The sequence below is a fragment of the Streptomyces sp. NPDC001373 genome, assembly GCF_042895815.1.
Lineage (GTDB): Bacteria > Actinomycetota > Actinomycetes > Streptomycetales > Streptomycetaceae > Streptomyces.
The window spans coordinates 222,830-335,553 of sequence record NZ_JBIAWQ010000001.1; the positions used below are offsets into that span (position 1 = coordinate 222,830).

The window sequence follows — 112,724 nt, forward strand, 5'->3', positions numbered from 1 at the left end:
GGCCGCATCACCCTGGACCAGGACCTGATCCTGTACCTCTTCGGTACCCCCGGACAGGACCGCTTCTGGTTCATGTGGGACGACCTCGTCCGCGGCGCCATCGGCGCCGTCGTCCTCGTCGACACCCGACGCCTCGCCGACTGCTTCCCCGCCGTCGACTACTTCGAGAACAGCGGCCTCCCCTTCGTCATCGCCCTCAACGGCTTCGACGGACACCAGCCCTACACCCCCGAAGAAGTCCGCGAGGCCCTCCAGATCGGCCCCGACGCCCCCATCATCACCACCGACGCCCGCCACCGCGGCGACGCCAAGAGCGCACTCATCACGCTCGTCGAACACGCCCTCATGGCACGGCTTCGGTAACCGGAGCGGAACCGCGCAAGGCCCCCGTGCCCTGGCACGGGGGCCTTCGCCGTACCCGGACACCGCGTGCGGGCGCGGACATGCGGACATGGCGAAGGCCCCGCACCGTGAAGGAACGGTGCGGGGCCTTTCGGGCGTGCGCTGCTGCTCAGCCCTGCCAGCTGTGCGGGGCCTGGAAGCCCCGGCTGCGCTCCAGCCGGCGCCATCCGGCGCTGGAGGGACGGGTGGTGGCGACCTCTTCGGGGGTGGCGGCGGCGCGGGCGAGCAGGATCGCGGTGATCGCGGCCAGCTCCTCGGGCGCGGCGTTGCCCTTCTCGACCTTCAGCAGGGTGTCGGTGGCGGTGCTCATCGTCGGCAGGTCTCCTCAGCTCGTTTACTGCGGCGGGTTGCCGTGCTTGCGAGACGGCAGATCGGCGTGCTTGGTGCGGAGCATCGCGAGGGCGCTGACGAGCACTCCGCGGGTCTCGGCGGGGTCGATGACGTCATCCACGAGGCCGCGCTCGGCCGCGTAGTAGGGGTGCATCAGCTCGGCCTTGTACTCCTTGACCATCCGGGCGCGCATGGCCTCGGGGTCCTCGGCGTCCGCGATCTGCTTGCGGAAGATCACGTTGGCCGCGCCCTCCGCGCCCATGACGGCGATCTCGTTGGTGGGCCAGGCGTAGGTCAGGTCGGCGCCGATGGACTGGGAGTCCATGACGATGTACGCGCCGCCGTAGGCCTTGCGCAGGATCAGCGAGATCCGCGGGACCGTGGCGTTGCAGTACGCGTAGAGCAGCTTGGCGCCGTGGCGGATGATTCCGCCGTGCTCCTGGTCGACGCCCGGCAGGAAGCCGGGAACGTCCAGCAGGGTGACGATCGGGATGTTGAAGGCATCGCACATCTGGACGAAGCGCGCGGCCTTCTCGGAGGCGTGGATGTCCAGGACGCCGGCAAGGTGGCCGGGCTGGTTGGCGATGATGCCGACGACCTGGCCGTCCAGGCGGGCCAGAGCGCAGATGATGTTGCGCGCCCACCGCTCATGGATCTCCAGGACGTCGCCGTCGTCGACGAGCTCCTCGATGACCTTGAGCATGTCGTACGGGCGGTTGCCGTCGGCGGGGACGAGGTCCAGGAGGACGTCCGAGCGCCGGTCGACCGGGTCGGTGTTCTCGTGGACCGGGGGGTTCTCGCGGTTGTTCGAGGGGAGCATCGTGATGAGGTAGCGGACCTCGGCGATGCAGGTCTCCTCGTCGTCGTACGCGAAGTGCGCGACGCCGGAGGTCTCGGCGTGCACGTCGGCGCCGCCGAGGCCGTTCTGGGTGATCTCCTCACCGGTGACGGCGCGGACGACGTCGGGGCCGGTGATGAACATCTGCGAGGTGTCGCGGACCATGAAGACGAAGTCCGTGAGCGCCGGGGAGTACGCGGCGCCGCCGGCACAGGGGCCCAGCATGACCGAGATCTGCGGGATGACGCCCGAGGCCTTGGTGTTGCGCTGGAAGATGCCGCCGTAGCCGGCGAGGGCGGAGACGCCCTCCTGGATACGGGCGCCCGCACCGTCGTTGAGGGAGACCAGCGGGGCGCCGGCCGCGATGGCCATGTCCATGATCTTGTGGATCTTGGTGGCGTGGGCCTCGCCCAGCGCGCCGCCGAAGATGCGGAAGTCGTGCGCGTAGACGAAGACCGTACGGCCCTCGACCGTGCCCCAGCCGGTGATGACGCCGTCGGTGTACGGCTTCTTGGCCTCCAGGCCGAAACCGGTGGCGCGGTGGCGGCGGAACTGCTCGACCTCCCGGAAGGAACCCTCGTCGAGCAGGAGCGCGATGCGCTCGCGGGCGGTCAGCTTGCCCTTGGCGTGCTGCGCCTCGGTCGCGCGGTCGCTGGGGCCGCGCCGTGCCTCCTCGCGGAGGGAGTGCAGCTCGGCCACGCGCCCGCGGGCGTCCGTCGGCTCGCTCGGAGTCTGGTCCACAACGGTCATGTACCGACCTTACGAAGCCGGGCCGTCAAAACCCTCCGTTGGTTCCGCACAGTCTCGGACCCCTCCTGCTGTGCGGGCCGGACAGAACCGCCGGAGTATGCAGGGACTCCCCCAGCGGGGACGGTCGGCCTTTGTGGGGTTCCCATAAATCTACCCCCGAACGGGTAATGTAGTTGAAATTTGAACGGAATGGCTCTAGCGTTGCTCTTGTTGAACATTGAACCAAATCGCAGGACTTCCAGGAGGACGTCATGGCTCTCTTCTCCCGCCGCAACCGCACCACCTCCCCCGCCGCCGCCCCGCAGGGCGCGGTCGCCACGCTCGACGTCGACCCGGCGCTCGCCGCACTCACCGGTGACTACGTCATCGACGCCGCCCACAGCAGCATCGGCTTCACCGTGCGCCACGCGATGGTGACCAACGTCCGCGGCGGCTTCGCGCAGCACGAGGGTGCGCTGCACCTGGACGGCGCCGACCCCTCTCGCTCCACCGCCTCCATCGACGTCACCATCGCCTCGGTGAGCACCGGCATCGCCGACCGCGACGCCCACCTGCTGGGCGGCGACTTCTTCGACGCCGAGGCCTTCCCGCTGATGACCTTCCGCTCCACCTCGGCGGCCCGCGTCGGCGGTGACACCTACCGCGTCAGCGGCGACCTGACCATCAAGGACGTCACGCGCCCGCTCTCCATCGACCTGGAGTTCACCGGCTCCGCCACCGACGTGTACGGCAACGAGCGCGTCGGCTTCGAGGGCTCCGCGGAGATCCTGCGCTCCGACTGGGGTCTGACCTGGAACGCCGCGCTGGAGGCCGGCGGCGTGATGATCAGCGACAAGGTGAAGCTGACCTTCGACATCTCGGCGATCAAGCAGGCCTGACCGGCGTCCCCCGGGGGCGGCTACCAGCCGCCCCCGCCGTCGAAGCCCCCGCCCCCGTCGAAGCCGCCCCCGCCGCCGAAGTCGGACGGGTCGAAGTCGGCCCCGGACACGTCCCCTCCCTCGAACCCTCCTCCGCCCGTCCCGCCGCCGAAGTCGGAGGCGTAGGCCGGAGTGGACATCATCGACCCGAGCATGGTGCCCACCAGCAGCCCGGGCAGCATCCCACCCCCGAAGTAGCCGCCCGCCCAGGGCCCGTAGGCCGGGCCGGCGTCGTAGTAGGGGCGCGGCCCGTGCTCGGTGTCCACGGTGCGCACCGCCGGGTCCAGGCCGTCCCGCAGCCGCACGGCGTCCGCCGTGCACACCGGCACCGTCCGCGCCGCCCCGCCGGGCGGGGCCCACTGCGCGTCCTCGGTGCTCGGCCCGTGCCGCGGGTCGAAGAAGCAGGGCGCCCGTCGCTCGGGCAGGGGCTCGCCCCGGCGCCGGGCGTCGAGGCGCGCGAGCGCATAGCGGCCGTCCTCGAGCGCCTGGGTCACCCCCTGGACCTCCTCGGGCCGCTGGACCGAGGCCATGATCTGCTTGGCCCGCTCGTAGGAGTCGAGGCCCTGCTCGTAGTCCCCCCGCATGGCGTCGTCGGCGCCGGGTTCGCCGGGGTGGAAGTCGAGCCGGTCGAGCTCCTCGCCGAAGGCGGTGATGTCCTCGTCGACGACCACGCTCAGCCGCGCGAGCGCCTCCCGCCGGGCCTCTTCCTTCTTCTTCCGGTTGCGCTTGACCAGCAGGTAGCCGCCACCGCCGCCGACCACGGCCACCGCCCCGAGGGCGATCAGGGCCCCGGCCGAGGACCCGCCGCCGGTCGCGCCGCCGCCCCAGGAGGCCGGGGCGTGGCCCTTCATCTGCGGGAGGGCCTGGTCGACGAAGGCGTTCAGCTGGGTCGCGGCGTCCACCGGCCCGCCCGCCTTGACCGCGTCCGTGAGGTTGCGGACGGCGTTGCGGGGCATGACGGCCCGGTCGGCCCCGGCGTCGAAGCCGGCGCCGAGCCGGATGGCGTAGAGCCCGGTGACACCCGTCTCGGTGCGGACGGTGCGCAGCACGCTGTCCGCGGGGAAGGCGGGGGTGGCGGGCAGCACGGCGACGAACAGCGGCTTGCCCGCGGCCCTGATCTTCGTGGCCAGGGCGTCGGCCTGGGCCTGCGACAGCTGCGCGGAGGCGCCGGGATCCACGTAGACCGGGCCCTTCTTGAGCGCCTCCGCGACCGCCGCGGTCCCGCCGTCGGCCGCGACCGCCGCGGGGGCGCCGCCGAGCGCACCCGCGGACAGGGCCAGCAGCAGACCGGACAGCATCGCTCCCACGCGTACGGATATCAGCCTGGTCCTCATGATGACGACGCTACCCGAACCGGCACTTTCCCGTGTGAGCCGGACATAAGCGCCCGGCCCGCAGGGCCTACTCCGCCGGTTCCACACCCGCGTGGAGGAGGCCGTAGGTGTAGGCGTCCTCCAGTGCCTGCCAGGAGGCCGCGATGACGTTCGGGGCGACGCCGACCGTGTTCCACTCGCGGGTGCCGTCCGTGGTGGAGATCAGGACGCGGGTCGTCGACTCCGTGCCGTGCTTGCCCTCCAGGATGCGGACCTTGTAGTCGATCAGCTCGAACTTGGCCAGCTGGGGGTAGAAGCGCTCCAGGGCGACCCTCAGCGCGCGGTCCAGGGCGTTGACGGGACCGTTGCCCTCGGCCGTGGCGACAATGCGCTCGCCCTTGGCCCACAGCTTGACGGTGGCCTCGTTCGCGTGGGTGCCGTCCGGGCGGTCCTCGACGATCGCGCGCCAGGACTCCGTACGGAAGTACCGGCGGGCCCGGCCCTCGGCCTCGGCGCGCAGCAGCAGTTCGAAGGAGGCGTCGGCGGCCTCGTACGTGTAGCCCGCCAGCTCGCGCTCCTTGACCCGCTCGACCACGCGGGCGATCAGCGCCCGGTCCCCGCCGAGGTCGACGCCGAGCTCCCGGCCCTTGAGCTCGATGGAGGCGCGGCCGGCCATGTCGGAGACCAGCATGCGCATGGTGTTGCCGACCCGCTCGGGGTCGATGTGCTGGTACAGGTCCGGGTCGACCTTGATCGCCGAGGCGTGCAGGCCCGCCTTGTGCGCGAAGGCGGAGACGCCGACGTACGGCTGGTGGGTGGAGGGGGTGAGGTTGACGACCTCGGCGATGGCGTGCGAGATGCGCGTCATCTCGGCGAGTGCGCCCTCGGGGAGGACCGTGCGGCCGTACTTGATCTCCAGCGCGGCCACGACCGGGAAGAGGTTGGCGTTGCCGACGCGCTCGCCGTAGCCGTTCGCGGTGCACTGGACGTGCGTGGCGCCCGCGTCGACGGCGGCGAGGGTGTTGGCGACGGCGCAGCCGGTGTCGTCCTGGGCGTGGATGCCCAGGCGGGCGCCGGTGTCGGCGAGGACCGTGGAGACCACCGCGGTGATCTGCGCGGGCAGCATGCCTCCGTTGGTGTCGCAGAGGACGACCACGTCGGCGCCGGCCTCGTGGGCGGTGCGCACGACGGATTTGGCGTACTCGGGGTTCGCGCGGTAGCCGTCGAAGAAGTGCTCGCAGTCGACGAAGACGCGGCGGCCCTGGGCGACCAGGTGGGAGACGGTGTCGCGGACCATCTCCAGGTTCTCGTCCAGGGTGGTGCGCAGGGCGAGCTCGACGTGCCGGTCGTGGGACTTGGCGACGAGGGTGATCACCGGGGCGCCGGACTCCAGGAGGGCGCGGACCTGCGGGTCCTGGGCGGCGGAGCCGCCGGCCCGGCGGGTGGCGCCGAAGGCGACCAGGCGGGCGTTCTTGAAGTCGATCTCGGCCCGGGCGCGGGCGAAGAACTCGGTGTCGCGGGGGTTGGCGCCGGGCCAGCCGCCCTCGATGAAGCCGACCCCGAACTCGTCCAGGTGCCGCGCGATGGTCAGCTTGTCCGCGACCGTGAGGTTGATGCCCTCACGCTGGGCACCGTCGCGCAGGGTGGTGTCGAAGACGTGGAAACCGTCGTCGAGTGCCCCTGCCGGCGCAGTCGCCTCTGTCGTCGTCATGCTGATCTGACTCCTGTCGGATGAGTGGTTCCGGAGACCGGGGATCCACTGCCCCCATCATCGCGCGCTGCCCGTTTCCGGCATGATTTGGGCCGTTAAACGAAAAGACCCCTCGCGGGTGCGAGAGGTCTGCGCGCGGGTCTGGGGCACGGTGCCCGCTGCCGCGAAGGTCTTCCACGGTTCAGCGGTCACAGAGGACCGGCGCGCTGCTGTCCATAATCATGAGCCGAGCAGACACGCTCGCAGTGTGTCACACGCTCCGGCGTTCCTGGACGCCGGTCTCAGCATGCGGGCAACCGCCGTCCGGCAGGCGGCCCGCACCCCTGAACGGCTAGGCGGAGAGGGTCTCGGCGAGGAACTCCCGTACGTGTTCCAGGATGTCCTCGCGCCCTATTCCGGGCAGGCCGACGGCCACCTGGATGCTGAACCCGTCGAGCAGGGCCCGCAGCCGGGCGGCGAAGCGGTCGGGGTCCACCGCGCGGAACTCCCCGCGCGAGATGCCCTCGGCGAGCAGGGCCACCAGGTCGCGGTGCCAGGCGCCCTCGATCGCGGCCTGCCGGTCGCGTTCGCCCGGACCCGCGTTCTGGGAGCGGTTCCAGACCTCCAGCCACAGGGTCCAGTGCGGGTCGCGGGCACCGTCGGGGACGTACAGGTCCACGTAGGCGCGCAGCCGTTCGCCGGCCGGCTCGCGGCGCGAGAGCAGGGACCGGCGCCGGGCGCCGAGCGCCGCCTCGCTCCACTCCAGGGTCTGCAGCAGGAGCTCGTCCTTGCTGCGGAAGTAGTAGAGGAGGTGGCCGCTGCTCATGCCGACCTGCCGGCCGAGGCCGGCCATGGTCAGCCCGTCGAGCCCGCGCTCGGCGATCGTGGCCATGGCGGCGGCGAGTACGTCCTCGCGCGGGGGCGCGTTCTTGCGCGCCGCCCGTACCGGTACTCCGCCCGCCGCCATGGGTCACTCCTTCGTCAGGTCATGGGCGCAGCCGCGGCTTCAGACCTTCGGCTGCTGCTGGGTGATGCAGTGGATACCCCCACCCCCGGCGAAAATCGTACGTGCGTCGACGAGGGTCACGGTCCGCCCGGGGAACAGTCCGCGGAAGATCTCGGCGGCCTCCTCGTCGCGCGGGTCGTCGAAAGCGCACAGCACCACACCCCCGTTGCAGAGGTAGTGGTTGATGTACGAGTAGTCCACCCATGCGCCGTCCTCCTCCAGGACGGTCGGCGCCGGGACCTCGACGACCTGGAGCCGGCGGCCCTGGGCGTCGGTGGAGGCGCGCAGGATGGCGACGATGGTCTTGCAGCGCTCGTGGTCCGGGTGGGCCGGGTCGGGCTGGGTGTGGACCACGACCACGCCGGGGCGGGCGAAGGCGGCGACGATGTCCACGTGACCCTGGGTGCCGTAGGTGCCGTAGTCGCCGGCCAGGCCGTAGGGCAGCCAGATGGCCTTGGTGGTGCCGAGGTGGGCGTGGATCTCCCGCTCGACCTCCTCGCGGGTCCAGTCGGGGTTGCGGCCCTTGCCCAGCTGCACGGTGTCGGTGAGGAGCACGGTGCCCTCGCCGTCGACGTGGATGGCGCCGCCCTCGTTGACGAGGGGGGTGCTGAAGGTGCGGATGCCGACGAGGTCGGAGACATGCCGGGCGATCTTGGAGTCGTGGTCCCAGCGGGCCCACTCCTGGGCGCCCCAGCCGTTGAAGGTCCAGTCGACGGCGGCCAGCTCGCCGGCGTCGCTGGTGACGAAGGTCGGGCCGATGTCGCGCATCCAGGCGTCGTCGAGGTCGCGCTCGACCAGGTCGACGTCGTCGCCGACGACGGCGCGGGCGCTGTCGGCGTCACCCGGGGAGACCACGAGGGTCACCGGCTCGTACGCGCGGACGGCGCGGGCCACGGCGCCCCAGGCCTGGCGGGCCTCCGCGAGCTCCTGCTCGTTGGTGAAGGTCGGGTTGGGGCTGGGCCAGGCCATCCAGGTGCGCTCGTGGGGCGTCCACTCGGCGGGCATCCGGAAACCCTGCTCCGCGGGCTTGGCGGGGTGCGCGGGCTGTGCAGTCATGTGAGGTCCTAACGGGCTTTACAGGAAGTACAGGCGGTTGAGGGAGACCGATTCGGCCGCTTCGGAGCGCAGCGGTTCCCCGTCGAGGGAGACGAGTCCGCTGCGTGCGTCCACGTCGACGGCGCCCACCCGGGAGTTGAGGAGCATGTCCCTGGGGCCGATGCCGCGGGTGCCGCGGACGGCCACCCGGCGCCGGCGGGTGGGCATCTCGTCGGAGCCGAGGGCCGCGGCGGCCGCCGAGACGAAGGCGACGGAGATGTCGGCGGCGGTGGCCCCGTAGGAGCCGAACTGCGGGCCGAGGACCAGCGGTTCGCAGGTGTCGGTGGCGGCGTTGGGGTCGCCGGTGACGCCGTAGGCCGGGAAGCCGGACTTGAGGACGAGCTGGGGTTTGGCGCCGAAGAACGGGGGGCGCCAGAGCACGATGTCGGCGAGCTTGCCGACCTCGATGGAGCCGATCTCGTGGGCCAGGCCGTGGGCGATGGCCGGGTTGATGGTCAGCTTGGCCATGTAACGCAGGACGCGGGCGTTGTCGTCGCCCTCCCCGTCCCCGTCCATCGGACCCAGCTCGGCCTTCATCTTCCCCGCCATGGCGAAGGTCCGGCGGACGGTCTCGCCGGCGCGGCCCATGCCCTGGGCGTCGGAGGAGGTGATCGCGATGGCGCCCAGGTCGTGCAGGACGTCCTCGGCCCCCATGGTCCCGGCGCGGATCCGGTCGCGGGCCATGGCGGCGTCGCCGGGAAGGTCCGGCTTGAGGTCGTGGACGGAGACGATCATGCCGTAGTGCTCGGCGACCGCGTCCCGGCCGAAGGGCAGGGTGGGGTTGGTGGAGGATCCGATCACGTTCGGCACGCCCGCCATCTTCAGGACGTCGGGGACGTGTCCGCCGCCGCAGCCCTCGATGTGGAAGGCGTGGATGGTCCTGCCCTCCAGCACGCGCAGGGTGTCCTCCACCGACAGGCACTCGTTGAGGCCGTCGCTGTGCAGCGCCACCTGGACGTCGTGCTCCTCCGCCACGCGCAGCGCGGTGTCCAGGGCCCGGGTGTGGGCGCCCATGTCCTCGTGCACCTTGAAGCCCGAGGCACCGCCCTCGGCCAGGGCCTCGACGAGGGGCGCGGCGTCCGAGGAGGAGCCGCGGGCGAGGAAGCCGACGTTCACCGGCCAGGCGTCGAAGGCGTTGAAGGCGTGCTTCAGCGCCCACGGGGAGTTGACGCCGACGCCCCAGACGGGGCCGAACTCCTGGCCGATGACCGTGGTGACGCCCGCGGCGAGCGAGGCCTCCATGATCCGCGGGGACAGGAGGTGCACGTGGGTGTCCACGGCTCCGGCGGTGGCGATCAGGCCCTCGCCGGAGACGATGCTCGTCCCGGTGCCGACGACGACGTCGACCCCGTCGAGGGTGTCCGGGTTGCCGGCCCGGCCGATGGCGTGGATCCGGCCCTCGCGGATGCCGATGGACACCTTCCTGATCCCGAGGACGGCGTCGATCACCAGCACGTTGCTGATGACGACGTCGCAGGTCTCGCGGACGGCGGCGCCCTTCAGGTGGAGGCCGTCGCGGGCGGTCTTGCCGAAGCCGGCCAGGAACTCGTCGCCGGGCTTCTGGGCGTCGGACTCCACCCGGACGGTCAGCCCCGAGTCGCCGAGCCGGACCCGGTCGCCCGCGCGGGGGCCGAAGACGGAGGCGTACTCGTGGGGGTCGATGTGCCGGCTGCCGGGGGCGCAGTGGGCACTGTGGTCGGTGTGGGGGGTCTGGCGGCTCACGCCTGGTCTCCTTCCGGGGCGTCTGCCGGGGCGGCCGCGCCCAGGTAGCCGCAGGCGGCGGCGCGGGCGAGGGCCTGCTCCTTGGCGCCGGGGGCGTCGAGCGGGCCGTCGACCAGGCCCGCGAACCCGATCGCGATCCGCGCGCCGCCGATCGGGACCAGGCCCACCTCGCCCTCGCCATGCGGGTCGAAGCGCACCGAGGAGCCGGCCGGGACGCACAGCCGCATGCCGTAGGCCGCCGCGCGGTCGAAGTCGAGGCGGGGGTTCGCCTCGAAGAAGTGGAAGTGGGAGGTCACGCTGACCGGCACGGAGGCGGTGTTGCGCACCCGCAGGTGCACGACCGGCTCCGGCTGGGGGGCACCGGGGCCCGGTACGACCGCGCCCGGGGCGTCCGGGCCGAGCCGGACCGCGCCCCGGATCGGGGAGGAGACCACCGCGAGGCGGGATCCGTCGTCGAAGACGGCCTCCACGTGCACCTCGGTGACCACGTCGGCCACGCCGGGCAGCACGTCGCCGGGGCCGAGGACGCTGCGGGCCTCCTCAATGGCCTCCGCCAGGCGCCTGCCGTCGCGGGCGGCCTCGCAGACCGTGTCGGCGATCAGCGCCGTGGCCTCGGGGACGTTGAGCCGCAGGCCCCGGGCCCGACGGGCCCTGGCCAGTTCCGCGGCGCTGCGCAGCAGCAGCCGGTCGCGCTCCGTAGGGGTCAGCCGCACGCCGATCCACCACCTTTTGAGTCGATGGGTTAGAGCATCACTCTAACTCTTCATTTCCTCGCTGGGAATCATTGACCTGGGGGCAGGGGCTGGTCCACATTGAGTGTCGCTCAAACGAATACGCACCCATCCCGCCGTGCCAAGGGAGTCCCCCCATGCCCATCGAACAGCGCGGAGTCGACACCATCCCGGAGGAGGAGCGGACGAGCGGTCCTCGTGACCTGATGTCGATCCTGCTCGGCTCCAACCTCTGCCTCGGCGTGATCGTCTTCGGCTGGCTCCCCCCGTCCTTCGGACTGGGGCTGGTTCCCTCGGTCACCGCCATCGTGACCGGCACCGTGGCCGGCATCGCCTTCACCGCGCCGCTCGCGCTGGTGTCCCTGCGCACCGCGACCAACCTGTCCACCTCCAGCGGCGCGCAGTTCGGCGTACGGGGGCGGCTGGTGGGCTCGGTGGTGGGCCTGCTGCTCGCGCTGGGCTACACCGCGCTGACCCTGTGGATCGGCGGCGACGTGATGGTGGGCACCCTGGCCCGGCTCACGGGCCTGCCGGACAGCGGCTTCACCCACTCCCTGATGTACGGGGTGCTGGCCGCGTTCACCGTGGTCGGGGCCGTGTTCGGCTACCGGCTGCTGCTGCGCATGAGCAAGGCGCTCTCGATCGTCATGGTGGCCCTGCTGGCCGTCGGCGTGTACGCCTACGCCCCCGGCTTCACCACCGCCGCCCCGCCGGACACCGCGTACCTGCTCGGCTCCTTCTGGCCGACCTGGATCCTCGCCGCCGTCGCCGCCGGACTGAGCGGCCCCGTCGCCTTCATCACCCTGCTCGGCGACTACACGCGCTACATATCCCCCCGCAGGCACAGCTCCCGCACGGTCTACTGGGCCACCTGCGCCGGCCTGCTGTTCGGCCTGCTCGTCCCGCAGCTCTTCGGCACCTACACCGCGCTGGCCGCCCGCGCCGGGGCCGACTACGCCGGGCCCCTCGTGGCCGCCGCGCCCTTCTGGTACCTGGTGCCGCTGCTCTTCGCCGCCGCGGCCGGCTCGGTGGGCAACGCCGGCCTGATGCTCTACTCCATGGGCCTCGACCTGGACGCCATCGTGCCCAGGGCCACCCGGACCAGGGCCACCGTGATCGCCGCGGCCGTCGCCACCGCCTTCGTCTTCTTCGGTTCCTTCGAGTGGAACGTGCAGTCGGCGATGACCTCGTTCGTGCTGCTGCTGACGGCGATCGGCACCCCCTGGGCCGTGATCACCCTCATCGGCTACGTGCGCTGCCACGGCGTGTACGACGCCGACGCGCTCCAGGTGTTCAACCGCCGGGCCCGCGGCGGCGTCTACTGGTACAGCGCCGGATGGAATCTGCGCGCGACGGCGTCCTGGGCGCTGGGCGCGGTGGCGGGCCTGGCCGCCGTGTCGACACCGCTGTACGAGGGCCCGCTGCTGGCCCTCACCGGCGGGGTGGACTGCAGCTTCATCCTGTCGGGTCTGGTCGGCGGCCTGTTCTACACGGCGCTGACGTTCCGGACCGCGACCGCGACGGCGGCCGGGGCGGCGGCCGCACCGGCGGCCGACAGGGTCACCGTGGCCGCCGACTGACGGCCGCGCACGGCGAGGCGGCCCCGGACCGGCCGCCACCCACCACGGACCCCGGGGCACCACGCCCCGGGGTCCGCCGCGTCAGCGGCACTTCAGCGCGTCGGCCGACTGCTGGACCGCCGTGTCGACCGCCTGGATCTGCGGCTGGAGCTGGGTCAGCGCGTCCTTGCCCGTGGTGTCGCCGGGCAGGTTGTCGTAGCTCTTCTTGAGGTTGTCCGTGGCCTCTTGGACGGCCTCCCGCTCGGCCGACTTCATCGTCTGCTTGCTCTCCTTGACGTTCTTCCAGTCGGTCTGGACGGCCTGGACCGCCTTCTGGATCTGGTCCTTGGTGGCCGTCGCCGGATTCAGCGCCTTGAGCGCGGCGTTGTCCGACTTCAGCTGGACCAGGTTGGTGCACAGTTGGGCGGCGGCCTTCGAGGCCTCCTCCTCCGGAGTCGTGTCGTTGCTCGAGCACGCCGAGGCCCCGAGCACGACGGCCGCGCAGAGCAGGCCGGAGGCAACGAACCGCTTCATGGGGATCCGCCTTTCCGCCGGCCCCAGCGGCCGGCGCACGTGAGAACCACCCCGGTGGGGTGCGCCGCACCGCCCGGGCCGGTGCAGGCGCCGGATCGGCGGGCACCGTCAACGTCCCACGCCGGTGCACCCCCCGCACGTCCGCTGCGCCCGTACGGGTAGGACCGCGGACCCGTCGCCCCGCCCGGGCCCGGACATGCGGAACGGGGTCCCGGCCTTCCGGCGGGGACCCCGTTTCGCGGGCGTATCCGGCGTGGACTAGCCGAGCGGGTGCATCCAGCCGTGGGTGTCGGCGCGGTGGCCGGTCTGGAGGTCGAGGAGCGCCTTGCGGAGCTTCATGGTGACCTCGCCGGGCTCGCCGTCGCCCTGGGTCCAGTTGGCGCGCTCGGACTTGACCGAGCCGACGGGGGTGATGACGGCGGCCGTGCCGCAGGCGAACACCTCGGTCAGGGTGCCGTTCTCGTTGTCGCGCTTCCAGTCCTCGGTGGAGATGCGGCCCTCCTCGGCGGTGTAGCCGAGGTCGCGGGCGATGGTGAGGAGGGAGTCGCGGGTGATGCCGGGCAGGAGCGAGCCGGTCAGCTCCGGGGTGACGATGCGGTCGCCGTACACGAAGTACAGGTTCATGCCGCCCATCTCCTCGATCCAGCGGTGCTCGACGGCGTCCAGCCAGACGACCTGGTCGCAGCCGTGCGAGGCAGCCTGGGCCTGGGCGACGAGGGAGGCCGCGTAGTTGCCGCCCGTCTTGGCGGCGCCGGTGCCGCCCTTGGCGGCGCGGACGTACTCCTCCGACAGCCAGACGGAGACGGGCTTGACGCCACCGGGGAAGTAGGCGCCGGCGGGCGAGGCGATGACCATGAAGAGGAACTCGTTGGCCGGGCGGACGCCCAGGCCGACCTCGGACGCGAACATGAACGGCCGCAGGTACAGGGAGGCCTCGCCCGAGTTCGGGACCCAGGCGCTGTCCTGCTTGATCAGGGCGTCGCAGGCCTCGATGAACAGCTCGGTCGGCAGCTCCGGCATGGCCATGCGGCGGGCGGAGGCCTGGAAGCGCTCGGCGTTGGCCTCGGGCCGGAAGCTGGCGACGGTGCCGTCGGGCTGGCGGTAGGCCTTGAGCCCCTCGAAGATCGTCTGCGCGTAGTGCAGGGTCATGTTGGCCGGGTCGATCGACAGCGGCGCGTACGGGACCAGCTCGGCGTCGTGCCAGCCGCGGCCCTCGGTCCACTTGATCGTCACCATGTGATCGGTGAAGTGGCGGCCGAAGCCGGGGCTGGCCAGGATCGCCTCTCGCTCCGCGTCGGACAGCGGGTGCGAGGAGGGCTTGAGCTCGATCGTGGGCGTCGTCATGAGTGCTTGTCCTTCACCGTTGTGTATGGCGGACCGCGCTCATGCGTACCAGGACGTCCGAGCTTCCCCGTTTACCGCGGCCTCGCGTTCGATTATCGCGCGCGCGGGGTCTTCGGTGAAACGGGGTCATGCGGCCCACGGGAGATGGTGGCACCCGGGGCCGCGCAGGAGAAGCCGCCGGGTGATGGTGCGTACCCGGCGGCTTCGTGGTGGAGCTGCCGGGTCAGCCGGCTACTCGCGCGGCGAGGGCGTCGCCGATCGCGTCGGTGGAGCGGAAGGTGCCGTCGCGCTCGGCGAGGTCGGCGGAGACGGCGTCCTCGATGCGCACGGCCTGCTCCTCGTAGCCGAGGTGGCGCAGCAGGAGGGCCACGGACAGGATCGTCGCGGTCGGGTCGGCCTTGCCGGTGCCCGCGATGTCCGGGGCAGAGCCGTGGACGGGCTCGAACATCGAGGGGAAGGCCCCGGTCGGGTTGATGTTCCCGGAGGCGGCGAGGCCGATCCCGCCGGTGACGGCGGCGGCCAGGTCGGTGAGGATGTCACCGAAGAGGTTGTCCGTGACGATGACGTCGAAGCGCTCCGGCTGGGTGACGAAGAAGATCGTCGCGGCGTCGACGTGCAGGTAGTCGGTGGTGACCTCGGGGTAGTCACGGCCGACCTTGTCGAAGATGTTCTTCCACATGTGGCCCGCGTACACGAGGACGTTGTTCTTGTGGACCAGCGTCAGCTTCTTGCGCGGGCGGGAGTTGGCCCGCTCGTACGCGTCGCGGACCACCCGCTCCACACCGTAGGCGGTGTTGACGCTGACCTCGGTGGCAACCTCGGCCGGGGTGCCGGTGCGCAGGCTGCCGCCGTTGCCGGTGTACGGGCCTTCGGTGCCCTCGCGGACCACCACGAAGTCGATCTCCGGACGGCCGGCGAGCGGGGTGGCCGTGTTGGGGAAGAGCTTCGAGGGGCGCAGGTTGATGAAGTGGTCGAAGGCGAAGCGCAGCTTCAGCAGCAGACCGCGCTCCAGGACGCCGGACGGCACCGACGGGTCGCCGATGGCCCCGAGAAGGATGGCGTCGTGGTGCCTGAGCGCCTCGAGCTCAACGTCCGGGAGGGTCTCGCCGGTGCGGTGCCAGCGCTGGGCGCCGAGGTCGTACTCCTTGGTCTCCAGCTTCACCTCCTGGGGCAGGACCGCGGTAAGGACCTTGAGGCCCTGAGCCACGACTTCCTGGCCGATGCCATCACCGGGGATCACTGCGAGATTGATGCTGGTCGACATGTCGGAACCGTACTCCGTGTCCCAGCCCTCAGACATATCCCGTCCACCATGTGGACGAGCTGTGTCCGAGGGCCCGGGCTCGTTCAGTGGCCGGTGGAGCCGCCGTTGTCACGGCGGTCGAGGGCGCGCTGGAGGGCGGCCGCGGCGTTCTTGCGGTCGGCGTCGGCCGGGGAGGTGTGGCGGACACGGCGGGAGGCGGCGGTGCTGGGGGTCATGATCGACTCCTTGAGATCACGGCGTGGCGGGGCCACGGATGAGGGGTTCCTTCAAGGCGCCGGAAGAGGCGGGGAGCCGTGCGCCGCAGGGGTTGCCTGCCAGGGGGCGCGCGCTCACGACCGCCATTCGCTGGATGTGCGAGACGTTCGGCTCCTACCAAGCTAGGGCAGCCGCGGCCGTCTGTCTCCGCAATTACTCGGACTTCCTACTATCTGAGATGCGAATCCCCCGGAAGGCCCCTCCGAGGGGATCCGTTTTCAGACCGATTCTGCCCTGAGTTCCCTGATCAGAGCCCTGACCGCGAGGGTGGAGGCAGATTCCGTCGTGGTGACGTATCCCACCTTCCTCACCGGCCCCTGCGGCCCCAGACCGGCGATCTCGACGGTGTCCCCGGCCTCGCGCAGCGACAGCTCGGGCATGATCGCCATGCCCAGGCCCCGCCCGACCATCGTCAGCACCATGGCGTCGTCCTCCGCCTTGACCGTGGCCGCCGGGATCCAGTCCTGGGCCGCCCACCACGCGCGGGTGTAGGAGCCGCAGTTCTCGTCCCAGTCCAGCAGGGGCAGCGACCTCGGGTCGGGGTGCCCGGCGGGGTGCACCAGCGCGTACGCCTCCCGGGTGAGGACCCCGGTCAGCAGCCCGGGCGGTACGTCCCCGGGCGCGCCCAGGGTGGCGATGCCGAGGTCGGCCCGGCCGGCGGCCACCTCCCCGGCCGTCCCGGCGCCGAGCTCGCGCACCACCCGGACCTCCGGGCGGATCCCGGGGTGCAGGGCGGCCAGCCGCTCCAGGGCGGGCGGCAGCAGGTGCAGGGCCGCGCTCCGGAAGGCCGCGATGCGCAGGTTCCCTTCCAGTCCGCCGCCCGCCGCGTCCGCGGCGGAGGCCGCCCGTCCGGCGGCGCGGGCCTCCGCGCCGAGGACCTCGTACAGCCGCAGGATGCGCCGGCCCAGGGCCACGGCCCGCTCCCCCGCCGGGGTGGGGGAGGCGCCGGAGCGGCCGCGCTCGAAGAGCACCGCGCCGACCTTGCCCTCGCTGCCGCGCACCGAGTGCGAGACGGCCGACTGGCTGATGCCGAGCGCCCCGGCCGCGGCGGAGAACCCGCCCGTATCGGCGACGGCGACCAGCACCCGGAGTTCCTGCGGGGCGAGCTCGGACAAGGGTTCCCACCTCGGTGTATGAGCGGCTTTCATGGATATGCGGCTTCCATGAGGGCAACCCCCTGCCCGGCACGGCGATTCCTTCCTACGGTCGTCGGCATGAACACCGACACCGCCTGCGCCGTGCACCAGATCGCCCGCCCGACCGGATTCCCCGTCGCCTCCGACTTCGCCTACGTCTGCGCCCCGGTCCCCGAACCCGCCCCCGGCACCGCGCTGGTGGAGAACCTGCTCCTCTCCGTGGACCCCTACCACCGCGGCCTGATGGACGGCGGCGAGGGCGGCTTCGAACTCAACTCCCCGCTGGAGGGGCGGGCGGTGGGCCGGGTGCGCGCCTCCCGCGACTCCGGCCTGAAGGAGGGCGACCTGGTCTTCCACCGGGCGGGCTGGCGCACCCACGCCCTGGTCACCCTGGGCGTGGACGGCACCCGCAGACTCCGGGACCACGAGGGCGTCCCGCTGGAGGCGTACCTGTCGATCCTGGGCGGCACCGGCCTGACCGCCTACGCCGCCCTCACCCGGACGGCGGCGCTGCGCGCGGGCGAGGACCTGTTCGTCTCCTCCGCGGCGGGCGGCGTCGGCACCGCCACCGGGCACATCGCCCGGCTGCTCGGCGCCCGACGGATCATCGGCAGCGCGGGCTCGGCGGCGAAGGTCGCCCACCTCACCGGGACCCTCGGCTTCGACGCCGCCTTCGACTACCACGACGGCCCGGTCGGCGAGCAGCTGGCGCAGGCCGCCCCGGGCGGGATCGACGTCTACGTGGACAACGTGGGCGGCGACCACCTGGAGGGCGCGATCGGCTCCCTGCGCGAGTACGGCCGGATCGCCTGGGTCGGCGCGATCTCGATGTACAACGGCGACCGCTCCCCGGCCGCGCCCCGCAACCTCTTCGAGGTGGTGCACAAATCCCTGCGCCTGGAAGGCGTATTGGTTCGAAACCACACCAATCTCCAGGACGAGCTGGAGGATTTCGTGGTCCCGCATCTGCGCAGCGGCCAGGTGGGCACGGACACCACCGTTGTGCAGGGGTTCGACCACACGGTGGAGGCCTTCCTGGGCATGCTGCACGGGGACTACCTGGGCAAGACGCTGGTGCGCGCAGCCGGTTGATCCCGGCCACCCGGATGTTCACCGTTTTCTTACCGCACGGATGTAGACCTTTGCGGCGGCCGCCGCCACGCTTGCCGACGATGTGCCGCCGGGGCACCCAAGTTGGAGGCGAGCAGCCAGTGACACCCATCAGCCGCAGGGGTTTCGTGGGAATCGGCGCCGGGCTCGTGGCGGGAGCGGCCCTGCCCGCCGCCCTGCCCGCGTCGGCGGCCGCGGCCACCGCGACCGGCACGATCAGCGATGTGAAGCACGTGGTGATCCTGATGCAGGAGAACCGCAGCTTCGACCACTACTTCGGCAAGCTGAAGGGCGTACGCGGCTTCGGCGACCGCGCCTGCGGCAACATCCCGGGCGGCTGGGGCACCTTCAACCAGCCCAACTGGGGCGGCCGCCAGTACCCGTGGAAGCTCTCCGCCACCCCGGCGGCGGGCGGGGCCGACAGCGAGACCCTGGCCCAGTGCACCGGCGACCTCCCGCACAGCTGGACCTCGCAGCACGCGGCCTGGAACAGCGGCCGGATGGACAACTGGGTGCTCGGCGTCGGCAAGACGCACACCCTGGGCCACCTGGACCGGGGCGACATCCCCTTCCACTACGGGCTCGCGGACAACTACACGCTCTGCGACGCCTACTTCTGCTCCACCCTCAGCGCCACCGGCCCCAACCGCACCTTCCTGTGGAGCGGCAAGGTCGACGCGGGCAGCAAGGACGGCGGCGAGGAGTCCGGGCTGACCTGGGAGACGTACGCGGAGGCCCTCCAGCGGGCCGGGATGACCTGGAAGGTCTACCAGAACGCCCAGGACAACTACGGGGACAACGGCCTGGCCTACTTCAAGAAGTTCACGGACGCCGCCCCCGGGAACCCGCTGTGGGACCGCGGCATGGCCTCCGTCCCCAAGGTCACCGGCTCCACCCCCGACGACATCGCCGCCGCGATCCGCGCGGACGTGGTCGCCGGAACCCTGCCCCAGGTGTCGTGGGTGGTGGCGAGCGAGGCCTTCTCGGAGCACCCGTACGCCCCGCCCGGCGACGGCGCGCACTTCGTGGACCTGGTCTACCGTGCGCTGGCCGCGAACCCGGAGGTCTTCGACTCGACCGTCCTCTTCCTCAACTACGACGAGAACGACGGCTTCTTCGACCACGTCGCGCCGCCGGTCGCCCCGCCCGGCACCCCCGACGAGTACATCGACGGCGTGCCGATCGGCCTGGGCTTCCGCGTGCCCATGCTGGTGATGTCCCCCTGGACCCGGGGCGGCTGGGTCAGCTCGGAGGTCTTCGACCACACCTCCGTCCTGCGCTTCATGGAGACCTGGACGACGGCCCTGGGCACCCCCGCCCTCTGCCCCAACATCAGCGCCTGGCGGCGCAAGGTGGTGGGCGACCTGACGGGCGTCTTCGACTTCGCGCACCCCGTGTACGGGGTCCCGGCGGGTCTCCCCTCCACGGCGAAGGTCATAGGCCAGTCCACCTGCGGCCCCCTCCCCAATCCGGTGCCGCAGGACAACGCCCTGCCGGTCCAGGAGGCCGGGACGCGCCCGGCCCGCGCCCTCCCGTACCAGGTCAACGGCAACCTGGACCGCTTCGAGTTCGGGCCCGCCGGAAAGATCCTGGCCTGGTTCTCGATGACCAACCAGGGCCCCCAGGCCCGGCAGGCCGCCCACTTCTCGATCCACCCGCACCAGTACCGGGACACGGCCGCCTGGCAGTACACGGTGGACCCGGGGGCCACCTCCAGCGACTGGTTCTCCATCGGTCTGGGCGCCGGCTCGGGCAAGTACGACATCTCGATGTACGGCCCGAACCGCTTCCTGCGCCGCTTCATCGGCGACGCGACCAAGCCCGGCAAGTCCCTGGAGGTCGCGGCCCGCTACGCGGTGGAGTCCGGCACCGGCAAGATGGCGATCTGGTTCAAGATGACCAACGCCTCGGCCTCCCCGGTCACCTTCACGATCCGCTCGAACGCCTACCGCTCCGACGGCCCCTGGACGTACACGGTCCCGGCGAACTCCTCGCGCGAGGACTTCTTCAACGCGGTGGCCTACAGCAAGGGCTGGTACGACTTCACGATCCTGGCCGACTCCGACGGCACCTGGTCCCGCCGCTACACCGGCCACATCGAAACGGGCGCGGCGAGCATCACGGGCAGCTGACCGCCGCCGGGGCGTGGGGGGTCCCGGCTCCCGACCCGGCGGCGGCGCGCCGGGGCACCGCTGCGGGAAAGGCCGGAAACGCACGGGGGCTCCTCCCCCGCACGGCTCCGCAGGGCCTCTCCAGGACCGCGGCGCCCGGGGCCGCCGCGCGGTCTCCGCGGGGGCCCGGGCCCGGCCGGCCGCACGGGCCGGTCCGGCTCCCGCCCGCCGTCGCCCCGCAGGTCGACGACGGTCCGCGTCCCGCGGCCGGCCGGGACGGGCCGGCCCCGGGCGGTGCGCCCGCCGAGGCCGCCGGAACGGACCGGCGCGGCCCACGGGAGCTTCCCGGCCCACCGGAGCCGCGCCCGCGGGACCGGGCCCCCCTTCCGGGAATCGACCGACGTTCGCCACGGCCATACCGCCCGTTCCGCGGCACAACGGACATTGATTCCTGCCGCGACCCTGGCCTCAGGGGTTCCACCGCGTGAAGATCTGCGCATGTCGCCTGAGACCCAGCAGTGGACCCCCACCCATGGCCAGCCCTACCGGCCCGTCGCCTACCGTCCCGAGCGCATGCCCAGCGCCGAAACCCTGACCCGCGCGGCGGAGCTGCGGGCCCGGATGGACGAGCGGCGCACCGTGCGCCACTTCTCCCCCGACCCCGTCCCCGAACAGGCCGTCCGCGACGCCATCGCCTGCGCCGCCACCGCCCCGTCGGGGGCGCACCAGCAGCCGTGGACCTTCGTCCTGGTCAAGGATCCGGCCATCCGCCGGCAGATCCGCGCCGCGGCCGAGCAGGAGGAGCAGATCTCCTACGACGGCCGCCTGGGCGACGAATGGCTGGCGGCCCTGCGCCCCATAGGCACCGACGCGGTCAAGACCCACCTGACCGACGCACCCGCCCTGATCGTGGTCTTCCAGCAGCGCTACTGGCTCGGCCCGGACGGCGACAGGCGCAAGCACTACTACGTGGACGAGTCGGTCGGCATCGCGGTCGGCATGCTCCTGTCGGCCCTCCACCTCTCGGGCCTGGCCGCCCTCATCCACACCCCGAGCCCCATGCGCTTCCTGAGCCACGTCCTCCACCGCCCGGAGAACGAGAAGGCCTTCGCGGTGATCCCGGTGGGCTACCCGGCGCAGGACTGCGAGGTCCCGGATCTGGTCCGCAAGTCCCTGGACCAGGTCCTGGTGGAGGTCTGAGCGTCCGCCCCCGCCAAGGGGACCGCCCCCGCTCCGGACTTGGGGGTACCGGAGCGGGGGCGGGGTTCGGCTGGGGGCGGTCAGCCCATGTGGGGGTAGCCGTACTCGGTCGGCGGGACCAGGGTCTCCTTGATGGAGCGCGTCGAGGTCCAGCGGAGCAGGTTGGACGCCGCGCCCGCCTTGTCGTTGGTGCCCGAGGCGCGGCCGCCGCCGAAGGGCTGCTGGCCGACGACGGCGCCGGTCGACTTGTCGTTGATGTAGAAGTTGCCCGCCGCGAAGCGGAGCTTCTCCATCGTGTCGGCCGCCGCGTAGCGGTCCTGGGCGATGACGGCGCCGGTCAGGGCGTACGCCGAGACGTTCTCCATCTGGGCCAGCATCGCGTCGTAGTCGGCGTCGTCGTAGACGTGGACCGCGAGGATCGGACCGAAGTACTCGGTCGTGAAGACCTCGTTCTCCGGGTCGGTGCACTCGATGACGGTCGGGCGGACGAAGTAGCCCTCCGAGTCGTCGTACGTGCCGCCCGCGATGATCGTGCAGGTCGGGTCGGCCTTCGCACGGTCGATCGCGGCCTTGTTCTTCGCGAAGGAGCGCTCGTCGATGACCGCGCCGATGAAGTTCGACAGGTCGCGGACGTCACCCATGGTGATGCCGTCGACCTCGGCCGCGAACTGCTCCTTGAAGCCGTCGTTCCAGATGGAGGCAGGGATGTAGGCGCGCGAGGAGGCCGAGCACTTCTGGCCCTGGAACTCGAAGGAGCCGCGGGTCAGGGCGGTCTTCAGGATCGCGCGGTCCGCGGACGGGTGCGCGACGACGAAGTCCTTGCCGCCCGTCTCGCCGACCAGGCGGGGGTACGAGCGGTACTTCTCGATGTTGTTGCCGACCGTCTTCCACAGGTACTGGAAGGTCTTGGTCGAGCCGGTGAAGTGGATGCCGGCCAGCTCGGGGTGGTTCAGGGCCACCTCGGAGACGGCGATGCCGTCACCGGTCACCAGGTTGATGACGCCCTTGGGCAGGCCGGCCGCCTCCAGGAGCTCCATGAGGAGGACCGCGGAGTGGGTCTGCGTGGGGGACGGCTTCCACACGACCACGTTGCCCATCAGGGCCGGGGCGGTCGGCAGGTTGCCGGCGATGGCCGTGAAGTTGAACGGGGTGATCGCGTAGACGAAGCCCTCGAGCGGACGGTGGTCGCTGCGGTTCCACACGCCGGCGGAGTTCGCGGCGGGCTGCTCGGCCAGGATCTGGCGGGCGAAGTGGACGTTGAAGCGCCAGAAGTCGACGAGCTCGCACGGGGTGTCGATCTCGGCCTGCTGCGCGGTCTTCGACTGGCCCAGCATGGTCGAGGCGGCCAGCTTCTCGCGCCACGGGCCGGCCAGCAGCTCGGCGGCGCGCAGGATGATCGCGGCGCGGTCGTCGAAGGACATCGCGCGCCAGGCCGGGGCGGCGGCCAGGGCGGCGTCGACGGCCTCCTGGGCGTCGGCCTGCGTGGCGTTGGCGTACGTACCGATGACCGACTTGTGGTCGTGCGGCTGGACGACGTCGAAGCGCTCGCCGCCACCCATCCGCTTGACGCCGTTGATCGTCATCGGGAGGTCGATCGGGTTCTCGGACAGCTGCTTGAGCTGGATCTCGAGGCGCGCGCGCTCCGCGCTGCCCGGGGCGTACGAGTGGACCGGCTCGTTGACCGGCGCGGGGACCTGGGTCACAGCATCCATGGGGCGATAACTCCTTGACCTGGTTCTTGGCTAGTTCTTGGTGATCATCGAGCGGAGGAAGAACAGCAGGTTGGCCGGCTTCTCCGCGAGGCGGCGCATGAAGTAGCCGTACCAGTCCGTGCCATAGGCCGTGTAGACCCTCATTCGATGACCCTCGGAGGCGAGCCGCAGGTGCTCCTCGCTGCGGATGCCGTAGAGCATCTGGAACTCGTACTCGTCCAGCTTGCGCCCCGCCTGCCGGGCGAGCTCCTGCGCGATGGAGATCAGGCGCGGGTCGTGCGACCCGATCATCGGGTAGCCGTCGCCCTCCATGAGGATCCGCATGATCCGGACGTAGGCCTTGTCGATCTCGGCCTTGTCCTGGTACGCGACCTCGGCGGGTTCCTTGTAGGCGCCCTTCACGATCCGGACGCGGCTGCCGGCGGCGGCCAGGCGGCGGGCGTCGGCCTCGGTGCGGAAGAGGTAGGCCTGGATCACGCAGCCGGTCTGCGGGAAGTCCCGGCGCAGCTCCTCGTGGATGGCGAACATCGAGTCGAGGGTGGTGTGGTCCTCGGCGTCGAGGGTCACGGTGGTGCCGATGGCCGCGGCGGCCTCGACGACCGGGCGGACGTTGGCGAGGGCGAGCTCGTGGCCGCCCTCCAGCGCCTGGCCGAACATCGACAGCTTGACGGACATCTCGACGGCCTCGCCGAGCCCCAGCTCCTTGAGGCGCTCGATGAGCTCCAGGTAGGCGTCCCGGGCGGCGTACGACTGCTCCACGGCGGTGATGTCCTCACCGACGACGTCGAGGGTGACCTCCAGGCCCTTGCGGGTGAGCTCCTCGACGATCGGGATGACCTGGTCGACCGTCTCACCCGGGATGAACCGGTTGACCACCGGCTTGGTCACCGGGGCGGCAGAGACGATTCGGCGCATCTTGTCGCTGCGCGAAGCGGCGAGGATCGCGGGACCCAGCACGGGGCACCTCCAACGGGTGGCAGAAGCGGACGTACGGCCACCGCGGGGGTGTGCTGCGACCGTAGGGAAAACGCAAGTGAAACCACCGTGAAACCTATGGATCTCCACGATCCTCTGCCATCGACAGCTGTCACGCATCCGTGTCCGCGAACTCATACATCTGTCTGAAGAGCCGCGGCGGGGGTGGGAGAATGTGCCCGTGAAGGGCGATTACCAGGACCTGGTGGACGAGATCTCGGCGCTGCTCGGCGCCCCGGCGACGCTGGAGAACCGGGACTTCCGCCTGATCGCCTTCGGTGCGCACGACAGCGAGGACGACCTGGCGATGGACCCCGTGCGCACCCGCTCGATCCTGACCCGGCAGTCCACGGCGGCCGTGCGGTCCTGGTTCGAGGGCTTCGGCATCGCCCGCGCCACCGGTCCGGTACGGATCCCGGCGGCGCCGGACGCCGGGGTCTTCCGAGGGCGGATCTGCCTTCCGGTGCGGTACCGGGGCATCGTCCAGGGCTACGTGTGGCTGCTCGACCGGGACCCGGGGCCGGCGTCGGAGGCCCTGGAGGCGGCCATGGAGGTGGCCCAGCGGATCGGGGTGCTGCTGGCCGAGGAGGCCAAGGCGGGCGCCGACCTCTCGCGGGAGTTTCTCGCGGTGCTCACCGCCGGCCGGGGCTGGCAGCAGGACATGGCCGTGGCCTCGCTGCGGCTGGCCCTCGGGGCCGGGGCCGAGGGGCTGCACGCGGCCGTGTGCGTGGCCCCGTGGTCCGGGGAGGCGCCCTCGTCGGTGCCGGGGGCGGCGGCGGTGTGCGTGGTACCGGCCGACGCGGCGGGGATGACGGGCCCCGACCGGCTGGCGGTCCTCCTGCGGCTGCGCTCGACGGAAGCCCTGGCCCCGGCCCTGACGGCCCTGGGCCGGCTCCTCCCGCGGACCACGGGGGCGGCCCGGCCCGCAGGGGCGGCCCGGCCCGCAGGGGCGGCCGGGGCCGCCGCGTCCGAGGCCGTCGGGGCCGCCGGGGCGGGCTCCGGGGCCGGTGCGGCGCCCGGGGTGACCGCCGGGGTGTCGGATCCCGTGCGCGGGCTCGGCGAGGTGCCCGCCGCCTGGGGGCAGGCCGTCGCCGCGGCGCGGGCGGCCGCCGCACAGCCGCAGCTGGGGCCGCTGGCCCAGTGGGCGGGGATCGGGCCCTACCGGATGCTGGCCGCCCTGGCCGCCGGGCCCGTGGACGACCCCGCGACGCGGGCCCTGCTGAGCCCGGCCCACCGGGAACTGGCCCGCACCGCGGAGGTGTTCCTCGACTGCGCCGGGCAGGCCGGGCGGGCGGCGGCGGTGCTGGGCGTGCACCGCCAGACCCTGTACTACCGGCTGGGCCGGGTGGAACAGCTGACCGGGCTCGACCTGGACGCGGGCGAGGACCGGCTGCTCCTCCACATGGCCCTCAAGGCCGCCCGGCTGAACGGCTGAACGGCCGGACGGCGCCGCGCCCACAGGCCGGGGAGGCGGTGCGGTCGGTGCGGTTCGACGCTGCTACCGCGCGGGCCGCTCCGCGGACGAGATGCCCTCCGTGAGCCTGCGCAGCCCCTCCGCGAACTCCTCACCCGACGGGGCGCTGGCCGGGTCGAAGAGCCACTGGATCATCAGGCCGTTGAGCAGCGCCTGGTAGACCGCTCCGAGCGTGCGCTCGTCGCGCTCGGTGAGCCGCTCCTCGGGGGTCCCCGTCATCATCTGGACCAGGCCCCGACGGCCCTCGGTCTGCGAGGCCGCGAGCATGGCCTTCAGCTCCGGCTTCTGGTCCCGGCTCAGCGCGACCTCCAGGCTTGCCGCCCAGACCGGGCCGGCCGTCTCGTGGTCGGCGACAACCCCGTCCCACAGGGCGCGCAGCCGCTCCAGGGAGCCGTCGGCACCGGCCAGCGCTGCCTGACGGCCCTGGCCCCACTCCTCGATCAGGGCGATGAAGGCCTGGGTGAGGAGCGCGTCCTTGGACCCGTAGTGGTAGCCGATGGAGGCCAGGTTGGTCCCGGAGGCGCTGACGATGTCGCGCGCGGTGGTGCGCACGAACCCCTTCTCGGCCAGGCACCTCTTCGCACCTTCGAGCAGATCTTCACGGTGTCCCATGCGGCCACCGTAGCAAGGCCCATACGGTCGTCCCATACGGACGTACAAGACACTGGCGGCCGGATACGGGAAAGGGCCCGGGGTGCACGCCCCGGACCCTCCCCCACGTGCGCGACGGTCAGACGAGGTTGACCGTGCGGGCCGACGCCGCGCCGATCTCCGCCGAGATGGCCGTGAGGACGTCCGCCGGGACCTCCGCGTCGACGGTGAGGACGACGAGGGCCTCGCCGCCCTCCTCCGCGCGGGCCACCTGCATGCCCGCGATGTTCAGGCCGGCCTCGCCGAGGAGCAGGCCGACCTTGCCGACCACGCCCGGGCGGTCGGTGTAGCGCAGCACGATCATGTGGTCGGCCAGGGCCAGGTCCACGTCGTACTCGCCGACGCCCACGATCTTCTGAAGGTGCTTCGGGCCCGCGAGGGTGCCGGAGACCGACACCTCCTGACCGTCCGCCAGGGTGCCGCGGACGGTCACCACGTTGCGGTGGTCCGGGGACTCCGAGCTGGTGGTCAGGCGCACCTCGACGCCGCGCTCCTGCGCGAACAGCGGGGCGTTGACGTAGGAGACCGTCTCGTCGACGACGTCCTCGAACACACCCTTGAGGGCGGAGAGTTCGAGCACCTTGACGTCGTGCTGGGTGATCTCGCCGCAGACCTCGACGTCGAGGCGGACCGCCACCTCGCCCGCGAGGGCGGTGAAGATGCGGCCGAGCTTCTCGGCGAGCGGCAGGCCGGGGCGCACGTCCTCGGCGATGACACCGCCCTGGACGTTGACCGCGTCCGGTACGAGCTCGCCCGCGAGGGCCAGGCGCACCGACCTGGCGACCGCGATGCCGGCCTTCTCCTGGGCCTCGTCCGTGGACGCGCCGAGGTGCGGGGTGCAGACGACCTGGTCGAGTTCGAACAGCGGGGAGTCCGTGCAGGGCTCCTTCGCGTACACGTCGAGGCCGGCGCCGGCGACGCGGCCCTCCTTGATGGCCGAGTACAGCGCGGCCTCGTCCACGATCCCGCCGCGGGCGGCGTTGACGATGCGGACGGACGGCTTGACCTTGTGCAGGGCCTCGTCACCGATGAGACCGACGGTCTCGGGGGTCTTGGGCAGGTGCACGGTGATGAAGTCGGCGACCTCGAGCAGCTCGTCCAGCGTCAGCATCTTGACGCCCATCTGGGCGGCGCGGGCGGGCTGCACGTAGGGGTCGTACGCGACGACCTTCATACCGAAGGCCGACATGCGCTGGGCGACCAGGACGCCGATGCGGCCGAGGCCGACGACGCCGAGGGTCTTCTCGCTGAGCTCGACGCCCGTGTACTTGTTGCGCTTCCACTCGCCGTTCTTCAGCGCGGTGTTGGCCTGCGCGATGTTGCGGGCGGTGGCGACGAGCAGGCCGCAGGCGAGCTCGGCGGCGGTGACGATGTTGGAGGTCGGGGCGTTCACGACCATCACGCCGGCCTTGGTGGCGGCGGACACGTCCACGTTGTCGAGGCCCACACCGGCGCGGGCGACGACCTTCAGCTTCTTGGCGGCGGCGATGGCCTCGGCGTCCACCTTGGTGGCGGAGCGGACGAGGATGGCGTCGACGTCGACGATCGCGGGCAGCAGCTCCGCGCGGTCGGCGCCGTTGACGTGCCGGATCTCGAAGTCCGGACCGAGCGCGTCCACCGTGGCGGGCGACAGCTCTTCGGCGATGAGTACGACAGGTTTCGAGCTCACGTGGGTCCTCACAAGTCCAGTGCGGACGGCCGTCCCGACGGCCGCAGGCGGTGGAGGGGGTAGCCGCGTGGAAGACGCACGACACTGTGGGCCTGACGCGTTGTGTTGAGCAGTGTAGTGGCGCCTGCGGCGCGGAATTCCGCCTGTACGGAAGGATCACCCGTCCGTGATTGGCCGGGGTGGACAATCCGGTTGATTCGAGGTCTACATTCCGTCGATCTTCGACCGGTCCGCGACGGAGGACGGCCCGGCCGGGCCGGATGCGCGGCGGGGCCGGGACTGCGCGTCCCGGCCCCGCCGTGCACGAGATCAGCTCTCGTCGCTGTCGACCCAGCTCATCAGCTTGCGCAGCTTCTTGCCGGTGGTCTCGAGCAGGTGCTCGGAGTCGGCCTTCTTGTACTCGTTGTACTTCGGCAGGCCGGCCTTGTACTCGGCCATCCACTCCTCGGCGAACTTGCCGCTCTGGATCTCGGCGAGGACCTTCTTCATCTCGGCCTTGGTGGCGTCCGTGATGATGCGGGGGCCGGTGATGTAGTCGCCCCACTCGGCGGTCTCGGAGACCGACCAGCGCATCTTCTCCAGGCCGCCCTCGTACATGAGGTCGACGATGAGCTTCAGCTCGTGCAGGCACTCGAAGTACGCGATCTCCGGCTGGTAGCCGGCCTCGGTCAGGGTCTCGAAACCGGCCTTGACCAGGGCGGAGGCTCCACCGCAGAGGACGGCCTGCTCGCCGAACAGGTCGGTCTCGGTCTCCTCGGTGAAGGTGGTCTTGATGACGCCGGCGCGGGTGCCGCCGATGCCGGCCGCGTACGACAGGGCCAGCGCGAAGGCGTTGCCCGAGAAGTCCTGCTCGACGGCGGCGATGCACGGGACGCCGCGGCCCTCCTCGTACTGGCGGCGGACCAGGTGGCCCGGGCCCTTCGGGGCGACCAGGGCGACGTCCACGTTGGCCGGGGGCTTGATGAAGCCGTAGCGGACGTTGAAGCCGTGGCCGAAGAAGAGCGCGTCGCCCTCCTGGAGGTGCTGCTTGACGGACTCCTCGTAGATCTCGGCCTGGAGCGGGTCCGGGGTGAGGATCATGATGACGTTCGCCCACTCGGCGGCCTCCGCGACGGAGACGACCTTCAGACCCTGCTCCTCGGCCTTGGCCTTGGAGCTGGAGCCCTCCTTGAGGCCGACGACGACGTCGACACCGGAGTCACGCAGCGACAGCGCGTGGGCGTGGCCCTGGCTGCCGTAGCCGATGACCGCGACCTTGCGGCCCTGGATGATGGACAGGTCGGCGTCGTTCTCGTAGAACAGCTCGGCCACTGGGATATCTCCTTGGTGCGCTGATGTTGCACCCACCGTACGGCGGGGAACGGAATAAGAGTTTGTCGGTCTCGCCATGCGAACCGGGCGTGTCCCGCCCGGCCCAGGCATGGCGTCAGGCGTGTGTCAGGCGCTGCGCTCGAGGGACCGCAGGCTGCGGTCCGTGATGGACCGGCCGCCGCGCCCTATGGCGATGGTGCCGGACTGCACCAGTTCCTTGATGCCGAAGGGCTCCAGCATCTTGAGCATGGCGCTGAGCTTGTCGCTGCCGCCGGTGGCCTCGATGGTGACGGCCTCCGGGGAGACGTCGACGGTCTTGGCGCGGAACAGCTGGACGATCTCGACGATCTGCGAGCGCGTCTCGTTGTCGGCGCGGACCTTCACCAGGACGAGTTCGCGTTCGATGGCGTTCGACGGCTCCAGCTCGACGATCTTGAGCACGTTGACCAGCTTGTTGAGCTGCTTGGTCACCTGCTCCAGCGGGAGGTCCTCCACGTTCACGACGATGGTGATGCGGGAGATGTCGGGGTGCTCGGTGACGCCGACCGCGAGGGAGTCGATGTTGAACCCGCGGCGGGAGAACAGGGCGGCGATCCGGGCGAGGATCCCGGGGGTGTTCTCGACCAGGACCGAGAGCGTGTGCTTGGACATGTGAGTCGTTCTCTCTCTCAGGCTCTCTCGGCTCAGTCGTCTTCGTTGTCGCCGAAGTCGGGGCGGACGCCCCGGGCTGCCATGACCTCGTCGTTGGAGGTGCCGGCGGCGACCATCGGCCACACCATGGCGTCCTCGTGGACGATGAAGTCGATCACGACCGTGCGGTCGTTGATCGCGTTCGCCTCGGCGATGACCTTGTCCAGGTCCGCCGGGTCCTCGCAGCGCAGGGCAACGCAGCCCATGGCCTCCGACAGCTTGACGAAGTCCGGGACGCGGGTGCCCTGGCGGGGGGCGGAGGACTCGCCGAGCTGGGAGCCGACCGTGGCGTGGCCGGTGTCGTCGGCGTGCAGGACGGTGTTGGAGTAGCGCTGGTTGTAGAACAGCGTCTGCCACTGGCGGACCATGCCGAGGGCGCCGTTGTTGATGATGGCGACCTTGATCGGGATGTTGTTCAGCGCGCACGTGGCGAGTTCCTGATTGGTCATCTGGAAACAGCCGTCGCCGTCGATCGCCCAGACCGGGCGGTCCGGCATGCCGACCTTGGCGCCCATCGCGGCGGGGACCGCGTAGCCCATGGTCCCGGCGCCGCCGGAGTTCAGCCAGGTGCGGGGCTCCTCGTACTTCACGAAGTGCGAGGCCCACATCTGGTGCTGGCCGACACCTGCCGTGAAGATCGTGCCCTGCGGGGCGAGCTCGCCGATCCGCTCGATGACCTGTTGCGGGGAGAGCGAGCCGTCCTCGGGCAGGTCGTAGCCCAGGGGGTAGGTCTCGCGCCAGCGGTTGAGGTCCCTCCACCAGGCGGTGTAGTCGCCGGTGTGGCCCTCGTTGTGCTCGGCCTGGACCGCCTGGACGAGGTCGGCGATGACCTCGCGGGCGTCGCCGACGATCGGGACGTCGACCTCGCGGTTCTTGCCGATCTCGGCCGGGTCGATGTCCGCGTGGATGACCTTGGCGAAGGGGGCGAAGCTGTCCAGCTTGCCGGTGACGCGGTCGTCGAATCGGGTGCCGAGCGCGATCAGCAGGTCGGACTTCTGCAGCGCGGTGACGCCGGTGACGGAGCCGTGCATGCCCGGCATGCCGACGTGCAGCGGGTGGCTGTCGGGGAAGGAGCCCAGGGCCATCAGGGTGGTGCAGACCGGGACGCCGGTCAGCTCGGCGAGGACCTTCAGCTCGGCCGTGGCACCGGACTTCATGACGCCGCCGCCGACGTACAGGACCGGGCGCTTGGCCTGGACGATGAGCTTGGCGGCCTCGCGGATCTGCTTGGCGTGCGGCTTGGTGACCGGGCGGTAGCCGGGCAGGTCCAGGGCCGGCGGCCAGGAGAAGGTGGTCTTCGCCTGGAGGGCGTCCTTGGCGATGTCGACCAGGACCGGGCCGGGGCGGCCGCTGGAGGCGATGTGGAAGGCCTCAGCGATGGTCTTCGCGATGTCCTCGGCCTTGGTCACCAGGAAGTTGTGCTTGGTGATCGGCATCGTGATGCCGACGATGTCCGCCTCCTGGAAGGCGTCGGTGCCGATCGCCTTGGAGGAGACCTGGCCGGTGATCGCGACGAGCGGGACGGAGTCCATGTGGGCGTCGGCGATCGGGGTGACCAGGTTGGTGGCGCCGGGGCCGGAGGTGGCCATGCAGACGCCGACCTTGCCGGTGGCCTGCGCGTAGCCGGTGGCGGCGTGGCCGGCCCCCTGCTCGTGGCGGACCAGGATGTGACGGACCTTCTTGCTGTCCATCATCGGGTCGTACGCCGGGAGGATGCAGCCGCCCGGGATGCCGAAGACGGTGTCGCACCCCACCTCTTCGAGAGAGCGGATGAGGGACTGCGCACCCGTGACGTGCTCAACTGCGGTGGGCTGCTGTCCACCCGTACGGGGCCGCGGCTGCGGATGGTGGGCCCCGGAGGCCTGCTCGGTCATCGGCATTCTCTTCTCGAAGCTGAGGGTTTTACGAGGAGCGGGGGTGCCCCGGTTCTCGTCCGGAGTGCGTGTGCCAGTGCAACAAAAAACCCCTCGTGCCAGGTGGCAAGCGAGGGGAGCGCGTCGGCGGTGTGGAGCGGGGACATGTAGGTCCCGGCTTCAGCCGACGCGCTTTCCAAGTACGAGAATTCGGGTGCGCATGGCATTGACCCTCCCTCCGGCGGGAGGTCGATGTCAAGCGGGTGGGACGGGCGTCTCATTATTTGAGCCTCTATGGATGACCATCGAGCCACCGGACGAGCCGCCGGCCAAGGCGGGCTGGGCCGTACCGCCCGGTACTGGGAACGTACCCCTCACGAGCGCGCGGCGCAGCCTGTATTCGTCGAGTGGGCCGGAAAACGCCATTCCCTGTCCGTGCGTGCAGCCCATGGCACGCAGGGCCGCGACCTGCTCGGGGAGGTCCACCCCGTCGGCCACGGACTGCATGCCCAGGTCGTTTGCGATGCGCAACAATCCTGCGGTGATCTTGTGCAGGCGGGCGGACTCGACGACGCCCTCGACCAGGCCCCGGTCCAGCTTGAGCAGGTCCACCGGGAGCCGGCGCAGGGCGCTGATGGCCGCGTAGCCGCTGCCGAAGCCGTCGAGGGCGATCCGTACGCCGAGCCCGTGCAGGGCCGTCAGGCGGCGCTCCAGCTCGTCGAAGGGGACTCTGGGGTCGGAGGCGGCCAGTTCGAGCACGAGGCCGCCGGAGGGCAGCCCGTGCCGGCCGAGCAGGGCCTCGACGGAGCCGCCGGGCATCGAGCGGTCGAGCAGCCGCTGGGCGGTCATCCGGACGACCACTGGTACGCGGTGTCCGGCCAGATGGCGCTCGGCGGCCTCCGCCACGGCCTCTTCCAGGAGCCATCGGCCCAGCTGGCCGGCGCGGGAGGGGTCCGGGCCGCCCCCCGGCCCGCCCTCGCCGCGTTCGGCCACCCGGAGGAACTCGGACGGCATGAGGAGGATCCCCTGGGCGGAGCGCCAGCGGGCCTGCGCGGCCACGGCCGTGACCTCGCCGCCGGCGAGGGAGACCACGGGCTGGTGCAGCAGGGCGAACTCGCCCTCGTGCAGCGCGGTGCGCGGCATTCCCGCCGGCTCGCCCTTGCGGACCGCCTCGGCCTGCGTCTGCGGCGCGTACAGCTCGACGCGGTCCTTGCCGGCCGCCTTGGCCCGGTACATCGCGAGGTCGGCGTTGCGCATGAGGTCCGAAGGGGTGATGCCGGGGTCGGCGAAGGCCACCCCGATGCTGGCGGCGACCCGGACCTCGCTGCCGGCGATGCGGTACGGCTGGGAGAGGGTGGCGCGCAGCCGGTCGGCGATCTCGTGGACCTGGTACTCGCGGGCGCTGCGGTCGCGGCTGCCGTCGCCGAGGATGAGGGCGGCGAACTCGTCGCCGCCGAGCCGGGCGGCGGTGTCCCCGGCCCGGACGGCGTCCTGGAGGCGGTGGGCGGCCTCGACGAGGAGTTCGTCGCCCGCCTGGTGGCCGATGGTGTCGTTGACGGCCTTGAAGCCGTCGAGGTCGATGAAGAGCACGGCGGTGCTGTGGTCGCCCGCGCGGCGGCCGGTCAGCGCCTTGCGGACGCGCCGGGTGAACAGGGCCCGGTTGGGCAGGTCGGTGAGCGGGTCGTGCTCGGCGCTGTGCTGGAGCTGGGCCTGGAGGCGGACCCGCTCGGTGACGTCCCGGCTGTTGAGGATGAGTCCACCTTGGTGCCGGTTGACGGTGGACTCCACGTTGAGCCACTCCCCGCCACCCGATTTGAACCGGCATTCGATGCGGGTGGTGGGCTCCTCGGCGGGCGGGGCGGCCAGGAAGCGGCGTACCTCGTGGACCACGCGGCCGAGGTCGTCGGGGTGGATCAGGGCGGCGAGCTCGGTGCCGACCAGCTCCTCCGCCTCCCGGCCGTAGACGCCGGCCGCGGCGGGGCTGACGTAGCGCAGGGTCCCGGTGGGCGCGGCGATCATGATGACGTCGCTGGATCCCTGGACCAGGGAGCGGAAGTGGTTCTCCTTCTGGGCCAGTTCCTGGGTCAGCGCGATGTTGTCGAGGAGCATGATGCCCTGCCGGACGACGAGGGCGAGCACGACGGTGCAGCCGGTGAAGACCACCATCCGGTCGACCTTCCGTCCGTCCACGACGTTGTAGAGGATGCCGAGGGTGCAGACCGCGGCCGCCAGGTACGGGGTGAGGGCGGGGAGCGAGCCGGTGATCGGGCGGCTGTGCGGCCGGTCGGCGCGCGGGGGCGCGGGACGCGGGGGCGCGGGACGTGGGACGGGTTCCGGGCTGCGGCCGGCGGCCCAGGGGGCGTAGGCGAGCAGCAGGGAGCCCGCGAACCAGCCGGCGTCGAGGATCTCCCCCGAGCGGTAGGTGGTGTTGAGCAGCGGCGAGGTGAACAGGGCATCGCTCAGGACGGTCAGGGCGAGGGCCGCGATGGCCGTGTTGATCGCCGAGCGGTTGTTGGCCGAGCGCCGGAAGTGCAGGACCAGGACCATCGAGACGAGCGCGATGTCGAGGAGCGGGTACGCGAGCGAGAGCGCGGCGCGCGGGACGCTGCCCGGCGCCCCCGACTGGGCGGTGCGCGCGGCGTTGGCGAGGGCCAGGCTCCAGGAGAGGGTCAGCAGCGAGCCGCCGATGAGCCAGGAGTCGAGGGCCAGGCACACCCACCCGGCGCGGGTGACGGGGCGTTTGGCGAGGACGAGCAGTCCCACGATGGCGGGCGGGGCGAAGCAGAGGAAGGCGAAGTCCGCGAGCGAAGGCTCGGGCACCTTCCGGTCGAGCACGACCTCGTACCAGCCCCAGACGCCGTTCCCCAGGGCCCCCATGAGCGAGGAGAACGCGAACATCAGCCAGGCGGGGCGCTCGCGCCGGCCGATCGCCCGGGCGTAGTGGTAGCAGGAGACGGCGGCCAGTAATCCGGCGGTGCTGAGCCCGAAGTCGCCCATGATCTTGGCGAGTTCTTCCGAGCCCCAGCCGAGGGCGGCCCCGACGGCGTAGCCGCCGCTGACCACCGCGAGGAGGAGTTGCACCCCCAGGCCCCTGCCCCCGCCGCCGGCGACCGGAGGCCGGGTCAGGAGCGCCGCCCCCGGGGCGCTCACCGGTCCCCCTCGCCTGCTGGTTCCGGTGCAGCCCAGTCTCGGCAGCGTCGCCTGCGGCGGTTCTGCCGCATCGGATCCTTCGTCCATTGGCCGTGCATCGCCCGTCGCCCCCCAAACTGTCCGATCACTCCCCAGCGCCATACGTACGTGGCGCAGCCCCTTGTTCCGGACGATACACCACTTTCGTCACTCAGCGACATAGCTGCTCTACTCTCCGTCACCACCGACCGCCGTGCGGCAACTGCCCGCACACGTAGGGACGCGGAGAGTGTGCGCTCTGGTTCAGTCCGTGATCAGAACGGTGTTCTCGACCGGCTCCCCGGCGGCGAACCGGGTGAGCTGGCGGGCCACCAGACGCTTCGCCCGGGGCTCGAACGCCGAGCTGCTGCCGCCCACGTGGGGCGTGATCAGGACGTTCGGGGCGTGCCAGAGGGGGTGGCCCGGGGGCAGCGGCTCCGGGTCGGTGACGTCGAGGGCGGCGCGCAGCCGGCCGGACTCCAGTTCGGACAGGAGGGACGCGGTGTCGGCGACGGGCCCGCGCGAGACGTTCACGAGGAGGGCGCCGTCCTTCATCCGTGCGAGGAAGCCGGCGCCCGCCAGGCCGCGGGTCTCCTCGGTCAGCGGGGTGGAGAGGACGACCACGTCCGCGTCCGGGAGGAGGCCCGGAAGGTCTTCGAGGGCGTGCACGGGTCCGTGCGGGGCGGTGCGGGCGGACCGGGCGACGCGGGTGATCCGCCCGCATTCGAAGGGCAGGAGCCGGTCCTCGATGGCCGCGCCGATCGATCCGTAGCCGACGATCAGGACGGACTTGTCGGCGAGGGCGGCGTAGAAGCCGCCGTGCCACTCCTCGCGGTCCTGGCCGCGCACCATGCCGGGGATGCCGCGCAGCGAGGCGAGGACAAGGGTCAGGGCGAGCTCGGCGGTGCTGGCCTCGTGGACGCCGCGGGCGTTGCACAGCCGGACGCCGGGGCGCAGGTGGCCGAGGCCGGGCAGGACGTGGTCGATCCCGGCGGTGAGGGTCTGCACGACGCGCAGGGCGGGCATGTCCGGGAGCGGACGCAGGGTCACGGCCTGGGACTTCATGTACGGGGTGACGTAGAAGACGCAGGCGGCGGGGTCGGCCGGAAACCTGTCCTCGCCGTCCCAGTGCCGGTAGCGGAAGGAGTCGGGGAGGCCGTCGATCTCGCCGGGCGGGAACGGAAGCCAGACGTCCGCGGTCGTTGCAGTCATGATCCCGAGGCTATGCGAAGGGAACGTGATCAAGCCGTTAGTTTGAGGGCCGGACCGGGACAGGGCCGGGAGGGGGGACGCAGGGGTGGAGCGCAGGTCGATCGGGACGGGACCGCTGACGGTGGGGGCCATCGGGCTCGGCTGCATGCCGATGAGCTGGGCCTACGCGCCGTCGCGCCGCCGGGGCGAGGAGTCGCTGCGGACCCTGCACACGGCGCTGGACCTGGGGGCGAACCTGCTGGACACGGCCGATCTGTACGGGCCGTTCACCAATGAGCTGGCGGTGGGGCGGGTGCTGCGCGAGCGGCGGGCCGATGCCTTCGTGTCGGCCAAGGTGGGGCTGCGGGCGGGTGAGGGGCACGTGGTGGCCGACGGGCGGCCGGAGTACGTGCGGCGGGCCTGCGACGCCTCGCTGCGGCGGCTGCGGACCGACGTCATCGACCTGTACCAGCTGCACCGGGTGGACCCGGAGGTCCCGGTGGAGGAGACCTGGGGGGCCATGGCGGAGCTGGTGCAGGCGGGGAAGGTGCGGGCGCTGGGGTTCTGCGCGCTGGGCGCGGGGGCCGGGCCGGGCGCGGGGCGGCGCGGGGACCGGGCGTACAGCTCGACGCTGCGGCACCTGGAGCGGGCGCAGCAGGTGTTCCCGGTGACGGCGGTGCAGGCGGAGCTGTCGGTGTGGTCGCCGGAGGCGGCGTGGCAGCTGCTGCCGTGGTGCGCGGCGCGGGGGGTGGGGCTGCTCGCGGCGATGCCGCTGGGCAGCGGCTTCCTGACCGGGACGCTGACGCCGGGGCAGGGGTTCGAGGAGGCGGACGTGCGGGCCCGGCACCCGCGGTTCACGGCGCACGCGATGGCCTCGAACCAGGTGCTGGTGGCGGAGCTGCGGCGGGTGGCGCGGCGGCACGGGCCGGCGGTGACGGCGGCGCAGGTGGCGCTGGCGTGGGTGCTGGCCCAGGGGCCGCACGTGGTGCCGGTGCCGGGGGCGGACCGGGCGCACTGGGCGGCGGAGAACGCGCGGGCGGCCGAGGTGCGGCTGACGGCCGGGGAGCTGGCCGGTTTCGCGGCGCTGCCGGCGGCGGTGGGGGCCTGGGACTGAGTTCCGGAGCCCGGGCCGCCGCGACAACCACTCGATCGGGTGTACGAGGAATGGAACGCGGGCACCCGCCGGATCTGTTGAGTCTTGTGAAGGGCAGGACTGGAGGACCGACCGGAGGGGAGCGGGACGATGCGGTACGGAGTGCGGCGCGGACGGTGCGGTGCGGGGTTCCGGGGGGCCGGGGGCGTGCGGCGCCGCGGGATGGTGGCGGGATTCGCCCTGGCGGGGTGCGGTGCGCTGCTGGCGGCGGGCTGCTCCCCGCCGGGCGGGGCGCCGCCCGGGGCGGGGGGCTCCCCGCCGGGGGTGTCGGCTGCGTCCCCCGGCGCCTCGCCGGGGGCGCAGGTGCCGGGGCCGCCTGCCAAGGGCTCGGTGGCGGTCACGGGCGAGGTGGCGAAGGGGCTGGACTCCCCCTGGGGCGTGGCCCCGCTGCCCGGAGGGGACCTGCTGGTCGCCTCCCGGGACAAGGGCACGATCAGCAGGGTCCGGACGGACACGGGCGCGGTGGCCCAGATCGGGAAGGTGCCCGGGGTGGCACCGGGCGGGGAGGGCGGGCTGCTGGGGCTGGCGCTGTCCCCGGACTTCGCCTCGGACCGGCTGGTGTACGCCTACTTCACGACGGAGTCCGACAACCGCATCGCCCGGATGCGCTACGACGAGCAGAGACCTCCCATGCAGCAGCTGGGCGCGCCGGACACGGTGCTGAGGGGCATTCCCAAGGGGCTCGTCCACAACGGCGGGCGGATCGCCTTCGGCCCGGACGGGATGCTGTACGCCGGGACGGGCGAGACCGGGAACACGGCGCTGGCGCAGGACCGGAAGTCGCTGGGCGGCAAGATCCTGCGGATGACCCCCGACGGGAAGCCGGCGCCCGGGAATCCCGAGCCGGGCTCGGTCGTCTACTCCTGGGGGCACCGCAATGTGCAGGGCCTCGCCTGGGACAAGGACAAGAGGCTGTGGGCTTCGGAGTTCGGGCAGCACACCTGGGACGAGCTGAACCTCATCGAGCCGGGGGCCGACTACGGCTGGCCGGAGGTGGAGGGGAAGGGCGGCAGGGCGGGGTTCCGGGATCCGGTGGCAGTCTGGAAGACGGACGAGGCCTCGCCCAGCGGGATCGCCTGGGCGGAGGGTTCGATCTGGATGGCCTCGCTGAAGGGTGAGCGGCTGTGGCGGATCCCGTTGAAGGGGGCCGTGCCGGCGGCGGAGCCGGAGGCCTTCCTGACGGGGAAGTACGGCCGGCTGAGGACGGTCGTGGCGCTCGGCGGGGACAGATTGCTGCTGGTGACGAGTGAGACGGACGGGCGCGGGTCGCCGCAGGCGGGCGACGACAGGATCCTGCGCCTGACGGTGCGGTGACCGACGGAGCCCCCGCGGGGGGCGGAAGGCACGGTGGGCACGGTGTTCAACATGATCGAGGAGTTGTTCAACCCGGGGCGGCGGCACACGGACGAGGAGAAGAAGCGGCTGGAGCTGTCCCGGACCGACGTCGGTGACGGCGATCCGGGACGGGGGCCGATAGACCTAGACTCCGGCACGGTCCTCATACGCCCGGCCGCCGGCACGCCGCCGGAGGCGGAAGGCGCCCGGGGCGGCGCCCCGGGCTCCGGGGAGGACACCGCCCCGGGCGGGGGCGACGCCGCCTAGGGCTGCGGCGCCAGGGGGGTGAACAGGCGCAGCCGGTGGGCGAGCGCCGCGGCCTCCCCCCGGCTCGCGACGCCCAGCTTGGCCAGGATGTTCGAGACGTGCACGCTGGCCGTCTTCGGGGAGATGAACAGCTCCTCCGCTATCTGCCGGTTGGTGCTGCCCGTCGCGACCAGGCGCAGGACGTCCCGTTCCCTGCTGGTCAGGCCCAGAGCCTCGATCGGATCGGTGTCCGGGGCCGGTGCGGCCGGGCGGGCCTCGTCGGGGGTCAGGGAGAGCCTGGCGCGCCGGGCGAGCAGGGCCAGCTCCTCGCGAAGCCGTCGGGAGCCCAGCCGGTCGGCGGTGGCATGGGCGTCGACGAGCAGCCCGGCGGCCCTCTCGCGGTCCCCGCCGGAGCCGAGCAGGGCCTCCGCGAGCCGGTGGCGGGCGCGGGCCAGGAGGTAGGGGCGCTCCAGGGGGCTGACGGCCGCCTCGACGGCGGTCCAGTCGGCGACGGTGTCGCGGCCCTCGGCGCGCAGCAGCTCGGCCCTGAGGTACTCGGAGTGGGCGCTCCACAGGGGTGCCGGGGTGGCCAGGGAGCGGGCGGCGGTGCGCAGGGCCTCCAGGGCGGCGGCCCGGCCCTCGTCGGTGCCGGGCAGGCCTCTGGCGTCGGCTTCGGCGGAGGCGGAGGCCAGCAGGAGGGGCCAGGCGTAGCGGTGCTGGCCGAGCGGGAAGCCGTAGGCGATGGCCTGTGCGGTCTCGGCCCGGACGTCGGCGATGCGGCCCTCGCCCTCGGCCACGCCGACGGCCAGCCGGAAGAGCGGGATCCGGTGCTGGGGCTGGCTGTCGTGGGTGCCGAAGTGGGCGTGGGCGGCGGCGAGCTGGGCGGCGGCCTCGGCGAGTTCGCCGCGGCCCAGGGCCAGGTAGGCCAGGCGGGCGGAGGCGGAGCCGCGCGGGGCGGCTCCGTGGCCGACGCGCAGGGTGTGCCGGGCCGCTTCGGCGGCCTCGTCCCAGCGGCCGAGGCTGTACAGGCTCTCCGCCATGTTCCCGCGGACCCAGGCCTCGGTGTCCAGGAGCCGGGCCCTGCTGACGAGTTCGACCCCTTGTTCGGCCAGTTCCACCGCTTCGCGGGACCGGCCCATCGATTCGAGCTGGGAGGTGATGTTGATATGGGCGCGGCCCGCCACGACGGTGAGGCCGAGCTGGGTGGCGCGGTCCTTGACCGTGTGGAGCTCGGCGAGGCCGGTGGTGCCGTCACCGGAGTCCATGAGCAGGCAGCCGTAGGTGATGCGGGCGTTGAGCTCGGTCTCCTCGGCTCCGATCATGCGGGCGTACTCCACGGCCCGTTCGGCCGCGGCGAGGTTGCCGGGGCCCGGGTTGTGGAGCATGCCCCAGCCCGCGACCCGGACGAGGACGTCGGCGTGCACCTGGGACGGAGGCAGCCCCTTGACCAGTTCCTGGGCGGTGGCGATCTCCTGCCAGCCGTCGCCGCGGCCGAGGTTGGCGATGAGGCGGGAGCGCTCGGTCCAGAACCAGGCGGCGCGCAGGGGGTCGCCGCCGTCCTCGTCGAGGATGCGCAGGGCCAGCTTGGTGAGCTTCAGGGCGCGTTCGCGTTCGCCGCCGTAGCGGGCGGCGACGGTGGCCTCGGCGAGGAGGTCGACGCGCTGGAGCGGGGTGGTGGCCGGGTCGCAGCCGCAGGGCGGGTAGACCTCGGTGTAGTCGGCGGGGCGCAGTTCGCCCCGTACCTCGTCGGGGACGCTCTCCCACAGGTCCATGGCCCGTTCGAGCAGGCTGAGCTGCTCGGAGTAGGCGTGCCGGCGGCGGGCGGTGACGGAGGCCGCGAGGACGGCGGGCAGGGCCTTGGCGGGGTCGTTGGCGGCGTACCAGTAGTTGGCCAGCCGGATGATCCGCTCCCCGGCGCGGATCAGGGTCTCGTCGGCCTCCAACGCCTCGGCGTAGCGCCGGTTGACGCGGGCGCGTTCGCCGGGCAGCAGGTCGTCGCTGACGGCTTCGCGGACCAGGGAGTGGCGGAAGCGGTAGCCGTCGCCGTCGGCGGTGGCGAGGAGGATGTTGGCGCCGACGGCGGCGCGCAGGGCCTCGATGAGCTCGTCCTCGCCGAGCCGGGAGACGGCGAGCAGCAGCGGGTATTCGACGGTCGAGCCGCCCTCGGCGACGATGCGGACCACGCGCTGCGCGGCGTCGGGCAGGACCTCGACGCGGACGAGGAGAAGGTCGCGCAGGGATTCGGTGAGCCCGGTGCGGCAGCCGCTCTCGTGGGAGGCGACGAGTTCCTCGACGAAGAAGGCGTTGCCGTCGGAGCGGTCGAAGACGGACTCGGCGAAGGCCTCTTCGGGCTGCGAGGCGAGGATCCCGGCGAGCTGACGGCGCACCTCGCCCCGGTTGAAGCGGGCCAGTTCGAGGCGCTGGACGGTGCGGAGCCGGTCGAGTTCGGCGAGCAGGGGGCGCAGCGGGTGGCGTCGGTGGATGTCGTCGGCCCGGTAGGTGGCGACGAGGACGAGCCGGCCCCGGCCGAGGCTGCGGAAGAGGTAGGCGAGCAGGTGCCGGGTGGAGGTGTCCGCCCAGTGCAGGTCCTCCAGGACGAGGACGACGGTGCGGTCGGCGGCGAGGCGTTCCAGCATCCGGGCCGTCAGTTCGAAGAGGCGGGCGGTGCTCTCCTCGTCGTGGGGGCCGCGGGGGGTCTCGCCGAGTTCGGGGAGGATGCGGGCGAGTTCGTCCTCCTGGCCGGCGGCCGCGGCGGCGAGTTCGCCGGGGAGCAGGCGGAGCAGGGTGCGCAGGGCGGTCGAGAAAGGGGCGAAGGGAAGGCCCTCCGCCCCGATCTCCACACAGCCTCCGACGGCCACCACGGCTCCGCGGCGGGCGGCCTCGCCGAGGAACTCCTCGGTCAGCCGTGTCTTTCCGACTCCGGCCTCACCCCCGATGAGGAGGGCCTGCGGCTCCTGGTCCGCGGCGCGGGCCAGGGCGTCGACGAGTACGGCCAGTTCGTCGGCTCGGCCGACGAACACCGGGCTGACAGATCTGGTTTCCACGTCGCCGAGCATCGCACACGGGTCCGGCCGGGCGGCAGTCGTTATCGGTGCGCTCGTCATCTCGCGTCATTCCACGGGGTGAGTGGCGCGGGTTACGCGGCGCGGGTGAAGAGGCTCCGGTGGCGACTCACCGTCCTCTCGCTTTCCTGGCCGCGAGAGGTGCGGGGGGCCTTCTTGGCCTCGCGGGCCATCCGGTACCGGTCGGCCTCGCGGATGAGGTCGGCGCGGCGGGCGGTGGCGATTTCGTACTCGAACATCTCGTTCTCCCTGGTCACTCTTCTCGGGCACCTCGTTCGGTGTGGTCCAAGATTCGCGCCCCAGAGGGGTGCGGCACATGGGGCTCATGCCGCATCTGCGGGGCCCCGGGGTCCTTAGGGCGGGTGCCCGGGGTCCTGAGAAGGCCTGGAGCCGCCCGGGGGCGGCCTAGGACAGGGGGTAAGGCGGTGCCTATTCGGCGGCCGTCGGGAGGGGGACGAGGAGGTCGAAGTACATGAGCCCGAAGAGCAGGACGCCGAGGACGCCCAGGGCGACGGCGGCCCAGGAGACGGAGCGGACCCAGGCGGGGTGGACCCGGCCGGGGGCGCCGAAGGCGGGGGCCGCGAGGACGACGGCGGCGAGCAGCAGGGCGAGGGAGGAGAGGAGGCCGTTGACGAGGGCGGTCATGTGCCAGGCGTCGCCGTACAGGGCGGCGATCTTCTCTTTGGCGGTGGTGGCGTTGGCCGACTCGATCTGGCCGATGAGGGTCTGGCGCTCACCGATCACGCGGGCGACCCAGCTGCCGCTGAGGGCGATGAGGCCGAGGCCGGCGGCGGTGATCGCGGCGGCCGCGGAGCAGACGCCGGTGGGCCGTTCGGGGAAGGCGTCCGCCCCGTCGTCGTCCGGGTCCTCGCCGCTCTCCTCGGCGGTCTCCTCGGCGGCGGGGCCCTCGGCCGCATCGGCGGGAGCGGCGGGGGCGGGGGACGCGGGCTCGGCGTCCGGCCGGTCGGTTCCGGCGGCGGGGGCGGCGGTGTCCCCGGCCCCGGCCGGGGTGCCGGTGACCGGCTTGTCCTCGGCGGCGTCCGTCTCGGGAGCGGTCGGGGCGGCGGCGGTCTTGGTGGTGTCCATGGCGCGCACCGTAGGCGGCGTTTCTGAGAGCCTCCTGAGAGGCTTCGCGGCCCGGTGGGCCCGGTGGGCCGCGGGTCCCCGGCGGGGCCCGCGGCCGTGGCGGCTACGCGGTGCGGGCGGCGGCCCATTCGGCGGCGAGGACCGACCAGACCTCGGTGTCCTGGCGGACGCCGCGGTGCAGGTGGTTCTGGCGCAGGACGCCCTCGCGTGTGAGGCCCAGGCGCTCGGCGACGGCGATGCTCTTCCCGTTGCCGCTGGCGACGTGCCATTCGACGCGGTGCATGCCGCGCACGTCGAAGGCCCAGTCGATGAGCACCCGGCAGGCCTTGGTGACCAGGCCCCGGCCGGTGCCCGCGGGCTCCATCCAGCAGCCGACCTCGCAGTTGCCGGCGTCGGCGTCGAAGTTCGGGAAGAGGACGCCGCCGACGAGGGTGCCGCCGAGCCGGATGCCGTAGAGGCGGGCGCCGTCGGCGGCGGACTTCTCGGCGTTGGAGCGCAGGAGCTGCCGGGCCGACTCGAGGTCGGTGGTGCGGTCGGGGAAGCCGATGAACTGCCCGATGAACTCCCGTCCCCGGTCGATGTGCGCGAGGAACTCCTCCGCGTGCCAGACCTCCAGCGGGAAGAGCTGGGCGTCCTCGGCCAGGTCTATCGCGAACATGCGTGTTTCCTTACGGCTTGTAACCGGTCAGCGGGACAACTCGGCCGGCTGCGCGTGGTCCGCGTCCGGCCGCTGCGCCGGAAGTGTCGCACGGGGGCGGCACTCCGGGGGCTCGATGCTGATCCTGGGCATCCGGCGGTCGAGCCAGCCGGGGATCCACCAGTTCGCCCCGCCGAGCAGGTGCATGAGCGCGGGGACGAGCAGGGTGCGCAGGACGAAGGCGTCGAGGGCGACGGCGGCGGCGAGCGCGATGCCGAACATGGCGATGATCCGGTCTCCGCTGAGCACGAAGGCCAGGAAGACCGCGATCATGATGACCGCGGCCGAGTTGATCACGCGGCTGGTCTCGGCGAGGCCCACGCGCACGGCCCGCCGGTTGTCGCCGGTCTCCAGCCATTCCTCGTACATCCGGCTGACGAGGAACACCTGGTAGTCCATGGAGAGCCCGAAGAGCACCGACACCATGATCACCGGCAGGAAGGGCTCGATGGGGCCGGCGCTGCCCAGGCCCAGCGGTTCGCTGCCCCAGCCCCACTGGAAGATCACGACGACGACGCCGAAGGAGGAGGCCACGGCGGCGACGTTCATCGCGGCCGCCTTGAGCGGGATGCCGAGGGAGCGGAAGGCCAGCAGCAGGAGCAGGCAGCCGAGGGCGATGACCACGCCGACGAAGAGCGGCAGCTTGCCGACGATCACGTCGGCGAAGTCGTCGTAGCCGGCGGTGACGCCGCCGACGCGGGCCTCCATGGAGCTGCCGTGTCCGGCGCGCGGGATGACGTCCTCGCGGAGGCGGTCGACGAGCGCGCTCGTGGCCCGGGACTGCGGGGCGGAGTCCGGGACGACCGTCAGGACGGCGGTGTCGCCGCTGCGGTTGAAGACGGCCGGGCCCGTGGAGGCGACGCCGTCGGTGGTGCGCAGCGCGTCTGCCAGCCGCTGGACGGCGAGCCGGTCGCCGGCGCCGTCGAGCCGGGCGACGACGGTGAGCGGGCCGTTCACGCCCGGCCCGAAGCCGTCGGCGAGCAGGTCGTAGGCCTTGCGGGTGGTGGAGGAGGCCGGGTTGTTGCCCTGGTCGGAGGTGCCGAGGTGGAGCGAGAGGGTGGGCAGGGCGAGGACGGCCATGACGAGGGCGGCGGCCAGGCCCAGGAGTTTGGGGTGGCGTTCGACGAAGGCCGACCAGCGGGCCGCGAACCCGGTGGGCGCCTCGGCCCGGGGGCCCTCGGCGGCGAGCCTGCGGCGTTCGCGGCGGGACAGGGCCCGCATGCCGATGTACGAGAGGAGGGCGGGCAGGAGGGTGATGGAGGCCGCCACGGTCAGGACCACGGTGAGGGACGCGGCTATCGCGACGCCGTTGAGGAAGTCGAGCCGCAGCACCAGCATGCCGAGCAGGGCGATGCAGACGGTGGCCCCGGCGAAGACGACGGCCCGTCCGGTGGTGGCGACGGCGTTCTCGGCGGCTTCCCCGACGTCCAGTCCGCGGGCCAGGCCCTTGCGGTGCCGGGTGACGATGAAGAGCGCGTAGTCGATGCCGACGCCGAGGCCGACAAGGGTGCCGAGCATCGGGGCGAAGTCGGCGACGGCCATGGCGTGCCCGAGGAGGGTGATGCCGAAGTAGGCGCTGCCGACGCTGACGAGGGCGGTCGCGATGGGCAGCAGGCTCGCTGCGAGGGAGCCGAAGGCGAGGAAGAGGACGAGGGCGGCGATGGCCACGCCGATGACCTCGGCGAGGCGGGGGCTGGGGGCCTCGGTCAGGCCGATGGCGCGGCCGCCGAGTTCCACCTGGAGGCTGCCGGCCTCGGTCTCGGGGTTCTGGGCCGCCTCCACGACCGCCCGGGCCTGGGCCTTGGGCACGGAGTCGGCCTGCCGGTCGAAGGTGACCACGGCGTAGGCGGTGCGGCCGTCGGGGCTGATCTGGGCGGCGGCGCCGGGGCCCGGCCCGTAGGGGCCGCTGACCGAGCCGACGCCGGGGAGGGCGGCGACGGCGTCCAGGGCGCGGCTCATCCGGCGTTCGACCTCGGGGGTCCGGGCCGTCTGGTGGTCCGGGGTCCGCCAGACGATGGTGTCGGTGTCGCCGCCCTGGCCGTGGAAGCCGTCGCGCAGGAGGGCGTTGGCCCTGCTGGACTGCGTGCCGGGGACCTCGTAGTCGTTGGAGAACGCCGTCCCTGCGGCCGTGGCCGCGGCGGCGGTCCCGCCGAGGGCGAGCAGCCAGATCAGGACGGTGACCAGCCGGTGCCGCATGCACCACCGCGCGATTGCTGCCAACGGACGTGCTCCCTGGTGGTTCGGATCTTCAGCGGGAGTCGGCCCGACGCAAAGAACGCTTGAACTCGTGAAGTCGTGGACGGGTGAGTCGTGAACTTGTGAAAGGTCCGGCCGTGGGGCGGCCAGGGTGCAGGGGTCTACACCTCGGCCGACACGATCGCAGCGTTTCGTGATCGTTGGTCGCTTTCGTGTGCATCGTCACAGCCCTGCTCCCCGGCGGCTCCGTCGGCCCGGTAGCCCGGGACGGAGGGCCAGCGGACGGTGAGGACGACGGTGTCCTCCTCCGCGTACCAGGAGTGGTCGACGCCGCGGCCCCAGACGACGTAGTCGCCCTGTTCGGCCAGGACGACGGTACGGCCGGGGAACTCCAGCCGGAAGCGGCCGCTGATCAGCACCTGGAGGGCGGTGCGCCGCTCCCCGGTGACCCAGCGCTCGCGCGCCTCGCCCTTGGGGTGGACGCCCCACTTGATCTCCACGTCCTCGCTGTGGCGGGGGTCGCCCGGCTCCTTGAAGTGCCCCAGGAGCCAGCCCCGGTCGGCGGCGGCGTCGGGGGTGGCCTTGCCGGTGTAGATGGTGCGGTCGTCGTTCACGGGTCAACGCTATTGCACTTGTGGGGGTGGAGGATCAGCTGATGAGCTGCGCGCATGACGATTGATCTTGATGAGCTACTGAAGGTGCGCGACCGCTACGACGCCGAGGTGCGGCGCGGGGCGGAGGGGCCGCACGTGGAGCGGGCGGGCCGGGTCGTGCGAATCAGCGTGCCCGGCTGGAACGGGGTGGTGTGGTCGGACCTCGACGAGGACACGGCGGACGCGGAGATCGCGGCGCAGGTGGCGCACTTCGGCGGGGGCGCGCAGGCGCCGGGCGGGCCGGTGTTCGAGTGGAAGCTGTACACCCATGACCGTCCGGCCGATCTCGCCGACCGGCTGCGCGCGGCGGGCTTCGTGCCGGAGCCGGCCGAGACACTGATGGTGGGCCGGACCGCCGACCTGGCCGCCCTGCCGGTGGAGCCGCCGGAGGGGATCACCCTGCTGCGGGTGACGGACGAGGCGGGCGTGGACCTGATGATGGCCGCGCACGACCGGGCCTTCGGTGTCGAGCGGCCCCGGATCAAGGAGGACGTGCTCGCCCAGCTGCGCGAGGACCCCGAGTCGATCGAGGTCGTGGTGGCGATGGCCGGGGAGGTTCCGGTCAGCTCGGCCCGGATGGAGACCCGGCCGGGCAGCGACTTCGCCGGCCTGTGGGGCGGCGGCACCGACCCGGACTGGCGGGGCCGGGGCATCTACCGCCTACTGGTGGCGCACCGCGCCCGGATCGCGGCCGAGCGGGGGATCCCGTACCTCCAGGTCGACGCGTCGGACGACAGCCGGCCGATCCTGGAGCGCCTGGGCTTCGGGGTGCTGGGCGTCACCGTCCCGTACATCTGGCAGGGCTGAGGGGGCGTACGGCGGCCCGCCGGGGCGGACGAGCCCCCGGCGGGCCCCCGGCGGGCCGCCGACCGCGCCGCCGACCGCGCCGCGAAATCGCTTCCCGGGCCGCCGAAGACACGGCAGGATCGCGGCCATGGACACCACCGAACGCATCGGCCCGCCCCTGACCGGCGACGAACGCGAGACCCTCCGCGCCTTCCTCGACTTCCACCGGGCCACCCTCGCCTGGAAGTGCGACGGACTCACCGACGAGGAACTGCGCCGCCAGGCCTCCCCGCCCTCCACCCTCTCCCTGCTGGGCCTGGTCCGGCACATGGCCGAGGTGGAGCGCCAGTGGTTCCGCCGCACGATCGGCGGGGACACCGAGGTCCCGCACCTGTGGTCGGACAGCCGCGACTTCCAGGCCGCCTACGACGCCTCCGGAGCGACCCGCGCCGAGGCCTTCGCCGCCTGGGAGGCGGAGGTGGCGCACTCCCGCGCGGTGGAGGCGGCCGCCGAGTCCCTGGACGTGACGGCGTACGTGCCGAAGTGGGAGGAGGACGCCTCGCTGCGCCTGGTGATGCTCCACATGATCCACGAGTACGCCCGCCACAACGGCCACGCCGACTTCCTGCGGGAGGCGGTCGACGGCACCGTCGGCGCCTGACCGGACCTGGCGGCAGGCACTCCCCCGGACAGTCTTATAGTTAGGCCAGCCTAACCTAAGACATTGGGGGAAGAGCGTGCGCGCTGCGACCACCGAGGCCTACGAGGTCTACCGCGACAGCTGGGGCATCCCGCACCTGCGCGCGTCCGACCCGCTCCGCCTCTCCTACGCCCAGGGCCGGGTCACCGCCCGGGACCGGGCCTGGCAGCTGGAGGTGGAGCGGCACCGCGCCCAGGGCTCCAGCGCCTCCTTCCTCGGGGCCGACTGCGTCCCCTGGGACCGGTTCGCCCGCCAGGCCCGCCTCGACGACACCGCCCGCCGGTGCTTCGAGGCCCTGGACGCGGACACGGCGGCCTGGGTCGGCGCCTACGTCGACGGGGTCAACGCGGGCCTCACCGAGGGCGCGGCCCGCGACGACCGCTTCGCGGCCGCCGGCCACACCCCCACCCCCTGGGAACCGTGGGTCCCGCTCTCCATCTGGACCGGCACCCACATCCTCTTCGCGGGCTTCGCCACCAAGCTCTGGCGCGACCGCGTCGCCCGCGCCCTCGGCGACGACGCGGCCACCCTCTTCGCGACCGACGGCCCGGGCACCGCCGGCAGCAACGGCTGGCTGGTCCCGGGCGACCGCACCGCCACCGGCTCGGCGATCATCGCGGGCGACCCGCACCGGTTCATCGAGGACCCGGGCGTCTACCAGCAGATCCGCCTGGCCTGCCCCGAGTACGACGTCCTCGGCCTGGCCGTCCCCGGCGTCCCGGGCCTCGCCCACTTCGGCCACACCGGTTCCGTCGCCTGGGCCATCACCAACGCCATGGCCGACTACCAGGACCTCTTCACCGAGCGGCTGCGCCCCGCGGCCTACGGCGTCGAGGCGCTGGGCCCCGACGGCGACTGGGAGCCGGTCGCCCGCCACACCGAGACCGTCACCGTGGCCGGCGCCGAGGACGTGGAGGTCGAGGTCCTGGAGACCGCACGCGGCCCGGTGATCGTCAACGACGGCTCCGGCGCCCTCTCCCTGCGCTACCCGCCCCGGGTCCGCGCCGACCTGGGCTTCGCCGTCCTGCCCGCGCTGCTGCGCGCCCGCACGGTCGCCGACGTGGACCGCGCCCTCGACGGCTGGGCCGAACCCGTCAACGTCGTGCACGCCGCCGACTCCGAGGGCGGCCTGCTGCACCGCGTCGCGGGCGCCGTCCCGCTGCGCGAGGCCGCCAACCGGCTGCGTCCGGTGCCCGCCTGGGACGCCCGGCACGCCTGGCGGGGCTGGGCCGAGACCCCCGCCGAGCCGGTGTGCGGCCCCGCCGTGATGGCGAACGCGCGCGGCATCGCCTCCCCGCTGGGCGTGGAGTTCGCGCCCCCGCACCGCGCCGAACGGATCCGCGTCCTGCTCGGCGCCTCCACGGACTGGTCCCCCGAGGCGATGGCCGACGTCCACCGCGACACCCACCTGGCCTCCGCCGCACCGCTGCTCGACCTGCTGCCCGGCCTCGACGCCCTCTCCCCCGCCGCCGCCCGGCTCCGCGAGCGGCTGCTGGCCTGGGACCGGCACATGGAAGCCGGCAGCACCGACGCCTCCGTCTTCGCCGCCTTCCGCACGGCCGTCGTACGCCGCCTGGCGGCCGACCCCGTCTTCGCGGACCTGGCCGGCGCCCCCGGCGGCCCGGAGGTGTTCCACCCCTGGCTGTACCTGGTCCCCCGCGTCGGCTACGCCCTCGAAGGCCTGCTGACCACGCCCCTCCTGCCCGAGCTGGACCGCGCGGCGCACGTCGGCGCCGCCCTGGAGGAGACGGCGGCGGCCGACGCCCCCGAAGCCCCGTGGTCGCGGACGCACCGGCTGACCCCCTGGCAGGCCGTCCCGGACCCGGAGGCCGTCTGGCCCGGCCTGGGCGGCGACCACGACTGCGTCAACGCCACCTCCTCCGTCCCGGGCGTCACGGACACCGTCGCCCGCGCCTCGGCGGCCCGCTACGTCTGGGACCTCGCCGACCGCGACCACAGCCTCTGGGCGGTCCCGCTCGGCGCCGACGGCGTCACCGGCTCCCCCCACCACCGCGACCAGCTCCCGCTCTGGGCCCGCTGCGAACTCGTCCCGGTCGTCACCGACTGGACCCGCCTCACCAAGGAACCCTCATGACCCGCACCGCCGTCTACACCCACCCCGTCGAGGGCTTCGGCACGGTCTCCTTCACCCCCGTCGACCCCGCCGCCGACGCCGAGGTGATCCACAGCTGGGTCACCGAGGAGCGGGCCCGCTTCTGGGGCATGGGCGAGGCCAGCCGAGAGCTGGTGCAGGAGATCTACGAGGACGTGGACCGCCGCACCACCCACCACGCGTTCATGGTCGCCCTGGACGGGGAGCAGGTCGCACTGTTCCAGACGTACGACTGCGCCGAGGACCGGGTCAGCGAGTGCTACGAGGTCCGCCCCGGGGACGTCGGCGTGCACCTGCTGCTCGGCCCCAGCGGCGGCGCGGCCCGCCACGGGTTCACGGGCGCCCTCATGGAGGCCTTCCTCACCTACCTGTTCACCGACGGCGGCGCCCAGCGCATCGTCGGCGAGCCGGACGCCCGCAACGCGAAGGCCATCGCGCTGCTGGAGCGCACCGGCTTCGAGCTCGGCCCGGAGGTGGAGCTCCCGGAGATCGACCTCCCCGAGGTCTACCTCCCCGCCAAGCCCGCCCGCCTGGCCTTCCTCACCCGGCCCGCCACTGCCCGCTGAGGAACGCGCCGACGACCTCGTACACCGATTTTGTAGGGGTGGCGTACGGGCGGTTCGCGGGTCAGCCGGGCCGAGAGAGGGAAAAGTGTCCGGCATGCCCCAGAGCAACAGGCCCCAGCGCAACGCCTCTTGGAAGGTCGTCGGCGTCCTGCTGGCCCATCAGCGCAAGCGCGCCGGGTACACCCAGGTGCAACTGGCCGAACTGGCCTTCTGCGACGTCGAGTCCATCGCCTCCGTTGAACAGGGCCGCAGGCCGCTGTCCGTACGGATGGCCGAGGTCCTCGACAACCACCTCGACTCGAACGGCGTGCTGCACCATGCGGCCGCCGCGATCCCTCGGCGGGAGCGATATCCGGCGTTCGCCCGCGAGTACATGGAGCACGAGGAGGAGGCGCTGAGCCTGCTCTCGTACCAGAACGCCTCGATCCCGGGACTGCTCCAAACCCCGGAGTACGCGGAGGCGGTCTTCTCGAACTTCTACCCGCCGATGCCCGCCGACCAGATCACCCAGCAGACCGAAGACCGGATCGCCCGCCAGAACCTCTTCCAACGCAAACCGCAACCGCCGGTCATGCACTTCATCATCGAGCAGTCCCTGGTGGAGCGTCCGATCGGTGGTCGGGGAATCCTGCGCGGACAGCTGCGCCACCTGCGCGAGATGGCCGAACTCCCCTTCGTAGGACTCCAGATCATGCGCACCAACCGTGAGACTCATGCGGGGCTGGCGGGACCCATGGTGCTGCTGGAGACCCCTGATCACGACCAGCTCGGCTACCTGGAGGGACAGCACGTCAGCTTCCTCCAGGACGACCCGGACGAGGTCCATCTCCTCCATCTCAAGTATGGGATGCTGCGTTCGCAGGCGCTCTCCATCGAGCACAGCAAGAGCCTGCTGGACGACCTGCTAGGAGAGTCATGACGCACCAACTGGCCTGGTTCAAGTCGAGCTACAGCAGCGACGCGGGCGGCGACTGCGTCGAAGTCGCCTATGACTGGCGGAAGTCGAGCCACAGCGGTGACGCCGGCGGCGACTGCGTCGAGGTGGCCGCCCACCCCGCCGCCGTCCACGTCCGGGACTCCAAGGTGACCGGCGGTCCCGTCCTCACCGTCGCCCCCGCCGCCTGGTCCGCCTTCCTCGGGACCACCGTTTCCCATTGACCCCGCCCGCCCCGGCCAGCCAAGCTGATCTCCACTCAACTGACTGGCACTGGGGGCGGCTTGACCAGCCAGAAGCTCTACATCGGCCCAGACTCGGCACCCGACCGGTACCGGTTGCTGCGGTCCATCGGGCGCGGCGGCGAGGCCGTGATCCATCTCGCGGAGATCGAGCTGGCGGGCGGGGCCGAGCCCGTCGTCGTCAAGGTGCTCGACTCCAAGACGACGATCTCGTCCGAGGAGTTCGCCCGGATCAGCCAGAAGTGGAACGAGCAGGCGGAGCTGCTGCGCTTCGTCCACCGGCCCGGGGTCGTCGGCGTGCGGGAGCACTTCGAGGGCCCGCCGATCCACCCTGCGGGTGAGGCCTCCGGCCTGTCCGGGCGGTCTCTGGTGCTGGTCATGAACCATGTCGACGGGCTCGACCTGCGCGACTGGCGGACCGAGCGCGACCTCTCCACCCCCGCCGGGCGGCGCGAGGTGATGGCGACGCTGGAGCAGCTCGCCGACGTGCTGGACTGGCTGCACTCGGGGAAGGCCACCCCCTCCGGGCGCCAGGTGGTCCACGGTGACCTCTCCCCCGGCAACGTGATGGTCGACGCCGACGGGCAGGCCACGCTGGTGGACTTCGGCCTCAGCAAGCTGACCGCCGAACACCGGACGGCCGAGATCTGGTTCACCCCCGGCTACGCGGCCCCCGAGGTCTTCGACGGCAGGCGCACCCCGGCCACGGACCGGTACGCCTTCGGCGCCATCGCGTACTTCCTGCTGAGCGGGGAGTCGCCGCCCCGCACCCCGGGCCTGCTGGCCGAGGCGATGGCGGAGCTGCCCCAGATCGCGGCGCTGGACGCCGAGCAGCGGGCACGGATCGCGGCGCTCTGCGCCGGCGACCCGCAGCAGCGGCCGCCGAGCCTGGCCGGCTGGGTGCAGGACCTCCGCCAGGCCGTGGTGTCCCTCCCGCTGGGCGGGGTCCAGGACGCGCGGCCGACGATGCGGACGCCCGGACGTCGGCGCCCGGCACTGATGGCGGCGGCGGGCGCGGTGCTCCTGGCGGCCCTCGCGCTCACCGGCGTGAAGCTGTTCGGGGACTTCGCGCAAGGGGACGACGGCGGCGGCCCCGACCGTGCGGGAGACACGCGGCCGACGGCCCCGTCCGCCTCCCGGTCGCCTTCCCCGCCCCCTGCTGCGTCCGACCCCGGCGGGGTCTCGCTCACCACCCTGGAACCCGTCGCCAAGAGCGAGTACGCCTGGTTCGAGGCGGGCGACGGCACGCTCGGTTCCCAGCGCTACGACACCGCCCTGGTGGCCGCCGGGCCCTACAAGATCTGCGACGGGTCGGCCTCCTACGACCTGGGCGGCAGCTGGAAGACCCTGACCATGGTCGCCGGCGTCGACGACGCCTCGACGCACGCGAACGCCGGCGTCACCGTGAACGTGGACGGCAGGTCCGTGTGGAGCGGCACCCTGCGTGTCGGATCGCCGAGGCCGCTGTCGATCGACGTCGCGAACGGCAAGCGCCTCGACATCTCCTACGGCGACCCGGGGCGCACCTGCGGGATGGGCCGGCTCGTCCTGGGCGCACCCAGCCTGAAGAAGTAGCGGAGCAGCGGCCTCAGTCGGACGACGACACCCCGAGGTCTGCGCGCATGGCCGCGCGCATCTCCCGGAGCAGGTCCCAGACCTCCTGCTGGGCCCGGGAGACCGTCGCCATCGTCTCGCCCTCCTCGGGGTCGCCCCGCTCCAGCCGTTTGACCTGGCCGTAGACCAGGTTCAACGCGTGGTTGACCTCGGTCGCGGGGCCCAGCACCGGGTCCGGGGCGATCATCTGCGCCTCGGAGTACGTGTCCCGGTGCGCGGCCTTCGCCGCGTCGAGCGCCTCCCGGTCCGCGTCCCCGGCCCCGCCCTCCCGCATGACGTGCAGGTGGCGGTTGAGGGCGGTGGTGAACTGCCGGGAGTCCCGGTTGAGGGCCGTGTAGCAGGCGCGCCGCAGCGCCAGGTTCTCCCGTACCTCCTCGTGCCCGCGCACGAGCTCGATCTCCCGCCGCTTGGCCCGCTCCGCGCCCCGCTGCGTGAGCAGCGACGCGCCCAGGGTCCCCGCCACGCCCACGGCGGCGATGACCATCGCCCCGATCTCCACCCCTGTTCCCCCTCCCCACAGACCGGCGGCCCGTACCGATCGGGTCGATCGGTACGGGCCGCCGGCTCGCAGCTGCCAACCTACTCGGAGACGCCGAGCTTCTCCAGGATGAGCTCCTTGACGCGGGCCGCGTCGGCCTGGCCGCGTGTGGTCTTCATGACCGCGCCGACCAGGGCGCCGACGGCGGCGATCTTGCCGCCGCGGATCTTGTCGGCGATGGCCGCGTTGCCCGCGATGGCCTCGTCCACGGCCGCGCCCAGCGCGCCCTCGTCCGAGACGACCTTCAGGCCGCGCTTCTCGACGACCTCGTCCGGGGTGCCCTCGCCGGCGAGGACGCCCTCGATGACCTGGCGGGCCAGCTTGTCGTTCAGGTCGCCGGCCGCGACCAGGGCGGCGACACGCGCCACCTGGGCCGGGGTGATCGGCAGCTCGTCGACCGACACGCCCTGCTCGTTGGCGTTGCGGGCCAGCTCGCCCATCCACCACTTGCGGGCGGCCGCCGAGTCGGCGCCCTCCTCGATCGTGGCGACGATGGAGTCCACCGCGCCCGCGTTGAGGATGGACTGCATGTCGTGCTCGCTGACGCCCCATTCCTCGCGGAGGCGGTTGCGGCGCACGCGCGGCATCTCCGGGAGGGCGGCGCGCAGCTCCTCGACCCAGGCGCGGGCCGGGGCGACGGGGACGAGGTCGGGCTCCGGGAAGTACCGGTAGTCCTCGGCGTTGTCCTTGATGCGGCCGGCCGTAGTGGAGCCGTCCTCCTCGTGGAAGTGCCGGGTCTCCTGCACGATGGAGCCGCCCGACGAGAGCACCGCCGCGTGGCGCTGGATCTCGAAGCGGGCCGCGCGCTCGACGGAGCGCAGCGAGTTGACGTTCTTCGTCTCCGAGCGGGTGCCGAATTCCTTCGTGCCGTTCGGGCGCAGCGACAGGTTCACGTCGCAGCGCATCTGGCCCTTGTCCATCCGGGCCTCGGAGACGCCGAGGGCCTTGATGACCTCGCGCAGCTCGGCCACGTACGCCTTGGCGACCTCGGGGGCCCGCTCGCCGGCGCCCTCGATCGGCTTGGTGACGATCTCGATGAGGGGGATGCCGGCGCGGTTGTAGTCCAGCAGGGAGTGGGACGCGCCGTGGATACGGCCGGTGGCGCCGCCGACGTGCAGCGACTTTCCGGTGTCCTCCTCCATGTGGGCGCGCTCGATCTCGACGCGGAAGACCTCGCCGTCCTCCAGCTGGACGTCCAGGTAGCCGTTGAAGGCGATGGGCTCGTCGTACTGGGAGGTCTGGAAGTTCTTCGGCATGTCCGGATAGAAGTAGTTCTTCCGGGCGAAACGGCACCACTCGGCGATCTCGCAGTTCAGCGCGAGGCCGATCTTGACGGCGGACTCGACGCCGATCGCGTTGACGACCGGGAGCGAGCCGGGGAGACCGAGGCAGGTGGGGCAGGTCTGCGCGTTGGGCTCGGCGCCCAGCTCGGTGGAGCAGCCGCAGAACATCTTGGTCTTGGTGCCGAGCTCGACATGGACCTCAAGGCCCATGACGGGGTCGTACGACGCGAGGGCGTCTTCGTACGACAGCAGTTCGGTGAAGGTGGTCACGGTGAAACTTTCCCTCTCAGCCCAGCAGGACGTCGTCGTCGCCCAGGCGCTTCAGCTCGCGGTACAGGATCGCGAGCCCGGTGACGATGGCGGCGGCGGACACGACGGCGTCGACGAGCTGGAGCGTGTCGTGCTCGGTGCGGGCCTTGCGCACCTGCTTGATCACACTGAAGGCACCGAAGGCGGTGGTGCCCATCGACAGGTAGGTCCCGGTCTTCGACTTCTTGAAGCCCTTGGCCTTGGACAGCGCACTCGAACTCACAGCGACGGAGCCTCCTCAAGCAGCGGGTGGCCCCAGCGCTCGACGAAGGCGGCCTCGACGGCCGCGCCGACCTTGTACAGACGGTCGTCCTTCATCGCCGGGGCGATGATCTGCAGACCGACCGGGAGACCGTCCTCCGGCGCCAGGCCGCACGGCAGCGACATGGCGGAGTTGCCGGCCAGGTTGGTCGGGATGGTGCAAATGTCCGCGAGGTACATCGCCAGCGGGTCGTCGGTGCGCTCACCGATGGCGAAGGCGGTGGTCGGGGTCGTCGGGGAGACGATCACGTCGACCTGCTCGAAGGCCTTCTCGAAGTCCTTCGTGATGAGCGTGCGGACCTTCTGGGCGGAGCCGTAGTACGCGTCGTAGTAGCCGGAGCTGAGCGCGTACGTGCCGAGGATGACGCGCCGCTTGACCTCGTCGCCGAAGCCGGCTTCGCGGGTCAGGGCGGTGACGTCCTCGGCGGACCTCGTACCGTCGTCGCCGACGCGCAGGCCGTAGCGCATGGCGTCGAAGCGGGCCAGGTTCGAGGAGCACTCGGACGGCGCGATCAGGTAGTACGCGGCCATCGCGAGGTCGAAGGACGGGCAGTCCACCTCGACGATCTCGGCGCCGAGCTCCTTCAGGAGCTCCACCGACTCGTCGAAGCGCTGGGTGACGCCGGCCTGGAAGCCCTCGCCGCGGAACTGCTTGACCACACCGACGCGCATGCCGGCGACGGAGCCGTTGCGGGCGGCCTCGACGACCGGCGGGACCGGGGCGTCGATGGAGGTGGAGTCGAGCGGGTCGTGGCCGGCGATGACCTCGTGGAGGAGGGCCGCGTCCAGGACCGTACGGGCGCAGGGGCCGCCCTGGTCGAGGGAGGAGGAGAAGGCCACCATGCCGTAGCGGGAGACGCCGCCGTAGGTGGGCTTCACGCCGACGGTGCCGGTGACGGCGGCGGGCTGGCGGATGGAGCCGCCGGTGTCCGTGCCGATCGCGAGCGGGGCCTGGAAGGCGGCCAGGGCGGCCGCGGAGCCGCCGCCGGAGCCACCGGGGATCTTGGTCAGGTCCCAGGGGTTGCCGGTGGGGCCGTACGCGCTGTTCTCGGTGGAGGACCCCATGGCGAACTCGTCCATGTTGGTCTTGCCGAGGATGACGACGTCGGCTTCCTTGAGCTTGCGCGTCAGGGTGGCGTCGTAGGGCGGGATCCAGCCTTCGAGGATCTTCGAACCGACGGTGGTCGGTACGCCGACCGTGGTGAAGATGTCCTTGAGGGCGAGCGGGACGCCGGCCAGCGGGCCGAGCTTCTCGCCCGCGGCGCGCTTGGCGTCGACGGCGCGGGCCTGCGCGAGGGCGCCCTCGCGGTCGACGTGGAGGAAGGCGTGGACCTTCTCGTCGGTCGCGTCGATGCGGGCGAGGTGGGCCTCGGTGACCTCGACGGCCGTGAGCTCGCCGGAGGCGATCTTCTCGGCGGTCTCGGCGGCCGTGAGCTTGATGATGTGGGTGTCAGCCATGGTGATTAGTCCTCCCCCAGGATCTGCGGCACCTTGAAACGCTGCTGCTCCTGGGCGGGAGCGCCGGAAAGCGCCTGCTCGGGGGTGAGCGAGGGACGGACCTCGTCCGCGCGCATGACGTTCGTCAGCGGGAGCGGGTGGGAGGTCGGCGGGACGTCTTGGTCGGCGACCTCGGAAACGCGGGCGACCGCGCCGATGATGTCGTCGAGCTGTCCGGCGAAGTGGTCGAGCTCTTCGCTCTTCAGCTCCAGACGCGCCAGCCGAGCGAGGTGGGCGACCTCCTCGCGCGTGATGCCAGGCATGCAGCGATCCTCTGGGGGTGGTGAGTGTGTAGTTTCGCGCCCAATCCTATGGGGCCGGGCCCTGGACCCGGTAAACGGTTTGCCGCCGGCCTGCGCTGCGGTGCGGGTATACCGCTGCGCGGACGCTCTCCCCGCCCCGCCCTTTCGCCGTTCCCCGGGGGCTCCGCCCCCGGACCCCCGCGCCTCGAACGCCGGCGGGGCTGGAAATTCGCTGCGCGAATTCCAGCCCGCGCGGCGTTCGAGCGCAACGGGGTCCGGGGCTCGCCCCTGGGGGCACCTCCCAGCGGTAGCCGGGGGAGGAACGGGCGAAGGGCGGGTAGGGACCTCCGCCCCGCAGGGACCCGCTACGGGGCCGGGGTGTCGGCGGTGGCGGCGAGTTCCGCCGTGATGTCCGCCGGGCGGCGCCAGCCGCGTTCGCCCCTCGCCAGGAGCCAGGCCGTCGCTTCCTGCGGGGGCATCGCGGCGGCGACGAGCCAGCCCTGGACGGCGTCGCAGCCCAGGTCCCTGAGGCGCTCCCACGTCTCGTCGTCCTCCACGCCCTCCGCCACCACCAGGAGGCCCAGGGAGTGGGCCAGGTCCACCGTGCAGCGGACGATCTCCGCGTCCTGGGCGTCGACCGCCAGGCGGGCGACGAAGGAGCGGTCGATCTTCAGCTCGCTCACCGGGAGGCGGCGCAGGTGGACCAGGGAGGAGTAGCCCGTGCCGAAGTCGTCCAGGGACATCTTCACGCCGTGGCCCGTCAGGCCGGCCATGGTGTCGGCCGCGCGCTGCGGGTCCTCCAGGAGGACGTGTTCCGTTATCTCCAGCTGGAGGCCGCTCGCGGGGACCCCGTGGCGGGCCAGGCGGGCGGCCACGGCGCCCGCGAAGCCGGGAGTGTGGACGTCGCGCGGGGAGACGTTGACGGCGACGGGGACCTTCAGGCCCTGGGCGCGCCAGCGGGCGACCTGGGCCAGGGCGGTCTCCAGGACGTACTCGGTCAGGTGCGGCATCAGACCTGAGGTCTCGGCGATGGCGATGAACTCGTCGGGAGGGACGCGGCCGCGCTCCGGGTGGACCCAGCGGACCAGTGCTTCCAGGCCGGCGACCTGGCCGTCGAAGCGGACCTTGGGCTGGTAGTGGAGCTCGACCTCTCCGGCGTCCAGGGCGCGCCGGAGGTCGCCGAGGAGGCCGAGGCGGTCGGGGGTGTTGCTGTCGCGCTTCGACTCGTAGACCTCGACGCCCGTGCGGTCCCGCTTGGCCTGGTACATGGCGACGTCGGCGCGACGCAGGAGGCCCTCCGCGTCCAGGGCGTGGTCCGGGAAGACGGCGAGGCCCGCGCTGGCCTCCAGGACGAGGGTCAGCCCGTCCAGGTCCAGCGGGGAGCTGAGCTCGGCGACCAGGTGGCGGGCGACCCGCTGGGCGCTGGTGGTGGAGTCGGTGGTGGGCAGCAGGACGGCGAACTCGTCGCCGCCGAGGCGGGCCGCCTCGGCCTCCTCCGGGAGGGCCTGCCGCAGCCGGGCGGCGATCTGGAGCAGCAGCCGGTCCCCGGCGAGGTGTCCGAGGGTGTCGTTGACGGCGCGGAAGCGGTCCAGGTCGATCAGGACGAGGGCCGAGCGGGTGCCCAAACGTTCAGCCTCGTCGAGCGCGGCCCAGGTCCGCTCCAGCAGCCACTGCCGGTTCGGCAGCCCGGTCAGCGGGTCGCGCAGCTGCTCCTCGGCGCGGGCGCGGGCGATCCACAGGGTGGAGTCGAGGGCGATGAGCGGCACGGCGAACAGCGGCAGCAGGACCGGCTGGGTGCTGGCGACCACGCAGATCAGGGGGGCGATGCCGAGCAGGGCGGCCGCCACCAGGGCCTGGCGCATCAGGGCCGTGCGGGCCACCGTGGGCAGGCCGCCGCCGGGCGGGGTGAGCGCGAACCACAGCAGGACGCGGGTGACGAGGAGGTAGGAGACGGCGACCAGGGCCACCTCGGGGGCGGCCGCCAGGTCCCAGGTGGTGGGCTGCCACGGTGACTCCACGGTCGGCGCGTCGCCGAAGGCGGCCAGGACGAGGGCGCCCGCGCCGATGCCGAGGATGTCGGCGGAACCGTGCAGCAGCCCCTGGCGCCATCGGTGCCGGCGTGCGGCCCCGACGAGGGTGACCACGGCCAGCGAGACCAGTCCGGCGGGGACCCAGCCGTAGAGGATGAGCACGCCGAGGGTGAGGGCGGCGCCCGATCCCGTACCGCCCCACCAGCGGTCGCGGCCGAGGGCGACGAGGTGGCCCACGATGATGCCGGTGAGCAGGGCCAGCGCCCAGCCGACCGCGCCGCCTGGGAACAGCGACTGACGGGCGGTCAGGGCGGCGACGATCCCGCCCACGAGCAGCACGGCGGCGGAGCCCACGACGGCGGCGGGCAGCACGGTGCGCCGCTGGTCTCCCGCTCCGGTGTCCAGGGGGCGGGTCTGCGGTGTCCTGGCACGCAGGACACCGAGCCGGCCCGCCCGCAAGGACGGGGGGTCCCCGCCGAGTTCAGGTGACGGGTCGGCGCTTTCGGTGGGTTTCATGCCCGTCCCTCTCACAGCCGGCGATGCCGATGTCGCGCGATGGCCCCGATGTCGCGCCATCACGGCTGGAAGGCACATCAGGCAGCCGCGCACGACAGGCGCACCCCACAACAGTAGGACGGGAGAGGCTCCCAGGGGCAGCAGTCGGCGGTGGTTGCCCGAATGCGACCCAGCCATCCTCATCAGTACGGTATCCGCCGAACGGGTGAGTTTGGACCAGGCCCCCCTGTCACCCCACCGATGATCCGACAGCTCACCGGCCTTCGACCAGCCATGTACCGGCCGTTTACCACCGGGCGCCGCGCCGGGGCGTACGCCCGCCCGTACGGCCGCACGCCGCGCATCCGTTCGCGGTACTACTGCCCTTCGCCGCCGCCGTCCAGCGGAAGGGCCGCCTCCAGGGCCGCTTCGGGCCCCTGTTCGAGCAGGACCTCGAAGCCGGCGTCGTCGAGGACCGGGAGCTTCAGCTGGACGGCCTTGTCGTACTTCGAGCCGGGGTTGTCGCCGACCACGACGAAGGAGGTCTTCTTCGACACCGAGCCGGTCACCTTGGCGCCGCGGCTCTGCAGGGCCTCCTTGGCGCCGTCCCGGGTGTGGTTCTGAAGGGTGCCCGTGACGACGACGGTCAGGCCCTCCAGGGGGCGCGGGCCCTCCTCCTCGCCGGAGCCCTCCTCCTCCATGCGCACCCCGGCCGCCCGCCACTTGCGCAGGATCTCCTGGTGCCAGTCGACGGCGAACCATTCCTTGAGGGAGGCGGCGATGATCGCGCCGACGCCCTCGGTCGCGGTGAGCTCCTCCTCGGTGGCCTGTTCGATGCGGTCGATCGACCGGAACTCGCGGGCGAGGGCCTCCGCGGCGACCGGGCCGACGTGCCGGATGGACAGGCCGTTGATGATGCGGGCCAGCGGACGCTCCTTGGCGGCCGCGATGTTCTCCAGCATCGCCAGGGCGTTCTTCTTCGGCTCGCCCTTCTGGTTGGCGAAGACCGTGACGATCTTCTCCTGGCCCGTCTTCGGGTCCCGCTTGGGCAGTCCGCTGTCCGGGTCGAGGACGTACGCCTTGATGGGCAGCAGCTGCTCGATGGTGAGGTCGAAGAGGTCGCCCTCGTCGAGCAGCGGCGGCTGCGCCGGCTCCAGCGGGCCGGTGAGGGCGGCGGCGGCCACCATGCCGAAGTTCTCGATGTCCAGGGACTGCCGTCCGGCCAGGTAGAAGAGGCGCTCGCGCAACTGGGCGGGGCAGGTCTGCCCGTTGGGGCAGCGGACGTCGATGTCCCCTTCCTTCATGGGGCGCAGGGCCGTCCCGCACTCGGGGCACCGCGTCGGCATCACGAACTCCCGCTCGCTGCCGTCGCGCAGGTCCACCACCGGCCCGAGGATCTCGGGGATGACGTCGCCCGCCTTGCGCAGGACGACGGTGTCCCCGATGAGGACGCCCTTGGCCTTGACGACCTCCTGGTTGTGCAGGGTCGCGAACTCGACCTCGGAGCCGGCCACCGTCACCGGCTCGACCTGGGCGTACGGGGTGACGCGCCCGGTGCGGCCGACGCCGACCTTGATGTCGACCAGCTTGGTGTTGACCTCTTCGGGGGCGTACTTCCAGGCGATGGCCCAGCGCGGGGCGCGGGCGGTGGAGCCGAGCCGGCCCTGGAGGGCGATCTCGTCGAGCTTGACGACGACGCCGTCGATCTCGTGCTCCACGGAGTGCCGGTCCTCGCCGAAGCGGGCGATGAAGGCGCGCACCTCGGCGAGGGAGGACACCACCGCGTTGTGCCGGGCGGTGGGCAGGCCCCACTCGCGCAGCAGCTCGTAGGCCTGCGACTGGCGCTCGATCTCGAAGCCCTCGCGGGCGCCGATGCCGTGCACCACCATGTGCAGCGGGCGGGTGGCGGTGACCTTGGGGTCCTTCTGGCGCAGGGAACCGGCCGCGGCGTTGCGCGGGTTGGCGAAGGGCTTGCCCTCGGCCTCCACCAGCCGGGCGTTGAGCTCCTCGAACTTCTCCATCGGGAAGTACACCTCGCCGCGGATCTCGACGAGGGCCGGGACCCGGTCCCCCTTGAGGCGGTCCGGGATCTCGGCGATGGTGCGGACGTTGGGCGTGATGTCCTCGCCGGTGCGGCCGTCGCCGCGGGTGGCGGCGCGGGTGAGGCGGCCGTTCTCGTAGGTGAGGTTGACGGCGAGGCCGTCCACCTTGAGCTCGCACAGGTAGTGGTAGTCCGGGGTGTTCACGTCCCGGGCGACCCGGTCGGCCCAGGCGGACAGTTCCTCGTCGTCGAAGGCGTTGTCGAGGGAGAGCATGCGCTCGCGGTGCTCGACGGAGGCGAAGTCCGTCTCGTACGCCCCGGCCACCTTCTGGGTGGGCGAGTCGGGCGTGCGCAGCTCGGGGTACTGCTCCTCCAGGGCCTCCAGCGAGCGCAGCAGCTGGTCGAACTCGGCGTCGCTGACGACCGGCTGGTCGTTCACGTAGTACCGGAAGCGGTGCTCCTCGACCTGCTCGGCGAGCAGCTGGTGCTGCTCGCGCGCCGCCGTCGGTACTGCCGTGTCCTGCTGTTCGGCTGCCATGCCGTGTCCTCCCGTGGCCCGTCCTCGTCCGTCACTCAGGGTTGTCGGCGAGCGACCTCGCCGCCCTGACGCAGTGGGCCTGCACCGCGCGGGCGTAGGCGGGCGAGGCGCCCGCCAGACCGCACGAGGGGGTGACCACGACGGACTCGGCGAGAGTCCCCGGAGCCAGCCCCAGCCTGCGCCAAAGCTTCCTGACACCCATGACGCTACCGCCCGGGTCCGACAACGGGCCGTCGGTCCCCGGCACCACTCCGGCGAAGAGTTTCATCCCGCCTTCGACGGCTTCGCCGATGGCGTCGTCCTCGCGCTCGGTGAGCAGGGAAAAATCGAACGAGACGGCCGCGGCGCCGGCCCGGCGCAGCAGCGCGAAGGGGACGTCGGGCGCGCAGGAGTGGACGACGACCTCCCCGTCGTGGACGGAGAACAGGTCGCGCAGGGCGCTCTCGACGACCTGCCGGTCGACCGCCCGGTAGGTGCGGTAGCCGCTGGCGGAGCGCACCCGGCCGCGCAGGACGGCGGTGAGCGAGGGCTCGTCGTACTGGAGGACGATCTCGGCGCCCGGGACGCGCTTGCGGACGTCGGCGAGGTGGCCGCGCATGCCCTCGGCGAGGGAGGCGGCGAGGTCGCGGCAGGCTCCGGCGTCCTGGAGGACGGCCTCGCCGCCGTGCAGTTCGAGGGCGGCGGCCAGTGTCCACGGCCCGACGGCCTGGACCTTCAGCCTGCCGGTGTACCCCTGGGTGAACTCCTCCAGCGCGTCGAGGTCCTCGCCGAGCCAGGAGCGGGCCCGCCGGGTGTCGCGGCCGGGGCGGTCGCTGATCCGCCAGCCGCTGGGCTCGACGTGGGCGTACAGGTCGACCAGCAGGCCGAGGGAGCGGCCGATCATGTCGGCGCCGGGCCCGCGGGCGGGCAGTTCGGGGAGGTACGGGAAGTCCTCGAAGGAGCCCGTGGCGGTCTTGGCGGCCTCGCGGGCGTCGCCGCCCGGCAGGGATCCGACGCCGGTTGCACCCGCGGTCATCGGCCGGGCCTGACGCTCAGGTCGACGACCTCGGCGTCGCGCGGCAGGTCGACGGCCATGACGATGGTGGTGGCCACGGACTCGGGGTCGACCCAGGCGGTGGGGTCGTACTCCTTGCCCTCCTGCGAGTGGACCTTGGCCTGCATGGGGCTGGCGGTGCGGCCGGGGTAGACCGAGGTGACGCGGATGCCGTTGGCCTTCTCCTCGGCGCGCAGGGAGTCGGCGAGGGCCTTGAGGCCGTGCTTGGAGGCGGCGTAGGCGCTCCACTCGGCGTGGGCGCTCAGGCCGGCGCCGGAGTTCACGAAGACGACGGTCGCCCTGGAGGCCCGCAGGGTGGGCAGCAGGAGGCGGGTGACCTCGGCGGGGGCGATCAGGTTGACGTTGAGCTGCTGGTGCCAGGTCTTGGGGCGCAGTTCGCCGACGGGGCCGAGGTCGACGATCCCGGCGATGTGCAGGAGGGAGTCGATCCGCTCGGGCATCGGCTGCTTGGAGAAAGCCCAGGAGAGCCGGTCGGGGTCCGCGAGGTCGCCAACGAGGGTCCGGGCTCCGGGGTAGCGCTCGACGAGCTGCCGGGCGCGGGCGGCGTCACGGGCGAGCAGGACGAGGTCGTCGCCGCGGGCGTGCAGGCGGGAGGCGACCGCGGCTCCGATGCCGGAGCCGGCACCGGTGATCAGGTGAGTAGGCATACGGCCATGCTCGCACCCCGCGGCGGCCGTCGGCCCCGCCGCCCGGGGCCTGCCGGCGCGGCCGGTGTCAGAGCCCCGCGGACGCGCGGAGGGCGGTGGCCGTCTTCGTGGCGTCGTAGCCCGCCGGGACGCCGTCGACGAGGAGGATGTCGCCGGGGATGTGCCGGGTGCGCAGGGGCAGGATCTCCTGGTAGGCGGGGGAGGCGTACCAGGCGCGGGCGCACTCGATGTCCGGGAAGGCGATGATCACGAGGTCGCCGGGGAAGGAGCCCTCCAGTACCTCGACCGGGTTGCCGTGGACGAGGAAGCGGCCCTCGAAGGGGTCCATGGTCGACTGGATCTCCTCGATGTAGCGGAGGATGTCCTCGTTCATGGTCTGGGGACGTATGTGGCCGATGGCGTACGCGGTCATGTCTGGCTCCCGATTCCCTGGTCCGGACGGCTTGTTGATCTCATCGTGGCAGGGGCGCGGGGGCCGGTCGATTACCTGCGGGGTCATGCCGGCCGCAGGGCCGGGGCGGTGGACCGGAAGGTGCGGCGGTAGGCGATCGGGGAGACGCCGAGGGACGCGCGCATGTGCTGGCGCAGGGAGTTCGCGGTGCCGAAGCCGGCGCGGTGGGCGACCAGGTCGACGGGCAGGTCGCTGGACTCCAGCAGGTCGCGGGCGACTTCGAGCCGCTGCGCGGTGAGCCACTGGACGGGGGTCATGCCGACCTCGTCGCGGAAGCGGCGGGTGAAGGTGCGCAGGCTCATCCGGGCGTGGGCGGCGAGCTCGGCGAGGCTGACCGGTTCGGCGAGGCGTTCCAGGGCCCAGGCGCGGGTGGCGGTGGTGGTGGCGACCGTGGGTTCGGGGACGGGGCGGTCGATGTACTGGGCCTGCCCGCCGTCGCGCCAGGGCGGGACGACGCAGATGCGGGCGGCCCGGTTGGTGACGGCGGCGCCGTGGTCGCGGCGGATCAGGTGCAGGCACAGGTCGACGCCGGCGGAGACCCCGGCCGAGGTCAGGACGTCGCCGTCGTCGACGAAGAGCACGTCCTCGTCGACGCGGACCCCGGGGTAGGCCCGGCGGAACTCCCGGGCGAGGTTCCAGTGGGTGGTGGCGGGCCGGCCGTCGAGCAGCCCGGCGGCGGCGAGGACGTAGGAGCCGGTGCAGATGGACACCAGGCGGGTGCCGGGGCGGATGCCCGCGATGGCCGCGGCGACGGCGGGCGGCAGCGGCCCGCCGAGGGCCAGCTCGGGCATGGCGTGGGTGGGCGGGACGATCACGGTGTCGGCGGCGGCGAGGGCTTCGGGCCCGGCGGCGGGCTGGAGGGTGAAGCCGGAGTCGCTGGGCACGGGGAGGCCGTCGGCGGTGCAGACCACGACCTCGTAGAGGGCTTCGCCGTCGTCGTCCACGGCGCTGCCGAAGACCCGGGAGGGGATGCCCAGCTCGAACGGGGGGAAGCCGGGCAGGGCCAGCACCGCGACGAGGTGCCTGCCGCCCGCGCCGCGGCCCGGCCTGGCCGCGTCCTCGGTGCGTTCCCACGTCTCACTCATGGCCAGATCCTGTCACATAGTGGCCAAACGGCCAACACCGCGGAGGTGCGCGGTGCCCCAGTCTGGGACCCGTCGCCGGGAAACGGCCCGGAATCAGACGCAAACGGATGGAATGAGGCAGGCGGACATGCGCGCGATCGTCGTGAACGAGTGGGGCGGCCCGGAGAACCTGGTCGAGCGGGAGATCGACCGGCCCGAGCCCGGTTTCGGCGAGGTCCTCGTCCGGATCCACGCGGCCGGCGTGAACCCGGTCGACTGGAAGACCCGGGCCAGCGGGGCCCTGATCGCCTGGGGCGAGAGCCCGATCGTGGGCTGGGACGTGTCCGGCACGGTCGAGGCGGTCGGCCCCGGCGTCACCCTCTTCGCCCCCGGTGACGAGGTGTACGGGATGCCGCACTTCCCGCGCCAGGCGGGCGGCTACGCCGAGTACGCGGTCGCCCCGGCCCGGCAGCTGGCGGCGAAGCCCGCCTCCCTGAGCCACGTCGAGGCCGCCGCCCTGCCGCTGGCCGCGCTGACCGCCTGGCAGGCACTGGTGGACACCGCGGACGTGCGTCCCGGCGAGCGGGTCCTGGTGCACGCGGCCGCCGGCGGCGTCGGGCACCTGGCGGTGCAGATCGCCAAGGCGCGCGGGGCGTACGTGATCGGCACGGCCAGCGCGGGCAAGCACGAGCTGCTGCGCTCGCTGGGCGCGGACGAGGTCGTGGACTACCGCGCGGTGGCCTTCGAGGACGTCGTCTCGGACGTGGACGTGGTCCTGGACGGCCTCGGCGGCGAGGTCGCCGAGCGCTCCCTCTCGGTGCTGCGCGAGGGCGGCCGGCTAATCACCCTGCCCGGCCCGGACGACATCCCGGCCGACACCCGCGGCTTCCGCGCGGACTGGGTGCTGGTCGAGCCGGACCGGCTGGGGCTGCGCGAGATCGCGGCACTGGCCGACGGCGGCGCGCTGAAGCCGCTGGTGGAGGCGGTGCTGCCGCTGGAGCGGGCCGCCGAGGCCCACGAGCTCGGCGAGCGGGGCCGGACCACCGGCAAGATCGTCCTGTCGGTGGTCTGAGCCGGGGACCTCCTGGTGCTCTGACGGAAAGGTGCGCCGGTTCGCGGCGTCCGGTGCGGTGCGTCGCAAGGCGGAGGGCCACGGCTCGTACTGGACGTACTTGCGTGGCCCCACAACGCGGCGAGGTGCCGTGCCGGGCGTCGTGAGGCGGTGAGCCCTTCCGGTCGGAGCGCTAGACGGCGGAGGCGGTGGCCCGGGTGGTGGTGGCGATGGTGGCGGAGCCGACCACGCGGGTGCCGTCGTAGAGCACGATCGCCTGGCCGGGGGCCACGCCGCGGACCGGCTCGGTGAAGCGGACGCGCAGTTCGCCGTCCACGACCTCGGCGAAGACCTCCGTCTCGCCGCCGTGGGCGCGCAGCTGGGCGGTGTAGGTGCCCGCCGGGGCGGCGGTGGAGCCGCACCAGCGGGGGCGGATCGCGGTGAGGGCTGTGACGTCGAGGGCCTCGGCGGGGCCGACGGTGACGGTGTTGTTCACCGGCGAGATGTCGAGGACGTAGCGGGGCTTGCCGTCGGGGGCGGGGTGGCCGATGCGCAGGCCCTTGCGCTGGCCGATGGTGAAGCCGTACGCCCCGTCGTGGGTGCCGACCTTCTCGCCGGTCGCCTCGTCGACGATGTCGCCCTCGGCCTTGCCGAGGCGCTGGGCGAGGAAGCCCTGGGTGTCGCCGTCGGCGATGAAGCAGATGTCGTGGCTGTCGGGCTTCTTCGCCACGGCCAGGCCCCGGCGCTCGGCCTCGGCGCGGATCTCGTCCTTGGTGGTGACCGTGTCGCCCAGCGGGAAGAGGGCGTGGGCCAGCTGCTTCTCGTCGAGGACGCCGAGGACGTAGGACTGGTCCTTGGCCATGTCGGAGGCGCGGTGCATCTCGCGCGTGCCGTCCTCCTTCTCCACGATCGTCGCGTAGTGGCCCGTGCAGACGGCGTCGAAGCCGAGGGCGAGGGCCTTGTCGAGGAGGGCCGCGAACTTGATCTTCTCGTTGCAGCGCAGGCAGGGGTTCGGGGTGCGCCCGGCCTCGTACTCGGCGACGAAGTCCTCGACCACGTCCTCGCGGAAGCGCTCGGCGAGGTCCCAGCAGTAGAAGGGGATGCCGATGACGTCGGCGGCGCGGCGGGCGTCGCGGGAGTCCTCGATGGTGCAGCAGCCGCGGGCGCCGGTCCGGAAGGACTGGGGGTTCGCGGAGAGCGCCAGGTGGACGCCCGTGACGTCGTGCCCGGCCTCGACCGCGCGCGCGGCGGCGACGGCGGAGTCCACGCCGCCGGACATGGCGGCGAGGACGCGGAGGGGGCGGGCGGTGCGCGGCAGGTTCTCAGTCATAGCGTCTTCCAGGGTACGGGGAACCGCGCGGGGTCACGGCGCGTTGTCGGCGGTGGGGGGTGGATCACATGACCGAGAAGGGCGCGAAGGCCAAGGGCGGGGGCCGGACCCGGCGGGCGGTGCTGTTCGGCGGGCTCGGGGTGCTCGCGGTGGGGGCACTGGCGGGGCAGCAGGAGCTCCGGCGGGCCTGGTGGCTGCTGCCGGGGGTGAGCAAGCCGCGCAAGGAGGGGGAGGTGGACTCCCCCGGGGTGGGCTGGACGGCGGCCTCGCCGGCGAACTGGCGGATGGCGGACCGGCCCGACGACTACCGGGTGGACCGGATCGTCGTGCATGTCACACAGGGGGACTTCGCCTCGTCGGTGGACGCGTTCAAGAACCCCTTCCACAAGGCGTCCGCGCACTACATAGTCCGCCAGGACGGGCACGTGGAGCAGATGGTGCGCGAGCTGGACGTCGCCTTCCACGCCGGGAACCGGTCCATGAACGAGCGCAGCGTCGGCATCGAGCACGAGGGATTCGTCGACCGCCCGCAGGACTTCACGGACGCGATGTACGCGGCGTCGGCGCGGCTGGCGGCGGACGTCTGCCGGAGGTATCACATACCGGTGGACCGCACGCACCTCCTGGGCCACTCGGAGGTCCCGGGCGCCGACCACACCGACCCGGGACCGCACTGGGACTGGGACCGCTACCTGCGGACGGTCCGGGAGGAACTCGCCCGGACCGCTCCCGCGCAGGCCGGCCACAGCACTAGCTGAGGCCGGCCGTGCGGGCCCTGGCCACGGCCGGGCCGATGGCCGCCGCCACCGCCGCGACGTCCTCCTTGGTGGAGGTGTGCCCCAGGGAGAAGCGGAGGGTGCCGCGGGCCAGCTGCGGGTCGGTGCCGGTGGCGAGCAGGACGTGGCTGGGCTGGGCGACGCCCGCCGTGCAGGCGGAGCCGGTCGAGCACTCGATGCCCTGCGCGTCCAGGAGCAGCAGCAGGGAGTCACCCTCGCAGCCGGGGAAGCTGAAGTGGGCGTTGGCCGGGAGCCGGTCCTCGGGGTCCCCGCCGAGGACGGCGTCGGGGACGGCCGCGAGGACGGCGCCGATCAGCTCGTCGCGCAGCGCGCCGACCTCGGCGGCGAACCGCTCGCGCCGCTCGGCGGCGAGGACGGCCGACACCGCGAAGGCGGCGATGGCGGGCACGTCGAGGGTCCCGGAGCGGACGTGCCGCTCCTGTCCGCCGCCGTGCAGCACGGGGACGGGGGTCTGGTCGCGGCCGAGGAGCAGGGCGCCGATGCCGTAGGGGCCGCCGATCTTGTGGCCGCTGACGGTCATCGCGGCGAGGCCGCTGTCGCCGAAGCGGACGTCGAGCTGTCCGACGGCCTGGACGGCGTCGGAGTGCAGCGGGACGCCGTGCTCGCGGGCGACGGCGGCGAGTTCGCGGACCGGCATGACGGTGCCGATCTCGTTGTTGGCCCACATGACGGTGGCCAGGGCGATGTCGTCGGGGCCCCGCTCGACGGCCTCCCGGAAGGCCTCGGGGCGGACCCGGCCGTGGTGGTCGACGGGGAGGTACTCGACGTCGGCCCCTTCGTGCTCGGCGAGCCAGTGGACGGCGTCGAGGACGGCGTGGTGTTCCACGGGGCTGGTGAGGATGCGGGTGCGGGCCGGGTCGGCGTCGCGGCGGGCCCAGTAGAGGCCCTTGACGGCGAGGTTGTCGGCCTCGGTGCCGCCGGCGGTGAAGACCACCTCGCTGGGGCGGGCGCCGAGCGCTTCGGCGAGGGCCTCGCGGGCCTCCTCGACGGTGCGGCGGGCGCGGCGGCCGGCGGCGTGCAGGGAGGAGGCGTTACCGGTGGCGGCGAACTGCGCGGTCATCGCCGCGGCGGCTTCCGGGAGCATCGGCGTGGTCGCGGCGTGGTCGAGGTAGGCCATGATTTTTTGATTCTACGAGTCCCCCGCCCCGCCCGTCCGCGCGCGGGGGCGGTTGGTCCGACCGCTGCGGGGCCGGGGCGGCGGCCGGAGGCGCCCCACGCGGCGCCGGCCCGCCCACCGGCGCCGCTTGGGGCACCGGCCCGGCCACCGGCCGCGGTCGGCGCCGGTCGTCACCTTCCCGTCTGCCCCGCGGTGCGTGGCCCGCCCTCTCGCCGCACCGGGCAGGAGAGCGGGTACGTCCGGTACGAGGTCTTCCCCCCGGCGCACCGAGAGCACGCACCGGGCGGCCGCGGGAAAGTGATGACAGGCCCTAGCGCGGCGCCCGGGCCAGCTGGCGGGACTGGGCGACCAGGCGGTCGGCCGAGTCCCAGACCTCCGCGTCCTCCTCCAGGAAGCCGCCCGCCAGGTTGCGGGTGACGATGCCGATGCGGAGGGGACCCGGGGCCGGGCGGTGGCGGACGTGGGTGGTGAGTTCGACCGTCGGGGCCCAGCCCAGGAGACCGAGGTCGAAGGCGGTCGGGGGCAGGGCGTCCACCGCGAGCAGCAGCGACAGCGGGTCCGCGTCGCGGCCGTCCGCCAGTTCGAACCAGGCCCGCATCTCGCCCTTGCCCGACGGCGCGCCGACGGCCCAGCCCGCCGTCGCCGGGTCCAGCCGCAGCCGGAGCCGGTCCACGATGGCGTTGCTGCCGGGGATCGGGGCCGGGCCCGCCTCGGCGCCGAGGCAGTCCTCGTAGGCCGGGATGGCCGGGGGCAGCGCCACGGTGTGGACGCTGTCGGGGAGCGAGGAGAGGTCTCCGTAGGAGGCGAGGACGCGGATGCGCTCGACCTCGGCGCCGCTCTCGTCGTACTGGAACAGCGAGGCCTGGCCGGTGGAGAGGGTGCGGCCGATCCTCACGACCTCGGTGCGGATCACGGCGGGGCCGGGCACGGAGGAGGTCAGGTAGTGGGCGGAGACGGTGAAGGGGTCCGGGTGCGGCAGGGCCGCCGACAGGGCCCGGCCGACCAGGGCCAGCAGATAGCCGCCGTTGACGGCGGTGATGATCGTCCAGCCGGCGGAGAGCTCCGCGTCGTACACACCGGGCTCGCCCGCGCGGGGCGTGACGGTGGTGTCGCGGTCGAACTCGCTGTCGCCGATGGATGCCTGGGCCGCTGCGTGTGACATGGCGACGACGGTACACGCGCAAGCTACTAAGCGGTAGCTTTTGTTTTGGGGGGTGGAGGGCCTAGGGTTCTTCGGCCACCGAGGAGCGGCGGTTCCAGGCCAGCGGGGCGCGCCAGTGGTACTGCATGGCGAGGATGCGCAGGACGAACGTGGTGACGATCGCGAGGGCGGTCGTCATGGCGTTCAGGACGCCGAAGCTGATGAAGAGGGCCACCATCGAGGCGCCGACGACGGCGGGGACGGCGTACATCTCGCGGTCGCGCAGCAGCGAGGGGACCTCGTTGGCGAGGACGTCGCGCAGAACGCCGCCGCCGACGGCGGTGGCCACGCCCAGGGCGGCGGAGGAGGTCAGCCCGAGTCCGTACTCGTAGGCCTTGGTGGTGCCCGACACGCAGAACAGGCCGAGGCCGGCGGCGTCGCAGACGTTGATGGCGCGGTTGATGCGCTGCACCTCGGGGTGCAGGAAGAAGACGAGCGCGGCGGCGAGCAGGGGCGTGACGAAGAAGCTGAGCTCGCCGAAGGCGGCGGGCGGGACGGCGCCGATGCAGATGTCGCGGAAGAGGCCGCCGCCGAGGGCGGTGACGAGCGCGAGGACGGCGATGCCGAAGACGTCGAAGTTCTTGCGGACCGCGAGGAGGGCGCCGGCGAGGGCGAAGACGAAGATGCCGGCGAGGTCCAGGGCGTGCTGGACTCCGGGCGGGAAGAGATCGTGGAGCACGCCTCATTGTCGCCCGGCGGGCGAGGGCGCTGGGACAGGAGCTCCGCCGGTGGGTGGGGCGGGGCCGGGGGCCGCTGCGCGGAGCAGTCCCCCCCGACCCGCCCTTTCACCGCTTCTCCCCCGGCTACCGCTGACAGGCGCCCCCTGGCGGGGCTGGAAGACCCCGGGGCTCCGCCCCGGACCCTCCCCCGGCTACCGCTGGGGGTACCCCCACGCCTCAAACGCCGACGAGGCTGGAGGGTCAGGCGCCGGCGGGGCTGGATCCCGCTGCGGCCGGGGCGGCCTCCGCGTTCTCCGGGTGGTGGCAGGCGACCTCGTGGCCCGTCTTGAGGGCGACCAGCGGCGGGTCCTGGGTCTTGCAGACCTCCGTGGCCTTCCAGCACCGGGTGTGGAAGCGGCACCCGGCCGGCGGGGAGATCGGCGAGGGGACGTCGCCCTTGAGCAGGATGCGGCCGCTCTTGGCCCCGCGCCGCCGGGGGTCCGGGACCGGGACGGCGGAGAGCAGCGCGTTCGTGTACGGGTGCATGGGCGACTCGTACAGGGACTTGCGGTCGGCCAGCTCCACGATCTTGCCGAGGTACATCACCGCGATGCGGTCCGAGACGTGCCGGATGACCGACAGGTCGTGCGCGATGATCACGTAGGTCAGGCCGAGCTCCTGCTGGAGGTCGTCCAGCAGGTTGACCACCTGGGCCTGGATCGACACGTCCAGCGCCGAGACCGGCTCGTCCGCGACGACGAGCTTCGGCTTGAGGGCCAGGGCGCGGGCGATGCCGATGCGCTGGCGCTGGCCGCCCGAGAACTCGTGCGGGTAGCGGTTGTAGTGCTCCGGGTTCAGGCCGACCAGGGACAGGAGGCGCTGGACCTCCGCCTTGACCCCGCCCTCCGGGGTGACCCCCTGGAGGTTGAAGGGGGCCGAGACGATCGCACCGACCGTGTGACGCGGGTTCAGTGAGCCGTACGGGTCCTGGAAGATCATCTGCACGTCACGGCGCAGCGGGCGCATCTGGGAGACGCCCAGGTGCGTGATGTCCTGGCCCTCGAACTCGATGCGTCCGCCCGTCGGCTCCAAGAGACGGGTGATGAGCCGGCCCATCGTCGACTTGCCGCAGCCGGACTCGCCCACGACGCCGAGCGTCTCACCGCGCCGGACCTCGAAGTCGATCCCGTCGACGGCCTTGACCGCTCCGGTCTGGCGGCGCAGCAGCCCCTTGCTGATGGGGAAGTGCTTGACCAGGCCGGAGACCCTCAGGAGGGTCTCCGGCTCGGAGGGCTTCGCGGGGGCGGGGGTGGAGGCGGAGGCGGGGTCGGTGTCCTTCTTCATGTCGGTCACAGCTTCGGCGCAATCTCTTCGGTCCAGATCCGGGTCCGCTCCTCCTGCGACATGTGGCAGGCGGACCAGTGCCGGCTGCCGTCCTCGGTGAGTTCGGGGCGCTGGGTGCGGGTGATGCCGCCCTTGGGCACGTCGGCGTAGGGGCACCGGGGGTTGAAGGCGCAGCCGCTCGGGATGTTGATCAGGCTGGGCGGCGAGCCCTTGACCGGGATCAGCCGGTCGGTCTGGTCGCGGTCGATGCGCGGCATGGAGCCGAGCAGGCCCCAGGTGTAGGGGTGCCGGGGCTCGTAGAAGACCTTCTCGGCGGAACCCCGCTCGACGCAGCGGCCGCCGTACATCACGAGGAGGTCGTCGGCCATCTCGGCGACCACGCCGAGGTCGTGCGTGATCATGATGACCGCGGAGCCGAACTCCTTCTGGAGGTCGCGGATCAGGTCGAGGATCTGCGCCTGGACGGTGACGTCGAGGGCGGTGGTCGGCTCGTCCGCGATGAGCAGCTCGGGGTTGTTGACCAGCGCCATCGCGATCATCGCGCGCTGGCGCATACCGCCGGAGAACTCGTGCGGGTAGGCGTCCACGCGCTGGTGGGGCTCGGGGATGCCGACGCGGTCGAGCATCTCCACGGCCCGGGTGCGGGCCGTCTTCTTGTCGACGTCGTGGTGGGTCCGGTACGCCTCGATGATCTGCTTGCCGACCGAGTAGTACGGGTGCATCGCGGAGAGCGGGTCCTGGAAGACCATGGCCATCTTGCGGCCGCGCAGCCGGCGCACGTGGTCGGCGTCGGCGCCGACGAGTTCCTCGCCGTCGAGGACGACCTCGCCCGAGATGTGCGGGCGGCTGCGGGCGTTGCCGGTGCGGTGCAGGCCCATGATGGCCAGCGAGGTGACCGACTTGCCGGAGCCGGACTCGCCCACGATGCCGAGGGTCTTGCCGCGTTCGAGGTCGAAGGAGAGGCCGTCGACGGACTTCACGAGGCCGTCGTCGGTCGGGAAGTGCACCTTCAGGTCGCGCACGGAGAGGAAGGGTGCCCCGTCGCGCGGGCCTCCCTGCTCGGGCACGAAGGCGGGCGCGCCGTTGTTCTGGTTCTCGGTCACGTCAGCCTCACGCGCGGGTCGATGACGGCGTACAGAAGGTCCACGATCAGGTTGGCCAGCACCACGAACAGCGCGGCGAGCAGGGTGACGCCCATGATCACGGGGAGGTCGCCCTGGCTGATGGCGGCGACGGCCGCCGTGCCCAGGCCCTGGAAGTTGAAGGTGGTCTCGGTCAGCACCGCGCCGCCGAGGAGGCCGCCGAGGTCCAGGCCGAACATGGTGACGATCGGCGTGAGGGTGGAGCGCAGGGCGTGCTTGCGGATGACCACGCCCTCCTTGAGGCCCTTGGCGCGGGCGGTGCGGATGTAGTCCTCGCCGAGGACCTCCAGCATGGTCGCCCGGGTGATGCGGGCGTAGGTCGCGGCGAAGAGGAAGGCGAGGGTGACCCAGGGCAGGATCAGGCTGTTGAGCCAGGCCAGCGGATCCTCGGTCAGGGGTTTGTAGTTGGAGACGTCCAGCCAGCCGAGGCTGTAGACGAAGATGGCGGGGGCCACCATGCCGGTGAAGAAGATCGGCAGGGAGACGCCGGCGAGCGCGCCGACCATCACGGTGCGGTCGATGGCGGTCCTGCGTTTGAGTGCCGAGACGACGCCGGTGGCCACGCCCGCGATCACCCAGATGACCGCCGCGCCGAGGGCGAGCGAGAGGGTGACCGGGATGCGGTCCATCATGGTCTGCCAGACGGGCGCCTCGGTCTTGAAGGAGTAGCCGAAGCACGGGGCCGCGCAGTGGGTGACGCCCGTGCCGCCGTCGTAGTCGCGGCCGGCGAAGATGCCCTTGACGAAGAGCAGGTACTGCTCGGAGATCGGCTTGTCGAAGCCCATCTTCACGCGGATGCCCGCCAGGGCGGTCTCGTTGGTCTCGCGTCCGGCGTACATGAGCGCGGGATCGCTGCCGGTCAGCTTCGGGACCGCGAAGAAGATGCCGAAGGTGACCACGGAGACCACCAGCAGCGTGGCGGCGACGTTGAAAAGCCGCCGTATGAGGTAGACGAGCACTGCAGTCGGCCGCCCGGCGCGGGTGGCCGCCGCCCCTCGTGGGGGTCGGCGGCCACCGCCTGCGGCCTTCACCTGCCCTTCGGACTAGCGCATGTGCGGTGAAGGCACTTGCCTGTGGTGTTACGTGGTACGTGACGACTCGGGCCGGGGGCCGGCCGGTGTTACTGCTTGATGCCCACGGTGGCGAGGTCGATCTTGCCGAAGGACTCGTTGAAGTAGACGTTCGTCAGGCGCGGGTTGTGGTACACGAGCGCCTTGTCGAAGTTGATCGGGAGGTAGAGCGCCTTCTCCATGACCTTCTTGTTGATGTCCGTGTAGAAGGGCGCGGCCTCTTCCGGAGTCTTGGTGGCGGCCGTCTTGAACAGGCCGTTGATCTCCGGGTCGTTGATCATCGTGTAGTTGTTGTTGCCGTTGGGCAGGATGAACGATCCGTCGACCAGCGGCTGGAGGAAGCCCGAGCCGGAGTTGTAGTCGGCGCCCCAGCCCATGACGATGATGCCGTAGCCCTTCTTCTTCACGTTCTCGGGCGAACCGATCACGGAGGAGTTGAGCTTGCCGTCGTACTGGTCGATCGTCGCCTTGATGCCGACCTTGGCGAGCGAGGCCTGGAGCGACTCGGCCGTCTTCACCTCGGGCGCCTTGTTGTTGCGCACCGCGATGGTGGTCTCGAAGCCGCCCTCCTTGCCACAGGCCTTGAGGGCCTCCTTGGCCTTGGCCTCCTGCGGCTTGCCCTTCGTCAGACCGAACGGGTCGTAGGCCTTGTCCGAGCCGGGGACGCCGGGCGGCAGCATGTTCGCGCCGAGGTCACCGCTGGTCGGGCCGCCGCGGGCGGTCTGCAGGGACTTCGGGTCGGCCGCGTAGATGACGGCCTTGCGGCACTCGATGTTGTCGAACGGCGCGACCGTCGTCGGGAAGGCGAAGTAGCGGATGTAGCCCGTGAACGGGTTGTCCGCGTTCTTCTTGAGGTTCGCGTCCTTGAGGATCTTGTTCTTGGCGGCCTGCTGCACACCGGTGCCGTCGATGGCGAGGTCGATGTCGCCGGAGAGCAGGCGCTGGTCCATGTCGTCCGGGTTGGTGGTCACCGTGAAGGAGACCTTGTCCGGCAGGCCCTTGCGGATCGGGTCCGTCTTCGGGTCCCAGTTCTCGTTGCGGACGAAGGTCGCGCCCTTGCCGGCGGTGAAGCTCTCCACCTTGTAAGGACCGGTGGAGACCGGCTTGTTGGTGTAGGTGGCGCCCGTGTCCTTGCCCACCGGGACCGGCGAGGAGGTCGGCATGGCCAGCAGGTAGCTGAAGTCGGCGTTGGCGCTCGCCAGGTTGAAGACGATCGTCTTGTCGTCCGGCGTCTGGACGGACTTCAGGCCCATCTTGTCCGGGTCGGTGTCCTTGTACGGGCCGGGGTACTTCTGGCCCTGGTCGAGGACGTCGATCAGGTAGGTCGGGCCGCCGGACAGCACGTCCTGCGCGAAGACGCGCTCGATGCCGTACTTGACGTCCTTCGAGGTGATCGGCGTGCCGTCCTCGAACTTCACCCCGTCCTTGAGCTTCAGGGTGTAGGTCTTGCCGTCGTTGGTCACGACCGGCAGGGCCTCGGCGAGGTCCGGAACGGCCTTGGTGCCGTCCTTGCCGGGCTTCGCGTCGTAGGCGAGCAGGCTGCGGACGTACAGGCGCTGCAGGTCCCAGACGAAGCCGTAGTAGGCGCGGGCCGGGTCCAGGTAGTCGACGTCCTGCGGGGACCAGAGCTTGAGCTCGCCGCCCTTGGCGTCGGAGGCGTTGACCACGCCCTCGGCGGCACCGCTGTAGCCCTTGCCGCTGTCGGCGGCGTCCGTCTTGTCGTCCTTCTTGTCCCCGCCGCCACCGCACGCGGCGGTCATCGACAGGGCGGCGATCACGGCGGCGATCGCGAGGGCCTGCTTTCTGCGGATCACGGTTGTCCAACCTCCATAGGTGGTGAATCGAAGAAGCGGTTCAGCTGCCCTTGGGGTCGAGCGCGTCACGCAGCCCGTCCCCGAAGAGGTTGAACGCCAGGACGGTGATGAAGATCGTCATACCGGGGACCACCATGTACATGGGGTCGTCCTGGTAGATGGGGACGGCGTCGGAGAGCATCTTTCCCCAGGAGGAGGTGGGCGGCTTGACGCCGGCACCCAGGAAGCTGAGGGCCGCCTCCGTCAGGATGTTGGTCGGGATGATCAGCGTGGTGTAGACGAGGATCGGCGCGACCAGGTTCGGCATCAGCTCCTTGACGAGGATGTAGCCGCGGCCCGCCCCGAGGCTGCGCGCCGCCTCGACGTACTCGCGCTCCCGCAGGGAGATCGTCTGGCCGCGGACGATGCGTCCGATGTACGGCCATCCGAAGAACCCGATGACGAGGATGAGCACGCCCATCCGGACGCCCGAACCCTCGAAGCCCCAGACGGAGTTGGGGACGACGGAGACCAGGGCGATGGTGAACAGCAGCTGCGGGAAGGCCAGCAGCAGGTCCATGAGGCGGCTGATGACGCCGTCGACCCAGCCGCCGATGAAGCCGGCGAGGGCGCCCAGGAAGCTGCCGAGCACGACCGAGACGAAGGCGGCCAGGAAGGCGACGATCAGGGAGATGCGCGCGCCGTAGACGATCCGGCTGAAGACGTCGCGGCCGTTGGTCGGCTCGACACCCAGCAGGTAGTCGGAGCTGATGCCGCCGAAGGAGCCGAGCGGCGTGCCCAGGTCCGGGTCGATCAGGTCCTCGTGGAACTCGTTGGGGTCGTGGCCCAGCAGGTTCACGATCAGCGGCGCGAAGATCGCCACCAGGATCAGCAGGATCACGACCACACCGCCGGTCAGCGCGACCTTGTCGCGCTTGAGCCGCATCCAGGCGATGCGGCCGGGCGAGCGGCCTTCGATGGCCTTGGCAGGGACGTCGGCTACGGACACGGGTGCGGGCGTTTCCGCGCTCGTGTCGTGCAGTGGTGCCGTCATCGTGGTGGGGACCCCTCTCGGCCGACGGGTGGTCGGCCCATGCCCGCCGCTGTGGCGGCGTTGGTGCGGAGTGGCGCTCGGAGTGCTCGGGACACGGTGGAACGCGGGTGAGGTGCGTCGGGAGGTGCGTGAGTACTGCGAGAACTGCGGGAGGTGCAGGAAGTGCAGGAGATGCGGGAAGTGCAGGTGTGACGCGTGGAATGCGAAGACTGCGGACGTGCGGAAGTGCGGGAAGTGCTGTGCGGAACGACAAGCGGAGTGCACGTACCGAGCCGGGTCCCGGAGGACTGACCGGCTCTTGGGTGGGGAATCTTCATCGGGCGCTCGACCAGCCGCCAGACCCGCAGATGAAAGGATGCGCAACCGTGATCTGAGGCTTGAGTTCCCGTTATCCGGACTCCGGTGGCGGCTCAGCGGAGCAACACCGTCCGTTCGGTAGCCAAACGGACATGGCTCCCAACTCTGCCGAGGAGTAGGCCAATTGGACGCCCAATGGGGGCGAAATCCGGACAAGGCAAAGGCCGCCGGGAACCGTGGTTCCCGACGGCCGGAGGTCGCTTCGGACGGCCCGTCTCATGGTGCGGGCATACCCGGAAATGTCCCTGTAACAGGCTCGGTGTTCGGCCCGCGGCGGCTCAGTACGGGGCCGCCTGCCCCTCGCGGTCGTAGAAGGGCCGGGTCTGGGCGCGCAGCCACATCGCCACCGGATCGTGCTCGTCCGCCAGCGCGACCGTGCACACGGGCACGCCCTCGGGCACGACGCCGACCGACTGGCGCATCATCTCCCGGACGGACTCCAGCGCGGGCGCGGAGGCGTCGTAGAGGTCGAGGCCGACCGCGAGGTACGCCGACCCGAGCGCGGGCTGCACCCAGGCGCGGCGCAGCGAGCGGACGGCGGGCGTGCGGTGGGCGTGCTGGGTCAGCAGGCCGTAGAACTGCGGGAGCTCCAGGGCGGGCTCGGACAGCCGCAGCGGGCCGGCCGGCATCCGGTCCAGGCCGGTCGCGATCCGGCGGAGGTCCGCCCACGGGATGCCGAGGCCGCCGCCCTGGGCGTGCGGGTTGACCCACAGCCCCCAGCGGTCGGGGTAGAGGGCGCGGGCGATGTCCCGGCCCGTGACCACCTCGTAGCCGCGGTTCCAGCCGCTGGCGGCCAGCTCCTGCGGGGAGGTCACGCAGGGTGCGTAGCCGAGCCCCTCGACCTCCATGCCGCCGTACTGGGCGTCCGGTGAGCCCGGCTGCCCCTGCCAGAGCAGCATCCACAGCCGGCCCTCGGCGAGGGCGTGCAGGAATGCCTCGTAGCTCTCATAGCGCCCGGGAGTCACCTGGCGCAGCATGTGCTCGACCTGCCCGGCCGCGGCCGTGCCTGACGCACTCACCCGGTACCCCTCTTCGTCTTCGTCCGCCCGTCGTCTCCACGTCCCGAACAGCTTAAGCGGCGCTACGGGAGGTAGAAGGGGCGCACGCGCTCACGAATCCAGTCCGTGACCGGGTCCTCGGCGGCCTCCAGCAGGATCAACTGCACCGGCCAGGGCGCCGGCACGCGGGCGAGCGCCCGGCCGAGCGCCTCCAGGGGGGCGATCCGGGATCCGGCGTCCCATCCCGCCAGCTGAACGCCGATGTAGAGCTCGGGGTCCTTGCCCTCGACGCTGGCGAGGCAGCGGTGTGCGGCGGAGACGACGCCGGTGGCGCGGAACTCCTCGGCGGCGGCGGTGAGGAAGTCGACGGGGTCGTCCTGCCAGTCGGGCTCGAAGAGCCGGACGCGGGCGCCGCTGGCGGGGCCGTCGAGCTCGGTCCGGCCGGTGCGGCAGAGCTGTGCGACGGCGGCGGGCGGCAGGGGGACGCCGACCGCGCCCTCGGGGTTGACCGCGATGCCGAGCTGCGGGGGCAGGCCGCGGGCGAACTCCACGGCGGGGGCGACGGCGAAGTCCATGGCGGGGCCGGCGGCGGAGCGGAACTGGGCCTCGGAGCTGTAGACGGGGACGTACGCCTCGCCGGCGATCAGCATGGTGGGGAGGTCGAGGGAGGTGCTGTCGGGGCCGCCGCCCTGCGGGAGCGGCACCCAGAACCGGCTGCGGCCCAGGGCCTCCAGGACGCGGGGGCCGGCGTCCGGCTGCCCGAGGGCCGTCCCGAGCACCTGTTCCAACTCGTTCGCCGGCCAGCCGTTGCCCTGCATGTGCCCCTGCCTTTGTGGTGCGTCCCGTGGATGTCGCCCCGAGGCTATCCGGTACCCGGCCGCCGCTGTGCGGAGCCGTCCCCCCGCCCCGCGCCGCGGCACACCCGGGCCGGGTCAGGGCGTGAAGGTGATCCGCGTCAGGGTCGCCGCCGAGGGGCGGTCCAGGAGGGTGGTGGTGGCGCAGCCCCTCGGGGAGCGGCCCGCGGCGGCGGCCTCCAGGAGGCGGGCCACCGCCGCGCGGTGGCGGGCGAAGGCGTACGGCGAGACCCCGCGGCCGCGGGACTCCTGGCCGGCAAGGGCCTCCTCCGGGGTGGTGTCCAGCAGGAGGAGGTGGAGCCGGCTGCCCCGGCGGCGGACGGTGGCCGCCAGGAGGGCCCGGACCCAGGACTGGGTGCCGCAGTCGTGGACGACTACGGACGCGCCGGAGCGCAGCTCGCGCCACAGGGCCCAGTAGTGGGCCGCGCGTACCAGCGGGCGGTACGCCGCGTACGGCAGCGCCTGCGGCATCCGGCGCTCCCAGCGCTCGCGGACGTCCTGGGAGTCGATGCCGCCGCCGGGGGCCGCCCGCTTGATCAGCGTGCTCTTGCCACCGCCCGGCAGGCCGGACACCACCACGATGTCCCCCGCGCGAAAGCTCAGGCTCCGCGGGCTCCGGGCGGCCGATCCGCGCAGGTCGCGGACCGTGCCGGCGGCCGGGGCGGCCAGAGGCCGCACCCGGGTCCCGTCCACCGCGCCCGTACTGGTCACCACTCCGAATCTCCGCACGTGATCGTCTCCCCCCGACTCGGGCCGTGAGGGCCCTGTGCCCGCTGAATGTAAAGAGACGGTAATCCGGGCGCCCCGGTTCCGGGCGGGTCGTCCAGCACCTGGGACCACCGAAGGCCGCACCTGGGACCACCGGGACCACCGGTGCCTTTGGCGTTCCGTACGTTCTTTCGGGCCCCCCTGCCCGCTTCCGCCCGTCCCGTGGCATGATGTGCGCCATCTGGACACCAACTGCATACCGGCCGCTTGAATCCGCGCGGGAGAGTCCCGGCTGGCCGCGAGGCCGTGCCCGGGCGCCGAAGGAGCAAGTTCCTCCCTTGAATCTCTCAGGCCCCGTACCGCGTGGATGAGGCAGATCTGAAAAGCGAGCTGTCCGTCAGCTCCACCCAAGGTGCAAGTCGGCGTTCCCCCGCGTGGGAACTCTCGGCGAACCTCTCAGGTTCCGATGACAGATGGGGAGGATCGTCCTCGTCATGTCATGCCCTGGGACCCGGGAGCCACACCCATGAGCACTGCCCCCCGCCTGACCGCGCTCGACGCGCTGCACCGGTCGCTCGGTGCGACCATGACCGACTTCGCGGGCTGGGACATGCCGCTGCGCTACGCCAGTGAGCGCGACGAGCACAACGCCGTGCGCACCAAGGCCGGCCTGTTCGACCTCTCCCACATGGGCGAGATCACCGTCCGGGGCCCCGAGGCCGTCAAGGCGCTGGACTACGCCCTCGTCGGCAACATCTCCACCGTCGGCGTCGGCCGCGCCCGCTACACGCACATCTGCCAGGAGGACGGCGGGATCCTCGACGACCTGATCGTCTACCGCCTCGGCGAGACCGAGTACATGGTCGTCGCCAACGCCTCCAACGCCCAGGTGGTCCTGGACGCCCTGACCGAGCGCGCCGCCGGCTTCGACACCGAGGTCCGCGACGACCGCGAGGCGTACGCGCTGATCGCCGTCCAGGGCCCCGAGTCCCCCGGCATCCTGGCCTCGCTGACCGACGCCGACCTGGACGGCCTGAAGTACTACGCGGGCCTGCCGGGCACCGTCGCGGGCGTGCCCGCGCTGATCGCCCGGACCGGCTACACCGGCGAGGACGGCTTCGAGCTGTTCATCTCCCCCGAGCACGCCGTGGAGCTGTGGCAGGCGCTGACCAAGGCCGGCGAGGGCGCCGGCCTGGTCCCGGCCGGCCTGTCCTGCCGCGACACCCTGCGCCTGGAGGCGGGCATGCCGCTGTACGGGCACGAGCTGACCACCTCCCTCACGCCCTTCGACGCCGGGCTGGGCCGGGTCGTGAAGTTCGAGAAGGAGGGCGACTTCGTCGGCCGCGCCGCCCTGGAGGCCGCCGCCGAGCGCGCCGCCACGCAGGCCCCGCGCAAGCTGGTCGGCCTGGTCGCCGAGGGCCGCCGCGTCCCGCGCGCCGGCTTCCCCGTGGTCGCCGACGGCAAGGTCATCGGCGAGGTCACCTCCGGCGCCCCGTCCCCGACGCTGGGCAAGCCGATCGCGATGGCGTACGTCGACGCGGAGCACGCCGCGCCCGGCACCTCCGGTGTCGGCGTGGACATTCGCGGTACGCATGAGCCGTACGAGGTCGTGGCCCTGCCGTTCTACAAGCGGCAGAAGTGACCCCCGGGGTCCCCGGGACCCCTCGCCGGCGGCCCCCGTCGGCGCGCAAGACCACCGTTCGCATCCACCGCACCGCATCCAGGAGAATCAGGCCATGAGCAACCCCCAGCAGCTGCGTTACACCAAGGAGCACGAGTGGCTGTCGGACGCCGTCGACGGCGTCGCGACGGTCGGCATCACGGCCTTCGCCGCCGACGCGCTCGGTGACGTCGTCTACGCCCAGCTCCCCGAGGTCGGCGACACGGTCACCGAGGGCGAGACCTGCGGCGAGCTGGAGTCGACGAAGTCGGTCAGCGACCTGTACTCCCCCGTCTCCGGTGAGATCGTCGAGTTCAACCAGGACGTCGTGGACGACCCGGCGCTGGTGAACTCCGCCCCGTTCGAGGGTGGCTGGCTGTTCAAGGTGAAGCTCTCGGAGGAGCCCAAGGACGCGCTGTCCTTCGACGAGTACACCGCCCTCACCGCCGGTAACTGACACCCCAGGGGATCCTGATGTCCGTTCTGAACACCCCCCTCCACGAGCTCGACCCCGATGTCGCCGCCGCCGTCGACGCCGAGCTCGTGCGCCAGCAGTCGACCCTGGAAATGATCGCGTCGGAGAACTTCGCTCCGGTCGCCGTCATGGAGGCCCAGGGCTCGGTCCTGACCAACAAGTACGCCGAGGGCTACCCGGGCCGCCGCTACTACGGCGGCTGCGAGCACGTCGACGTGGTCGAGCAGATCGCGATCGACCGCATCAAGGCGCTCTTCGGCGCCGAGGCCGCGAACGTCCAGCCGCACTCCGGTGCGCAGGCCAACGCCGCCGCGATGTTCGCGCTGCTGAAGCCGGGCGACACGATCATGGGCCTGAACCTGGCCCACGGCGGTCACCTGACCCACGGCATGAAGATCAACTTCTCGGGCAAGCTCTACAACGTGGTCCCGTACCACGTCGACGAGTCCGGCCAGGTCGACATGGCCGAGGTCGAGCGCCTCGCCAAGGAGTCCAAGCCGCAGCTGATCGTCGCCGGCTGGTCCGCCTACCCGCGCCAGCTGGACTTCGCCGCCTTCCGCCGGATCGCGGACGAGGTCGGCGCGTACCTGATGGTCGACATGGCCCACTTCGCGGGCCTGGTCGCCGCGGGCCTGCACCCGAACCCGGTGCCGCACGCCCACGTCGTCACCACCACCACGCACAAGACCCTCGGCGGTCCGCGCGGCGGTGTCATCCTGTCGACGCAGGAGCTGGCCAAGAAGATCAACTCCGCGGTCTTCCCGGGTCAGCAGGGCGGTCCGCTGGAGCACGTGATCGCGGCCAAGGCGGTCTCCTTCAAGGTCGCCGCCTCGCCCGAGTTCAAGGAGCGCCAGGAGCGCACCCTCGAGGGCGCGAAGATCATCGCCGAGCGCCTGGTCCAGCCGGACGTCACCGAGGTGGGCGTCTCCGTCCTCTCCGGCGGCACCGACGTGCACCTGGTCCTGGTCGACCTGCGCAACTCCGAGCTGGACGGCCAGCAGGCCGAGGACCGGCTCCACGAGATCGGCATCACGGTCAACCGGAACGCCATCCCGAACGACCCCCGCCCGCCGATGGTCACCTCGGGTCTGCGCATCGGTACGCCGGCGCTCGCCACCCGCGGCTTCGGCGCCGAGGACTTCCGCGAGGTCGCCGAGATCATCGCGCAGGCCCTGAAGCCGGCGTTCGACGCGGACGACCTCAAGGCGCGCGTCTCCGCGCTCGCCGCGAAGTTCCCGCTGTACCCGTCGCTCTAGCGGCGGGCCAGGAGGGGGTCCGGCCTTGTACCGCACAGGGCCGGGCCCCTTTCTGTCTTCTTCCCCGCCCCCCTCCCCCGCCGGGGCACCGGAACGCGAGCCGGCTCACGTCCGCCGGACCCTTCCATGAGCCGAAACGTTCATCTCCACGCGTTACGCTCGTCTGCCGGACGAAATCCGCAGATCCCCCCTGCACCACCCCGCTCCACCCACACCCCTGCCCCTCTCCACCCCACGAGCCGACAAGGGAGTCCGCCAGTGGCCATCTCCGTCTTCGATCTCTTCTCCATCGGTATCGGCCCCTCCTCCTCCCACACGGTCGGCCCGATGCGCGCGGCGCGCATGTTCGTGTCGCGCCTGAAGAAGGACGGCGTCCTCGCCCAGACCGCCTCCGTGCGGGCGGAGCTCTTCGGCTCCCTCGGCGCCACCGGCCACGGCCACGGCACCCCCAAGGCGGTCCTGCTGGGCCTGGAGGGCCACTCCCCGCGCACGGTGGACGTCGAGACCGCCGACGACGAGGTCGAGCGGATCCGCCGCACCGGGAAGCTGCGCCTGCTCGGCACCGAGATAGGCGATGTCCACGAGATCGACTTCGACGAGCCGAGCCAGCTGATCCTCCACCGCCGCCGCTCGCTGCCGTACCACGCCAACGGCATGACCCTCTTCGCCTACGACGCCTCCGGCGCCCCGCTGCTGGAGAAGACGTACTACTCGGTCGGCGGCGGCTTCGTCGTGGACGAGGACGCGGTCGGCGAGGACCGGATCAAGCTCGACGACACCGTGCTGAAGTACCCCTTCCGCTCGGGTGACGAGATGCTCCGCCTCGCGAACGAGACCGGCCTGTCGATCTCCTCCCTGATGATGGAGAACGAGAAGGCCTGGCGCACCGAGGAGGAGATCCGCGAGGGCCTCCTGGAGATCTGGCGGGTCATGCAGTCCTGCGTCTCGCGCGGCATGTCCCGCGAGGGCATCCTCCCGGGCGGGCTGCGCGTCAAGCGCCGGGCCGCGGCCACGGCGCGCCAGCTGCGCACCGAGGGCGACCCGCTGCTGCACCGCAGCGAGTGGACGACCATCTACGCGATGGCGGTGAACGAGGAGAACGCGGCGGGCGGGCGCGTGGTGACCGCCCCGACCAACGGCGCCGCGGGCGTCCTGCCGGCCGTCCTGCACTACTACGTGAACTTCGTGCCCGGCGCGGACGAGGAGGGCGTGGTGCGCTTCCTGCTGGCCGCGGGCGCGATCGGCATGCTGTTCAAGGAGAACGCCTCCATCTCGGGCGCCGAGGTCGGCTGCCAGGGCGAGGTCGGCTCCGCCTGCTCCATGGCGGCGGGCGCCCTGGCCGAGGTGCTGGGCGGCTCCCCGGAGCAGGTGGAGAACGCGGCCGAGATCGGCATGGAGCACAACCTGGGCCTGACCTGCGACCCGGTCGGCGGCCTGGTACAGATCCCGTGCATCGAGCGCAACGGCATGGCGGCCGTCAAGGCGGTCACGGCCGCGCGGATGGCGATGCGCGGTGACGGCAGCCACAAGGTCTCCCTGGACAAGGTGATCAAGACCATGAAGGAGACCGGCGCGGACATGAAGGTCAAGTACAAGGAGACCGCGCGCGGCGGCCTCGCGGTCAACGTCATCGAGTGCTGACCTGATCGACGCAGCGTGACGAGGGGCCCGGCGGGTGCGCCGGGCCCCTCCGCGCGTCCGGCGAAAGAGGTCCCCCGGCCCGCCCGGGTCGGGACCTTCGGCCCCCGGGCGGGGGGCGGTCGGTGCACTAGCGTGCTGCGGGGGGCGCTGTTACCCCGCGAAGAGAGGCAGCCGCCATGGCCATCACCGAACACCGTGTACTGCCGATGCGGCTGGAGGCCGCACCGACGGCGGTCCCCCTGGAGGGCGTCTTCGTCTACCGCACGGACCGGCCCTACGAGGTCGCCGTGGAGTTCCGGGGCGGCGGTGCGCGGATAGCCCGCTGGGTGTTCTCGCGGGAGCTGCTGATCGACGGGCAGACCTCCGCCACCGGGGAGGGCGACATACAGGTGTGGCCGCGCTGGACGGGCACCGAGCCGCGGGTCCTGCTGGCCCTGACCAACGGCGAGCACGGCTGCGTGGTCTCCGTGCGGGCCAAGGACCTGCGCGGGCTGTGCCGGCGGATGACCGAGCTGGTCCCGCGCGGGCAGGAGCACCGCCAATACGACCTGGACGCCGAGCTGAGCGCGCTGCTGACCTTCTGAGACCGCCGGGCGGTCCCGTGCAACCACCGGGCCCCCGGGAATGTCATACCGGATGACAGTAAGTCCCCGTCTCAGAGGATCGGGGGGACGCCATGCGTCACCACCCGCACCGCCGCCGGATCGTGGCCCTGGCCATGGGTGCCCTGCTGACCGCAGGGCTCGCGCTCGCCGCACCGGCCTCGGCCGCCGCCCCGGCGGCCGTCCGCTCCGACACCCCGCTGGTCGTCAACGCCCGCTGGGGCGGTCACTGCACGTACGACCGGATCGTCGTCGACCTCCAGGGCTCCGTGCCCCCGTTCACCGTCACGCCCGTCTCCCAGCTGGTCTACGACGGGTCGGGCAAGCCCGTGCCGCTGCCGGGGAAGTACTTCCTGGAGATCCGCCTGCACCCCGCCGCCGGCCACGACGACGCGGGCAACAACGTCTACCTGGGGCCCAGGCTCCAGCAGATCGGCCTGAGCAAGCTCAAGGGCCTCGCCCTGACCGGCGACTACGAGGGGTACGTGGCCTTCGGCGCCGCCTTCGACACCGAGCCCGCCTACAGCACCTCCGTCCTGCACGCGCCCGAGCGGCTCGTGGTGGACGTCGCGCACCCGAACACCTGCTGAGGACCCTCCCCAGCGGTATTCCGGGTTCGGGAAGTCGAAACGGCAGCCGGCGTCCCGTGCGGAGCGCTGGTTGCCGTGGGCGGGGACGCCTCCGGCGCGCTTGCGCTCGCCCGAGACCAGCAACACCGAGGGCCGTCCGGGGGAGGAAACGGAATTCGGCCATCCGATCGGCCGGATCGGTCCGGGTTGATACCGGTCCGTGCGGACGACTAGGGTCAGCTGGCCTTGGTGTTCGGGAAACCGGTGGAAAACCGGTGCGGCCCTCGCCACTGTGATCGGGAAGTCCAGCTCCACCCCCTGCGGGAGCCACTGGGACCGCACGGGAGACCGTGCGGACCCGGGAAGGCGGAGCCGGGGCGGCAGTACCCGTCAGCCAGGAGACCGGCCGGGGCGCGTACGTCCATCCACGAGGTGCTGGAGAGGTCTCCCAACTCATGCACATAGCCGAGGGGTTCCTGCCCCCGCTGCACGCGGCCGCCTGGGGCGCCGCGTCCGCCCCGTTCGTCGTCCACGGGGTCCGCGCCCTGACCCGCGAGGTGAAGTCCCACCCGGAGAGCACGCTGCTCCTCGGCGCGTCCGGAGCGTTCACGTTCGTCCTGTCCGCCCTGAAGATCCCCTCGGTCACGGGCAGTTGCTCGCACCCCACCGGGACCGGGCTCGGCGCCATCCTCTTCCGGCCGCCCGTCATGGCGGTGCTCGGCACGATCACCCTGCTGTTCCAGGCGCTGCTGCTGGCGCACGGCGGCCTCACCACCCTCGGCGCCAACGTCTTCTCGATGGCGATCGCCGGGCCCTGGGCCGGGTACGCGGCCTACAGGCTGCTGCGGAAATCCGGCGCGCCGCTGATGGTCACCGTCTTCTTCGGCGCCTTCTTCGCCGACCTGGTCACCTACTGCGTGACCTCGGTCCAGCTGGCGCTGGCCTTCCCGGACCCGGCGAGCGGCTTCCTGGGCTCCCTGGGGAAGTTCGCGGGCATCTTCGCCCTCACCCAGATCCCGCTCGCGGTCAGCGAGGGGCTGCTGACGGTGCTCGTGATGCGGCTGCTGATGCAGTCGAGCAGGTCGGACCTGGTCCGGCTCGGGGTCGCGAAGCTGACCGGCGGCGAGCGGACCGGGCAGGAGGCGACCGCCCGATGAGCAGGAACGCCAAGGTCAACACCCTGCTGCTGCTCCTGGTGGCGGCGCTGGCCGTGCTGCCGCTCGCGCTGGGGCTCGGCGAGGGCAGGGAGGAGCCTTTCGCGGGCGCCGACGCCCAGGCGGAGTCGGCCATCACCGAGCTGAAACCGGACTACGAGCCCTGGTTCTCCCCGCTGTACGAACCCCCCTCGGGCGAGATCGAGTCCGCGCTGTTCGCCCTCCAGGCGGCCCTGGGCGCGGGCGTGCTCGCGTACTACTTCGGGGTGCGCAGGGGCCGCCGCCAGGGCGCGGCGCAGGCCCTCGCCCAGGCGCAGGCGCCCGCCGAGCCCGCGCGGGAGCCGTAGCCTGTGCTGCCCATCGACGTCGCGGCGCACAGCAGCCGCTGGCGCGGCCGCCATCCGCTGGAGAAGGCCCTCCTGGGGTTCGGGCTGACCGTCACCGCGGTGTGCCTGCCCCCGTGGCCCGGCGGGCCGCTGGTAACCGCCGCGACCCTGGCCGTGCTGCTGGGGCCCGCCGGGGTGGCCGGGCGGCAGCTGTGGCGGGCCTTCCGGGTCCCGCTGGGGTTCTGCGTCACCGGGGCGCTGCCGCTGCTGGTGTCGGTGGGCGGCCCGGAGGGGTTCCTCGCGCCCGCTCCGGACGGGCCCCGGCACGCGCTGGACCTGCTGCTGCGCACCTCGGCGGCCTCCCTCGGGGTGCTGCTGTTCGCCTTCACCACACCGGTCTCGGACGTGCTGCCCCGGCTGGTGCGGGCCGGGGTGCCCGCGCCCGTGGTCGACGTGGCCCTCGTCATGTACCGGATCGGCTTCCTGCTGCTGGACTCCCTGGCGCAGGTCCGCCGGGCCCAGGCGGCCCGGCTCGGACAGGCCGGGCGGGCCGCCGCGTGGCGTTCGGTGGCCGGGCTCGCGGCGACCTCGTTCGTCCGGGCCTTCGACCGCGCCGCCCGGCTCCAGGAGGGGCTGGCGGGGCGCGGCTACGACGGCGCGCTGCGGGTGCTGGTCCCGCCGGCGGCGCTGTCGCGGCGGTTCCTGGCGGCCGCCGCCGCCCTGCTGGCCGCCCTGGTCGCGGGGACCCTCGTACTGAAGGAGCTGGGGCTGTGACCCCGTTGGTGGAGCTGGTCGGCGCCGGGTACGCGTACGAGGACGGGCCGACCGTGCTGTCGGGGGTGGACTTCGCGATCGCCGAGGGGCGGGCCCTGGTGCTGCTGGGCCGCAACGGCAGCGGCAAGACCACGCTGATGCGGTTGCTGAGCGGGGGCCTGCGGCCCGCGTCGGGCGCGCTGCGGCTGGAGGGCTCGGCGGTGGCGTACGACCGGCGGGGGCTGACCCGGCTGCGCACCACCGTCCAGCTCGTGGTGCAGGACCCCGACGACCAGCTCTTCGCGGCCTCCGTGGAGCAGGACGTGTCTTTCGGCCCGATGAACCTGGGCCTGCCCGAGGCGGAGGTCCGCGCGCGGGTGGACTCCGCGCTGGCCGCGCTGGACATCACCGCGCTGCGGGACCGTCCGACGCACCTGCTGTCGTACGGGCAGCGCAAGCGCGCGGCGATCGCGGGCGCGGTGGCGATGGCCCCGCGGGTGCTGATCCTGGACGAGCCGACCGCGGGCCTCGACCCGGACGGGCAGGAGCGCCTGCTGGACGTCCTGGCGGGGCTGCGGGCGGCGGGGACCACGGTGGTGATGGCCACCCACGACGTGGACCTGGCCGTGCGCTGGGCCGACGACGCGGCGGTGCTCACGCCGTCGGGGATACGGGTGGGGGCCGCCGGGGTCCTCCTGTCGGATCCGGAGCTGCTGGCGTCGGCGGGGCTGCGTCAGGCGTGGTCGCCGGCGGTGACGGCGTTCCTGCGGGCCCACGGGTTCCTCGGCGCGGACGTCCCGGGGCCGCGGGTGCCCGAGAGCCTGGCCGCGCTGGGCTGAGCCCCCACCGGGCCACGACGGCCCACACCTAACATGGCGGCATGTCGCTGCCTCATGCCATTCTCACCGCGCTGTTGGAGAAGCCCTCTTCCGGGCTGGAGCTGACGCGGCGGTTCGACAAGTCCATCGGCTACTTCTGGTCCGCGACGCACCAGCAGATCTACCGGGAGCTCGGGCGGCTGGAGGAGGCGGGGCTGATCCGGGCGCTGCCCAGCGAGATGCCCGTGCGGGGGCAGAAAAAGGAGTACGAGGTGCTGCCGGACGGCAGTGCCGAGCTGGCCCGGTGGGTGGACGAGGCGCAGGATCCCAAGCCGATGCGGGACGCGCTGCTGCTGCGGATCCGGGCGGCGGCGGTGGTCGGGCCGCAGGGGCTGGGTGCGGAGCTGCGGCGGCATCTGGAACTGCACCGGGCGCAGCTGGCGGAGTACGAGGCCATCGAGGCGAAGGACTTCCCGCCGGGGCGCGACGCGGACCCGGACCGGCTGCGGCGGCTGGTGCTGCACGGGGGGATCGCCCTGGAGGGCTTCTGGCTCGGCTGGCTGGAGGAGGCCCTCGGCGAGGTCGAGGACATGACCCGTCCCGACGCGGGAGGGGACGGACCGCCGGCCGGCGCCTGACGCGCCCCCGCCCCGGCGGGCGGGGCGGAGGCGGGCGCGGGGCCGTTCGGCGGGCCCTTACTTGTTCAGGTCGGCCCAGAACTCGTCGAAGCTCAGCAGCTTGTCGCCGTTGAGGTCCTTGGCCGCGATGATCGCGTCGGCGACCGCGGGGGTGACGAACGCGTCCCCCATCGCCCGCATGGCCGCGCTGTACTCGTCGGCCGTGATGACGCCGTCGCCGTTCGCGTCGAACCGGTCGAACGTCTCGCGTGCCTTGTCGATGTCCGCCACTGGGGCCACCCCTTCCTGGTGCTTGTTGACCGGCTCAGGGTAGCCGCACCGGGGGCGGGTCACGCCCACGGGTCCCGGGAGCCGTGCAGCCCCGGGACACCGTCGCTTCCCGCGCGGCGCGCGGAGGTCCGGTCAGCGGAAGATTCCCGTGTGGCCGAGGGAGTAGCGGCCGGGCTGCGGGTACACGGCCAGGCCGTGGGGTCCGCTGCCGACGGGGATCCTGGCCAGCTCCTTGCCGCTGGTAATGTCGATCGCGTAGACCTCGGAGTTGTAGCGGCCGGACAGCCACAGCACCTTGCCGTCGGCCGAGACCCCGCCCATGTCGGGGCTGCCCCCGTCGGGCAGCTCCCACTTCTTGGTGAGCTGCTTCTTCTTGAAGTCGAAGACCGAGATGCTGCCCTCGCCGCGGTTGGAGACGTACATCTCGCGGGAGTCGCGGCTGACGTAGAGGCCGTGGCAGCCCTTGCCCGTGGGCAGCAGCTTGGGGGTGTCGAACTTGTCGCCGCTGAGCACCCACATCCCGTGCGCCATCATGTCGGCGACGTAGAAGGTCTTCCCGTCCGGCGAGACCTTGACGTCCTGCGGCATCGCGCCCTCGAAGGGGAGCTTCTGCTGGGCGACGACCTCCATCTTCTCCGTGTCCACCTTGAGCAGCTCGCCGGAGAACTCGCAGCTGACGATGAAGTAGCGGCCGTCGAGCGAGAAGTCGGCGTGGTTGACGCCGAAGCAGGTCACCGGGACGGTCTTGACCCGGTTCATGGTGTGGGGGTCGCGGAAGACCAGCTCGCGGTCCATGGAGGCCATCACGACGGCGTACTTGCCGTTGGGCGTGAAGTAGAGGTTGTACGGGTCGTGGACCTCGACGGGCTCCCCCGCCTCGCCGGTGGCCGGGTTGATGGGGGTGAGGGTGTGGCCCCGGTTGTTGTTGACCCACAGGGTCTTCATGTCCCACGAGGGCACCACGTGCTGGGGCTGGACGCCGACCGGGATGGTGTCGACGACCTTGTAGGTGGCCGGGTCGATGACGGACACCGTGTTGGAGTTGGTGTTCGGCACGTAGACGCGCGAAGGGAAGTCCTTGACCACCGGGGAGAGCTGGTTCGGCCGGTCCGCCGCGTACACGTCGGCCGGATCGAGCACCGGGGGCATCCCCGGCAGCCCCGGCGGCACGGCCGGCAGGGCTTTGACGGGGTTGGCCGGCCCCTTGGAGCCGAGCGCCTCGGCGGGCGACTTGTCGCCCGATCCGCAGCCGGCCAGGGCGGCGAGGACCAGACCGGCCAGCAGCACGGTGGCCTTCCGGGGAAGGCGGGTGGTCGTCATGGGGTCAGCAGCTCCGTGGTGGTCACCGCGCGCAGCTCGCGGCGCGCGAGTTCTTCGAGGAGGGGCGGCATCGCGTCGACCGTGTCCGCGTAGCCGAAGTGCAGGCTCACCACCGATCCGCCGTGGATCGTCCCGGTGACGTTGCGGAGGACGGCCGCGGCGCCGGGCGAGGTGAAGTCGAGGGAGTCCACGTCGTAGGAGAGGACGTGCGGGTAGCCGGCCCGCTGGGCCAGCTTCTGGACGAGCGGGCTGGCGTACTGGGTCTGGGAGGGCCGGAACCAGGTGCCGATGGAGCCGGTGAGGCGCTTGAGGCGCTCGGCGCATCCGGTGATCTCGGCATAGGCCTCCGCTTCGGGCAGGGAGTTGATCGCGAGGTGGCGCTGGGTGTGGTTGCCGAGCTCGTGGCCGCCGTCGAGAATCCGGCGGGCCATGTCGGGGTGGTCGTCGAGCCAGGTGCCGATGGCCAGGACGGTGATCCGCGCGCCGGCCTTCTCCGCCTCGGCGAGCACGGCGCGGGCGGTGGCGGGGTCCCCGTTGCCGTGGAAGGTGAGTGCGACCTCGGGGCGGTCGAGCGGGCCGTGCGCGATCTCGACGGGCTGCCCGGGGAACCGGCGGGGGGCGGCGGCCGGGGCGGGTTTGGCGGCGCCGGGCCGGACGGCGTCGGGCCGGCCGGGGGCGACCTGGGCGGTCCGGGGCGCCGACGGGGCGCCACCGCCCGTACCGCAGGCCGCGGTGAGGGCGCCGGCGGCGACCGCCGCCGTGGCGCGCAGGGCGGTACGGCGGTCTGGGTAACAGAGCACCCGCCCATTTAAGAGGCGAACGCCCCCAAAGGTATTGATTGACCCATTTCGGGACCTTCGGTAGTGGCGTCCCGGGAGGCGATCGTCCGGCATTCGATCAACGAATTACACAGAGCAGTGGATAGTCATTCATGGATTGCGAGGCGAGTGGCTCACCTCACCTAAGATTTAGATGAAAACTCTTAGGATTTGCACACTTATGTCCGAGTAGGGACTTTTGGCGTTCGGGCCCTCGTCTGCCATAGTCGGAACCACGGCTTCCCATTGACCCGAGCGAAGCCCACCCGCCGAGGACCACACACCCCACCGGTCCTCGGCGCCCATGAAACCCCCGTAGCGCCCCACCTCGGCGACAGGGGGTTTCTGGCGTTGTGGGGGCGGTCAGCGGTCGGCGACCCGCATCTCGAACCAGGTGATCTTGCCGCGCGGCAGCAGGTCGGCGCCCCAGCGGTCGGACAGCTTGTCGACGAGGAAGAGCCCCCGGCCGGTGGTGTCCAGCTCGTGGACCGGCATCAGACAGGGCAGCCCCCGCGAGGGATCGCGCACCTCCACGCGGATCCAGCCGCGGCGGCGCAGCATGCGCAAGCCGAAGGAGCGGGCTCCGGTGTGGCGTACGGCGTTGCCGACGAGCTCCGAGACCAGCAGGACGGCGTGTTCGGCGATCTGCGGCGACAGGCCCCAGAAGCGGATCACCACGCTCTGGGTGAGCCGTCGGGCCGTCCCCGCGGACTCCGGCATGGACGGCAGGGTCACCTCCGCCTCCGCCGGGTTCCCGTGCAGCTCCAGCGCCTTGAGTCCCTGCTCTTCCTCGACCGCCGCCGTGAGCCGTACGGCCATAGCGCTGCCGCGCTGCCACGGCTGTTCCACACCCTCCAGGCCCGCCATGCCCCCATCATGGACGGCCGCCGCGCCCGCCCGGGCCGTTCCGGGGAATACACCCCCGGAATTGAGGGTTCCGGGAGGGCGCAATGGCATATGCAAGGGGCAACCGGCTTACTGCCAGGCCCTGTTGACCTGCGGGGACGGTCCACCGGGAGGCGATCACCCTCGGTTGATCAACCGTTTCGCCTTAAGGTTGCCTTAAGGCCTGGATAAACCACTCGCAGGGGTTCTCCCGGACGGCCGCACCGCGACGTCCGGGCTCAGACGAACTTGGCCTTGCCGGGGCCCTCCTCGACGAAGCTGCGCATGCCGCGCTCGCGGTCCTCGGTGGCGAACAGGCCCGCGAACCAGTTGCGCTCGATCGTCAGACCGGTGTCGATGTCGGCCTCCAGGCCGGCGTCCACGCACTCCTTGGCCGCGCGCAGGGCGATCGCCGGACCCTGGGCGAGCTTCGCGGCCCAGGCGTGCGCCTGTTCGTACACCTCGGCGGCGGGCACGACCCGGTCCACCAGCCCGAGAGTGAGGGCCTCGTCGGCCTTGACCATCCGGCCCGTGAAGATGAGGTCCTTGGCCTTGGAGGGGCCGATCAGCCGGGACAGCCGCTGGGTGCCGCCCGCGCCCGGGATCAGGCCGAGCAGGATCTCGGGCTGGCCGAGCTTCGCGTTGTCGGCGGCGATCCGGTAGTCGGCGCACAGCGCGAGCTCGCAGCCGCCGCCGAGCGCGTAGCCGGTGACGGCGGCGACGACGGGCTTGGGGATCCGGGCGACGGCCGTGAAGGCCTCCTGGAGGCCGCGGGACCGGGCGACCATGGCCGCGTGGTCCATGGTCTGCATCTCCTTGATGTCCGCGCCGGCCGCGAACACCTTCTCCCCGCCGTAGATGACGACGGCGCGTACGTCGGCGCGGTCGGTCGCCTCCACGGCGAGCTCACGCAGCCGGTCCTGGGTGGCGATGTCCAGGGCGTTCATGGGCGGGCGGTCCAGGAGGACGGTGCCGACGCCTTCGGAGACTTCGAGAGAGAGGGTCATACAGGGAAGGTTAGCGGCGGTTAACGAGAAGTGGCCCGGTGCTGTGGGTCACAGCACCGGGCCACCGGATCAGCTCGCCGATCCGCCTACTTCTTCCACTCCGCCCAGTCCATGTTCCAGCCGTTGAGGCCGTTGTCCGGGGCGATCTGCTTGTCCTTGGAGTTCTTCACGACCACCACGTCGCCGATCAGCGACTCGTTGAAGAACCAGGCGGCGGGGGTGTTCGGGTCCCCGGCGCCGCGCTCGTCCTCCAGGCCGACGCAGCCGTGGCTGACGTTCTCCGAGCCGAAGGTGCTGGAGGGGGCCCAGTAGTTGCCGTGGACGAAGGTGCCGGAGTTCGACAGGCGCATGGCGTGCGGAACGTCCGAGATGTCGTACTCGCCGCCGAAGCCGACGGTGGCGCCGTTCATCCGGGTCACCTTGTACTTCTCGCTGATGACCATCTGCCCGTTGTAGGTCGTCGTCGCGGGGGCGCCGGCCGTGATGGGAAGGGTCTTGATGACCTGGTTGTCGCGGACGACCTCCATCGTCTTCGCCGTCGCGTCCACCGTGGACACCTGCGAGCGGCCGATGGTGAAGGTGACCGTACGGGTCTGCTTGCCGTAGACCCCCGGGCGGCCCTCGACGCCGTCGAGGGCGAGCTTCACGGTGACCTTGGTGCCGGCGGCCCAGTACTTCTCCGGGCGGAAGTCGAGGCGGTCGTTGCCGAACCAGTGGCCCTCGATCGGCACGGAGGGCTCGGCGGTGACCGTGATGGCCTTCTCCACGGCCTCGGTGTTGGTGATGCCACGGGTGAAGTTGATCGACACCGGCATGCCCACGCCGACGGTCGAACCGTCCTCGGGGGTGTAGTGGCCGACGAAGGTGTTCTGCGGGGTGAGCGTGGTGAAGGTGGTGTCCTTGGCGGACTCCCGGCCGGCCTCGTCCTTGGCGACCGCGTGCACCTTGTACTCGGTGGCGGAGGCCAGGTTGCGGGCGGGCTCCCAGCCGGAGCCGTCGGGGGTCAGCTTGCCCTCGACCGCGTTGCCCTTGGTGTCGGCGACCGTGACCGTCGTCAGCTTGCCGCCGGTGCTGGAGACCTTCAGGACGCCGCTGGTGGCGACCTCCTTGGCGCCGTCGTCCGGCTTGACGTTGACGACGGCCTTCGAGGCCTCGGTGTTGGCCTTGGCCGCGTTGCCGCCGCCGGGCTTGCCGTTGTCGCCACCGCCGCCGCTCCCGGCGCTGCCGCCGCCGCTGCACGCAGTGGTGAGCAGAAGGGCCGCGCCCAGCATCAGGGCCGGCAGGCCGGTGCGGACGCGGCCGCGTATCGGCTGCACGTTCACTCGTGTTCTCCCCATGTCCCCCGCGCACGGACAGTCGCGCGCTTCGTCGACAGGTAATCACACGGGTGGCTTACGAATAGGCACGGTCATGTCACCGTTCCGTCCCAACTGCCTGCGGGGACGGACCGCGGTCACGGCCGGTGCGCGGGCACCGGCCGTCCCGTACGTCAGCCGCGGGGGGCGGCCCAGTCGCCGCCGAGGCCCGGGAGGCCGAGGCCGCCACAGCTCGAAGCGGGCGCGGCCAGCGGCCGGCCCTCCTCGTCGGTCTTCAGCACGGACTGCCGTCCCGTGACGGGCGGGCTGGGGGCGCACTGGGGCAGGTCCCCGTCGAAGGGGTGGGCGTGGAACTCGGCTCCGAGGCCCGTGGTCTCCGTCGGGCTGGTGTGGGTGACGCTGCCGGCGGTGAAGAAGCAGCCGTTGACGCCGATGACGGAAACGGTCGCGAGGGAGCAATCCGGGCCGATCAGGACGCTGCCGCCGAGCCGGGCGGAGCCGGCGATGCCGACCGTGCGGACGTCGGGGAAGTTCCACAGCAGCCGCTCGCGCAGCCCGGCCGGCAGCATGGGCTGACGGCCCTGCCAGGCTGCGGGCGGGGCCCGGCGTGGCGGACGGACGACACTCCCCGGCTACGGTATTCCGGTCCGGCGATCACTCGATTGCGGCGCCCGTCAGCTGATGGCGGAGCCCGCGACCCAGTCGGCCCAGGACATGTTCCAGCCGCCCAGCCCGTTGTTCGGCGCCACGGTCTTGTCCTGGGAGTTCACGACCTCCACCACGTCCCCGATCAGGGTCCGGTCGAAGAACCAGCCGGCCGGCGTGTCCGAGCCGCCGCCCTTGTCGTCGCGCAGGCCCACGCAGCCGTGGCTGGTGTTGGTGGTGCCGAAGGTGTCGGGGCTGGCCCAGTAGTTGCCGTGCAGGAAGGTCCCGGAGGCGGTGAGCCGGATGGCGTGCGGGACGTCGGGGATGTCGTACTCGCCCTTGCCGTCGTCGCTGGTGAAGCCGACGGTGGCGCCGTTCATCCGGGTGACGTCGAACATCTCCGTCACCACCATCTTGCCGTTGTAGGTGGTGTTCTTCGGGGCGCCGGCGCTGATGGGGATGGTGGACAGCAGCTCGCCGCCGCGCCGGACCTCCATGGTGTGCGCCGCCGCGTCGACGGTGGAGACCTGGGAGCGGCCGATGGTGAACCGGATGCTCTTGTCCTGGATGCCGTACGCCCCCGGCGCGCCCTCGACGTCGCGCAGCTTCATCCTCACAGTGACCTGGGTGCCCGGCTTCCAGTACTCCTTGGGCCGGAAGTCCAGGCGCTCGGAGCCGAACCAGTGGCCGACGACGGGCACGGCCGGCTCGGAGGTGACGGTGATGGCCCGCTCGACGTCGGCGCGGTACTTGACGCCCCGGCTGAAGTTGAAGGAGACGATCATGCCGGTGCCGACGGTGGAGCGGTTCTCGGGCTTGAAGTAGCCGATGAACCGCTCCTCGGGAACGTAGGTGGTGAAGGTGGTGTGGCGGGCCTGGCGGCGGTCGTGCCCGTCGAGGGCGACCGCGTCGACGGTGTACTTGGCGGCGAGCGAGAGCCGCCCGGCCTCCGGGTCGGGGCTCCAGCTGAGCCCGTCCGCGGCGATGGACCCGGGGACCTGCTCCTGCTGGGCGTCCTCCACCTTGGTGACCACGACCCGTTCCAGTCGGCCCTCAGGGACGTTGACCCGCAGCGGACCGTCGGCCGGGACCCCCTTGGCGTTGTCGGCGGGGGTGATGCGGATGGCCTCGTCGGGCGAGCGGGGTTTGCCGGGCAGCGCCACCTCGACCGGGGACCCGCCGTCCCCGGTGCAGCCGGTGAGCCCGCCCAGCAGCGCCGCCCACACCGCCACGGCGGCCCATCCCGCCCCTGCCCGCCTCGTCAGAAGTGTCACGTCCCGTCCAACGACGGGGGCCCTCCGGGGGAAACGTGAGGGCCGGACACGTTCCGGGTACGGCAGTCAGGGCAGAACAGTGGGAAGGACCAGACGGGGGCGGGCCGTGGCCGGGACGCCGGGCCGCACTCCCCCCGCCGGTACCCAGGAGCCGTGGAGGCGGGCAGTGTCGAGCGCAGCCGAGCAAGAGGCGGTGGATGCCGCCGCCAGCGATACCACCGAGGCCGCCCCCCGGGGCGGCCCCGACATGGACGCCGTACGGGACCGCGTCCAGGCGCGGGTGCTGCGGGCGGCCGCGCACCCGGGGCCACCGGTGTGGCCGGGGTCCTCGCATCCGCTGGGGGCCCGGTTCCACGAGGGCCCCGGCGGGGTCGCGGGCACCAACTTCGCGCTGTGGGCGCAGGGCGCGGAGGCGGTGGAGCTGTGCCTGTTCGACGCCCTGGGCACGGAGACCCGCTGCACCCTGACCGAGCTGACGCACGAGATCTGGCACGGCTTCGTGCCGGGCGTGCGGCCCGGGCAGCGGTACGGGTTCCGGGTGCACGGGCGCTGGGACCCCTGGACGGGGGCCCGGTACAACCCCGCGAAGCTGCTGCTGGACCCGTACGCGCGGGCCGTCGACGGGGACTTCTCGCTGCCGCCGGAGGTGTACGGGCACGTCCGGGACTGGCCGCAGCAGTACATCGCGGACACCGTGCGCGACGACCGGGACTCGGCGCCGTTCGTCCCGAAGGGGGTCGTCGTCCACGATGACGACGACTGGGCGGACGACGTCCGGCCGAAGACGCCCTGGGCCGATTCGGTGATCTACGAGCTGCACGTGCGCGGGTTCACCATGCGCCATCCGGGTGTTCCCCCGGAGCTGCGCGGCACCTACGCGGGGCTGGCGCATCCGGCGGCGGTGGAGCACCTGGTGGGGCTGGGGGTGACGGCGGTGGAGCTGCTGCCGGTGCACCAGTTCGCGCACGAGGACCACCTGCTCCGGCGGGGACTGCGCAACTACTGGGGCTACAACTCGGTCGGCTACTTCGCCCCGCACGCCGGGTACTCGGCCAGCGGGACCGCCGGGCAGCAGGTGGGTGAGTTCAAGCGGATGGTGCGGGCCCTGCACGCGGCGGGGATCGAGGTCATCCTGGACGTGGTCTACAACCACACGGCGGAGGCCGGGGAGCTGGGCCCGACCCTGTCACTGCGGGGCGTCGACAACCGGGGCTACTACCGGCTCCAGTCCGACCAGCGCCGCTACGCCGACTACACGGGCTGCGGAAACACCCTGCACGCCGGGCGGCCGCACGTGCTCCGCCTGATCACCGACTCGCTGCGGTACTGGGTCACGGAGATGGGGGTGGACGGCTTCCGCTTCGACCTGGCGGCGGCTCTGGCCCGGTCCATGCACGACGTGGACATGCTGTCGCCGTTCCTCGCGGTGATCGCCCAGGATCCGGTGCTGCGCCGGGTGAAGCTGATCGCGGAGCCGTGGGACGTGGGCTCGGGCGGTTACCAGGTGGGGGCGTTCCCGCCACTGTGGACGGAGTGGAACGACCGCTACCGCGACGCCGTGCGGGACTTCTGGCGGGGCGCGCTGCCCGACGTACGGGACCTGGGGTACCGGCTGTCGGGGTCGAGCGACCTGTACGCCTGGGGCGGGCGGCGGCCCTACGCCTCGGTGAACTTCGTGACGGCGCACGACGGGTTCACCCTGCGCGACCTGGTGTCGTACGAGCGCAAGCACAACGAGGCGAACGGCGAGGGCGACCGGGACGGGACCAACGACAACCGGTCGTGGAACTGCGGGGCCGAGGGCGAGACGGACGATCCGCGGATCGCCGCGCTGCGCCGGCGGCAGCTGCGCAACCTGCTGACCACGCTGCTGCTGTCGACAGGCGTGCCGATGCTGGTGGCAGGGGACGAGTTCGGGCGGACCCAGGGCGGCAACAACAACGCCTATTGCCAGGACAACGAGACGGGCTGGGTGGACTGGTCGCTGCTGTCCGATCCGGCGTGGAGCGGGCTGTTCGCGCTGGCCCGGCGGCTGGTCGCGCTGCGCCGGGCCCATCCGGTGCTGCGGCGGCGGGCGTTCTTCTCGGGGCGGGCGCAGGGCGCGGACGGGCTGCGGGACCTGGCCTGGTTCACCCCGGCGGGGGCGGAGATGACGGAGCGGGACTGGTACGCGCCGGCGTCCGCGGTGGGGCTGTACCTGTCGGGGCGGGACATCCCCGGGCGGGACGAGCAGGGGCGGCAGGTGGCGGACGACAGCTTCCTGGCGCTGCTGCACTCCGGGGACCGGCCGGTGGAGTGGGTGCTGCCGGGGCCGCCGTGGGCCGGGGAGTACGAGCTGGTGCTGGACACCTCGCGGGAGGAGCAGGAGGCCGCGCCGGGGACCCGGCACAGGGGCGGGCGGCCGCTGACGGTGCCGGCGCGGTCGGTGCTGCTGCTGCGGGTGGCGGGCTGAGGGGAGGCGGCCGGGCCGCGGGGGGTCCGCCGCCCCGTTCGCCCTGCGATGATGTGCCCTTTCCGTGAACATACGAACACATGGGCACACGAGGGGGAGTACGCATGTCGAGGGTGGGGACGGCGCTGCGGGAGCTGCGCGGGGCGCAGAAGTCGGCGAAGGGCGTGTCGCTCTACTCCCGGTTCGTGAACCGGCCCGCCGGCCGTTACCTGGCCGCCGGGTCGTATGCGCTGGGGCTGACACCCAACCAGGTGACGTTGGTCAGCGCCGCGTTCAGCTTCGCCGCCGTGGCGGCGGTCGCCCTCGCCGCGCCCTCGTGGGGGCTGGGGGTCGCCGTGTGGGCCGCCCTCGCGGCCGGCTTCGCCTTCGACTCCGCCGACGGGCAGCTGGCCCGGCTGCGCGGGGGCGGCAGCGCGGCGGGCGAATGGCTGGACCACGTCGTGGACGCCGCCAAGCTGACCGCGCTGCACTCCTGCGTGCTCATCGCCTTCTACCGCTTCCCCGACGCGTACGGCACGGGCGCGGACGGCTGGCTGCTGGTGCCGCCGGCCTTCCAGTTCGCCGCGGTGGTCACCTTCTTCGGCGGGCTGCTGACCGAGAAGCTCAAGCCCGGGGCCGCACCGGGGAGCCCCGCCGCCGCGCCGTCGACCCTGCGCGCGGTGGCGCTGCTCCCCGTGGACTACGGGGTGTTCTGCCTGGTGTTCCTGCTGCTCGGCGGCGGGGCGCTGTTCCGCTGGGCGTACGCGGGTCTGGGCGCGGTCGCCGCGCTGTTCCTGCTGGCGTTCCTGGCGAAGTGGTTCCGGGAGCTCAGCGCCGTTCGGCGGTGAGGGGTCCGGCCGGCGGCTGGTGCAGCGGAACGGCCTGCGGCTGGGCGAGGGCGTCCAGGGCCCGGCGCAGCTGGGTGCTGGACGTGTGCACGGTATAGGGGAAGTAGACGACGTCGACCCCGTGGGCGGCGAAGTCCCGTTCCAGCTTGTCCCCCTTGGGCGTGCCCCGCCAGTCGTCGCCCTTGAAGATGACGTCGAAGCGGACCTGCTTCCAGGTCTCGACCTTGTCCGGGACGGTCTCGACGAAGGCGGCGTCCACGTACTTGACGCTGCGGACGATCTCCAGCCGCTCGACCAGCGGGATCATCGGACGGCGGCCCTTGGCCAGTTCGGCCATCTCGTCCGAGACCACGCCCGCCACCAGGTAGTCGCACTGGCTGCGGGCGTGCCGGAGGATGTTGAGGTGTCCTATGTGGAACAGGTCGTAGGCACCGGGGGCGTAGCCCACCCGGTACGGCCGGCGCGCGGACCGCGCGGCATCGGACATGTGATGCTCCGTCATGAATAACCCCCCACAGGCCGCACCCCCCGGTGCGGCGGAATTACCAGACAATAGCGCGCACGTTCCACTGCCCGACGGTGAACGCATAGGGTGACGTGCGCATCATCCAGGGGAGAAGGGGACGTTCAGTGTCCACATCCGGCCACCGGCGGCTGTTGCTGGTTTCCACCAACTACGCCCCGGAGCACGCGGGCATAGGCCCGTACGCCACCCAGATCGCGGAGCACTGGGCGAGTAGCGGCCACGACACCCACGTCCTCGCGGGGATGCCGCACTACCCGGCCTGGTCCCTGGAACCCGAGTACAAGGGGGCGCTGCGGCGCACCGAACGGCGAGCCGGGGTCACCGTGCACCGGCGCGCGCACACCGTGCCGGCGCAGCAGACCGCCGTGAAGCGGGCCCTGTTCGAAGGATCGATTCTGCTGCACGGTGCCGTGGCCCCGCCCCGGATGCCGAGGCCGCATGCGGTGATGGCCCAGATGCCCAGCCTGGCCGGCGGGGTGCTCGCCGCGCGGCTCGCCGCCCGCTGGAAGGTCCCGTTCGTCCCGGTGGTCCAGGACCTGATGGGGGCCGCGGCCGCGCAGAGCGGGATCAGCGGCGGGGACAAGGCGGCCGCGCTGGCCGGGCGGGCGGAGGCGTACGCCCTCAGGCGGGCCGCGCTGGTCGGCGTCATCCACGAGACCTTCGTGGACCGGGTCGTCGGCATGGGCGTGGACCCCGCGCGGATCCGCCTGGTGCCCAACTGGTCGCACGTCCCCCGGCCCACCCGGCCGCGCGCGGAGACCCGCCACCACCTGGGCTGGGCGCCGGACCAGACCGTGGTGCTGCACTCCGGGAACATGGGCCTCAAGCAGGGCCTGGAGGTCCTCGTCGGCGCCGCGCGGCTCGACCCCCGCGTCCGCTTCGTCCTGATGGGCGACGGCAGCCGGCGCGCGGCCCTCGCGGCCCTGGCCGCCGACGTGCCCAACCTGGACATCATCCCCCCTGCCGCCGACGGGGAGTTCCCGGATATCCTCGCCGCGGCGGACGTGCTCGCGGTCACGCAGCACGCGGCCGTGCTGGACATGAGCGTTCCGTCCAAGCTCACCTCCTACTTCCAGGCCGGCCGGCCCGTCGTCGCCTCCGTCGCGGCGCAGGGCGGGACCGCTCAGGAGGTGGAGCGTTCGGGCGCCGGGGTGCTCGTACCGCCGGAGGACCCCGAGGCCCTGCTGGGGGCCGTCCGGTCCCTGGCGGAGGACCCCGAGGGCGCGGACGCACTGGGCGCGGCCGGTCCCGTCCACGTGGCGGCCCACCTGAGCCGTGAAGCGGGCCTGGCCCGCATCGACGCACTGATCGACGAAGCACTTGGGGGTCCCCAGTCGTGACCGAGACGAACCGCCCGGCAGCGGCCCCGCCCGAGGACGAACCGGACCTCCTGAGGGACCAGTTCAGGCAGCTCCTGCGCTACCGCCGGCTGCTCGGCGCCGGCGTGGGCATCGGCCTGCTGGGCGGCGTCTACCTCGGCATCTCCACGGCGGACACCTACGTGGCGGTCGCGGACGTGGTGCTGCGGGCCCCCACCGACGACCCGTTCAACCCGAGCCTGGCGCCCGACAAGGCGATCAACATCGGCTCCGAGCGGCAGGTCGCCCTCTCCAGCTCCATAGCCGAGCAGGCCGCGAAGACGCTCGGCGTCCCGGACAAGGGCGTGCCCGCGCTGCGCGCCGGCCTCCAGGTGACCAACCCGCCGCAGACGATGGTGCTCCGCTTCACCTACACCGCCTCCTCCCCCAAGGAGGCCGCCAAGCGGGCGAACGGCATGGCCCAGGCCTACCTGCACAAGCGGCAGGAAGCCCTCGACGTCACCCGCAACACGATGGTGAAGGGCTACGCGGACCAGCGCGACCCCGTCGCCAAGCAGCTCGACGACCTGGCCAAGCAGATCAACGCCATGCCGGCGGGCGCGGCCCGCGACGCGGCTCTGGGCTCCAAGACCGACCTCCAGAGCAAGGTCAACACCCTCAACAACAACATCACCAAGCTCCAGGCCCTGGACATGACCCCGGGACGGGTCACCAGCCCCGCGGCCCCGCCCGCCGCCGCCGACGGCCCGGGCATCCCCATGTCGCTCGCGCTCGGCACGGCCACGGGCCTGGCCCTCGGCCTGCTCGCCGCCTGGGTGCGGCTGGTCTTCGACCCGGCGCCGCGCTCCGAGGGCGACGTGGCCCGGGCCCTGCGCGCGCCCGTCCTGGGCTACCTGCCCCGGGACAAGACGGGCGGCGGTCCGCTGCTCGCGGCCGGCGAGGCCGATCCGCGGCTCGCCGAGGAGTACCGCTCGGTGGCCTTCCGGCTGGCCTACGACGCGCGCTTCGCCGACCGGCGCCGGCTGCTGGTCGTCGCGCCGCGCGGCAGCAGCGAGACGGCCGCCGCGGTGGCCGTGAACCTGGCCGCCTCCTTCGCCGAGACCGGCAAGGACGTGCTGCTGATCGAGGCCGACCTGCGCACGCCGGTGCTGGCCAGCCAGCTGCCGACGGACGCGGGCGGGCGGCCGCGCTGGAGCCGGATGACCGGCGGCCCCGGTACGGGCGGGCCCGAGTCCGACTGGCCGGACGGACGGCAGCTGGTGGTGGACGCCGGGGAGTCGGGCGCCTTCGACCTGATCCCGGGCGACCGGGTGCGCAACGTGGCCCGCGCGCTGACCTCCCCGCGCGCGACCCGGCTGATCTCCGAGGCCGACTCCCCCAACTCCACCGTGGTCGTGCTCGCGCCGCCGGTGCTCTCGTACGCCGACGCGCTCGCGCTCGTCGACCGCGTCGACGGGGTCCTGGTGGTCTGCGACCCGCGCGCGGTGCACCGCAGCGACCTGGCCCGGATCCGCGAGCTGATCAGCGGGGCCGGCGGGACCGTGCTGGGCGCGGTGCTGCACTCCCCGTTGCCGGGCGAGAAGCGCGGCAGGGGCAAGGGGGCGTCCGCGGCCTCCGCCCCGGGGGGCGTGCAGCCTCCGGCGGCCCACGAGGCGGACGCCGCCGGGGGGCTGCTCCCGGGCGAGGGCGGCGACACCGTGGCCCTGCGCACGGTCCGTTCGGGCCGGCGGTGAGCCGGCGGGGCCTCGCCGCGGTCTCCTCGGTCCTGGACCAGGCCGCCTCCAGCGCCACGAACATCCTGGTGCTGGTGCTGGCCGCCCGGCTGTCCTCGGCGTCGGGCTTCGCCGACTTCTCGATGGTGTACGTGGCCTTCAGCGTGCTCCTCGGGCTGAACATGGCCTACGTCGGCCAGACCGTGGTGCTGGAGAAGGGCACGGGGCTGGGGGCGGTGTGCCGCTCCTCGGTGCTGTTCACGGCCGGCGCGGCCGCCGTGGCCGGGCTGCTGCTGGCCGCGGCGGGCCCCCTGGTGCCGGGGGACGCCGGCGGGGCGTTCGCCGCCCTGGGGCTCGTCCTGGCGCCGGTCCTCGTCCAGGACGGGCTGCGGTACTGCTTCTCCGCCCTACGGGTGCCCGAGCGGGCGCTGGCCGCCGACGCGCTGCGGCTGGTGTGCGTGGTCGCGGCGCTGGCCGTCCAGCCGCAGGGGGCTTCGGCGGGACGGCTGGTGCTGGTGTGGGGGCTGTCCGCGCTGCCCGCGCTGGGGCTGGGCCTGTGGCTGCTGCGGCCGTACGTACGGGGCACCCGCGCCGATGTCCGGCCGTACCTGCGGCGCGGGCACCTCGGGCAGCGGTTCGTGGTCGAGTTCGCCGTGGGCAACGGCTCCAGCCAGCTCGCGGTGCTGGGTCTCGGGGCCTTCGCGACCCCGCTGGCGGTGGGCGCGCTGCGCGGGGCCACGACCCTGTTCGGTCCGCTGAACGTGCTGTTCAACTCGGCGAACGCCTTCGGGCCGCCGATCGTCGGGCGGGCCTCCGGCAAGCGGGGCGTGGTCCGGCTGACCTCCCTGACGGGCGCCGTCCTCGCGCTGGTCGGCGCCGGGTGGGCGGCCGTGCTGTACGCGCTGCCGGACCGGCTGGGCCGGCAGCTGCTGGGAGACACCTGGGAGGCGGCCTCCGCGCTCCTTCCGGCGACGGGCGCCCAGTACGCCGTGATGGGCCTGGGGACCTGTGCGCTGCTGACCCTGCGGGTGCTGAACCCGAAGGCCACCCTGTCGTTGCAGGTGGTGTTCTCGCTGCTGTCGGTGCTCCTGCTGCTGGGCGGGTACGCCGCCTGGGGCGTGGCCGGGGCCGCCTGGGGCCTGGCCCTGGGCTCCGCGGCGAAGGCGGCGGCGGGCTGGCTGCGGGTCGCCCGGCTGGAGCCGCCGGCCCCGGTCCCGGCACCGGCCGCCGCGCAGGACGCGGCGTAGCCGCGCCGGGCCCGCGCGTCAGGGGCAGGCGGCGGCCTGGGTGTCGTGGGTGAGCGCGCAGATCATCTGCTCGCCGCGCCGGTGCCCGGGGTACGCCGCGCGCAGTGCGGCCTCGAAGCCCTTCCACTGGCGGCTGACCTCGGCGGTGGCGCCGGCCGTGGCGCGGTGGAAGTTGTCGTCGGTCCGCGAGCGGAGGGACGCGGCCGTGTCCTTGTTCAGGGCGCGGTTGTGGGTGACGCGGCCGCGGCAGTCGAGGCTCCTGGCGCCGGTGGAATCGGCGTCGGGGTAGCAGCCGGTGGTGAGGTCCTCGGGGATCAGTTCCCGCACCTGCCGGATCCAGTCGGTGTCCTTCATCGTGCTGTAGCGGCGGATGTCGAGGAACGGCGCCACGTCCGTGCGCCCCAGGCCGGGCGGGTTGTCGGGGCCGATCGGGCCGGGAGCGGCCCGGTCGGCCCAGTTCGAGTGCGCGTAGAAGTCCTCGATCTGGTGCCAGCCGCGGCCGAGCTGCTCCAGGACGGCGCATTTGGCCCGGTCGGAGCGCCCGGACCAGGTGCAGGGGGTGGACAGGTCGCTCTGGTCGGCGCGCACCCGGCCGTCGGAGTCGACGAGGCCGTCCGCGGCCCGGACCGCGTTGCGGAAGCGGGCGACGGCGGAGCGGACGCAGGCGAGGAGCTCGGCAGTGGCCTCGGCCCGGGTGCGGGGGTACCGGGGGTCGTAGCGGGGGGCGAGGTAGTCGGCGTTGTCGCAGTGCAGGGGGCCGATGTCGACGTAGGGACCGCGGTCGTCGGCGTTGACCGCCCCGTCGCGGGTGTCGGCCATCGCGGTCAGGGTGAGCGGCTGCCAGGGCAGCGCGGCCCGGGTGATCTCCTCGTGGTTGCCTCCGGTGGAGGCGTGCGCCGCACCGGCCGGCGCGGCGGTCAGAACGGCTGCCAGGACTCCCGTGGCGACCACGGAGGCCGCCCGGCGCCGGCCGGCCGGCGGGCGGTGGTCCATGCGGGGCTCCCGGCGTACGGGGGCGTGGGCTGCTCGCGTACTGCTTCCATGCTGCGCGCCCGGCCAGGGTCCCGCATGCCCGCGGCCGGGAGCGCGGGGATCCGGCGGGGGCGGCGGGGATCCGGCGGGCCCGCGGCCCGGGGTCACCGGCGCAGGGTGGTGTTCTGGTCCGTGCGGTACGTGGCCACGAGCGCGAGGCACATCGCGGCGATCGCGACCCGGCCCGAGGCCTGGAGGAGCGGCCCGCGCAGCAGGATGAAGGAGTACCCGGCGACCAGCGGGACCACCACCGAGATCAGGCTGCCGGGCGGCGAGCTGCGGGTGGCGCGCTTGGCGTAGCGGCGGTCGACGCGCGCGGCGGCGTACCCGACGGCCAGCAGGCCGGCGCCCATGCCCAGGGGGCCGAAGTCCAGCCACAGCTCCGCCCAGATCGGGGAGGAGAGGTTCGTGTTGACCGTGCCCATCCACTGGCCGACCATCACGCCCGTGTCGCGCGGCTTGCCGGGCCACACCGAGCGGGGCACCGCGAAGAGGACGGAGCCGGCGAGCTGGCGGCCGTAGGAGTGGCCGGGGCCGGAGTCGGCGAAGGTGATGGTGTTCGCGAACATGCCGATCTGGTCGTAGTCCTTGAGCGCCATGGGCTCCAGGAACGAGGTCGTCTCGACGGGCTTGTAGTTCTTCTCGTCGTAGCGGAAGCGGTCCGCGAAGGGGAAGACGAGGAGGGCGACGACCACGGCCATGGACAGGGCGACGCGGTACATGGCGGCGCTGACCGGGAAGAGGGTGAACAGCATCGCGAACATGACGGTCAGGAACCAGTAGCGCGGGTTCGAGACCGGGTTGTTGACGACGAGGTTGAGGGCGAGGAGCCCCGCCCAGGTGACGATGACCGACACCTTGCGGCGTGCGTACGTCGAGGTGATCAGCCACCGCGTGTACAGCAGCATGGCGAGCAGTGCGGGGACGGTGCCGAAGCCGCGCAGCAGGGCCTGGCCGGCCTGTCCGTCGCCGTTGGAGACGCCCGCGTCCTGGATGCCGGCGATGATCTCCTGGCGGCTGGAGAAGAACACGGCGGGGCCGCCCAGCTTGACGATGAACGCCGCGCTGCACACGAAGGCGATGGCGGTGAGGAGTTGGAGCCGCCGCCGGTGCGCCATGACGGGGCGGGACTCCCGCGGGGAGCCGCCCGCGCGGCCCGCCGGCCGGTGCCGGGCCAGCAGCACGCCGACGTCGAAGGCCGCACAGCCGAGGAGCACCAGCCCGATGGCGAGGGTGAGGTCGGAGCGCGGCCCGACGACGGGCGTCGGAACCCGGCCCAACACGGCCTGGGCGAGCGGCGCCACGCCCATCGCCATGTAGACGAAGAGCCAGAAGGACCCCTGGAGGAGCTTGCGGCGGCTGGTCAGCACCATGGCGGAGAGCCGGGCGCCCGCGTACATGGTGAGCAGCAACTGGAGCCAGAAGGCGGCGTCCTCCTGGCCGTCGCCGGACTGGGCGGCGACGAACACCGGCAGGAAGACGGTGAATCCGAGCGCGAGCGGCACGGACAGCGCTCGGGAGAGCAGCGTGCGCGGGGTGGTGACCCGCCCCCACTGCGCCTCGTCCCCGGGTGTCGGCGGCGCCTCCTTCACACCGGGCGTGCGTATGTCCGTAGCCACCTTTGCCCCCACCCCGTGTGCGTGATCCGCGCGCAGTCTAATCTGAGCGTTCCGCGCCAGGGGAGGCGCGTGGGACGACGGGGGCGACCGGTGCGCAATCTTCCTGCCTTCACGCTGGGCGGATACGACAAGGGGCGGGGACTGCTGACGCAGGCCCTGTGGTTCGCGGTCATGAACACCCTCTTCATGGCCTGGTTCTGCCCGGCACGGCTGCGCGTGGCGCTGCTGCGGGCGTTCGGGGCGGAGATCGGCGAGGGCGTGCTGATCCGCCACCGGGTGCGCGTGCTGTGGCCGTGGAAGTTGAAGGTCGGCGACCACACCTGGATCGGCGAGGGCGTCTGGCTGCTCAACCTGGAGCCGGTGGAGATCGGCGCGCACGTCTGCCTGTCGCAGGAGTCGATGCTGTGCACCGGCTCGCACGACCACCGGGCCGCCGACTTCCGCTACCGCAACGCCCCGATCACCGTCGAGGACGGCGCGTGGGTGGCCGTGCGGGCGACGGTGCTGGCGGGCGTGACGGTGGGCCGCTGCGCGGTGGCCGGCGCCGGGTCGGTGGTCCACAAGGACCTCCCCGCCCTGACCCTGCAGACCCGGGACGGCAGCCGCCGCCCGGTGGAGGAGCCCAAGTGAAGATCCTGCACGCCGTCACCCTCCACTCCCCCTCGCACGCCTTCGGCGGCCCGGTTCGGGTGGCCCTGAACCTGGCCAAGGGGCTGCGGGAACGGGGCCACGAGGCGCGGCTCGTGGCCCTCGGCGAAGGCTTCGACCCCTGGCCGGCCTCGGTGGAGGGCGTCCCGGCGAAGCTCTTCCCGGCCCGCCGCCTGCTGCCGCTGGGCTTCAGCGGGATGACCTCCCCGGCCCTGCTGGCCTCGGCGGCCCGCCTGGTGCGGGAGGCGGACGTCGTCCACGTCCACCTGGCCCGCGACCTCGTGACCCTCCCGCTCGCCCTGGCGGCCCTGCGCGCCGGCAGGCCCCTGGTCCTCCAGACCCACGGCATGGTCGACCCCAGCGACCGGCTCCTCGCGAAGGTCCTGGACGCGGTGGCGGTCCGCCGCCTGCTGCGCGGCGCGGACGCGGTCCTGCACCTGACCCCGCACGAGCGCACGGACCTGGACGCGGTGGTCGGCACCCCGCCGCTCGCGCAGGCGGTCCGCCTGGTCAACGGCACCCCGTACCAGGAGGAGCGCCCGCCGCCGAGCGGCCCGCCCCGCATCCTGTACTCGGCCCGCCTCCAGGCCCGCAAGCGCCCGGTGGACTTCGTGGACGCGGCCCCGGCGGTCCTGGCCGTCCACCCGGACGCGCGGTTCGTGGTGGCGGGCCCGGACGAGGGCGAACTCGCGGCCGTCCGCGCCCGCATCACCGCCCTGGGCCTTGCGGACCGCTTCACGGTCCCGGGCGCCCTCTCCACCGCGGAGGTCCTCACGGAGCTGCGCCGCGCCCACGTCTACGTCCTCCCCTCGGTGGACGAACCCTTCCCCATGTCGGTCCTGGAGGCCCTGGCGGTGGGCGTACCCCCGGTGGTCACCCACTCCAACGGCCTGGCCCGCGACATCGCGGCGTCCGGCGCGGGCCGGGCCGTGGACCCGGGCCCGGAGGGCGTGGCGGAGGCGGTCCTGGACCTCCTGGACCCGTGGGAGAACGGCGCGGCGTCGAAGGCGGCCCGCGAACTGGCGGCGAGCTCCTTCTCGATGGACGCGGTCCTGGACACCCTGCTCGGGGTGTACGGGGACATCAGCCGCTAGGGGCGGGGAGGGACCCGGATCGATACGGTGGAGGCCATGGCCCCATCCGTACTGGACTCCGCCCGGGGAGCGGCCCGGCTGGCCGCGGCCCTCCTGCCTCCACTGGGCGACCGCTGGCTGCACACGCAGGCGGTCGCGGAGCGCGCGCGTGAGCTGGCCCCAGCTGTTCCCGCTGCAGAACGGGAGCTGCTGATCGCGGCGGCTTGGCTGCACGACATCGGGTACGCGCCGGCGCTCCGTGAAACCGGGTTCCACCCGCTCGACGGCGCACGGTACTTGGCGGCGCTGGACGCCCCTGCCCGGCTTGTCGGCCTGGTCGCCCACCACTCGGGGGCCGTGTACGAGGCCGAACAACGCGGGCTAGCGGGGGAACTCGCCGTGTACGACCGGGCCGATGCGGTCCTCCTGGATGCCCTGACCTGTGCAGACATGACGACGGGCCCGGCCGGCCAGCGCTTCGCCTTCACGGACCGCATCAATGAGATCCTGATTCGGTACACGCCAGGCAGCGCGGTCCATGCGGCGATCAGCACGGCGACCCCCACCCTGGCGGCAGCGGTCGCCCGGACGCACGCCCGTCTCTCCGGTCAGCCGATGTAGGGCTCGGTCCGGCGGGCGAGGCCGTGCTCGATGCGCAGCCTCATCGACGGGTGGATCCGCATGCCGTCCAGATCGCCAGGGGCGAGGAAGGCGACCTCCCGGCTCTCTCTGCTCGTCCGGGGAGCGCCGCCCACGATGCGGGCCGAGAAACAGATCGAGAACTGCTGGCGCACTTCCCCGTCGTCGTACGCGATGACGTGGCGGGGGTTGGTGTAGAGGCCGATCAGGCCGGTCACCTCGACCTCGAACCCCGTCTCCTCGCGGGTCTCGCGCACGGCGGCCTCCGCGACGGACTCGCCAGTGTCCACACCCCCGCCGGGCAGGGCCCACAGACCGTTGTCGGTCCTGTGGATGAGCAGGACCCGCCCCTCGCCGTCCTGGGCCACGACGGTCACGGACGGGACGATGCTGTTCGCCTCGGGCGCGTTCGGGTCGTTGAAGTAGTCGACACGGGCCATGCCGATCAGCCTAGGCCGCCGTGCCGCGTTCCCAGGCGTAGTCGAAGCTCTTCATGTAGTGCCGGAAACTCCGGCCGCCCGGGATGTAACGGAAGTGCAGGACCGGGTTCTGGCCTGCGGGCGCGCCGAGTACGTGGGGGTTGACGAGTACGTCGTCGTCGAATCGGTAGAGCGAGTTGTAGAGGATCGTCTCGTGCAGCCGGACCTCCACTCCCGGAGTCGTCATGGCCGGTTCGAGGTAGCGGCGCGTCATGCGCGATCGCGCGGCGAGGTCCGCACCGATCCCCTCCTCCTCGCCGCGTTGCCGGATCACCTCGGATGCGGGATCGCCGAGAAGGACGCGCACCTGCGCTCCCGCCCGCGCCTTCCGGGCGAGCCGGTCCGCGAGTTCGGGATGACTGTCGAACAGGAACAGGCCTGCTTAGACGAGGACTTCGATATGGCTCACCGCGTT

103 protein-coding genes, 1 pseudogene and 2 riboswitches (2 of these 106 running past the window's edge) are annotated in these 112,724 nt (G+C 72.4%); of the genes and pseudogenes, 38 read left to right on the forward strand and 66 right to left on the reverse strand.

What is annotated here, in order from left to right; all coding sequences use genetic code 11:
• Positions 1-363: the 3' portion of an ATP/GTP-binding protein gene (locus ACFY15_RS01150; protein ID WP_079429940.1), read on the forward strand. It extends 219 nt beyond the left edge of the window; only the last 363 of its 582 coding nucleotides appear in the window; its start codon lies off the left edge, out of view; it ends in the stop codon at positions 361-363.
• Positions 364-511: 148 nt separating this feature from the next.
• On the opposite strand, the gene ACFY15_RS01155 is transcribed toward ACFY15_RS01150, so the two are convergent.
• Entirely contained in the window at positions 512-712 is a 201-nt protein-coding gene (locus tag ACFY15_RS01155; protein WP_390688910.1) for an acyl-CoA carboxylase subunit epsilon, read from the reverse strand.
• 24 nt (positions 713-736) lie between these two features.
• Entirely contained in the window at positions 737-2,320 is a 1,584-nt protein-coding gene (locus ACFY15_RS01160; RefSeq protein ID WP_390688909.1) for an acyl-CoA carboxylase subunit beta, read from the reverse strand.
• 251 nt (positions 2,321-2,571) lie between these two features.
• Here ACFY15_RS01160 and ACFY15_RS01165 point away from each other — a divergent pair, with 251 nt between their 5' ends.
• Positions 2,572-3,198 carry a YceI family protein gene (locus tag ACFY15_RS01165; RefSeq protein WP_390824849.1) on the forward strand — a complete coding sequence of 209 codons (627 nt, stop codon included), beginning with the start codon at positions 2,572-2,574 and terminating at the stop codon, positions 3,196-3,198.
• Between the two features lie 20 nt (positions 3,199-3,218).
• On the opposite strand, the gene ACFY15_RS01170 is transcribed toward ACFY15_RS01165, so the two are convergent.
• The 6 genes from ACFY15_RS01170 to ureA form a co-directional block, all read right to left on the reverse strand.
• Entirely contained in the window at positions 3,219-4,571 is a 1,353-nt protein-coding gene (locus tag ACFY15_RS01170) for an LPXTG cell wall anchor domain-containing protein (RefSeq protein WP_390688907.1), read from the reverse strand.
• Positions 4,572-4,638: 67 nt separating this feature from the next.
• Positions 4,639-6,261, reverse strand: a complete 1,623-nt coding sequence (gene cimA, locus ACFY15_RS01175; RefSeq protein ID WP_390688906.1) for a citramalate synthase — start codon at positions 6,259-6,261, stop codon at positions 4,639-4,641.
• Between the two features lie 331 nt (positions 6,262-6,592).
• Positions 6,593-7,207 carry a TetR/AcrR family transcriptional regulator gene (locus tag ACFY15_RS01180; protein WP_390688905.1) on the reverse strand — a complete coding sequence of 205 codons (615 nt, stop codon included), beginning with the start codon at positions 7,205-7,207 and terminating at the stop codon, positions 6,593-6,595.
• A gap of 39 nt (positions 7,208-7,246) precedes the next feature.
• A complete protein-coding gene (locus tag ACFY15_RS01185) occupies positions 7,247-8,302 on the reverse strand; it encodes an agmatine/peptidylarginine deiminase (RefSeq protein ID WP_390824850.1) in 1,056 nt (351 codons plus the stop codon).
• A gap of 18 nt (positions 8,303-8,320) precedes the next feature.
• Complete coding sequence (locus ACFY15_RS01190; RefSeq protein WP_390825034.1) at positions 8,321-10,003, reverse strand: urease subunit alpha; 1,683 nt, start codon at positions 10,001-10,003, stop codon at positions 8,321-8,323.
• A gap of 56 nt (positions 10,004-10,059) precedes the next feature.
• Positions 10,060-10,776 (reverse strand): urease subunit gamma, encoded by a 717-nt coding sequence (gene ureA / locus ACFY15_RS01195; protein WP_390685492.1) that lies wholly within the window; start codon positions 10,774-10,776, stop codon positions 10,060-10,062.
• A gap of 155 nt (positions 10,777-10,931) precedes the next feature.
• Between ureA and ACFY15_RS01200 the strand changes: the two genes are divergently transcribed.
• Complete coding sequence (locus tag ACFY15_RS01200) at positions 10,932-12,374, forward strand: cytosine permease (RefSeq protein WP_390824851.1); 1,443 nt, start codon at positions 10,932-10,934, stop codon at positions 12,372-12,374.
• Positions 12,375-12,455: 81 nt separating this feature from the next.
• Here ACFY15_RS01200 and ACFY15_RS01205 read toward each other — a convergent pair whose 3' ends face one another.
• From ACFY15_RS01205 to ACFY15_RS01225, 5 genes are all read right to left on the reverse strand, one after another.
• On the reverse strand, positions 12,456-12,887 hold the full coding sequence (locus tag ACFY15_RS01205) for a hypothetical protein (protein ID WP_390685490.1): 432 nt from the start codon (positions 12,885-12,887) through the stop codon (positions 12,456-12,458).
• 258 nt (positions 12,888-13,145) lie between these two features.
• Positions 13,146-14,231: a branched-chain amino acid aminotransferase gene (locus ACFY15_RS01210; RefSeq protein ID WP_390685489.1), complete on the reverse strand. Its 1,086-nt coding sequence runs from the start codon at positions 14,229-14,231 to the stop codon at positions 13,146-13,148.
• Between the two features lie 223 nt (positions 14,232-14,454).
• The gene (locus ACFY15_RS01215) at positions 14,455-15,495 is read right to left on the reverse strand and encodes a 3-isopropylmalate dehydrogenase (protein ID WP_390824852.1); all 1,041 of its coding nucleotides are present in this window, start codon (positions 15,493-15,495) and stop codon (positions 14,455-14,457) included.
• Between the two features lie 83 nt (positions 15,496-15,578).
• On the reverse strand, positions 15,579-15,710 hold the full coding sequence (locus ACFY15_RS01220; RefSeq protein ID WP_366451917.1) for a hypothetical protein: 132 nt from the start codon (positions 15,708-15,710) through the stop codon (positions 15,579-15,581).
• Between the two features lie 258 nt (positions 15,711-15,968).
• Positions 15,969-16,898, reverse strand: coding sequence for a LysR family transcriptional regulator (locus ACFY15_RS01225; RefSeq protein ID WP_390824853.1), 930 nt, complete (start codon positions 16,896-16,898; stop codon positions 15,969-15,971).
• Positions 16,899-16,964: 66 nt separating this feature from the next.
• Between ACFY15_RS01225 and ACFY15_RS01230 the strand changes: the two genes are divergently transcribed.
• The 3 genes from ACFY15_RS01230 (at position 16,965) to ACFY15_RS01240 (ending at position 21,307) form a co-directional block, all read left to right on the forward strand.
• Positions 16,965-17,978, forward strand: a complete 1,014-nt coding sequence (locus ACFY15_RS01230; protein WP_390824854.1) for an NADP-dependent oxidoreductase — start codon at positions 16,965-16,967, stop codon at positions 17,976-17,978.
• A gap of 119 nt (positions 17,979-18,097) precedes the next feature.
• A complete protein-coding gene (locus ACFY15_RS01235) occupies positions 18,098-20,128 on the forward strand; it encodes a phosphocholine-specific phospholipase C (RefSeq protein WP_390824855.1) in 2,031 nt (676 codons plus the stop codon).
• Between the two features lie 477 nt (positions 20,129-20,605).
• Positions 20,606-21,307, forward strand: a complete 702-nt coding sequence (locus ACFY15_RS01240; RefSeq protein ID WP_390685484.1) for a nitroreductase family protein — start codon at positions 20,606-20,608, stop codon at positions 21,305-21,307.
• 80 nt (positions 21,308-21,387) lie between these two features.
• Here ACFY15_RS01240 and pruA read toward each other — a convergent pair whose 3' ends face one another.
• Together pruA and ACFY15_RS01250 are read right to left on the reverse strand one after the other, a co-directional pair.
• On the reverse strand, positions 21,388-23,019 hold the full coding sequence (gene pruA / locus ACFY15_RS01245) for an L-glutamate gamma-semialdehyde dehydrogenase (RefSeq protein WP_390685483.1): 1,632 nt from the start codon (positions 23,017-23,019) through the stop codon (positions 21,388-21,390).
• Between the two features lie 30 nt (positions 23,020-23,049).
• On the reverse strand, positions 23,050-23,976 hold the full coding sequence (locus ACFY15_RS01250; RefSeq protein ID WP_390685482.1) for a proline dehydrogenase family protein: 927 nt from the start codon (positions 23,974-23,976) through the stop codon (positions 23,050-23,052).
• 199 nt (positions 23,977-24,175) lie between these two features.
• On the opposite strand from ACFY15_RS01250, the gene ACFY15_RS01255 reads away from it, so the two are divergent.
• Entirely contained in the window at positions 24,176-25,429 is a 1,254-nt protein-coding gene (locus ACFY15_RS01255; protein WP_390824856.1) for a PucR family transcriptional regulator, read from the forward strand.
• A 63-nt stretch (positions 25,430-25,492) separates the two neighbouring features.
• Here the strand turns inward: ACFY15_RS01255 and ACFY15_RS01260 are convergent, their stop codons facing one another.
• From ACFY15_RS01260 to ACFY15_RS01290, 7 genes are all read right to left on the reverse strand, one after another.
• On the reverse strand, positions 25,493-26,080 hold the full coding sequence (locus ACFY15_RS01260) for a TetR/AcrR family transcriptional regulator (protein WP_390685480.1): 588 nt from the start codon (positions 26,078-26,080) through the stop codon (positions 25,493-25,495).
• A gap of 118 nt (positions 26,081-26,198) precedes the next feature.
• Positions 26,199-27,788: a phosphoglycerate dehydrogenase gene (serA, locus tag ACFY15_RS01265; RefSeq protein WP_390685479.1), complete on the reverse strand. Its 1,590-nt coding sequence runs from the start codon at positions 27,786-27,788 to the stop codon at positions 26,199-26,201.
• A 309-nt stretch (positions 27,789-28,097) separates the two neighbouring features.
• Positions 28,098-29,099 carry a ketol-acid reductoisomerase gene (gene ilvC, locus ACFY15_RS01270; protein WP_390685478.1) on the reverse strand — a complete coding sequence of 334 codons (1,002 nt, stop codon included), beginning with the start codon at positions 29,097-29,099 and terminating at the stop codon, positions 28,098-28,100.
• Between the two features lie 126 nt (positions 29,100-29,225).
• Entirely contained in the window at positions 29,226-29,750 is a 525-nt protein-coding gene (ilvN, locus tag ACFY15_RS01275; RefSeq protein WP_042816067.1) for an acetolactate synthase small subunit, read from the reverse strand.
• A gap of 32 nt (positions 29,751-29,782) precedes the next feature.
• Positions 29,783-31,669 carry an acetolactate synthase large subunit gene (locus ACFY15_RS01280; RefSeq protein WP_390685477.1) on the reverse strand — a complete coding sequence of 629 codons (1,887 nt, stop codon included), beginning with the start codon at positions 31,667-31,669 and terminating at the stop codon, positions 29,783-29,785.
• Between the two features lie 228 nt (positions 31,670-31,897).
• A complete protein-coding gene (locus ACFY15_RS01285) occupies positions 31,898-34,792 on the reverse strand; it encodes a putative bifunctional diguanylate cyclase/phosphodiesterase (protein WP_390824857.1) in 2,895 nt (964 codons plus the stop codon).
• Positions 34,793-35,074: 282 nt separating this feature from the next.
• A complete protein-coding gene (locus ACFY15_RS01290) occupies positions 35,075-36,022 on the reverse strand; it encodes a 2-hydroxyacid dehydrogenase (protein WP_390685475.1) in 948 nt (315 codons plus the stop codon).
• 85 nt (positions 36,023-36,107) lie between these two features.
• Between ACFY15_RS01290 and ACFY15_RS01295 the strand changes: the two genes are divergently transcribed.
• The 3 genes from ACFY15_RS01295 to ACFY15_RS01305 all read left to right on the forward strand — a co-directional run bounded on the left by ACFY15_RS01295 (position 36,108) and on the right by ACFY15_RS01305 (position 38,756).
• Positions 36,108-37,115, forward strand: coding sequence for an aldo/keto reductase (locus ACFY15_RS01295; protein WP_390685474.1), 1,008 nt, complete (start codon positions 36,108-36,110; stop codon positions 37,113-37,115).
• 201 nt (positions 37,116-37,316) lie between these two features.
• Positions 37,317-38,468, forward strand: a complete 1,152-nt coding sequence (locus ACFY15_RS01300) for a PQQ-dependent sugar dehydrogenase (protein WP_390825035.1) — start codon at positions 37,317-37,319, stop codon at positions 38,466-38,468.
• Between the two features lie 42 nt (positions 38,469-38,510).
• Entirely contained in the window at positions 38,511-38,756 is a 246-nt protein-coding gene (locus ACFY15_RS01305; RefSeq protein WP_390824858.1) for a DUF6191 domain-containing protein, read from the forward strand.
• Here the strand turns inward: ACFY15_RS01305 and ACFY15_RS01310 are convergent.
• From ACFY15_RS01310 to ACFY15_RS01335, 6 genes are all read right to left on the reverse strand, one after another.
• On the reverse strand, positions 38,753-41,791 hold the full coding sequence (locus tag ACFY15_RS01310) for an AAA family ATPase (protein ID WP_390825036.1): 3,039 nt from the start codon (positions 41,789-41,791) through the stop codon (positions 38,753-38,755). The two genes, ACFY15_RS01305 and ACFY15_RS01310, sit on opposite strands and share 4 nt — an antisense overlap.
• An 80-nt stretch (positions 41,792-41,871) precedes the next feature.
• The gene (locus ACFY15_RS01315; protein ID WP_390824860.1) at positions 41,872-42,036 is read right to left on the reverse strand and encodes a hypothetical protein; all 165 of its coding nucleotides are present in this window, start codon (positions 42,034-42,036) and stop codon (positions 41,872-41,874) included.
• 190 nt (positions 42,037-42,226) lie between these two features.
• Positions 42,227-42,883: a hypothetical protein gene (locus tag ACFY15_RS01320; protein WP_390824861.1), complete on the reverse strand. Its 657-nt coding sequence runs from the start codon at positions 42,881-42,883 to the stop codon at positions 42,227-42,229.
• Positions 42,884-42,986: 103 nt separating this feature from the next.
• Complete coding sequence (locus ACFY15_RS01325) at positions 42,987-43,541, reverse strand: GNAT family N-acetyltransferase (RefSeq protein ID WP_390685469.1); 555 nt, start codon at positions 43,539-43,541, stop codon at positions 42,987-42,989.
• A 27-nt stretch (positions 43,542-43,568) separates the two neighbouring features.
• Complete coding sequence (locus tag ACFY15_RS01330; RefSeq protein ID WP_390824862.1) at positions 43,569-45,800, reverse strand: MMPL family transporter; 2,232 nt, start codon at positions 45,798-45,800, stop codon at positions 43,569-43,571.
• 137 nt (positions 45,801-45,937) lie between these two features.
• On the reverse strand, positions 45,938-46,390 hold the full coding sequence (locus ACFY15_RS01335) for a signal peptidase I (RefSeq protein WP_390685467.1): 453 nt from the start codon (positions 46,388-46,390) through the stop codon (positions 45,938-45,940).
• A gap of 54 nt (positions 46,391-46,444) precedes the next feature.
• Between ACFY15_RS01335 and ACFY15_RS01340 the strand changes: the two genes are divergently transcribed.
• The 7 genes from ACFY15_RS01340 to ACFY15_RS01370 all read left to right on the forward strand — a co-directional run bounded on the left by ACFY15_RS01340 (position 46,445) and on the right by ACFY15_RS01370 (position 53,345).
• Positions 46,445-47,236, forward strand: coding sequence for a GNAT family N-acetyltransferase (locus ACFY15_RS01340; RefSeq protein WP_390685466.1), 792 nt, complete (start codon positions 46,445-46,447; stop codon positions 47,234-47,236).
• Between the two features lie 127 nt (positions 47,237-47,363).
• Positions 47,364-47,876 (forward strand): DinB family protein, encoded by a 513-nt coding sequence (locus tag ACFY15_RS01345; protein ID WP_390685465.1) that lies wholly within the window; start codon positions 47,364-47,366, stop codon positions 47,874-47,876.
• Between the two features lie 76 nt (positions 47,877-47,952).
• Positions 47,953-50,010, forward strand: coding sequence for a penicillin acylase family protein (locus ACFY15_RS01350; RefSeq protein ID WP_390824863.1), 2,058 nt, complete (start codon positions 47,953-47,955; stop codon positions 50,008-50,010).
• Complete coding sequence (locus ACFY15_RS01355; protein WP_390824864.1) at positions 50,007-50,594, forward strand: GNAT family N-acetyltransferase; 588 nt, start codon at positions 50,007-50,009, stop codon at positions 50,592-50,594. Before ACFY15_RS01350 ends, ACFY15_RS01355 begins: the two co-directional genes overlap by 4 nt.
• A 94-nt stretch (positions 50,595-50,688) precedes the next feature.
• Entirely contained in the window at positions 50,689-51,513 is an 825-nt protein-coding gene (locus tag ACFY15_RS01360; protein WP_390824865.1) for a Scr1 family TA system antitoxin-like transcriptional regulator, read from the forward strand.
• Complete coding sequence (locus ACFY15_RS01365) at positions 51,510-51,752, forward strand: DUF397 domain-containing protein (protein WP_390824866.1); 243 nt, start codon at positions 51,510-51,512, stop codon at positions 51,750-51,752. Before ACFY15_RS01360 ends, ACFY15_RS01365 begins: the two co-directional genes overlap by 4 nt.
• A 60-nt stretch (positions 51,753-51,812) precedes the next feature.
• Positions 51,813-53,345, forward strand: coding sequence for a serine/threonine protein kinase (locus ACFY15_RS01370; RefSeq protein WP_390824867.1), 1,533 nt, complete (start codon positions 51,813-51,815; stop codon positions 53,343-53,345).
• Between the two features lie 13 nt (positions 53,346-53,358).
• On the opposite strand, the gene ACFY15_RS01375 is transcribed toward ACFY15_RS01370, so the two are convergent.
• The 11 genes from ACFY15_RS01375 to ACFY15_RS01425 all read right to left on the reverse strand — a co-directional run bounded on the left by ACFY15_RS01375 (position 53,359) and on the right by ACFY15_RS01425 (position 65,855).
• Complete coding sequence (locus ACFY15_RS01375) at positions 53,359-53,883, reverse strand: hypothetical protein (RefSeq protein WP_390824868.1); 525 nt, start codon at positions 53,881-53,883, stop codon at positions 53,359-53,361.
• An 80-nt stretch (positions 53,884-53,963) separates the two neighbouring features.
• Entirely contained in the window at positions 53,964-55,475 is a 1,512-nt protein-coding gene (gene gatB, locus ACFY15_RS01380; RefSeq protein WP_390685458.1) for an Asp-tRNA(Asn)/Glu-tRNA(Gln) amidotransferase subunit GatB, read from the reverse strand.
• Between the two features lie 16 nt (positions 55,476-55,491).
• On the reverse strand, positions 55,492-55,671 hold the full coding sequence (locus ACFY15_RS01385) for a hypothetical protein (protein WP_344165909.1): 180 nt from the start codon (positions 55,669-55,671) through the stop codon (positions 55,492-55,494).
• A 62-nt stretch (positions 55,672-55,733) separates the two neighbouring features.
• On the reverse strand, positions 55,734-57,233 hold the full coding sequence (gatA, locus tag ACFY15_RS01390; RefSeq protein WP_390685457.1) for an Asp-tRNA(Asn)/Glu-tRNA(Gln) amidotransferase subunit GatA: 1,500 nt from the start codon (positions 57,231-57,233) through the stop codon (positions 55,734-55,736).
• Positions 57,234-57,238: 5 nt separating this feature from the next.
• Positions 57,239-57,535: an Asp-tRNA(Asn)/Glu-tRNA(Gln) amidotransferase subunit GatC gene (gene gatC, locus ACFY15_RS01395; RefSeq protein ID WP_007266718.1), complete on the reverse strand. Its 297-nt coding sequence runs from the start codon at positions 57,533-57,535 to the stop codon at positions 57,239-57,241.
• 344 nt (positions 57,536-57,879) lie between these two features.
• Positions 57,880-60,060, reverse strand: a complete 2,181-nt coding sequence (locus tag ACFY15_RS01400; RefSeq protein WP_390685456.1) for a putative bifunctional diguanylate cyclase/phosphodiesterase — start codon at positions 60,058-60,060, stop codon at positions 57,880-57,882.
• 356 nt (positions 60,061-60,416) lie between these two features.
• Positions 60,417-62,618, reverse strand: a complete 2,202-nt coding sequence (gene ligA, locus ACFY15_RS01405; protein WP_390685455.1) for an NAD-dependent DNA ligase LigA — start codon at positions 62,616-62,618, stop codon at positions 60,417-60,419.
• A 31-nt stretch (positions 62,619-62,649) separates the two neighbouring features.
• A complete protein-coding gene (locus tag ACFY15_RS01410) occupies positions 62,650-63,633 on the reverse strand; it encodes a methionine synthase (RefSeq protein WP_390685454.1) in 984 nt (327 codons plus the stop codon).
• Positions 63,630-64,319 carry an SDR family oxidoreductase gene (locus ACFY15_RS01415; RefSeq protein WP_390685453.1) on the reverse strand — a complete coding sequence of 230 codons (690 nt, stop codon included), beginning with the start codon at positions 64,317-64,319 and terminating at the stop codon, positions 63,630-63,632. Before ACFY15_RS01415 ends, ACFY15_RS01410 begins: the two co-directional genes overlap by 4 nt.
• Positions 64,320-64,386: 67 nt before the next feature.
• Positions 64,387-64,731 (reverse strand): DUF1330 domain-containing protein, encoded by a 345-nt coding sequence (locus tag ACFY15_RS01420; protein ID WP_390685452.1) that lies wholly within the window; start codon positions 64,729-64,731, stop codon positions 64,387-64,389.
• 83 nt (positions 64,732-64,814) lie between these two features.
• Entirely contained in the window at positions 64,815-65,855 is a 1,041-nt protein-coding gene (locus ACFY15_RS01425; protein ID WP_390685451.1) for a GlxA family transcriptional regulator, read from the reverse strand.
• Between the two features lie 127 nt (positions 65,856-65,982).
• On the opposite strand from ACFY15_RS01425, the gene ACFY15_RS01430 reads away from it, so the two are divergent.
• Positions 65,983-66,906, forward strand: a complete 924-nt coding sequence (locus tag ACFY15_RS01430) for an NADP-dependent oxidoreductase (RefSeq protein WP_390685450.1) — start codon at positions 65,983-65,985, stop codon at positions 66,904-66,906.
• A 172-nt stretch (positions 66,907-67,078) separates the two neighbouring features.
• Here the strand turns inward: ACFY15_RS01430 and mnmA are convergent, their stop codons facing one another.
• Entirely contained in the window at positions 67,079-68,215 is a 1,137-nt protein-coding gene (gene mnmA / locus ACFY15_RS01435; protein WP_390685448.1) for a tRNA 2-thiouridine(34) synthase MnmA, read from the reverse strand.
• 68 nt (positions 68,216-68,283) lie between these two features.
• Between mnmA and ACFY15_RS01440 the strand changes: the two genes are divergently transcribed.
• Complete coding sequence (locus tag ACFY15_RS01440) at positions 68,284-68,973, forward strand: N-acetylmuramoyl-L-alanine amidase (RefSeq protein ID WP_390685447.1); 690 nt, start codon at positions 68,284-68,286, stop codon at positions 68,971-68,973.
• On the opposite strand, the gene ACFY15_RS01445 is transcribed toward ACFY15_RS01440, so the two are convergent.
• The 11 genes from ACFY15_RS01445 to ACFY15_RS01495 form a co-directional block, all read right to left on the reverse strand.
• A complete protein-coding gene (locus ACFY15_RS01445; RefSeq protein ID WP_390685446.1) occupies positions 68,966-70,129 on the reverse strand; it encodes a cysteine desulfurase family protein in 1,164 nt (387 codons plus the stop codon). The two genes, ACFY15_RS01440 and ACFY15_RS01445, sit on opposite strands and share 8 nt — an antisense overlap.
• 310 nt (positions 70,130-70,439) lie before the next feature.
• Entirely contained in the window at positions 70,440-71,291 is an 852-nt protein-coding gene (locus tag ACFY15_RS01450; protein ID WP_390685445.1) for a thioesterase family protein, read from the reverse strand.
• Positions 71,292-71,352: 61 nt separating this feature from the next.
• On the reverse strand, positions 71,353-72,009 hold the full coding sequence (locus ACFY15_RS01455) for a trimeric intracellular cation channel family protein (RefSeq protein ID WP_390685444.1): 657 nt from the start codon (positions 72,007-72,009) through the stop codon (positions 71,353-71,355).
• Between the two features lie 241 nt (positions 72,010-72,250).
• Positions 72,251-73,333, reverse strand: coding sequence for an ABC transporter ATP-binding protein (locus ACFY15_RS01460; protein ID WP_390685526.1), 1,083 nt, complete (start codon positions 73,331-73,333; stop codon positions 72,251-72,253).
• Positions 73,334-73,338: 5 nt separating this feature from the next.
• Complete coding sequence (locus ACFY15_RS01465) at positions 73,339-74,400, reverse strand: ABC transporter ATP-binding protein (RefSeq protein ID WP_390685525.1); 1,062 nt, start codon at positions 74,398-74,400, stop codon at positions 73,339-73,341.
• Between the two features lie 32 nt (positions 74,401-74,432).
• A complete protein-coding gene (locus ACFY15_RS01470) occupies positions 74,433-75,434 on the reverse strand; it encodes an ABC transporter permease (protein ID WP_042811653.1) in 1,002 nt (333 codons plus the stop codon).
• A gap of 161 nt (positions 75,435-75,595) precedes the next feature.
• Positions 75,596-77,305, reverse strand: coding sequence for an ABC transporter substrate-binding protein (locus tag ACFY15_RS01475; protein WP_390685524.1), 1,710 nt, complete (start codon positions 77,303-77,305; stop codon positions 75,596-75,598).
• Between the two features lie 94 nt (positions 77,306-77,399).
• Positions 77,400-78,392 carry an ABC transporter permease gene (locus ACFY15_RS01480; protein ID WP_358892284.1) on the reverse strand — a complete coding sequence of 331 codons (993 nt, stop codon included), beginning with the start codon at positions 78,390-78,392 and terminating at the stop codon, positions 77,400-77,402.
• 635 nt (positions 78,393-79,027) lie between these two features.
• The gene (locus ACFY15_RS01485; protein ID WP_390685443.1) at positions 79,028-79,768 is read right to left on the reverse strand and encodes an enhanced serine sensitivity protein SseB C-terminal domain-containing protein; all 741 of its coding nucleotides are present in this window, start codon (positions 79,766-79,768) and stop codon (positions 79,028-79,030) included.
• A 62-nt stretch (positions 79,769-79,830) separates the two neighbouring features.
• Positions 79,831-80,565, reverse strand: a complete 735-nt coding sequence (locus tag ACFY15_RS01490) for an enhanced serine sensitivity protein SseB (protein ID WP_390685442.1) — start codon at positions 80,563-80,565, stop codon at positions 79,831-79,833.
• 114 nt (positions 80,566-80,679) lie between these two features.
• The gene (locus ACFY15_RS01495) at positions 80,680-81,294 is read right to left on the reverse strand and encodes an AAA family ATPase (RefSeq protein WP_390685523.1); all 615 of its coding nucleotides are present in this window, start codon (positions 81,292-81,294) and stop codon (positions 80,680-80,682) included.
• A 283-nt stretch (positions 81,295-81,577) separates the two neighbouring features.
• Positions 81,578-81,681: riboswitch (glycine riboswitch) on the forward strand.
• A gap of 154 nt (positions 81,682-81,835) precedes the next feature.
• On the opposite strand from ACFY15_RS01495, the gene gcvT reads away from it, so the two are divergent.
• The 6 genes from gcvT to ACFY15_RS01525 all read left to right on the forward strand — a co-directional run bounded on the left by gcvT (position 81,836) and on the right by ACFY15_RS01525 (position 87,533).
• Complete coding sequence (gene gcvT / locus ACFY15_RS01500) at positions 81,836-82,951, forward strand: glycine cleavage system aminomethyltransferase GcvT (RefSeq protein ID WP_390685441.1); 1,116 nt, start codon at positions 81,836-81,838, stop codon at positions 82,949-82,951.
• A 94-nt stretch (positions 82,952-83,045) separates the two neighbouring features.
• Positions 83,046-83,426 (forward strand): glycine cleavage system protein GcvH, encoded by a 381-nt coding sequence (gcvH, locus tag ACFY15_RS01505; RefSeq protein ID WP_045949756.1) that lies wholly within the window; start codon positions 83,046-83,048, stop codon positions 83,424-83,426.
• 17 nt (positions 83,427-83,443) lie between these two features.
• Positions 83,444-84,700 carry a serine hydroxymethyltransferase gene (glyA, locus tag ACFY15_RS01510; RefSeq protein ID WP_042811644.1) on the forward strand — a complete coding sequence of 419 codons (1,257 nt, stop codon included), beginning with the start codon at positions 83,444-83,446 and terminating at the stop codon, positions 84,698-84,700.
• 258 nt (positions 84,701-84,958) lie between these two features.
• The gene (locus ACFY15_RS01515; RefSeq protein WP_390685440.1) at positions 84,959-86,341 is read left to right on the forward strand and encodes an L-serine ammonia-lyase; all 1,383 of its coding nucleotides are present in this window, start codon (positions 84,959-84,961) and stop codon (positions 86,339-86,341) included.
• Positions 86,342-86,517: 176 nt separating this feature from the next.
• The gene (locus ACFY15_RS01520; protein WP_390685439.1) at positions 86,518-86,925 is read left to right on the forward strand and encodes an SsgA family sporulation/cell division regulator; all 408 of its coding nucleotides are present in this window, start codon (positions 86,518-86,520) and stop codon (positions 86,923-86,925) included.
• A gap of 92 nt (positions 86,926-87,017) precedes the next feature.
• Positions 87,018-87,533, forward strand: a complete 516-nt coding sequence (locus tag ACFY15_RS01525) for a hypothetical protein (protein ID WP_390685438.1) — start codon at positions 87,018-87,020, stop codon at positions 87,531-87,533.
• A 12-nt stretch (positions 87,534-87,545) separates the two neighbouring features.
• Here ACFY15_RS01525 and ACFY15_RS01530 read toward each other — a convergent pair.
• A pseudogene (locus ACFY15_RS01530) lies at positions 87,546-87,635 on the reverse strand (flavodoxin family protein); the annotation flags it as partial.
• Positions 87,636-87,709: 74 nt separating this feature from the next.
• A riboswitch (cobalamin riboswitch) is annotated at positions 87,710-87,938 on the forward strand.
• 29 nt (positions 87,939-87,967) lie between these two features.
• On the opposite strand from ACFY15_RS01530, the gene ACFY15_RS01535 reads away from it, so the two are divergent.
• From ACFY15_RS01535 to ACFY15_RS01555, 5 genes are read left to right on the forward strand one after another with little or no spacing between them, the layout of a single operon-like run.
• Complete coding sequence (locus tag ACFY15_RS01535; RefSeq protein WP_390685437.1) at positions 87,968-88,669, forward strand: energy-coupling factor ABC transporter permease; 702 nt, start codon at positions 87,968-87,970, stop codon at positions 88,667-88,669.
• The gene (locus tag ACFY15_RS01540; RefSeq protein WP_390685436.1) at positions 88,666-89,013 is read left to right on the forward strand and encodes an energy-coupling factor ABC transporter substrate-binding protein; all 348 of its coding nucleotides are present in this window, start codon (positions 88,666-88,668) and stop codon (positions 89,011-89,013) included. The genes ACFY15_RS01535 and ACFY15_RS01540 overlap by 4 nt, the downstream gene beginning before the upstream one ends.
• A gap of 3 nt (positions 89,014-89,016) precedes the next feature.
• Positions 89,017-89,766 carry a cobalt ECF transporter T component CbiQ gene (cbiQ, locus tag ACFY15_RS01545; protein ID WP_390685435.1) on the forward strand — a complete coding sequence of 250 codons (750 nt, stop codon included), beginning with the start codon at positions 89,017-89,019 and terminating at the stop codon, positions 89,764-89,766.
• On the forward strand, positions 89,763-90,584 hold the full coding sequence (locus ACFY15_RS01550) for an ATP-binding cassette domain-containing protein (protein ID WP_390685434.1): 822 nt from the start codon (positions 89,763-89,765) through the stop codon (positions 90,582-90,584). Before cbiQ ends, ACFY15_RS01550 begins: the two co-directional genes overlap by 4 nt.
• A gap of 41 nt (positions 90,585-90,625) precedes the next feature.
• Positions 90,626-91,201 carry a PadR family transcriptional regulator gene (locus ACFY15_RS01555; protein ID WP_390685433.1) on the forward strand — a complete coding sequence of 192 codons (576 nt, stop codon included), beginning with the start codon at positions 90,626-90,628 and terminating at the stop codon, positions 91,199-91,201.
• Between the two features lie 57 nt (positions 91,202-91,258).
• Here the strand turns inward: ACFY15_RS01555 and ACFY15_RS01560 are convergent, their stop codons facing one another.
• The 8 genes from ACFY15_RS01560 to ACFY15_RS01595 all read right to left on the reverse strand — a co-directional run bounded on the left by ACFY15_RS01560 (position 91,259) and on the right by ACFY15_RS01595 (position 98,736).
• Positions 91,259-91,471, reverse strand: a complete 213-nt coding sequence (locus ACFY15_RS01560; protein WP_358892298.1) for an EF-hand domain-containing protein — start codon at positions 91,469-91,471, stop codon at positions 91,259-91,261.
• Positions 91,472-91,603: 132 nt separating this feature from the next.
• Positions 91,604-92,791 carry a YncE family protein gene (locus ACFY15_RS01565; RefSeq protein ID WP_390824869.1) on the reverse strand — a complete coding sequence of 396 codons (1,188 nt, stop codon included), beginning with the start codon at positions 92,789-92,791 and terminating at the stop codon, positions 91,604-91,606.
• Positions 92,788-93,591, reverse strand: coding sequence for a polysaccharide deacetylase family protein (locus tag ACFY15_RS01570; protein WP_390685431.1), 804 nt, complete (start codon positions 93,589-93,591; stop codon positions 92,788-92,790). Before ACFY15_RS01570 ends, ACFY15_RS01565 begins: the two co-directional genes overlap by 4 nt.
• A gap of 381 nt (positions 93,592-93,972) precedes the next feature.
• Positions 93,973-94,476 carry an ATP-binding protein gene (locus ACFY15_RS01575; protein WP_390685430.1) on the reverse strand — a complete coding sequence of 168 codons (504 nt, stop codon included), beginning with the start codon at positions 94,474-94,476 and terminating at the stop codon, positions 93,973-93,975.
• Positions 94,477-94,733: 257 nt separating this feature from the next.
• The gene (locus tag ACFY15_RS01580; RefSeq protein ID WP_390685429.1) at positions 94,734-95,501 is read right to left on the reverse strand and encodes an enoyl-CoA hydratase/isomerase family protein; all 768 of its coding nucleotides are present in this window, start codon (positions 95,499-95,501) and stop codon (positions 94,734-94,736) included.
• Between the two features lie 86 nt (positions 95,502-95,587).
• Positions 95,588-96,772, reverse strand: coding sequence for an Ig-like domain-containing protein (locus tag ACFY15_RS01585; RefSeq protein ID WP_390685522.1), 1,185 nt, complete (start codon positions 96,770-96,772; stop codon positions 95,588-95,590).
• A 218-nt stretch (positions 96,773-96,990) separates the two neighbouring features.
• Positions 96,991-97,386, reverse strand: a complete 396-nt coding sequence (locus ACFY15_RS01590; protein WP_390685428.1) for a choice-of-anchor A family protein — start codon at positions 97,384-97,386, stop codon at positions 96,991-96,993.
• Between the two features lie 105 nt (positions 97,387-97,491).
• Entirely contained in the window at positions 97,492-98,736 is a 1,245-nt protein-coding gene (locus ACFY15_RS01595; protein WP_390685427.1) for an Ig-like domain-containing protein, read from the reverse strand.
• Positions 98,737-98,983: 247 nt separating this feature from the next.
• Here ACFY15_RS01595 and glgX point away from each other — a divergent pair, with 247 nt between their 5' ends.
• On the forward strand, positions 98,984-101,188 hold the full coding sequence (gene glgX, locus ACFY15_RS01600) for a glycogen debranching protein GlgX (protein WP_390685521.1): 2,205 nt from the start codon (positions 98,984-98,986) through the stop codon (positions 101,186-101,188).
• Between the two features lie 104 nt (positions 101,189-101,292).
• Positions 101,293-102,015 carry a CDP-alcohol phosphatidyltransferase family protein gene (locus ACFY15_RS01605; protein WP_390685426.1) on the forward strand — a complete coding sequence of 241 codons (723 nt, stop codon included), beginning with the start codon at positions 101,293-101,295 and terminating at the stop codon, positions 102,013-102,015.
• Here the strand turns inward: ACFY15_RS01605 and ACFY15_RS01610 are convergent.
• Positions 101,996-102,517: an adenylyltransferase/cytidyltransferase family protein gene (locus ACFY15_RS01610; RefSeq protein ID WP_390824870.1), complete on the reverse strand. Its 522-nt coding sequence runs from the start codon at positions 102,515-102,517 to the stop codon at positions 101,996-101,998. The genes ACFY15_RS01605 and ACFY15_RS01610 overlap by 20 nt on opposite strands.
• Positions 102,518-102,675: 158 nt before the next feature.
• On the opposite strand from ACFY15_RS01610, the gene ACFY15_RS01615 reads away from it, so the two are divergent.
• From ACFY15_RS01615 to ACFY15_RS01625, 3 genes are read left to right on the forward strand one after another with little or no spacing between them, the layout of a single operon-like run.
• Positions 102,676-103,881: a glycosyltransferase gene (locus ACFY15_RS01615; protein WP_390685520.1), complete on the forward strand. Its 1,206-nt coding sequence runs from the start codon at positions 102,676-102,678 to the stop codon at positions 103,879-103,881.
• Positions 103,878-105,593, forward strand: a complete 1,716-nt coding sequence (locus ACFY15_RS01620; RefSeq protein WP_390685424.1) for a lipopolysaccharide biosynthesis protein — start codon at positions 103,878-103,880, stop codon at positions 105,591-105,593. Before ACFY15_RS01615 ends, ACFY15_RS01620 begins: the two co-directional genes overlap by 4 nt.
• A complete protein-coding gene (locus tag ACFY15_RS01625) occupies positions 105,590-106,819 on the forward strand; it encodes a hypothetical protein (RefSeq protein WP_390685423.1) in 1,230 nt (409 codons plus the stop codon). The genes ACFY15_RS01620 and ACFY15_RS01625 overlap by 4 nt, the downstream gene beginning before the upstream one ends.
• Positions 106,820-106,837: 18 nt before the next feature.
• On the opposite strand, the gene ACFY15_RS01630 is transcribed toward ACFY15_RS01625, so the two are convergent.
• Together ACFY15_RS01630 and ACFY15_RS01635 are read right to left on the reverse strand one after the other, a co-directional pair.
• Positions 106,838-107,812 (reverse strand): hypothetical protein, encoded by a 975-nt coding sequence (locus ACFY15_RS01630; RefSeq protein WP_390685422.1) that lies wholly within the window; start codon positions 107,810-107,812, stop codon positions 106,838-106,840.
• A 143-nt stretch (positions 107,813-107,955) separates the two neighbouring features.
• A complete protein-coding gene (locus tag ACFY15_RS01635; protein WP_390685421.1) occupies positions 107,956-109,470 on the reverse strand; it encodes a hypothetical protein in 1,515 nt (504 codons plus the stop codon).
• A 90-nt stretch (positions 109,471-109,560) separates the two neighbouring features.
• Between ACFY15_RS01635 and ACFY15_RS01640 the strand changes: the two genes are divergently transcribed.
• From ACFY15_RS01640 to ACFY15_RS01650, 3 genes are read left to right on the forward strand one after another with little or no spacing between them, the layout of a single operon-like run.
• Positions 109,561-110,100 (forward strand): WcaF family extracellular polysaccharide biosynthesis acetyltransferase, encoded by a 540-nt coding sequence (locus ACFY15_RS01640; RefSeq protein WP_390685420.1) that lies wholly within the window; start codon positions 109,561-109,563, stop codon positions 110,098-110,100.
• Positions 110,097-111,212, forward strand: a complete 1,116-nt coding sequence (locus ACFY15_RS01645; protein ID WP_390685419.1) for a glycosyltransferase — start codon at positions 110,097-110,099, stop codon at positions 111,210-111,212. Before ACFY15_RS01640 ends, ACFY15_RS01645 begins: the two co-directional genes overlap by 4 nt.
• Before the next feature lie 36 nt (positions 111,213-111,248).
• Complete coding sequence (locus ACFY15_RS01650) at positions 111,249-111,812, forward strand: HD domain-containing protein (protein WP_390685418.1); 564 nt, start codon at positions 111,249-111,251, stop codon at positions 111,810-111,812.
• On the opposite strand, the gene ACFY15_RS01655 is transcribed toward ACFY15_RS01650, so the two are convergent.
• The 3 genes from ACFY15_RS01655 to ACFY15_RS01665 form a co-directional block, all read right to left on the reverse strand.
• Positions 111,800-112,270, reverse strand: a complete 471-nt coding sequence (locus ACFY15_RS01655) for an NUDIX hydrolase (protein WP_390685417.1) — start codon at positions 112,268-112,270, stop codon at positions 111,800-111,802. The genes ACFY15_RS01650 and ACFY15_RS01655 overlap by 13 nt on opposite strands.
• A gap of 10 nt (positions 112,271-112,280) precedes the next feature.
• Positions 112,281-112,616 carry a hypothetical protein gene (locus ACFY15_RS01660; RefSeq protein WP_390685416.1) on the reverse strand — a complete coding sequence of 112 codons (336 nt, stop codon included), beginning with the start codon at positions 112,614-112,616 and terminating at the stop codon, positions 112,281-112,283.
• Positions 112,617-112,691: 75 nt separating this feature from the next.
• On the reverse strand, positions 112,692-112,724 hold the 3' portion of the coding sequence (locus tag ACFY15_RS01665; protein ID WP_390685415.1) for a hypothetical protein. The gene runs 288 nt beyond the window's last position; the window shows 33 of its 321 coding nt (coding positions 289-321); the start codon falls outside the window, past its right edge; the stop codon is at positions 112,692-112,694.

What these genes read in the sequence shown, in the direction of transcription:
- ACFY15_RS01155 (WP_390688910.1), bottom strand. Translation starts at nt 712, where the DNA reads ATGAGCACCGCCACCGACACCCTGCTGAAGGTCGAGAAGGGCAACGCC.
- ACFY15_RS01160 (WP_390688909.1), bottom strand. Translation starts at nt 2,320, where the DNA reads ATGACCGTTGTGGACCAGACTCCGAGCGAGCCGACGGACGCCCGCGGG.
- ACFY15_RS01165 (WP_390824849.1), top strand. Translation starts at nt 2,572, where the DNA reads ATGGCTCTCTTCTCCCGCCGCAACCGCACCACCTCCCCCGCCGCCGCC.
- ACFY15_RS01170 (WP_390688907.1), bottom strand. Translation starts at nt 4,571, where the DNA reads ATGAGGACCAGGCTGATATCCGTACGCGTGGGAGCGATGCTGTCCGGT.
- cimA (WP_390688906.1), bottom strand. Translation starts at nt 6,261, where the DNA reads ATGACGACGACAGAGGCGACTGCGCCGGCAGGGGCACTCGACGACGGT.
- ACFY15_RS01180 (WP_390688905.1), bottom strand. Translation starts at nt 7,207, where the DNA reads ATGGCGGCGGGCGGAGTACCGGTACGGGCGGCGCGCAAGAACGCGCCC.
- ACFY15_RS01185 (WP_390824850.1), bottom strand. Translation starts at nt 8,302, where the DNA reads ATGACTGCACAGCCCGCGCACCCCGCCAAGCCCGCGGAGCAGGGTTTC.
- ACFY15_RS01200 (WP_390824851.1), top strand. Translation starts at nt 10,932, where the DNA reads ATGCCCATCGAACAGCGCGGAGTCGACACCATCCCGGAGGAGGAGCGG.
- ACFY15_RS01205 (WP_390685490.1), bottom strand. Translation starts at nt 12,887, where the DNA reads ATGAAGCGGTTCGTTGCCTCCGGCCTGCTCTGCGCGGCCGTCGTGCTC.
- ACFY15_RS01210 (WP_390685489.1), bottom strand. Translation starts at nt 14,231, where the DNA reads ATGACGACGCCCACGATCGAGCTCAAGCCCTCCTCGCACCCGCTGTCC.
- ACFY15_RS01215 (WP_390824852.1), bottom strand. Translation starts at nt 15,495, where the DNA reads ATGTCGACCAGCATCAATCTCGCAGTGATCCCCGGTGATGGCATCGGC.
- ACFY15_RS01220 (WP_366451917.1), bottom strand. Translation starts at nt 15,710, where the DNA reads ATGACCCCCAGCACCGCCGCCTCCCGCCGTGTCCGCCACACCTCCCCG.
- ACFY15_RS01225 (WP_390824853.1), bottom strand. Translation starts at nt 16,898, where the DNA reads ATGAAAGCCGCTCATACACCGAGGTGGGAACCCTTGTCCGAGCTCGCC.
- ACFY15_RS01230 (WP_390824854.1), top strand. Translation starts at nt 16,965, where the DNA reads ATGAACACCGACACCGCCTGCGCCGTGCACCAGATCGCCCGCCCGACC.
- ACFY15_RS01240 (WP_390685484.1), top strand. Translation starts at nt 20,606, where the DNA reads ATGTCGCCTGAGACCCAGCAGTGGACCCCCACCCATGGCCAGCCCTAC.
- pruA (WP_390685483.1), bottom strand. Translation starts at nt 23,019, where the DNA reads ATGGATGCTGTGACCCAGGTCCCCGCGCCGGTCAACGAGCCGGTCCAC.
- ACFY15_RS01260 (WP_390685480.1), bottom strand. Translation starts at nt 26,080, where the DNA reads ATGGGACACCGTGAAGATCTGCTCGAAGGTGCGAAGAGGTGCCTGGCC.
- ilvN (WP_042816067.1), bottom strand. Translation starts at nt 29,750, where the DNA reads ATGTCCAAGCACACGCTCTCGGTCCTGGTCGAGAACACCCCCGGGATC.
- ACFY15_RS01280 (WP_390685477.1), bottom strand. Translation starts at nt 31,669, where the DNA reads ATGCCGATGACCGAGCAGGCCTCCGGGGCCCACCATCCGCAGCCGCGG.
- ACFY15_RS01290 (WP_390685475.1), bottom strand. Translation starts at nt 36,022, where the DNA reads ATGACTGCAACGACCGCGGACGTCTGGCTTCCGTTCCCGCCCGGCGAG.
- ACFY15_RS01300 (WP_390825035.1), top strand. Translation starts at nt 37,317, where the DNA reads ATGGTGGCGGGATTCGCCCTGGCGGGGTGCGGTGCGCTGCTGGCGGCG.
- ACFY15_RS01310 (WP_390825036.1), bottom strand. Translation starts at nt 41,791, where the DNA reads ATGCTCGGCGACGTGGAAACCAGATCTGTCAGCCCGGTGTTCGTCGGC.
- ACFY15_RS01315 (WP_390824860.1), bottom strand. Translation starts at nt 42,036, where the DNA reads ATGTTCGAGTACGAAATCGCCACCGCCCGCCGCGCCGACCTCATCCGC.
- ACFY15_RS01320 (WP_390824861.1), bottom strand. Translation starts at nt 42,883, where the DNA reads ATGGACACCACCAAGACCGCCGCCGCCCCGACCGCTCCCGAGACGGAC.
- ACFY15_RS01325 (WP_390685469.1), bottom strand. Translation starts at nt 43,541, where the DNA reads ATGTTCGCGATAGACCTGGCCGAGGACGCCCAGCTCTTCCCGCTGGAG.
- ACFY15_RS01340 (WP_390685466.1), top strand. Translation starts at nt 46,445, where the DNA reads ATGACGATTGATCTTGATGAGCTACTGAAGGTGCGCGACCGCTACGAC.
- ACFY15_RS01345 (WP_390685465.1), top strand. Translation starts at nt 47,364, where the DNA reads ATGGACACCACCGAACGCATCGGCCCGCCCCTGACCGGCGACGAACGC.
- ACFY15_RS01355 (WP_390824864.1), top strand. Translation starts at nt 50,007, where the DNA reads ATGACCCGCACCGCCGTCTACACCCACCCCGTCGAGGGCTTCGGCACG.
- ACFY15_RS01360 (WP_390824865.1), top strand. Translation starts at nt 50,689, where the DNA reads ATGCCCCAGAGCAACAGGCCCCAGCGCAACGCCTCTTGGAAGGTCGTC.
- ACFY15_RS01365 (WP_390824866.1), top strand. Translation starts at nt 51,510, where the DNA reads ATGACGCACCAACTGGCCTGGTTCAAGTCGAGCTACAGCAGCGACGCG.
- ACFY15_RS01385 (WP_344165909.1), bottom strand. Translation starts at nt 55,671, where the DNA reads ATGGGCACCACCGCCTTCGGTGCCTTCAGTGTGATCAAGCAGGTGCGC.
- gatA (WP_390685457.1), bottom strand. Translation starts at nt 57,233, where the DNA reads ATGGCTGACACCCACATCATCAAGCTCACGGCCGCCGAGACCGCCGAG.
- gatC (WP_007266718.1), bottom strand. Translation starts at nt 57,535, where the DNA reads ATGCCTGGCATCACGCGCGAGGAGGTCGCCCACCTCGCTCGGCTGGCG.
- ACFY15_RS01400 (WP_390685456.1), bottom strand. Translation starts at nt 60,060, where the DNA reads ATGAAACCCACCGAAAGCGCCGACCCGTCACCTGAACTCGGCGGGGAC.
- ligA (WP_390685455.1), bottom strand. Translation starts at nt 62,618, where the DNA reads ATGGCAGCCGAACAGCAGGACACGGCAGTACCGACGGCGGCGCGCGAG.
- ACFY15_RS01410 (WP_390685454.1), bottom strand. Translation starts at nt 63,633, where the DNA reads ATGACCGCGGGTGCAACCGGCGTCGGATCCCTGCCGGGCGGCGACGCC.
- ACFY15_RS01415 (WP_390685453.1), bottom strand. Translation starts at nt 64,319, where the DNA reads ATGCCTACTCACCTGATCACCGGTGCCGGCTCCGGCATCGGAGCCGCG.
- ACFY15_RS01420 (WP_390685452.1), bottom strand. Translation starts at nt 64,731, where the DNA reads ATGACCGCGTACGCCATCGGCCACATACGTCCCCAGACCATGAACGAG.
- ACFY15_RS01425 (WP_390685451.1), bottom strand. Translation starts at nt 65,855, where the DNA reads ATGAGTGAGACGTGGGAACGCACCGAGGACGCGGCCAGGCCGGGCCGC.
- ACFY15_RS01430 (WP_390685450.1), top strand. Translation starts at nt 65,983, where the DNA reads ATGCGCGCGATCGTCGTGAACGAGTGGGGCGGCCCGGAGAACCTGGTC.
- mnmA (WP_390685448.1), bottom strand. Translation starts at nt 68,215, where the DNA reads ATGACTGAGAACCTGCCGCGCACCGCCCGCCCCCTCCGCGTCCTCGCC.
- ACFY15_RS01440 (WP_390685447.1), top strand. Translation starts at nt 68,284, where the DNA reads ATGACCGAGAAGGGCGCGAAGGCCAAGGGCGGGGGCCGGACCCGGCGG.
- ACFY15_RS01445 (WP_390685446.1), bottom strand. Translation starts at nt 70,129, where the DNA reads ATGGCCTACCTCGACCACGCCGCGACCACGCCGATGCTCCCGGAAGCC.
- ACFY15_RS01450 (WP_390685445.1), bottom strand. Translation starts at nt 71,291, where the DNA reads ATGTCACACGCAGCGGCCCAGGCATCCATCGGCGACAGCGAGTTCGAC.
- ACFY15_RS01460 (WP_390685526.1), bottom strand. Translation starts at nt 73,333, where the DNA reads ATGAAGAAGGACACCGACCCCGCCTCCGCCTCCACCCCCGCCCCCGCG.
- ACFY15_RS01475 (WP_390685524.1), bottom strand. Translation starts at nt 77,305, where the DNA reads ATGACCGCCGCGTGCGGTGGCGGCGGGGACAAGAAGGACGACAAGACG.
- ACFY15_RS01480 (WP_358892284.1), bottom strand. Translation starts at nt 78,392, where the DNA reads ATGACGGCACCACTGCACGACACGAGCGCGGAAACGCCCGCACCCGTG.
- ACFY15_RS01490 (WP_390685442.1), bottom strand. Translation starts at nt 80,565, where the DNA reads ATGCAGGGCAACGGCTGGCCGGCGAACGAGTTGGAACAGGTGCTCGGG.
- gcvT (WP_390685441.1), top strand. Translation starts at nt 81,836, where the DNA reads ATGAGCACTGCCCCCCGCCTGACCGCGCTCGACGCGCTGCACCGGTCG.
- gcvH (WP_045949756.1), top strand. Translation starts at nt 83,046, where the DNA reads ATGAGCAACCCCCAGCAGCTGCGTTACACCAAGGAGCACGAGTGGCTG.
- glyA (WP_042811644.1), top strand. Translation starts at nt 83,444, where the DNA reads ATGTCCGTTCTGAACACCCCCCTCCACGAGCTCGACCCCGATGTCGCC.
- ACFY15_RS01520 (WP_390685439.1), top strand. Translation starts at nt 86,518, where the DNA reads ATGGCCATCACCGAACACCGTGTACTGCCGATGCGGCTGGAGGCCGCA.
- ACFY15_RS01525 (WP_390685438.1), top strand. Translation starts at nt 87,018, where the DNA reads ATGCGTCACCACCCGCACCGCCGCCGGATCGTGGCCCTGGCCATGGGT.
- ACFY15_RS01535 (WP_390685437.1), top strand. Translation starts at nt 87,968, where the DNA reads ATGCACATAGCCGAGGGGTTCCTGCCCCCGCTGCACGCGGCCGCCTGG.
- ACFY15_RS01540 (WP_390685436.1), top strand. Translation starts at nt 88,666, where the DNA reads ATGAGCAGGAACGCCAAGGTCAACACCCTGCTGCTGCTCCTGGTGGCG.
- ACFY15_RS01555 (WP_390685433.1), top strand. Translation starts at nt 90,626, where the DNA reads ATGTCGCTGCCTCATGCCATTCTCACCGCGCTGTTGGAGAAGCCCTCT.
- ACFY15_RS01565 (WP_390824869.1), bottom strand. Translation starts at nt 92,791, where the DNA reads ATGACGACCACCCGCCTTCCCCGGAAGGCCACCGTGCTGCTGGCCGGT.
- ACFY15_RS01575 (WP_390685430.1), bottom strand. Translation starts at nt 94,476, where the DNA reads ATGGCGGGCCTGGAGGGTGTGGAACAGCCGTGGCAGCGCGGCAGCGCT.
- ACFY15_RS01580 (WP_390685429.1), bottom strand. Translation starts at nt 95,501, where the DNA reads ATGACCCTCTCTCTCGAAGTCTCCGAAGGCGTCGGCACCGTCCTCCTG.
- ACFY15_RS01585 (WP_390685522.1), bottom strand. Translation starts at nt 96,772, where the DNA reads ATGCTGGGCGCGGCCCTTCTGCTCACCACTGCGTGCAGCGGCGGCGGC.
- ACFY15_RS01590 (WP_390685428.1), bottom strand. Translation starts at nt 97,386, where the DNA reads ATGCTGCCGGCCGGGCTGCGCGAGCGGCTGCTGTGGAACTTCCCCGAC.
- glgX (WP_390685521.1), top strand. Translation starts at nt 98,984, where the DNA reads ATGGACGCCGTACGGGACCGCGTCCAGGCGCGGGTGCTGCGGGCGGCC.
- ACFY15_RS01605 (WP_390685426.1), top strand. Translation starts at nt 101,293, where the DNA reads ATGTCGAGGGTGGGGACGGCGCTGCGGGAGCTGCGCGGGGCGCAGAAG.
- ACFY15_RS01610 (WP_390824870.1), bottom strand. Translation starts at nt 102,517, where the DNA reads ATGACGGAGCATCACATGTCCGATGCCGCGCGGTCCGCGCGCCGGCCG.
- ACFY15_RS01630 (WP_390685422.1), bottom strand. Translation starts at nt 107,812, where the DNA reads ATGGACCACCGCCCGCCGGCCGGCCGGCGCCGGGCGGCCTCCGTGGTC.
- ACFY15_RS01650 (WP_390685418.1), top strand. Translation starts at nt 111,249, where the DNA reads ATGGCCCCATCCGTACTGGACTCCGCCCGGGGAGCGGCCCGGCTGGCC.
- ACFY15_RS01655 (WP_390685417.1), bottom strand. Translation starts at nt 112,270, where the DNA reads ATGGCCCGTGTCGACTACTTCAACGACCCGAACGCGCCCGAGGCGAAC.